Raw genomic sequence first — 114,881 nt, 5'->3', positions numbered from 1 at the left:
CAAAAGGGGTGGTGATGAAATGAAGCCTTCTACATGGTGGGTCCTTGGATCAATCGGTCTGATGTTCGTATTTCTTCAAGTGGCGGATGCCTTGAATTTTTCCGGTATCTTCATTGCATTAGGTCTCTGGTTCATCTGGAGCGGTTATCGCGCTAAACCGGGAAAGCGGTATCGGACTGAACGGAAATCAACGGAGTTAAAACGAAAAAACGTTAAAAAGAAACTGTTACTGGATGACGAAGACGAGTTTGTCGGAAGTGTCATCTTAAAACCAGAACAAGCAACACGCAGATTTGATGAAACGGATGACTTAGAGCTTCAGGTCTTACAACGAACAGTCGAAGAAGGATTCGTCAAACTTCAATCCTTTGATCAAATCATTCCGACGATTCGTGATAGTGAAATCCGGTCCGAGATGCGGATCGTTTCCCGTGAAGCCCATGTCTTGTTTGAAGAACTATTTACAGCGCCGCGTGAAGTCAAAAAAGTCCGTGATTTCTTTACATTCTATTTAGATTCCCTGCTCTCGATTTCAGAAAAATTTGCGGACCTCGAACGACGAGGGGCGCAAGTTCAAATGGAGACACGAGAACAATTACAATCCAACCTAAAACTCATCGCTGAAAAACTAAAACAACAGCAAACACTGTTGTTGGAAGGCGATACGGTAGATTTAGAACGTGAATTGTTGACGATTGAAAAGGTTTTGGCACAAGAGTCAGAACAACGAAAACAGGAGGAGAGTTATAAACATGACCCATTCTGATAACAATAGCTGGCAACAATGGCCGGAGGAAGAATCAACGACACAACCGACGATTTCAGATCCGTCCGTTGATTTAAATCTTGCGGAAACTTCATCCCAACCCTCTGTACCGGTCCGTCCGGTTGAAGACATGATTCCAAGCGACGTTCCGGTCGAACAACGCCAAAAAATTGAACGGTTACTTCAAGTCATCGATTTAAAAAAATCAGATGCCGTCATGCAGTACGGAGCACCGGTTCAACGCGAATTGTCACAGTTTTCAGATCAAGTGTTGAGTGAAGTGAAAATGAAAGACGGCGGTGATGCCGGGAAGCTGTTGTCGGATTTAATGCAGCGGGTGCGTCAGATGGATCCTGACACGTTACAGGAAAAGAAAAGTTTCTGGTCAAATGTTCCGGTCATCGGTCGGGCGAAGAAAAAAGCAGAAACGTACTTTTTACAGTATGAAAAAATGAGTGCTTATCTGGAAGAAGTCGTCCATAATCTGGATCGGTCCAAATTTGGTCTGATGAAAGATATTACGTTGCTTGATCAAATGTATCAAAAAAACAAACGATACTTCGAAGAATTGAATCTCTACATTGCAGCAGGGGAAACAAAAATCGCACACGTCAGAGAACATGAAATCGAACCGTTACGGATGGAAGTCGAACGGTCACAGGATCAGACCCGGTTACAGGAGTTGAATGATATGATTCAGCTTGCCGATCGATTCGAAAAGAAAATTCACGATTTAAAACTATCGCGGACAATCAGTTTACAAATGGCTCCGCAAATTCGTGTAATTCAGCAAAACAATCAAATCTTAGCAGAAAAGATTGAATCGGCGGTCGTTAATACGATTCCACTCTGGAAAAACCAAGTGGTGCTTTCGCTGAGTCTATCACGGCAAAAAACTGCCTTGCAGATGCAGAAAGACGTCACGAATACGACCAATCAATTACTGGAACAAAATTCGCGGCTTCTAAAAGATTCTTCCATCGAGATTGCAGAAGAAAATGAAAAAGGAATCGTATCGGTCGAATCCTTGAAAGTGGCGCATCAAAATCTGATTGAAACGTTGGACGAAACGTTACGGATTCAACAGGACGGTAAACAAAAACGTCGTGATGCGGAACATGAGCTGGAACGAATGGAAAATGAATTAAAACAAAAAGTCATGGAAGTGGCTTCAAAAAATCGTGAATTACCAAACCGCCCTTACTAAGGAACACATTTATGTGTTCCTTAGTGGTTTATTTAAAAAGGAGAGACGTATGATGAAAAAACAACATCAATGGGATACGACCTGGCTTTTGTTTGCGCGGATGATGGCGGATCGGCATTCGAAATGTGCTTCAAAATCCGTTGCCTGTGTCATCGTCAAGGATGAAAAACCCATTTCAATCGGAATCAACGGAACACCGAGTGGACACATGAACTGCAATGAAATTTATTTAAAACAAGATAACATTCTTTATAAATCCGCAGCAGAAGGACAAAGTCAAAAGCATCCTGACTTGTCTATCGTACATAACGGTCAAATGTTTCACCGCTGTGACAATCAGGAAGAACACCATGAGTGGTCGAAGATGAATGAGATTCACGCTGAAATCAATGCATTGGGAAAACTGGCGGCAGATTCGACCAGTGCCCGTCATGCGACAGCATACGTAACCCACAGTCCATGCCATGCCTGCAGTTTAGCTTTGATTGCTTCAAAAATCGACCGTGTTGTTTATTCGACAGGATATGAATATGGGGATGGATTAACACTCATGCGTCAAAGCGGGATTGAAGTGCTTCATCGTCCCTTAACAGAAGAATATTTTCTTGAAAGAATTTTCGATAAAGACTTGTAAACGCTTCCATCACATTGTATTATGAAATTAAGCATTGCCATGGTAATTATTCACTCTTCCATTCGGGATAACTTCAGACGAAGTTGTCCCACTTTTTTTGAAAAATAAATTGACATATTTCCAATATTCTGCAATGATGTATATAGAATATGACGAAGCGGAATGCCGCATTTTCATTAGAATTGTCTATCAAGGAGCTGGAATGCCAGGTCGTTGAAAAAAAGTCCTGACTCATTTGAGTCAGGACTTTTTGTATGATTACTGCAGAATAGACCAAGAAGTTTGAAGCCGCTCGGCTCGAATGAGCGCCTTTTTCGCTGTCGCGCCTGCTAACACCGTCAGCAAACGTTGGCAGAGAATATCCGGTTGTGTTTGATGAAGAAACAGTTGTTGGATGAACCGCGAGAAAACGACATCGTTCGTTGCGAGTTGCCGTTTTAATGTTGTATGGGACATCTGATTGATTTCATCCGCACCGAAACCCGCTCCCGGATTAAATGAGGATATAATCAACAGCTTAACAGGAGTAGCATCAAGCGATAAACCAAGTGCTTCAACCTGTTGACATGCTAAGACCATTTCTCGATATATGAGTTGGTGTAACAAACAAGGTTCCTTCAGAACAAGCGGATCATAAACAGAGACGGCTTGGCGAAGTTGTTCACGTGTTACGGTAGATGGATTCGGCTCCGATGCTGAATCTTGAACCATGTCATAACAAGTCGATAATGAAAAAATCATCCGGCATTCCTCCTTATCATGGATAATTTGTCTTCACTTGTCATTTTAAATCATAAATGAAGCGCTTACAATGAATGTTTTAACATATGCAGGAACAGAAAAGATTTGTTATCATGAAAGGCAGAGTAAATGAGAGGAGTGTTGACGATGATTCGATTATTTAAAGCCATTCCAGAGCATGAGATGCCGGTTTATAGCGGACAAGACTATCCACTCGAAGGAACGGAGACGACATCAGGCTTTCTGATTTCCAATCATGTTCCGGGAGAACAGGTAGAAGAAACCCTACTTGTCGCATCGGCTGAAATTAAAACGAGCCAGACAGGTCGTGAATGGTTACAATTTACCTTCAACTCTCCAAGTGGTGCATGTAAAGGAAAACAATGGTTGAACCAAGTGACAGCGGAAGAGGCGATGCGTCCTTATCTTGAGACCGGTATCGTGCATGTCTCTGCCAAAGTCGAAGAATATCCCGCTGATTCCGGCAACAAGTCATTAACCGTCCAGCGGGTGAAAGCCGTTCACGATCAATCCGGTACGGCATTTCTACCGCAAATGCCTGCCGGTGAATCTGCACGTGACTATCGTAATCAATTAATTGGTCTGATCGACGAGATGCAGGCGCCGCTTCGACAAGTGGCACACCGTGTTTTATCGACATATTGGGAAGATTTTTCGACCCGCCCGGCGGCATTGTATCATCACCATGCCTATATCGGCGGATTGTTGAAACATACGGCTTGTATGATGACGATTGGTTTTGGAATCTGTCAATCTGAACGACCGGACTTGACGCTCTTACAATGTATTCAAGAAGCCGAAGCGGATCATAAAAACGACTTGTTCCAGGCGGGTGAACGGGATATGCGTCAGTTTGCCTGGGATGACAGTTTTGATGCCTTGTATCAGGCTGCACGTTCGATTGCCTTGTTGAACGAACGTCCACACCAGGATGAATTACTGTTGGGGATTTTGTTGCATGATATTGGAAAAATCTTTGAATATACCCATCTCGGAGCGAGCGATGACCGTTTTTCCCGTTTGGTCCAAGCGGAAACGGTCGATGAAAAACTGTCCGGTATTGCCTTAGATCCGAACGGTGTGTTAATGGGACATATGCCATATGGATGTTTTGTTCTGGAACAAGCGCTACAAACAGAAGCTGTCCGACTTCCGGTTGATCAGTACCACCGGTTGATGCATATGATTTTATCGCATCATGGCAAAAAAGAGTGGGGATCAAGCGTCACCCCGCAGACGACAGACGCCTGGTATTTACATGCCATCGACTTACTGGATGCACGAAAAGAAAAATGGCGGCAGTCGCAGTTAACTTAAGGAGTGAACACATGTCAGCACGAATTCAAACAACCCTCGTCACCGGCTTTTTAGGGGCAGGGAAAACAACATTATTGAACCGGATTGTTGCGAGTCCGATTGAAAAAGTGGCTTTACTTGTCAACGAAGTAGGTGCCGTAAACATCGATGAGGCGCTAATCGAACGCAGTGACGAGGAAGTCATTGAACTCACAAACGGCTGTATCTGCTGTTCCATTCGTGGTGATTTGCGGGATGCGTTGCTCCGTATTGCTAAAAAAAGACGGGACGGTGAGATGGTCTTTGACCGTTTGATTGTCGAAACGACAGGGATTGCCGATCCGGGTCCTATCTTACAGACGTTTTACTTTGAACCGGCAGTCGAGCAACAGTATCACATCTCGAGTGTCATTACAGTCGTCGATGCCTATCAACTGGAACGGCAATTGACGTTTGAAGAAAATGTCCGTCAAATCGGCTTTGCAGACACTTTGTTGTTAAATAAAACCGATTTGATTTCGGCGGACGAGGTCACGGTGGCAGCCAAACGGTTATCGGAACTAAATCCAACGGCATTGATTCTACCGACGATCGAATCGGACACGCCGATTCAACAGTTATTCGAAACGTTTCATTTCCCGAAGCAGGAAGAAGAGCGGCTGGCACAACAAACAGACGGTATGCAGAAAGCAGCGGAGTCCTTCACCGCGTTGACGATTACAGAACAATTCCCGTTGCAACGGCAACGCTTTGGTGCCGTTCTTCGGGAAATTCTCGAAGCGTATGCGGAAGATTTATATCGTTATAAAGGAATCATTCATTTCTCGGATACGAATCGGAAAATCATTTTACAAGGAACAGGCATGATTTACGGAACGGCAACACGTGGTGAATTTGAAGGATTGAAACAAACAACGCTGGTCTTCATCGGAAAAAATTTAGATGAACAAGCGATTCGAAAAGGTATAAAGGCGGCGAGAGAACATGGTTGAGTTATATTTTGACGGAGCAGTCCGTCCCTCGAATGATGATGCGGCAGTCGGGATTTTTTGCAAAAATTCAGAAGGTCAGGTCATCGAACGGACGTTTAGAATTACGGCTGAGAATAATCATGAAGCTGAATTTCAGGCGTTTTTAAAAGCCGTCGAATTAGCAGAAGAATTATTGGCACAAGGGGAAAGTGTATTTTCTTTCCGAACGGATTCAGAAGCAGTTTCGTTGGCGGTCGAACGCGAATTTGCTAAAAACAAACGGATTCAAATCTATTTTGATCCGGCATTTGAGCGATTTTCCCGTTTACCGCTTGCTTTCGTCAAGTGGATTCCACGATCAGAAAACAAAGCCGATCGTGTGGCAAAAGACGCGTTAAATGAATATTAACATCAACCAAAAAGCTGACCGGATCTATGACCCGGTCAGCTTTTTGGTAGGGATATATCGTCGACAGGTTCCTCCAGTCGTTCGATTAAGATTTGATCAATCCGTCGACCGTCCAAGTCGACGACTTCAAAACGGTAGCCGTCGCTCGTGACATGACTTCCCCGGACCGGAAATTCGCCGAGCAGATATAAGACTAGTCCAGCCACCGTATGATACGTATTTTTTGCTTCGCCCGGTAAATCTGTTTTGATACCAAGAACACGCTTTAGGTCATCAATATGCAACAATCCATCCGCCAGGTAAGATCCATCCGTACGTTGCACCAGTTCCGGCTCCTCTTCAACAGTTGTAATTTCACCGACAAATGCTTCGAGAATATCAAACAGCGTAATCATCCCCAAAAAGCCGCCATACTCGTCGAGCACAAAGGCAATCGAAACCGTTTCTTTTCGCATTCGTTCGAGCAGGACGGTCGCTTGCAATTGTTTCGGGACAATGAGCGGTGTATGAATCATCGACTCGATCACAGCAATCGGTTGCTCGGCAGCCAGGATTTCCTTCGCATCGATGTATCCGACAAAGTGATCCAAATCACCGTGACCGACGGGAAGATTCCGGTGTTTTGCAGTCCGTAAATCTGCTAAGATTTGTTCCGGTGAGTCCGTTAAGTCAATCCATTCCGTTACCGTACGCGGTTCCATTAATTCATACGCTAACTGATCATGAAAGGCAAATACCCGAGAGACCTGTTCTGCTTCTGACATGGCGAACGTTCCTTCTTTCGTCCCGCGAATCAGTAATTGTTTGACCTCATCTTCCGTCTCGTCTTCCGTTTGAAGACGATCAAGTCCGATCATCCGAAAAATAACACTTGTTGATTTACTTAAGATGAAGATAAACGGTCTTAAAATACTCGAGAATAAGCGCATCGGTTGTGCCAAGACCATCGTGACACGCTCCGGACTGACAAGGGCGATCCGTTTCGGGACCAGTTCACCGACAACCAGCGATAAATAGGTGATGATGGTGACGACCACGATATAGCCGACCGTACTGGCATAAGGAGCCAGCCATGAAAAGCCGGACAGCCAGCTAATCAAAGGGGCGGATAATGCAGCACCGCCAAATGCTCCGTTGATGATGCCGATCAAGGTTATACCGACTTGAACCGTCGATAGTAAATCTGTTGGACGTTCTAAAAAGTCCAGTGCGACTTGAGCCGATTTTTTTCCTTCATCGGCATATTGCTGTAGTTTTGATTTCTTCGAAGATAACAAGGCGAGCTCTGTCATCGCGAACACACCGTTTGCTAAAATCAACAGCAGGACAATCATTAAATTAATCAACCACATCAAGCATTCACTCCTTTTCGATAACAAACTATTCCCCAAACTGGCCTCTATCATTCCCATTCGTCACGGTTTCCGTTAAACTATTAATGTATCAGCAGATAAAGGGGGAAATTAGCATGGAATACCGTTTAGAACACGACACGATGGGGGAAATTCGTGTCCCGGAAGCACAAGAATGGGGAGCACAAACACAACGGAGCCTAGAAAACTTTAAGATTGGAACAGAAAAAATGCCGATTGAAATCATTCGGGCATTTGCGGTTCTCAAAAAAGGGGCGGCTTTAGCCAATCGTGATTTAGGTGTCCTGGATCAAGAGAAAGCCGAAGTGATTGCTGAAGTATGTGACGAAATCATCGCCGGACAATTCGACGCAGAATTTCCACTGGTCGTTTGGCAAACCGGATCAGGTACACAGTCGAACATGAACGTCAATGAAGTCGTCGCACGGGTCGCGACACGAAAACTTGCCGAACGGGGAAGCAAGCAAGTCATTCATCCGAATGACGATGTCAACAAATCACAGAGTTCGAACGATACATATCCGACCGCGATGCATATCGCAGCGAAAACGATTGTCATCGATCAACTGTTACCAGCGATTGATGCCATCCATGCGACGCTCGATGAGAAAGCAAAAGCCTTCTCAGACATCGTCAAAATTGGACGGACACATTTACAGGACGCAACACCAATCACATTGGGACAAGAAGTCAGTGGTTGGGTCCGTATGTTACAGCTTTCGAAAAAGATGATTGAGTTGACGTTAGAGCCATTGACGGAGCTAGCCATTGGCGGGACTGCAGTTGGAACCGGAATCAATGCCCATCCAGAATTCGGAGACCGGGCGGCTGAAAAAATGAGTCAAGAAACCGGGAAATCATTCGTCAGCGCAGAAAATAAGTTCCATGCCTTAACAAGTCATGATCAACTTGTCTTTTCCCATGGCGCCATCAAGGCCCTGGCGATGGATGCGATGAAAATCGCCAATGATGTCCGCTGGTTGGCATCGGGTCCCCGTGCGGGAATTGGTGAAATCACGATACCGGAAAATGAACCGGGAAGTTCAATCATGCCTGGAAAGGTCAACCCGACACAAAGTGAAGCGCTGACAATGGTTGCCGCTCAAGTTCTCGGGAATGATGCGACAATCGGTTTTGCAGCAAGCCAAGGGAACTTTGAATTAAATGTCTTTAAACCGGTCATCATGTATAACTACATCCAATCGGTTCGTTTATTAACGGACGCTCTTCAGTCCTTTAATGACCATTGTGCGATCGGAATCGAGCCGGAACGGACGGTCATTGCCGAGAACGTCGAACGGTCGCTGATGCTTGTCACGGCACTGAATCCGCATATCGGCTATGAAAATGCAGCTCGGATTGCTAAAGCTGCTCATAAAGAGGGTACAACTTTAAAAGAGGCTGCGCTTGCAACCGGTTTGTTGACAGAAGAACAGTATGACCAGTGGATCGTTCCAGCAGAGATGGTCCATCCTAACCTAAAGGCATAATCGAAAACGAGGGTCCTCCCTCGTTTTCTTTTCAGTCGAACGGATGATTTCGGCTGTATAGAAAGAGAGGGAAGACTTGTGGAAACAACAAAAAAACAAATTGAAAAACAAATCGATCAAACGATTCTCATGGTCGAACGCTTACTCCGGATGGATTCTGTTCCAAAATCGGAGTTGCTTGTTTTCGCACAGTGGCTTAACCGGTTTAGCGAACACGATCAAGCAGAATTTTTCGAACGGCAGACTGCTCGCTGGGTGAGTGAGTTGGACAGTGTAGTAGAAGAAGTGCCGCATGAACAGATCGTGACACTACTCGCACCGGTCATCGATCATCTATCAGAACGGGGACGGAAAAAAGTCGTCCGGAAAGAAATGATTCTTTCGGTCACAAAACGGTTTTTAGATAATATTCAGTGGAAAAAAGCACTGGAACAAGAACGATACATGACCCGTTTCTTTGGATCCATCGAAGATACATTGGAAGTCGGATACGATTTGCATGTCGATGCGATGTTGATCGACTACGAAATCATCCGAATGACGAATGACGCATTGATTGTGAAGTTGTTTAAAAAATTAGAAGCATCGTTTATTCCCCTGATTTTGATTGGTCCAAATGACCCGGGTGTCCGTCAAGCTTGTTATGCGCTCGGGACAGACGACTATTGGGATGAAACCGTCGGAATCGATGAACGTAAAATTCGTCTGAAGCGTTTGCTCCGAAAACTACGGACAGTTTCTTCGTCGATGTTAGTCGATGAATTGACAGGAGCCTTTAACCGGAAATACCTCCAAAATGCTTACCGGAGACGGACATCCCGGTTAGAACGTGATGGTCAATTTTTTGCCCTTGCCATCTTTGATTTAGATCACTTTAAACGGATCAATGATTCACATGGTCATCCAACGGGGGATCTTGTGTTGACCGAACTGGCTGCCTTGACGAAACAAGCTCTTCGACAAGACGACGAATTGATTCGTTTTGGTGGAGAAGAATTCATGGTGTTGTTTAGTGCGGATGATTCGAATCATGCTACAGAAATGATGGAGAAAGTTCGGGCACGGATTGAACGTCATACATTTCCAAATGGATTGAAAGTGACGGTTTCCATCGGATTAACAGTCATTGATGATGTAATGCTGGATTTGGAGGAAATGACATCGGAAGCGGACGAAGCGCTGTATCAAGCCAAGCGAAATGGGAGAAATCAGGTTATCGTCTATGCAATGGCAACTGAAAAAGAGAAAGTGAAAGCCGTCATTAAAATCGAAAAGTCGATTCTTCCATCTCTTTCGCTGATGGAAATCCCGAGCCATCCGAAATATGATTTTGATCTCGTGGCGGACAATCAAAAAACAGTTGGCGCGATTCAATTGTATGTCATGCCGCTTGAAGAACTGGCAGCATCAAATTTTAAGCTTGTCGATGAATGGAAGCAGACACGTGACCAAATCATTGACGTGATTGCGATTGCCGGCGAAGAAAATCAATTGCTTGGTCAAGCGCTTGAACGAGGCGTTACAGATTATTGTTTGTCTCCTCTCGATCCACATCAATTAGAAGAGCAAATTCGACAATGGGTGATTCGTCTTCCGTAACGGCAGTATACTAAAAAGACACCTCGACTTTATAGAAGTCGAGGTGTCTTTTGAAAACAAAAGAATGTTAACGGAGAGGACGATCAAACTGTTTGATCGTAAAAGCTTCTGAATGTTGTGGATCAACCGGATGAAACATCTCGGACAAACAAACGAAGTCAACCGGGATCTCGGGATAATAAACATCCCCTTCAATGATGGCATCGATTTCCGTCGCATAAATCCGCTTGGTAAGTGACAGTGTTCGTTGGAACAGTTCACCACCGCCAATCAAAAAGACTTCCTCTTCCGACTCCGCGAAAGCAGCCAGTCCGTCTAAATCATGCCAAATGGTGATTCCTTCTGAATGGAAATTTGGATCACGCGTAATGACAATATTTTCGCGACCCGGTAATGGACGTCCGATTGACAGAAATGTTTTTCGGCCCATGATGACCGGTTTGCCGTAAGTCGTTTTCTTGAAATGGGCCAAATCAGCGGGGAGATGCCAGGGCATCTCGTTATCCCGACCAATGACCCGGTTTTTTGTATAGGCAACGATATGCGAAATCATACGGCGACGACTCCTTTAATATGCGGATCGGGATCATATCCTTCAATGATGATATCGTCAAACGTAAAATCTTCAATACGTTCCACTTCCCGGGCAAAACGAATCGTCGGCAAAGGTTTTGGATTCCGGCTCAATTGGAGATTGACTTGATCCAAGTGATTCGAATAAATATGGGCATCACCTAAAGTATGAACAAAATCGCCGACCTCAAGTTTACACACATGGGCAATCATATGGGTCAATAAGGCATAAGAAGCAATATTGAACGGTACACCCAAGAAGACATCTGCTGACCGCTGATAAAGCTGACAAGATAGTTTTCCGTCCGCCACATAAAATTGGAACAGCAAATGGCAAGGCGGTAAAGCCATTTCTTCCAATTGACCAGGATTCCAAGCGCTGACAATTAAACGACGCGAGTCCGGATTCACTTTGATCTGTTCAATGACATCTGCTAATTGATCGACTGTCGTGCCGTCCGGTTTAGGGAAAGAACGCCACTGGGCACCATAGACCGGTCCGAGATTGCCATCTTCGTCCGCCCACTCATTCCAGATGCGGACTCCATGTTCTTGCAGGTAGGAGATGTTGGTTTCACCGGAGATAAACCAAATCAATTCATGAATGATGGACTTCATATGTAACTTTTTCGTCGTTATCATCGGAAAACCATCCTGTAAAGGGAACCGCATTTGATGACCAAAAATACTGATGGTCCCGGTTCCCGTCCGATCTTCTTTTTTGATGCCGTTCGTTAAGATTTCCTGACAAAGTTGATGATACTGTTTCATGAATAATGTCCCCCTATTAAAGCTATCTTCCTATTGTAGCCGAACATCCTGGATTGAATCAACTGTTGGAAGAAGTTGGAAGGTGAAGCCGGAACAAGTGACTGAACAGGCCAAACAACGGTACGATATCCCGCCAGCCAAGGCGTCCGTCTTGTCGCGCCCGTATTCTGTGTAACATGAACAGCTGTAAAATATAAAACATCACCAAATCGACAGTCATCGTCCGAACGAATTGATTTGTCATGAAATAGACTTGGAAAATAGACCAGTCTGAACGTGCTAAAGCTAACCAGATGATGACGGCTGACAGAACAGCCAGCAGGGCGACAACGTAAGGGATGAACTTCCGACGTCGAAACGGCAAAAACGTTTGACGCGGGATGGCGAGAGCTAGATACGGCATGAGGATAAATGATCCTAACGCAAATGCGCCAAAACTTGCTAACATCGGTGAAGGTTTTAAGAACCGTTTTTCATCTAAAAAGAGCATGAAAAAGGCGGCTGGATAGATGCCAAGTAATGTAAATAAACTGAGTGCAGACGTATCGAACTGGCTTTGATCAAACCGTAAAAAGGACAAAAGAAAACCGGAAGGAAAAACTCTGTTATTCCCAAATAGTAGAATGAAGACAATGGCAACAGCCCAGACTAGAAACAATAAATAACGACGGTACATGTTGGTACGCCTCCTCTCTTAAATCATTTTCCTCTATCGGAAAAATTCAAACGTAAAACGCTAGTTCCAGTATACCGGAATCCGGATAAGGGAATCCTCTTGTACTGGTTACAATATTCGTGATACGCTAACGATGAAATGAATGGAAGCGCTTTATTGAAAAGTGCAATCGCTTGCATAAATTGTTCACAAGAGGAGTCGATCAATCATATGGAACGAAAATGGTGGCATGACAGTGTAGTCTATCAAATTTATCCGCGTAGTTTTAAGGATTCCAATGGAGACGGAATTGGAGATCTTGTCGGTATCATTGAAAAATTGGATTACTTAAAAGAACTTGGAATTGATGTCATTTGGCTGAGCCCTGTCTACGACTCACCAAACGATGACAATGGATATGATATTCGGGATTATGAAGCCATCATGGCCGAGTTTGGAACGATGGAGGACTTTGATCGTCTACTCGATCAGGCGCATGAGCGGGGCATCAAAATCGTAATGGATCTCGTAGTCAACCATTCCTCGGACGAGCATGCCTGGTTTGCCGAGTCACGGAAAAGCAAGGACAACCCGTATCGCGATTATTACATTTGGAGAAGTGCCAACGAAGACGGTACGTTGCCGAACAACTGGGGATCGATTTTTTCCGGACCGGCTTGGGAATTAGATGAAACGACAAACGAATATTTTTTACATCTGTTTTCTAAAAAACAGCCCGACCTCAACTGGGAAAATGAAAAACTCCGTCAAGAAGTGTATCAGATGATCACCCGCTGGTTGGATCGCGGGATTGACGGCTTCCGGATGGACGTCATCAATTTAATCTCGAAGACACCCGGTCTTCCGGATGCGACGGTTCCTCCCGGTGCTCTATATGGAGACGGCGGACAACATTATATTAATGGACCAAGAATTCATGAATTTTTAACAGAGATGAATGATGCATCGTTTGGTCAGTATGATGTATTGACGGTCGGGGAAATGCCAGGAGCGACGACCGAAGATGCGATCCTGTATACGGATCCGGAACGGAAAGAAGTCAACATGGTCTTTACATTTGAACATATGGACTTGGATTCCGGTCCAGGAGGCAAATGGGATGTCCAACCGTTCAATCTTCAAAAGCTAAAAGAAAACTTTACGAAGTGGCAAGTTGCCTTACATGAGAAAGGCTGGAACTCGTTGTACTGGAATAACCATGATCAGCCGCGGGTCGTCAGTCGATTCGGAGACGATACGACGTATCGTGTTGAATCCGCTAAAATGTTAGCGACATTGCTTCACATGTTAAAAGGAACACCTTACATTTACCAAGGGGAAGAAATCGGCATGACGAACGTTGCCTTTGAATCGATTGAGGAATATGAGGATATCGAAATCCGCAATATGTGGAAAGAGCGGACCGAGCAGGGGGCTTCACCGGCAGAGTTATTGCGTGCTATCCACATCAAGGGGCGGGATAATGCCCGGACACCGATTCAATGGGATGCGACCGAGCACGGCGGTTTTACGACAGGAACACCCTGGTTGAAGATCAATCCGAATTATCCATCCATTAACGTCGAACAGGCCTTAGCAGATTCTGATTCAACCTTCTATTACTATAAACAGCTGATTGCGTTACGTCATCAGCACGATTTAATCGTATACGGCGAATATGCGTTGATTTTAGAAGATGAGACCGATATCTATGCCTATACAAGAACATATGAAAATGAAACATGGTACGTTTACTGCTCATTCAGTAAAGACAAAGTAACCGTTCCACTTTCACACGATACCTCTGATTCAGTCATCGGAAATTACAACGACTCTCCGTTGGTCTCAAAAGAAGAGTTGGTCCTTCGGCCATATGAAGCAATCGTCTACCGAATATTCCGGTAAAAAAGAACAGTATGTAAACAAGGAAAAAAACAAGGATGGCGGACATGAAATCCGCCATCCTTGTTTTTGGTTGTTGAAGACCGTTCTTTCGATTAAAGAAAAGTCACGAACTTCTACTTTAAGTAAAATACACGACATTCAAGAGGTCGCTTTGACGACTTGTTTAATCGTATCGATAATCTGCTGTTGCTCATCTTTAGTTGTTTCGAGTCGTATGCCATACAAACGCTGGGAATCGAGCCATTTTTCATGCAAAATCCGTCCGTTCAGCTTCAATGGTTCGAGACCACGTATAAGAGAAAATTCGACGACAATCGACATCGAACGGTCAATCGGCAGCTTCAGCGGTGTTGCAATCGCCATGCCACTAGGTGAGATATTATGAATATTCATCGATCCAATCGGCGTCCGTTGTCCACCTTTGACAAGATAAAATTCACCAGCAACCGGTTCATCAAAATGAAACCGGAAAGATTCGTTGCGTTTGATCTTCAAGATGAACACCTCCTGATTTCCATTATCCGTTAAAAGAGGACAATCTTCTAGCGAAATGTTGAAAATCAGGAAGGTGATTGTATCAAGCTGCTAAATCTTTAGATGGAGTGGTCGGGTGAATCCTTTTAGCAAGATACATGAAAGGAGTGGCGACCCAGGCAATGACGAATTTAGCGAGATAAGTGGTAATGAAAATCTGCCACCAAATATCAAATGGTAAGTTGTGAAAGGCAATCGCACAAAACGTCAACGTATCAATCAATTGGCTGAGGACAGTCGATCCGGTTGTCCGTAACCAAAGTTTCTTTTCCCCCGTCTTTTGACGGATCTTTGAATAGATAAAGACATCAAACAATTGTGATACCAGGTAGGCAGACAAACTACCAAGCGCAATCCAAGGAAGTAAACCAAATAACAGGTTCAAAGAACTCGACATGTCTTTCGCCAGGGTGTCATTAAGTGGTGTGTACAATAAGCTGTATTGCATCAATAACGTTGTCGTGATCAATGAGAAAAATCCCATGTAGACGCCTTGCCGCGCTACTTTTTTTCCGTACTTTTCATTTAAGATGTCGGTAGCCAAATAACAACTTCCGTATACGACGTTCCCTAATGTGAAAATATAAGAATAAAGTTCAACTTGTTGTGTGACTTGGATATTGGCAATAATCGTTGCGATGGCAATCCACATCATCAAACCGGTTTTACCAAACAGACGATAACTGAGTAATAACAATCCCATCGTAAGTAAGATGGAAGGAAACCATAACCATTCGTTCATGTGAGAACTCCTTTCTGAATCATACAATCCAAAATTTTACGCTTTTTTTGGATCGATGTCAAAAAAACCGACGCCTGATTGCGTCGGTCGAGCCTCAAGGGCGTTGTAAGGAATATCGTTTACGACGACCCTTACTAAAATAATCGTCTTGTTTGACGAATCCGTTTGTCTTCAAAATTTGAGAAGCGATCTCTTGATGGGGAGACGTCGGTAAGACACGGGCACGTACTTCGTAAAGAGACAATACGTTTGATTGCTCGAGTGCCTGTTGTACTGCCTTTGTTCCAAAACCGCGACCGCTGTATGGGTCGAATATCATCAAATCAAGTTGGAAATAATGTCCCATTTTTAATAAGAGTACACGACCAATCAGTTGTTCGTCGACAAGAAGATCAAAGTAGAAGTCTTCGGAATAACTGTGTTCAACAGAATCAAAAGCGCGCTCGGCCCCGAGCTCATGGTCGTATCCTTGAATTTCCTGACGAGATAATCCGTAAGCCTGTTCGCCGTACTTTAAAAAATGTTCGAATTCAGTCTGATCTACATGACGTAGTGTTCGACGTTTTAAATCCATGACGGTGTCCTCCTCTGATCGCAATTCACTCTGCTCATTTATTATAGCGACTTCAGGAAACAAATTGCAAAAGATAGCTGGAGAAGTAAGGAACGGTAGGAAAGCGAAAAAGTAAGTTGTAAACGGATTGTGATTGTTTCAATTCGTGATGAATATGGTAAAGTAATGATGTAGACATCTGGATGCTGGAAGGGGTTGGAAAATGTGTTCACAGAACGGGATGGAATCAAATTACGCTTAGAACAAATCGAACGCTTATATTCTGATTTGAATCGGGAAGCGAAACAATTGACGGAGCGGTTACGCCAACTTGACGAACAAGGGGACGAAGTCCGTCATGATCTTGCATTAAATAAAGAAGATCGCGACCACTTGAAATCAAGTATCGATGAGACGTTGCAGGCCTTGTTACAACGGACGACTGTTGATGCCAAAGTCGAGCAGGAAAAACAAGAAGATTTAATTTCTAAAAAAGCCCTCATCGAAGATATCGAAGGGTTATTGAAGAAAAAGAAATAAGCTGGCGCAGGCTAGCTTATTTTTTTCTGGGAGTGAAACGGATTGGACAAACAAAAAGTCGTATTGACGACGTGCTTAAGGCCCACAGATGAAGTCAGGACCAGATTACAGCGACTTTATGAAATGGAGCAAACCATTGACTTCGATGTCATCGAGCGAAAAAAAATAGGACTGCAGGCACTTCACGAGCAGTATCAGCGTCCCATTCTTGTCGTGGATAAAAACCGATTGGAATATTATCCGCAAGATGCGGACAGCTCTTTTTTCTTTCATCCGTCCAGTGCGGTTTTTCGAATCAAACAATTTGACCGGAATGGTCATGATCCATTGATTACAATCGCCCGATTGCAAAAGGGGATGACAGTTCTTGATTGTACGTTAGGCTTAGGAGCGGATGCAATCGTCATGAGTCACGCAGTCGGACAGTCTGGTCAAGTTATCGGTTTAGAAAGCAATCCGGTGACAGCCTTGATCGTACGGGAAGGGTTACAACAATGGATCGAAGGATACCAACCAATCATTGATGCGATGCGACAGATTGAAGTTCAGTTGGCGGAACACTTCACGTACCTGAAGCAATGTGCCAGCAAATCAATAGATGTCATTTATTTTGATCCGATGTTTGAAAAAACCGTTTCAGAATCAACGCATCTTGACGGACTGCGACAACTGGCAAACTTTGAACCGTTGACCGAACAAGTAGTAGCCGAAGCCAAACGAGTCGCCCGACAAAGAATCGTCTTAAAAGCTCATTTTGAGAGTGAGTTATTTGAACGATACGGATTCGTGCGGACGAAACGAAAATCATCCAAACTGCATTATGGTGTCCTTGAATTATGACGACAAAACCCCTCTGAGTCAGACTCAAAGGGGTTTTACTTATTGGTTGAAATTATTCGACTGCTTCTTTTAATTCTTCTTCCATATCGTCAAATTTCTCTTGAACCGATTCAACCGGTTGTTTCGTCAAGAGACTAACGACAACTGTGAAGAATAAGCTAGTGAAGAACCCAGGTACCATCTCATAGAGTGTCGTACTGAGACCGAGCTGAACCCAAATGATGACGGTGATTGCACCGGATAACATACCGGCGAGTGCACCTTGTTTCGTCATCCGTTTCCAGTAAAGCGAAAGCAGGATGATTGGACCAAAGGCGGAACCAAAACCAGCCCAGGCATAACCGACCAGTGATAAGATCGTGGCTGACGGATTCCAGGCTAAAACGGAACCGATGACAGCGATGACCAGGACGGCAATTCGTCCTGTCAAGACGAGCTGTTTGTCTGTTGCTTTTTTATTAAAAAACGTTTTATAAAAATCTTCTGTTAAAGCACTTGATGTGACGAGCAACTGCGACGAAATCGTCGACATGATAGCGGCTAAAATCGCTGCCATCAGGAATCCTGTGATGTAAGGATGGAATAAGACGTCAGAGAAACGGATGAATACGGTCTCCGGATCGCCCAGTCCATTGCCTTGCCCTTCAAAATAAGCAATCCCGACAAGTCCTGTCATCATGGCACCGAGAATCGAGATAAACATCCAACCAATTCCGATACGACGAGCTTTTTTCAAATCTTTGACCGAACGAATGGCCATAAAACGAACAATGATGTGCGGTTGTCCGAAATAACCAAGTCCCCAGGCTAGGAATCCGATGATTCCGAGGAATGTTGTGCCTTTTAATGGATCAAACAATGTAGGATCCAGGTTTTCTGCATAGTTGTAGGCACCATCGATGCCACCGACGTCCGTTAAGGCAACGACCGGCACGAGGACAAGGGCGATGAACATGATACAACCCTGGACGAAGTCGGTCCAACTGACTGCGAGAAAACCGCCAAACAGTGTATAGGCGACGACGACCGCAATCGTCAAGAGCATACCATAATGATAATCAAAGCCGAATGAGCTTTCAAACAATTTACCGCCGGATACGATACCAGCTGATGTGTAGAAAGTGAAGAAAACGATAATGACAACTGCAGAAACAGTCCGTAAGACACGTGACGTATCTTTAAAACGATTTTCTAAGAAGTCAGGAATCGTAATTGAATCATTTGCCATTTCCGTATAAAGACGAAAACGTGGCGCTAAAATCAAATAATTTACGTAACAACCAATTAACAGTCCTAAAGCAAGCCATAAAGCAGATACACCAGTTGCGTACATGGCTCCGGGTAATCCCATCAACATCCAGCCACTCATGTCGGATGCTCCGGCGGATAGTGCCGTGACTCCGGGACCTAAGTCTCGACCACCTAACATATAATCTTCTGTGTTTGTCGTTCGCTTGTACGCAATATAGCCGATGGCAAGCATCATGACCAGATACAAGCTGATTGAAATCCATTCTTGCGTCATAACAATAAAGCCTCCAATTAATCTTTTTTTGCGCTGTTCGTTCATCTGTCAAATAAGCACAATCGATTTGTTCCCCACCTTACAGGGTCTAAAACGACAAAGCAAGTCTTCACAATGTCATGAAAAGTGGTTTCAGCCCTCGTCTATCAAGGGGTTGGGACGGTTTTCGTCCCTCTAGAAGTTCTAATTTTCGAAATTCAGTCATGGAAATGTTGTCAAATGGCAAGGTAATCGAAATGAATGGTGTTGTCAAAAAAGGTACAATTAAAAATTTGTCTGTATGAAAAAAGCGATTCAAGTGATATAAAAATCACTTGAATCGCGAGTGGGAACGTAACTTAATATGTAAAGACAATCGCTTGGTAAGCCGTTTGAAGACGGTTAAGTGCTTCGTCCAACTGACTTCGCGGGCATCCGAAATTCAAGCGTTCAAACGTCGAAGCATTTTTTCCAAATGGTTCTCCGTGTGTCAGGGCAAGACCAGCCTGCTTGACTAACCAGTCAGCCCGCTCTTTCGAATTAAAAGGAAGAGCGGCACAGTCAATCCAAAGCAAGAAAGTGGCGTCCGGTGTAACGACGGTGAGACGAGGCATTTCTGTTTGAATTCGTTGTATGGCATGGTTACGGTTCTCTTCAAGGTAAACCAACAACTCCTGTAACCAGCGCTCGCTTTCCGGGTCCTCATAAGCAGCAATGATAGCTGTTGCCGCAAAAGCATTCGGATGCACGAAGTTCGCCTGTTGCACCTGCTCGATTTTAAGACGCAAGTCAGCGTTCGGTACAATCAGATAAGAAGCATAAAGTCCCGGGATATTGAATGTTTTAGATGGAGCACTGACCAGTATTACCTGATCGTAATCAAACGCGATAATCGGATGATGCGTTACATTCGAAAACAGCAAATCGGCATGGATTTCATCCGACAAGACGTAGACACCGTATTGTTTAGCAAGTGCAACCAATCGTTTCAATTCATCGAAGCTGAACACGCGACCGGTCGGGTTATGCGGATTACATAAAATGATCATGCGTGCTGACTTCATCTGTTGTTCGAGCAATATAAAGTCGATTTCATACCGGTCATTCTGTAAAGAAAGCGGATTTTCGACTAAACGTCGTCCGTTCGCTTCTATAACATGATGGAAAGGGGGATAGACAGGAGTCTGGATGATAATTTCATCATTTTCTTCCGTCAATGCTAATACACTATGTGCGAGTGCGGGAACGACGCCGCTCGAATAGAGGATCGTTGCCGGATCGACCGATTGGTCATAACGTTTGTCAAACCAATGTTGAATGGCATGTTTTGCTTTTTCTTCGAACAGAGAATAGCCGAAGTTGCCGCTTGCAGCCCGTCTTGTCAAAGCTTTCGTTATCGAGTCGGCAGGACGGACATCCATATCTGCAACCCACATCGGAATCAGTTGATCCGATCCGAACAGTTGTTTCAAACCATCCCATTTGGCGGACCCGGTTTGTCTTTTCTCTAAAACTTCATCAAACATATGCTCATTCATTTTGTTCAATCCTTTCGATATAAACTTAACTATATCTTCACAGTACCGAACAGGTCTCATTTCGGCAAGTTAGAAAAATAGAGGTTTTAAAAAAAGGGCGCATGGGAAAACTCAATATCGTACACAAAAAAAAGGACGGGGTGGATTTTATGTTACATTCAAAAGTGTTAGTAGGACGATCACCAGAAGAACTCGAAGAACGACTTAATCATTTCTTTGAGGAAAATGGTGTCGGTTCAAATTCAATCATCACACTTAAATTCTCGACATTCGTCGCATCGAAAGCGGATGAACATTATTCTGTGTTGATTGTCTTTGATAACTCATTAACTAAAACAGTCCTTTAATGCATCATGAAACAGTTAGGGGGAAGTAAATTTCCCTTAACTGCTTTTTTTGTATTTTCTTGAAAAAGTTGATATTCATTTAGGCTTACGTTATACTAATATTAGAAAAAACAGGCTTCCGTAGGTTAATGGCAGACCTCAGCAATGGTAATGCTGCAGTGCGAGTTCGATTCTCGCCGGAAGCATCAAAATAAACAGGTCTTCCGTCACAAGTCAATCACTTGAACGGAGGACCTGTTTTTGTTTAGAACAGGGACTGATCTTGAAGGAGACATCCATGAATCAATTAAATATTTCGATTGGTAACGAAATTAAGCGGATCCGGCAAGAACGAAATTGGACACAAGCTGAACTGTGCCAGGGAATTTGTAGTCAGGCAGAAATCAGTAAAATCGAGAATGGACGTAATTCACCGACGGTTGATTTATTACAACAACTTGCAGAACGGTTACACACTCCGGTCTCGTCTTTTTTTATAAATGAAAACAAAAAAACAAATTTTCGCATGATTGATCAAGAAATAATTCAACTTACGCGCCTAAACCGTTATTCTGAAATATTTCTACAGATTGATCAATATCTGATAACAGAAACGGACAAAGAAATTAGCATTTTATTGCGCTATCACAAATTGATCATTGAAGAAAAAACAAACATCATTGATTACCGAACGTGTATTTCACAACTTTTGAATATAACTGCAGAAGAAAAATTAATTGAAGAATCGTTTCTACTATACTTAAGAATTCAGATGTCGATTGCGATTTTATATACGAACTATGGTGAGTACCGCCATGCGGATTCAATTTATTCAATGTTGTTTAAGATTGACTATCATACGGTCGAATATAAAAAAATGAAATTGAAGATTTTATACAATTACATCCGAAACTTAATCAAACAAAAAGATTTTTCTGCGATCTTAAAAGAAACTGAGACGGCGATTAATGAAAGTAATCATTTGGATGATTTAAGTTATCTCGGACACTTTTATTATCAGCGGGGATACGCATTGGAACAGTTAAACAGCTCCTTAGAGTTGATTCAAGAAGCATACACGCTTGCCTACGGAATCTTTTTGGCTACAGAAAACACTTCGTTTGCGACCATATTAGAGGATCACTTATCAGATGTGATGTATTTTTCATTAAAATCAATCTAGGAACTAGTCATGCAACAATAGTCAGAAGAGAAAGGTAAATTATGATGAAATCATTGCCTCACATGATTGGAAATGAAATCAAACGGATTCGTAAAGAAAAGAAAATGACACAAAAAGAATTGTGTGATGGGATATGTAGTCAGGCAGAAATCAGTAAGATTGAAAATGGACGTAATTCGCCAACAATCGATTTGTTACAACAAATTGCCAAGCGATTGCGCGTGCCGCTTTCTTTACTATTCCGGGATCAATTAGAGAGTGACACCTTTCGAGAGACTGATAACCATTTATCGAGTCTGTTTCGGGAGAAAAAATATCAAGAGATGAAACAAGAATTATCGAAAAATGATGCAACGCATCATAACGAAATCCTTTTGCTAAAAGCGTATTTTTCAATACTTTTAGAGGTGAAAACAGATAAAATTGATTACCGTACTGCTTCCACTTTATTATCACGATTGACGGATCGGGAAGATATTTGGTACGAATCGCCCAAGATGTATATTCGAATAAAGATGGCCATCTCGAATTTATACGCAGAAAATGAGCAGTACCATCTGGCTGAAAAAGTATATGAAGAATTGGAACAATTGACGTACGATACGGAAGAATTGAAAAAACAATTGATCAAGATTTATTACAACCATTCTCAATTGTTAACCTATGAGAAAAAATACGAAGCCGGCTTAAAAATAACGGAAAAAGGATTAAGCTATAGCTTATCGTTAAATGATGCTTCTTTCGTCGCTCATTTTTATTATCAACGTGGTTATTTTTATGAGGTGATGATGACTGACGATAGCTCACCCATTCAACGTGACTATACGATAGCATATGCTTTGTTTCGTGCATTTCATCTACACACATATGAAGAAATCGTTCTTAAAGGAAAAGAACGATTTCTACTGTTTACATTTTAAAATGTTCCCCCGGCCTTCTCACATGCGGAGAGGGCTTTTTTGACGAGTTCCTCCGCCCGGTCAGGATATTGCTGATGTCCTTCCAGGATAATGGTCTGGACATCTTCAATCCCGAAGAAACGAAGGATATCGAGCATGTAACGAACGGCATGTTCGGAATCAGCTTTATCCGCTGTAGAATAGTCCCCGCCGCGTGAATGCAGCAACAAAACTTGTTTGCCCGTTACTAAGCCGACAGACCCTTCTGCTGTATAACGAAACGTCTGACCTGCTTGTGCAAGATAGTCCATATAATTATGAAGCGGAGCCGGAACGGTCAGATTCCACATCGGGAAAGAAAAAACGACTTTATCCGAGTCGAGAAACCCGGTCAGATATTCTTGTAATTTGTCGAGCGGCACATGTTCATCGGTCTCGACGGATTCTCCACGAAATAGTTTGGCGGCAGCAGTGGCGAGACGTAAATCAAAAAACGGTAACCGTTCCTCGAATAAATTGAGTACGACGACTTCATCATCCGGATGATGTGTCCGGTAACTCGCGAGAAACGCTTCGTTCATGTGCGAGCTGATTCCTTTCTTTTGATGGGTACTATCATTTGCTTCAATAAATAACAAACGGCTCATGACATAACACTCCTTTCAATCTTTACTAGTCAAATACCCGATTGAAGACTTCTTTAGACGTGGGAGAATGAAAAGCAAATTGATGGAGGATTTAGGTTTTAATTCCAACTTGATAAGGAAAAGGAAAGGATGAATTGACGGAAAAGAGGGGATGATATGAAGGCGCATAACCGTCCTTCATCAGCAAATCTTCACTATCATCGCGAAGTAAACGCAAATTATCGGCTGTTCGGAATGATTATTTTTGTGCTGACTACTTGCGGTGCCGCTCTGTATGTTTTTTCAAGTAGCATCAGTCAAACTGGGTTGGAGCGGTCTGTCGGATGGCGGGCATTTCTAATTTTTATCGTGGGTGTAGTTCAATTTTTAATTGGAAAAAGTAATCTGACCGATCGATGGAAACCCCATGTGATGTCGAGCGTCTTCTTATTGATACCTTTCATCTACTATCCATACATCGACAATGGAGCACAGACGGTTTGGGCAGCCTCGTTGTTGTTTGTCTTGACGTCTCTTGTCGTGATCAATCGGACGATGTTGCTGTATGCGACGGGAATCAGTGTCCTGTCCCTGTTGTATGTCTGGTTAAAAGCACCGACAGGAATCTCGACCTTTAGTTTGACTGATCATATCGCGCGAATTGGATTGATTCTGATTGCTACACTCATCAGTCTGTTGATTCATAGACAATATGTCACGCATTTAGAAAGAAACATCGATTACCTGACACGATTAAAAGAACAAGCTTTCTTCGATCCGGTTACGGAACTGGCGAATCGGTCCTTTTTTGTCATTGAAACGGAGAAAAAAGCAGTTACAGGAGATATCATCTGTCTGATTGACTTGGATGATTTTAAGACAGTTAATGATGCATTCGGTTACCGGACGGGGGATCGGACGCTTCATGTTATCGGCAAGCGCTTGATGACCCGTTTTTCGGACTGTATCGTGGCGAAAGCGAGTGGAAGTGCTTTTTTATTACATGCAACATCTACGCCACCGCATCAACTATGTGATGAGATTTTAGCCAGTATTTCTGAACGTGTTCAGATTGATTTTAAGCAAATCAATGTAACGGCAAGCATCGGGGTTTCGTTCGTCAACGGGGAATCGATTGATCACGTCATCAATGATGCCGAGATTGCTTTGTTTACGGCAAAGTCAAATCGGAAAAATACGTTTGCGATTACGGATCAGGTAACCCAAAATGAACGCAAACGAGCAATGCAACTGACACGGGATCTGTATGATGCTGATCTTGACCGGGACTTTTTTGTGTTGTTTCAACCACAAGTCAGCGCAGCAACTCACCGCATCACGGGTGCTGAAGCACTAGTCCGGTGGAATCATCCGAAATATGGGCTGATTTCGCCACTGGAATTCATTCCGTTGGCAGAACGGACACGATTCATCGAAACACTTGGGGGATGGGTAATGCGTAAAGCCTGCCGGCAAGGACAGCAGTGGTTGGAACAAGGACGAAAACCAATAACGATTGCCGTTAATGTCTCGCCTTGGCAGTTGCGGCAAGAAGACTTTACCGAAAAGGTATTGGAGATTTTACGAACGACCGGTTTTCCGCCTTACTTATTGGAAATTGAAATGACGGAACATATTTTTATCGAAGGAACGGTACAAATCATCAAAACCTTAAATGAATTGCATCTTCACGGGATCCGGATTGCGCTTGACGATTTCGGAACGGGCTTTTCATCGATGCAGACGCTCGTCGAATTACCTTTCGATCAGTTAAAAATTCCGAAAGAGATTGTCCGGGCGGCGATTGACTCGGAAGAAAAACGAGCCATCGTCGAGACAATCATTCAGCTGGGAAGTCGATTGAAGATGACAATTGTCGCGGAAGGAATTGAAGCGATGGTAGAAGCGGAACTTTTGACAGGATTAGGGTGTCAGACGCTTCAAGGCTATTTGTTCCATAAACCATTGGAAGCGTTATCAATTGAACCATTACTCGAGTTAGAAGCCTAATACAAAAGCTCAACCATTTTCACTTTCGTCACGAGACGTCTGTAGAAAACGGTTGAGCTTTTGCACGTTATAAATAGCGGGCGAAACGCCGTTCGAGCATTTCCTGACCGGCAGCGATGACGGCACAGATTCCCCAGTAAATGAAGGCGATGACAAAATAAACTGTCATGTAGTCGAACTCCCGTCCACCGACAATCTTTGCCCGTTGAAAAATCTCCGGGACTGTAATCATGGCGGCAAGCGAAGAGGCTTTCACCAAATCAAGAAGGACATTTGACAGCGGAGGAATTGCCAGTCGAACAGCCTGAGGCAAGATGATGCCGACGAACACACGGTATCTGGAAAGTCCTAGTGATTGGGCAGCCTCCTGTTGACCACGGTCCACCGACAAAAGGGATGAACGAATGATTTCAGCCATATAGGCAGCGCTGTTCAGACTGAAGCCGGCAATGGCAGCGGTCAAGGCATCCAGTTGAATGTTGATGACCGGTAAACCAAAATAAAACATGAATAATAAGACAAGAATCGGGACACCGCGCATAAATGAAATATAGAGGGTGGCAATCGTCCGTAACAGTCGTGATGTGGATAACCGAGCCAAAGCCAGTAACAAGCCGAGACCAAGGCCGATCACCATACTGAGAATCGAAATCCAAAGAGTATGACTAAGACCACCTAAGATGTAAGGAAACGCTTCTCGTGCTAATTCTGGATTAAAGACGGACCGCCATTCAATTTCAAAGAAGCTGTTCAATTCACGTCAACGAGCGTCGTCTTGATATCAGGCATTTTCGAGACGTCTTTGTTGGCGTAAAATGTTTTCGACAGTTTAGCAAGCGTTCCATCTTTCTTCATCTTGTCGATTTCAGCATTGATGTTCGACTGTAATTCTTTGTTATCTAAATCCATGATGAGTCCGACTTGACTTGGATTGTAGGCGATATCAGGATGAATCGTAATGTCGAAATCTTTAAAGAAATCGACAGCTAAACTTTGTAAATAGTAATCGTTTAAGATGACATCTGTCCGTCCGTTGGAAACATCACGCAAATATTGATCATTCGTCGCATTATCATAGGTGACTTCTTTTGCACCGAATTTCTTAGCGACTTGCATATAGGTCGTCGTCGCTTCCCCCGCTGCTTTTTTGCCTTTTAAATCTTCCAGAGACTTGATGCCGGATAAATCACTTTTACGGACAATCGCCGTCCCGTACGTATATTTGTATGGTTTAGAGAAGGCGAACTTTCCTTTACGTTCATCGGTAATCGTAATATCATTGGCGGCTAAATCAACTTGACCAGTGTTTACACTCGTCAACATTCCGTCAAAAGACATTTCTTTAAATGCCACCTTCAAATCAAGACGTTTAGCAATCTCTTTGACGACTTCGACATCAAAGCCGGTTAATTTATTGCTTTTTTCTTCATGGAATGAGGTCGGATAAAGTGTACCAGCCGTTGCAACTGTCAAGGTTCCTTCTTTTTGAATCTTATCGTATGCGGTCATTTGTTTTTCTTCCTGACCACATGCACTAAGGACCAGGGCAGTTCCTGCAATCAAGAGACCCGTCCATTTCACAGAGTTTTTCATCGTTTCAATTCTCCTTTTCCTAACAAGCACTGATAATTTATTTTCTATTTAAAAGTACCATGGAAAATGGAATTGGCGCAAAAAAGAATAGCCTCTTGAAAAATATTTTATTCAAAAAAAATATCCACCTATATGTAAGCGTTATCATCAAGAAGAGACGGTCTATCAAGGGATTTGAAGAACCGGATTTTAGAAATATACATGGTGGCGAATAAACATAAAAGAGTGTAATGTATATTTTAACAGAATATACAGAAAATTTAGAACGGTTAGGAGCGTGGTAATATGTCATTTCATCAAATGCCGCAACGGCAAGGACTATATGATCCGAGACAAGAACACGATGCGTGTGGAATCGGGGTTTATGCTCATCGGACGGGACGAGTAAGTCATGAAATCGTTCAAAACGCCTTGAAGATGTTGTGTCAGATGGAACATCGGGGGGGACAAGGTAGTGATGCCAAAACAGGCGATGGAGCCGGCGTCCTCACACAAATACCAGATCGTCTCTTCCGCCAAACGTTACGAAATATCAACTTGCCACGCAGTGGGGACTACGGGGTAATGATGATGTTTTTGCCGCGGGAAGACCGCTTGCGTCAACGGTTGGAACGTGTTTTGGAATCGATTATTTTATCAGAAGGACAAGGGTTAATTGAGTGGCGAACTGTCCCGGTTACGAACACGGTGATCGGTGATAAAGCGCGTCAAACGGAACCCGTCATCCGGCAATGCTTTATTGAAGCCAAAAACGTCGAAGGATTAGCGTTCGAGCGGACACTGTTTTTGATTCGTCGACTGTTTGAGCGAGAAGCGGAGCAACTCGGTATCGAACAATACGTCTTAAGCAGCTCCAGCGAGACGATTGTCTACAAAGGACTGGTGACGACGGATCAACTCGGTTTGTATTTTGATGATTTGCAGGATGAACGGTACCAGTCTGGTTTCGCGATCGTCCACTCTAGATTCAGTACGAACACCTTTCCGAGCTGGAAACGTGCCCATCCTAACCGTTATCTCATCCATAATGGAGAAATCAATACATTACAAGGGAATGTCCGGGCAATGCGGAGCCGTGAAAACGGATTGGCCAAGACGACGTACGGCCGTCGGGCGAAAGATGTCTTACCGATTTTGGACGAATCGGGCAGTGACTCCTCGATGCTTGATAATGCGTTCGAGTTTTTATATCTGTCTGGATTGACGCTGGCAGAAACAGCATTGATGCTCGTGCCGGAACCGTTCGAACATGCAGAGGTCCGGCCGGCAAAGCGGGCGTATTATGAATATCACAGCAGTATGATGGAACCGTGGGATGGTCCGTCAGCGATTGTCTTCACGAACGGGAAACAGATTGGGGCGACACTTGACCGGAATGGTCTGCGACCTGCTCGGTACATGATGATGCGGGACGGTCATTTCATGTTATCTTCAGAATCCGGTGTTCTGCCGGTAGCTGAACACGATATCTTATTTAAGAAACGCCTTGTTCCGGGAGAACTGTTATTGCTTGATTTTGCGTCCGGCCAATTGATTTCAGATGAAGAGGTCAAGCGTGAACTCGCGATGCGCCATCCCTATGCCGAGTGGTTGGCGGAAGAGATGATAAAATTACCGGCAGACGTGAAAACGGAAGAGATCTCGAATCTCGGAACGTTACAACGGTTGTTTGGTTACACACGGGAAGACATCGATCAGTATTTGATTCCGCTGGTGGAAGAGAAAAAAGATCCGTTAGGTGCGATGGGGACGGATATCCCGCTTGCTGTGCTGAGTGAACGGCCGCAATCCTTGTTCCGGTATTTTAAACAGCTATTCGCGCAGGTGACGAATCCGCCGATCGATGCGTTGCGGGAACAAATCGTTACGTCGACGATGACCTGGCTCGGTCAGCAAGGGGAACTGTTGACGCCGAACCGGCAGAATTGCCGTCGGATTCGTCTCACATCCCCGGTTCTCACGCCATCGGAAGCTGCGGCCTTAAAGCAGACGAAACTCGTTCACAAGACGCTTTCGACCGTATTTGACGGTCCGCTTGAGGAAACACTCGAAGCGTTACTCGAGCAAGCTGTCCATGCCGTCCGAGGGGGCTGTGAACTGTTGATTCTTTCCGACCGGAATGTCCGGCCGGGTGCTGTCCCGATGCCGATCCTGCTTGTCACAAGTGCTGTCCATCATCATTTGATCCGGGAAGGTCTGCGGACGAAAGTCAGTTTAATCATCGAAGGTGGTGAAATCCGGGAAGTCCATCATTTTGCCGCCTTGCTCGGATACGGAGCCGATGCCATTCATCCTTACCTTGTCTATGCGACGTTACAGGATGCCGTTGTCGAAACGATGCCTGACTATGCGGAGCGATACCGGTCCGCAGTGACAGAGGGTGTGGTCAAAGTCATGTCGAAGATGGGCATTTCGACGGTCTTCAGTTACCGGGGGGCTCAAATTTTTGAGGCTGTCGGGATTGCCGAAGAGGTCATCGACCGTTACTTCACAGGAACTGTCTCGCAACTCGACGGTTTGAACTTGTCACTGATTGAACAGGAAGCTCTTCGTCAACATGAAGAAGGAATCAGACGGACACACCTTGAGTCAGGCAGTGTCTTCCGCTATCGGCACGACGGAGAACATCATGCGTTCAACCCGGCAACGATTCATTTACTGCAACATGCTTGTCGAACCGGTCGGTATGACTTGTTCAAAACCTATTCTTCCCGGATCCAGGAAGAACCGGCGACGTTTTTGCGTCACCTCATGTCTTTCCGGGAAACGACTCCGATTCCGATTGAAGAAGTTGAACCGGTCAGCGAAATCGTCAAGTATTTCAAGATGGGAGCCATGTCTTACGGTTCGCTGTCCAAAGAGGCACACGAGACGTTAGCGATTGCGATGAACCGGCTCGGCGGGAAAAGTAACAGCGGTGAAGGCGGTGAGGAAGAGGAACGGTATCATTTGGATGAAAACGGTGATTCCCGGATGAGCCGGATCAAACAGATTGCATCTGGTCGATTCGGTGTCACGAGCGATTACCTCGTCCATGCCGACGAACTGCAAATCAAGGTCGCACAAGGAGCAAAGCCGGGAGAAGGCGGGCAGCTGCCGGGAGAAAAAGTTTACCCGTGGATTGCCCGTGTCCGGGCCTCGACACCCGGTGTCGGATTGATTTCACCTCCACCCCACCATGATATTTATTCGATTGAAGATTTGGCGCAGTTGATTCACGACTTGAAACGAGCGAATGATCAGGCGCGGATCAGTGTTAAGCTAGTCGCCAAAGGCGGTGTCGGAACGATTGCTGCCGGCGTCGCCAAAGGATTGGCCGATGTCATTGTCATCAGCGGTCATGACGGAGGGACCGGTGCGTCACCGAAGACCAGCATTCAACATACGGGATTACCGTGGGAACTGGGCTTGGCCGAAACCCATCAGACACTTGCATTAAACGGATTACGGGACCGGGTCGTTTTGGAAACGGATGGAAAGTTATTGACGGGACGCGATGTCATCATCGCTGCGATGCTCGGAGCCAATGAATACGGGTTTGCAACGGCACCGTTAATTGCCGTCGGCTGTATCATGATGCGGGCCTGCCACCTCGATACGTGTCCGGTTGGTGTCGCGACACAAGATCCGAAATTACGTGAGAAATTTACAGGATCGGCGGATCATGTCGTCCATTTCATGGAATTTGTCGCCGAAGAAGTCCGTGAATATTTAGCACAACTCGGTGTGAGACGTTTAGCCGATTTAGTCGGTCGGACCGATCTGTTAGAAACGTCCAACCGGATGAAGACGCACTGGAAAGCTTCCAGTCTCGATTTATCCCGACTGTTCGTCATGCCGGGTTATTCGGCAGAGAACCGGCAGTATCAACAGCATTACGTCTCGGCTTCATTTGACGGACGGGAACTGGAAACTGTCATCACGGATGAATCCTTTACGGAACAACAAACCTTTGCCTTCCCGATCACCAATATAGACCGGGCAATCGGAACGAATACCGGATCACGTTTGACACGGCTCTACGGCGCAATGGGGCTTCCGACGGATCGGTTAACGCTGAATCTGACAGGTTCAGCCGGTCAAAGTCTTGGGGCGTATATTCCACGCGGCATGACATTGAATGTGTCAGGAGATGCCAACGACTATGTCGGCAAGGGATTATCAGGGGGGGTCATCGCCGTTCGTCCACAGGCAAAATCGAGTTTCGTCTCCGCTGATCAGGTCATCATCGGAAATGTCGCACTGTACGGAGCGACAAGCGGCGAACTTTACGTTAATGGTCAAGCGGGGGAACGATTTGCTGTCCGGAACAGCGGAGCAACCGCGGTCGTTGAAGGGATCGGAAATCATGGTCTCGAATATATGACGGGCGGAAGTGTCGTCATCCTGGGTGATGTCGGACTGAACTTCGCGGCCGGAATGTCGGGTGGCGTCGCGTACGTCTTGCCAAAAGATGTTACACGTTTTGAGGCCCGGATCAATCGGGAACTCGTCGTAACGGGAGCTGTTTCTGACCCGGAAGAAGCAACACGCTTAAAATCGTTTATCGAGCGGCATGTTGCGCGGACGAACAGTGAACAAGGTCATGCCATCCTGGCAAACTGGGATCATGTCCTCAGCTCATTCATCCGTGTCATCCCGACGACCTACCAAGCTGTGACGACTCTGATGGCAGGCTACGCGCAACAGGGACACAATACAGAAGAAGCGATGTTGCTGGCATTTGAGACGCATATCGGACGCGGAACAGGAGGGGAAAAATGAAGAGACGGGATCAATTTATGAACGTTCCTCGCCAGGCAGGCAAGGAACGTGACAGCAGGGAAAGAGTTGGCGATTTTAATGAGTACAAAGAACGTTTTTCTGAATCGGAAGCGTCGGAGCAGGCCAGCCGTTGCATGGATTGCGGGACACCGTTTTGCCATGTCGGTGAGACGTATGGACAAGTCAAAATCGGGTGTCCGGTCTACAATTTGATTCCGGAATGGAACGTGCTGGTCGAACAGGGAAATTTCCACGAAGCCCTGCAGCGGCTCCAAGAGACAAATAACTTCCCGGAATTCACAGGCCGTGTCTGTCCCGCGCCGTGTGAAGGATCGTGCACCCTCTCGATCAACGAACCTGCTGTCACGATCAAACAGATCGAACGGACCATCATCGATATCGGTTTTGAAAAAGGATGGGTCCAACCGCGTATTCCGTCGGTCAGAAGTCAACACCGGATTGCAATTGTCGGTTCAGGGCCGGCCGGCTTAGCGGCAGCCGATCAATTGAACCAAGCGGGGCATCAAGTGACGGTGTTTGAACGGGAAGACCAAATTGGTGGATTATTGACATACGGGATTCCGGCGATGAAACTTTCGAAAGACATCGTTGCCCGTCGTGTCCGCTTGCTTGAGACGGAAGGTATCACGTTCAAAACTGGTGTCACGATCGGTCTTGATCTATCACTGGATCAACTGGAAGCCGATTACGATGCCGTCATCCTTTGTGTCGGCGCAACTGAACCAAGAAAAATACCGGACGCTCCGAGTAGTGGCGTCGGATACGCGATGGAATATTTGACAAGCGTGACGCGGCAACTTTTGACAGGACAAGCGTTAATCGACCTGCATGATACACGGGGGAAAGATGTCCTCGTCATCGGAGGCGGTGACACGGGAGCAGACTGTGTAGCGACGGCACTGCGGCAAGGATGCCGCTCCGTCGTCCAGTTCGGGAAACACGAGATGCCGGGTTCGGAACGCACACCGGACAACATGTGGCCGGATACACCGAACCTGTACAGCCTCGATTATGGTTATGAGGAAGCCCTCGTTCAATTTGGTCGTGATCCACGAGAATACTTGATTGCGATTGAGCGTTACACGACGGATGAAGCCGGACGATTAACCGGCGTCTGGACGATTCATAATGAAAAAATCCGCCATGGCGATGGACGGGTTGAGTTTCAGAAGCTTCTGGGCACCGAAAAATATTATCCGGTCGATACGATGTTGATTGCAATCGGGTTCAGCGGTGTCGAGCAGGATGTTCTACGTCATCTACCGGTTGAGACACAAAACGGGAAGATTAAAACGCGGTCGTACGCGACCGGCCGACCGGGTGTATTTGCCGCCGGCGATGCCCGGCGCGGTCAGTCATTGATTGTTTGGGCGATCCGGGAAGGACGGGAAGTTGCTGAAAAAGTTGAGCAACACCTCCTGAGCTTGCACCAGCAAACCGGTTGATCAGTAGTGAAATCAAAAAACGTTCGAGACTCCTCAGGCAGGAGATTCGAACGTTTTTTGGTTTGTCATGAATGTTGGACAATGTTAAAAAAAGAAAATTGATAATCCGGTTTATCTTGTACCCTTTTCGAAGCGCTTTCAGCTAGGATGAAAGAGAAGGAGTGATCAGGATGGCCATTACTATTATCTTTGTCTGCGACTCGGGACTGGTCAGCAGTGTCATGGGAGCCAAAGTGTTGCGGAATCGATTACAAAAAGAGCACCTTCACGTAACAGTCGAGACATGCCGGGCGAAAGAAATCCCGACAGAGACCACGTTTCTAATCGGTCCCCGGAAAATCGTATCCGATTTACCGGTCGATTCCACGTGCAAGGTATTTGCCGTCGATCATCTGTTGGCAGCGGCGTCCTATGATGATTTAATTAAGACCATTAGAAACGAGTTGATGCAACGTGATTGATTTTACGGCCCGCGAGCGGGAAATCCTATTTTATTTACTGACGAAATCAGAACCGGTTCAGATTCAGGAAATCGCAGAAGCACTCGAAACTTCGGAGCGGACGATTCAACGGGAACGCGAGCGGCTTGGACAAACGGTAGCGCCGTTTCAGTTAGAAATGAGTTACATCCGGGGAAGGGGCTTACAGTTGAGTGGCGATGAGGGACACAAACGGGAACTCCGTGAAGCATTGTTGTTATCGCATCGGCAGTTACCATCGGCGGAAGATCGGCAAGTCGAGCTTGCGTATCGGCTCTTACAAGAAGAAGGAATGATCAAACTGCAGGCTTTGGCACATGCCATGTACATCGCGCCAAGTACGATCAGTCAAGATTTAGAACAGGTTGATGAATGGTTTTGTCAGTATGCGCTGGAGTTAAAACGTAAAAAAGGATTAGGGGCGGAAGTCATCGGTGAAGAAATCGACAAACGCCGCTTGCTGGTATCCTTGATTTTCACCCAATGGGATGTCTTGTCCTTTTACCGATTTCTTCAGGGGCACGTCGATCAACTGCCTCATTTACTTCAAATCCACCAAAGGGAGTGGATTGAAGCAATTAACCAATCGTATGCCGTCATCGTTCCTTTGACGAAACAACAGGATATCAGTGACCGTCTCCTGATGCGGGCGGCACTGAGTTTAGCGGTACAAGCAATCCGGATGGACCGGTTCCCGATGGTCTACGAACTGAAAGCGTATCCGCTCGAAGTGCTGCATCACGTCGATACGCTGCAGCAACGGTTGCCGTATCCTTTATCGATTGCCGAGCGGCAATGGATTTCTGAGGAATTACGGAATTTCCAACAAGATCAGCTGGAGACCGGTGAAGAATTGGTCATTCGACTGCGTGTTAAACGACTCATCGAACAAGTCTCCTTATTGTACGGGGAAGCTTTTATGGAAGACCGGGCACTCGAACACGGTTTAGTCAGCCACATCATGTCATACACGAAACAAAACATCGTCAATCCGTCCTATGTCATCAAACAAATTGAACGGGAGTATCCGCGTCTGTTTGATGCCGTCAAACAAGCAGCTGAATTCGTCTTCAACGATCAAACGTTTGCAGATTATGATTTGGCATTTTGGGTGATGCACTTTGGTGCCGTTTTGAGTAAACCATTGCCGAAAATCCCGTACCGTGTCCTGGTCGTCTGTTCGGCGGGACTGGGATCATCCAAATTATTGATGAACCGGTTGCGACAGGAATTTACGGAATTGGAGCAGGTTGAAAGTTCGTCGCTCTTTGGCATCGGACGTCTACAGTTGAAGGATTATGACTTTGTGTTATCGACGGTGCCGTTACCGGATATCAGTCAACCTCATCTGCTCGTCAACCCGTTATTGCCCAAAGAAGAGGTTGAACGAATCCGGAAGTTGCTCGTTTCCTTACCTAAATCCTTCCAAGCCGCTCCTCGACAGGAAACATCCGGCTGGCTGGATTTATCCAGATTGGAAGAATTGGTTAAGACGGCCCGTCAATTAAGTGACGCCTTTTCCATCGAAACGATTTCCGCACAAACGGAAGGATTGGAAGAAATCCTTCTTGAAATCAGCAACGGACTGGTCGATAAAAATGTCACTTCATCGGCCGTTCAGTTGTCAACGCAGTTGTTACGCCGGCACGAGATGTCCGGACTCGGGATTCCTGGTACACGCCTGGCATTGTTTCACGGTCGCGACGATTCGATTCACCGGGGGGGATTTTTTATCTATGAGCTCGAACAACCGATTGAGCTGCTCGGGATGGATCAAGCGATTCAACCGGTCGAACGGATTTTAGTTCTGGCTGCACCGGAAGAAGCGACGGATCAGCTGTTGCAACTGCTCAGTTCGATTAGTGGTGCCATCATCGAAAATGATGTGCAAACCCATCAGTTTGAATACGGAGATGTCCATCAGCTTCGGCAGATCTTGAACCGGACGTTCCGAAAAGTCATTGAACGGGAACTGCAGACGGTCGAGCAACCGCTTGATTTTTCATTGTGACGGCAAATCAGGAGAACCATTCGTTGATGCGGATGGTTCTTTTAGTCTTGTCCAAGAAGGTTGCCAAAACGTGAACTAGGAAAGATTGAGTAAGCGTTTCCAAAGCGCATACAATAAGGGCATAGCAAAGCACTTATCATACGATGCATGAAATGGAGGGTACACCAATGACAACAACACAAGCAGGAAAACGCGGATTGCGTGTCCAGGTTCAACGGTTCGGAAGTTTCCTCAGCGGAATGGTCATGCCGAACATCGGTGCGTTCATCGCCTGGGGGATCATTACAGCGTTATTCATTCCGACCGGATGGGCACCGAATAAAAGTCTGGCAGAATTAGTCGGTCCGACGATCACGTATCTGTTACCGCTACTGATTGGTTTTACCGGCGGGAAGCTCATGCATGATGTCCGGGGAGGAGTCGTCGGAGCACTGGCGACGATGGGGGTTATCGTCGGAACAGACATTCCGATGTTCCTCGGCGCAATGGTCATGGGACCACTCGGGGGATTCACCATCAAGAAATTTGATCAATTGATTGAAGGAAAAGTCAAACCGGGTCTTGAGATGCTCGTCAACAACTTCTCAGTCGGAATTATCGGCGGTTTGCTGATGATCGGTGGATTTAAACTGTTTGGTCCATTAATGACAGGACTGGATGACATCATGGCAGCGGCAGTCGGAGCAATTGTTAGTGCACACCTGTTACCGCTCGCCAGTCTGTTCATCGAACCGGCTAAAATTTTGTTCCTCAACAATGCGATTAACCACGGGATTTTAAGTCCACTCGGCTTGGATCAAGTCAGTGAAGCTGGAAAATCAGTTCTGTTTTTACTTGAAGCGAATCCGGGTCCCGGTCTCGGTTTGTTACTCGCATATTCAATCTTCGGTTCCGGCGCAGCGAAAAAGACGGCTCCAGGGGCGGCCTTCATCCAATTTATCGGCGGGATTCATGAAATTTACTTCCCGTATGTGTTGATGAAACCCGTTCTCTTGCTCGCGATGATTGCCGGAGGAATGAGCGGTATCCTGACATTCGTCTTATTTGATGTCGGTCTTGTCGCACCCGCTTCACCCGGAAGTATCATTGCTGTCCTTGCGATGGCGTCCCGCGGTTCATACGTTGGCCTCGTTGCCGGCATCTTGATTTCCGCATCGGTAACGTTCGTCGTCTCGGCGGTCTTACTCAAAACGAGTAAAGCAAAAGAAACATCACTTGAAGAAGCGACGGCCAATGTCAGCGCGATGAAAGGCAAAAATTCGATCGCTTCATCGCTCGTCTCGGCAGAATCGGCAACTTCGTTAGCAGAAGTTGAACATATCATTTTTGCCTGCGATGCCGGAATGGGGTCAAGTGCGATGGGAGCATCCGTCTTACGTAACAAAATCAATAAAGCCGGATTGCCGATTAAAGTGACGAACACGTCAATCAGTCAACTCCCGAAAGACGCAGAGTTCATCATTACGCACCAGGATTTGACGCAACGGGCGAAGGAACAAGTACCGCAAGCCGAACACCGGTCCGTCGAAAACTTCTTGAATGCCGGATACTATGATCAACTGGTTCATGAAATTGAAACAGCACGAAATAAAATTTCTTAAAAAATAGACAGGAGTGAATGCATGATGGCAACAGCGATGAAATTAGAAAAAGAGATGGTGTTACTGAATCAACACTTTAGTTCAGACGAGGAAGCGATTGAAGCAGCAGGAGAATTACTTGTTAATCACGGGTATGTCCGTCCGAACTATATCGAATCGATGAAAACCCGTCACCGCTTATCGACGGTCTATATCGGAAACCACGTCGCGATTCCCCATGGTACGGAAGAGTCGAAAGGCGAAGTCCTGAAAACGGGATTATCGATTCTGCAAGTTCCGAACGGTGTCCCGTTCGGAGCGGAACAGGCGAAGCTGATTATCGGTATCGCGGGAATCGGCGACGAACATTTGGAACTGCTGTCGCATATTGCCATCATCTGTTCAGACGAAGAGAATGTCGAACGGTTGGTTAAGGCGCAGACGGCGGAAGACATCATTCAATTGTTAACTGTGGAGGTGTAAGGCATGAAAGCCGTTCATTTTGGAGCAGGAAACATCGGTCGGGGATTCATCGGCTTACAATTGGTTAAATCCGGTTATGACGTCTGTTTCATTGACGTCAACGCCGAAGTCGTCGAAGCATTGAAGTCGCGCCGGGCATATACGGTTGGCTATGCGGCAGAAGAAGCGGCGGCAGAGGAGGTATCCAACGTGACTGCCTTGAATAGTCAAACCGAAGCCGAGCAGGTGATGGAAGCAATCGCTACAGCTGATGTTGTGACGACGGCAGTCGGTCCAACGTTGCTCGCAAGAATCGCGCCGTTACTGGCAGAGGGAATCAAACGGCGGACGACAATGAAAAACGTATATGTCATCGCGTGTGAAAACATGATTGAGGGATCCAGTCACTTGCAGCAAGAAGTGATGCAACATCTGGGTACGATGCCGCCGGGCGTCTTTTTCCCAAATGCCGCCGTCGACCGGATCGTTCCATTACAACATCATGAAGATCCGTTATATGTCGAAGTCGAACCGTTTTTCGAATGGGTCATTGAGACGAAAGACTTACCGGACGGGTATCCGACGTTTGAAGGGGTAACGTACGTCACGGACATTACACCATTCATCGAACGAAAGTTATTCACCGTTAACACCGGACACGCGATTGCCTCATACCTCGGTGCGTTATTTGGAAAAGAGACGATTGCTGAAAGTCTGCAGGACGTCCGTGTCCGACGCGGTGTCCAGACCGCTTTGTATGAGACCGGTTGGCTGTTGCTTGAAAAATACGGCTTTGATCCAAAAGATCACAGTGCGTACATCCAGAAAAATATTAAACGATTTGAAAATCCGCGGATTCATGATGAAATCGTCCGCGTCGCCCGTTCGCCGATTCGTAAACTCGGACCACGCGACCGCCTGGTCAAACCGGCCCGGGAATTAATGGATCGCGGAATCGAAGCGAATGGATTAGCCTTAGGGATTGCAGCCGCCTTAACCTATTCCGATCCAAATGATTCAGAATCTTCTGAATTAAATACGTTCATCGAAGAACATGGGATTCGCCAGACGGTCACGACCTATCTTGGTCTGGAGGCTGAAGAACGTCTCAGTCAATTGATTGTCAGTCAATACGAACAGATGCATCCGATGAGTGATTCGATTGCGTGATAGAGCTTACTTTCAACCAGTCTCGTTTTTGCGGAGACTGGTTTTTTTATATAAAGACATGAAAATTGTAGCCAAACACTGTAAACATCGAGATGCTGTTGAAATTTCCAAATCTCTAACATAAATCAATAGTCTTGTGTATAACAGATTTAGAATATTCGTTATCGAATATTTTTTGTGGTTATTGCGATGTACGCTATAGAAACGGAACTATTCTCCGATCCGATTCTTAGTTAAGAGAAGGTGGCATTATGCAAAATTATAAAGTGAACGTATATATGGTAAAAGGCGCACGATTAAAAACCAATCATTCTTTGACAGCCAAACACTTGATTTATACAAGTCAATTTTCATCGCATACACCGGTTGAACTGCTTCATCAACTGCTGTTAAATCGTCTGACACTCGATCAGGAACAGAACCAGCACTTGATGTATACACTCGAAGTCAACACCGTCGTTGACCAATACGTGATCGATGTCCGTCTTTTTTCTGAATTAGACGTGTCGGACAAGGTGGAACGCGGACTGATCGAATTGATTGAACGAGAAGAAGTGAGACATATTCAAGCGCTTGAAATCGGAAAACCGGACTATGCCGAATTTGCTCATTTGGTTTTGCATGTTAAACCGGGAGCACTCCGTGTCGATCAAGAGAAAATGCAGCGTGTCTTCGACGGATCTGGTGTCAACGGTCAAATCATTTTACAAAAAGAGCGGATCGACAGCCGGGAACCGTGTCACTCGATTCAATTGTTAATCGGCGGGATGGAAAAAAGTTTATACAGTTTATCGCATTATCAACTAGATCCGCTGTTCCGGAAATACGGCTTAGTCATCCAGTCCTTAAATCTGTTACCATTTGATCTGTTTTTGATTCGTGATAAAGTGGCGATGTTATCGTCTGCTGACGCCACGCGGCTATGGATTGATGACATTACGACTTCCAAAAACGGCAGAAGCCATCAAATCTGCTTTAAGGACGGTCAAGAATTCATGACGGTCATCTGTGATTTACACGGTTCGATCCGCTCGTATAAATGTTCTTGAGAGGGTCTTTGACGTTTAACATGGTTTCATTTCGGTTAAATCCTTTAGAGAAGAAGCTGAAGCTAAAGAATTGGAGATGAAGGATATGTTATCAGAAAAGCAAATCGAGACATTCAAAACACGTTTGTTAAAGGAAAAAGATAAAACGGAGACCAATATCGAAAATCGTGAAGTCGATTACGATACCGGGGAACTGTCGAGCTACGATAACCATCCGGGCGATTCAGGAGACGAACTCTTTTTACGGGAACGGGATCAAGCGATGACGGACATGCAGGAAGAGATGTTATCGGACGTCGATCTAGCGTTGAAAGCGATTGAAGATGGCACGTACGGCGTCTGTAAAGTCTGTGGAAAAGACATCGAAATCGAACGTCTTGATATCATTCCGGAAACGTTGTTATGTATTGAAGACGCTAAAAAAGAAGAAGAAAAAGTCGGGAACGATCCGGCATCCCGTCCGAGTGAAGAAGCGGTTCTTGATCCGTCCGTCACGGCAACCGGAAAAGATATCGACGGGGCAACCGACGGATTCAGTAAGGTCGGTGAGTTCGGCAACTCAGACACACCTTCTGACAAAGAGGATGGTATTGACCCGACACGCTAAATTAAACGAGCAACACGTCCACCCGTTTTAGGAGGACGTGTTTTTTTATAAAAATTTCTGGATAAAAAATATCGGAAAATTTTGACTTTTATCAAACATTTGGTACGATAGAAACGAGAAGACATTTCGATAGGGGTAAAATGAAAGCGCATACATGAGATACCTTCTCGTCGTTTGACCATTTTATTTGAGGGAGGAACAATCAGATGATTTATGAGATTCCAAACACGCAAGGGTCGAAGGTACAGTACAAGGATCGTTATGAAAATTTCATTAATGGCAAGTGGACGGCACCGGTCGGTGGAGAATATTTTGATAACGTGACGCCGATTACCGGGAAAGTGTTATGTCAAGTAGCCCGTTCAGGGAAAGAAGATGTCGAGCTGGCACTTGATGCAGCACATGCGGCAAAAGATGCCTGGGGCAAGACGTCAGTCGCAGAACGGTCAAACATTTTAAATAAAATTGCGAATCGGATGGAAGAAAATCTTGAGATGCTCGCCTATGCGGAAACGCTTGAAAACGGAAAAGCTGTACGCGAGACACTGAATGCCGACCTTCCGCTCGCCATCGATCATTTCCGGTACTTTGCAGGGGTCATCCGGGCGCAAGAAGGTTCAATCGGGGAACTCGACAACGATACGGTCGCCTATCATTTCCATGAGCCGCTTGGAGTCGTCGGTCAAATCATTCCGTGGAACTTCCCGATTTTAATGGCTGTCTGGAAACTGGCACCGGCACTCGCGGCAGGAAACTGTGTCGTCTTGAAACCGGCGGAACAAACACCGGCAAGTATTCTGTTACTGACGGAACTGATTGAAGATTTATTACCTCCGGGTGTCTTGAATATCGTCAACGGTTTTGGGCTTGAAGCCGGAAAACCGCTCGCGTCGAGCAAACGGATCGCAAAAATTGCTTTCACGGGTGAAACGACGACAGGACGGCTCATCATGCAGTATGCTTCGCAAAACATCATTCCGGTCACACTCGAGCTCGGTGGGAAATCACCAAACATTTTCTTTGCCGACATCATGGATGCCGATGATGCCTTCTTCGATAAAGTGATTGAAGGATTATTGATGTTTGCCTTGAACCAAGGCGAAGTCTGTACATGTCCATCGCGTGCCTTGATTGAAGAATCGATCTACGAACCATTCATGGAGCGTGTACTGGAGCGGGTCAAAGCAATCAAACTCGGCAATCCGCTTGATGCTGACGTCATGATGGGTGCCCAGGCGTCGAGTGAACAAATGGAAAAAATCCTCTCGTATCTTGAAATCGGAAAATCGGAAGGGGCCGAATGCCTGATTGGCGGCGAACGGAACCATCTTGACGGCGACTTGGCGGATGGTTATTACATTCAGCCGACAATTTTCAAAGGACATAACAAAATGCGGATTTTCCAAGAAGAGATTTTTGGTCCTGTCCTATCGGTCACAACGTTTAAAACAGAAGAAGAAGCGTTGCAAATCGCCAATGACACACTGTACGGTTTAGGTGCAGGCGTCTGGACACGCGATATGAACCGCGCATACCGCTTCGGACGGGCGATCGAAGCTGGACGGGTCTGGACAAACTGTTACCACCAGTACCCGGCACACGCCGCGTTCGGTGGCTATAAAATGTCAGGAATCGGTCGTGAAAACCATAAAATGATGCTCAACCATTACCAACGGACAAAAAACCTTCTCGTCAGTTACAGCCCGGATAAACTTGGTTTCTTCTAATCGAAGAAAGGATGTGGCGACATGGTCGAACGTGTACTTGCGACCGATGCCGGCTTGGAATTGATTGAACGGCTGAAAGCGAAACACGGACCGTTGATGTTTCACCAATCGGGTGGCTGTTGCGACGGCAGTTCCCCGATGTGTTTTGCGGAAGGGGATTTATTTTTAGGGGATCAGGATTTATTGATCGGCACAATCGGTGGTTGTCCGTTTTATATTCATGAGGATCAGTATGAATATTGGAAACATACACAATTGATCATTGATGTCGTCAATGGTCGAGGCGGAATGTTTTCTTTGGAAGGTGTCGAGGGCAAACGATTTTTGACACGTTCTCGTGCTTTTACGACTGAAGAATATGCAGAACTCACGGCATCTACCAAATCGTAATTCGATAAATAACACCTCGCTCGAATCTTTAAGGAATCATCCTTAAAGATTCGAGACGAAGGTGTTTTTTTGGGCGTAAAAACCTGAATGAGAGGTCACGTTTTATTTATAGGCGGCGTCACGTTATAATTAAAAGATATTTTACAAAAAGAGGAGGGCGAAACATGGCAACATTTCAAGAATTGACGTCAATTGAAGACGTAAGGGACTTTTATCTTCAAGAATCGGCAAGTTTCATTTATATTTCCAGTCCGGGCTGTGGCGTTTGTGCCTCGTTGTTTCCACAAATCGAACCGATTTTGGCAAATCATCCCGAATTTCGGTCTGGACATGTTGACTTGGTTACCGTCCCGGAAATTGTCGGAGAATTTTCGGTGTTTACCGCGCCTTCTTTGTTGTTTTTTGTTCAAGGAAAAGAACTTCACCGGGAAGCACGAATCGTTCCAATCGAACCGTTTACCCGGAAAGTCGAACAACTCAGCCGATTAGTGGCTTCGATGAACTGAAAAATCCAACATCGTCAGGAGGAAACAATCATGCGCTATCCCTTTTTAGGCTGGACCGGCCAAACAATCGGTGTGACAGCTCCGTCTTCCGGAGTGCCGGAAAACTTACATTCAATGCTCGAGGAAGCAACGTTGCGTCTCCAGGATCGGCAAATGGCAGTCACAATCGGACAAACGGTTTGGACGCAACATCAGGCGGAAAGCGCTCCGGCTCAAACACGAGCGGATGAACTGAATGAGATGCTGAAAAATCCGGAAATCGATGCAATCCTTCCACCTTTTGGAGGAGAACGGGCGATTGATGTATTACCGTTTTTGGATTTCGAACGAATCCCGGTAAAATGGTTGCTTGGGTACTCGGATATCAGTACGCTCCTGTTTGCCATCACAGTCAAGACAGGCATCGCGACAGCACATGGACCGAATTTTGTAGACATGCGCAGCGAAGAATGGGATGAAACGACGACAGCCTGGCGGCGAGTGCTGGCGACGCCTGCCGGAGGGACCGTCACTCAGTGGACGTCTGATCTGTATCAAACCAAATGGAACCATTCAGAACGACCAGAACGTTATATGTATCATCTTGATGCAACGACAGAGTGGAAAACGCTGGATCCGACACAAAAACAGGTATCCGGGCGGTTGCTTGGCGGGTGTCTTGAGACGATTCGTCATCTCATCGGAACGCCGTATGGAGACGTAGCAGCATTTCAGGAAAACCAGATTAACGAAGAACCGATTCTTTGGTATTTCGAAGTGTCGGAAGCGAGCGCTACTGACGTTCACCGTTCACTGATGCAGATGTATCTCGCGGGTTGGTTCGAGCGGACATCTGGAATCGTGTTCGGACGAACGGCAGGTGGTCGGACGATCGAAGATTATACGATCCTAGATGTCTATGAAACGTTTAAAAGACTGTTGAATATCCCGGTGTTTTACGATCTCGACATCGGACATCAACCGCCGCAAATGACACTCGTCAACGGAGCATCGGCAACCATCACGATTCAAGGAAAAGATTCTAGATTAGACATGACGTTTCAGTGATCTAGAAGAGGAGGACAGATATGGCGAGTCGGAAGTTTCAATCGTTAGCAGCGTATAAACGGATACACATCAATCCGGAAACACGTCGGATGACCTTACCTGAACCATTTTATGATGCATTACAGTTAAAAGATGAACTGATGTTGGCGCAGGTCGGTCAAGTGTTGATTATCCGCAATCCACAGGAAATCGTCACGACGGAAACGGATTTGCTGTCGGACATCGTCGACGAAGGTTTCACAGGACAAGAATTAGTTCAGGAATTTGCTTACCGAAAGGCACAACACGAACATCGTCTGCGGCAACAAATTTTACAAGAAGAAGATGCCGAGTCTTCGGCACAATTACAAATTGATTTATAAGAGCAGATGAGGAGTGGAAGCAATGCGAACACGAACAAAAATCGGCTTAGGTGTAATCGGTTCAGGGATGCTCGCGGCGAGTTATTACTTTTATGAAATGGCGATTGCGACCAATCCGAAACCCTTTTTATCCAACAACCGTGATTTGAGTGACGAGATGGTCCGTCTGATGCAACCGGGTCAAACGTGGATCAAAGAACAGCCGCTGGAGCTGATTGAAGTAAAGGCGCATGATGGATTAACCTTACGCGGGCATTACTTACCGCCGCTTGTTCCATCGAATCGGGTCGTCATTTTAGTTCACGGATACGGTGGAGTCGGAACAGACTTAGCCGGATTTGCGTATCTGTATCATCAAGCCGGTTTCCATGTCATGATGCCGGACAACCGAGGACACGGAAAAAGTGACGGGAACTATATCGGATTTGGTTGGCATGACCGTGAAGATTGTCTTCGGTGGACCGAGTACCTGGTGGCCCGTCTTGGACAAGAAAGTGCGATTTTCTTACATGGTGTCTCAATGGGGGGAGCGACCGTTCTGATGACAAGTGGTGAAGTTTTGCCGCCGCAAATCAAAGGAATTATCTCCGATTGTGCCTACACGTCGGTCAATGCCGTCCTTGCCTATCAAATGAAACGGATGTACCGTCTGCCCCATTTTCCATTTTTGACGATGACAAGCATTTTGACGAAAATGAAAGCAGGTTATTTTTTCAGTGAAGCGTCTGCACTTAAACAAGTGAAGCGGGCGACGGTGCCAATTCTGTTTTTACACGGTGGAGCGGATACGTTTGTTCCAACCTCGATGGTCTATGAATTGTATCAAGCCTGTCCGACAGAAAAAGAATTGGTAGTCATTCCGAATGCTGCCCACGCGATGGCGTACTTTGAAGATCCGGACACTTATGATGCGGTCGTCGAAACATTTGTCCGTCGGATTTTAGGCGAACCAATGGAACGCGTGTAAAAAAAATGCGTGAAATCGTTGACATCAAAAACACTATTTAGTATTCTAATAACATAAATAGAAGTCGTCGTGGCGGAACTGGTAGACGCGCTAGACTCAGAATCTAGTGGTGGCAACACCGTGGAGGTTCAAGTCCTCTCGGCGGCATTTTTAAGTGAAAATAGGAGTACTCTTCGTAAGAAGTGGGCTTCTATTTTTTTTATAAAAATTTTTGATTCATGTCCTTAACAAGTTTGTTCGTAAAATTTGAATTTTTCTGATAAAATATGTGTTAAGGAAAAGATTTTAAGGAAATTACAAGGGAGAAGGCATTTGTCTTATTTGTCTTCAAGAGAGGAGTAACAACATGAAAAAGCATTTATCGGTTTTATTTTTACTGCTCAGCTGTTTAATGGTATTGAGTGCATGCAGTATCGGATCACAGGACGAGGTGTCGAAAGACAAGACGTATAAAGTCGGAATCGATGTCACGTATCCACCGTTCGAATATAAAGACGGGGACACGTACAAGGGGATCGATATCGATCTCATCAAAGCCATTGCAAAGGATCAAGGGTTTAAAATCAAGTTTGAAGCAATGGACTTCAGCGGAATCATTCCGGCTCTTCAAGCGAACCAGTTGGATGTTGCAATTGCCGGTATGAGTATCACGCCGGAGCGGAAAAAAGTCGTCACGTTCTCCGATCCGTACTTTAAAGCCGGATTGATTTTAGTCGTCAAAGATGACAACAATAAAATCAAGTCGGTCGATGATTTAAAAGGACAGAAAGTCGCGGTCAAAAAAGGAACGACAGGTGCAAAATATGCGACGGACAATGCAGATAAACTCGGTATCACAGTCACACAATTCAATGACAGTCCAGCCATGTTCCAAGAAGTCAAAAACGGAAATGCTGCAGCATTGATTGAAGATTATCCGGTCATCTCGTATGCCAACAAACAACAAAATCTTGGTCTGAAACTCGTCGGAGACCGTTTGAACGGGGATAACTACGGAATCGCTGTCTTAAAAGGTGAAAACGAAGAGTTGTTGAAAAAAATCAATAAAGGACTGGCTAACCTGAAAGAAAGCGGCGAGTACGACAAAATCGTCGATACGTATTTGAAATAAGCTATTTGAACGAATGACAAGGGAGTTGAGTCACTGATGGAAGTCGCAAAAACGGCGTTTCCGTTTTTCTTGGAAGGGTTACAGATCACCCTTTATATCTTTATCATCGCGGTCATCGTCGGATTTTTAATCGGCTTGATCGTCGCATTGATGCGTTTATCACCACTTAAGATTTTAAACGGTATCGCCATCGTCTACATCGATGTTATTCGGGGAACCCCCTTTATCGTCCAATTGTTCTTTATCTATTTTGGACTCAACTCGCTCGAGTGGTTGTCCATGGACCGGATGTATGCCGGAATCCTGACAGTTGCGATCAATGCCGGAGCCTACTTTGCTGAAATCATCCGGGCAGGGATTCAATCGATTGATAAAGGTCAAACCGAGGCCTCACGATCACTCGGGATGACAGGACGTCAAACGATGACGCAAATCGTTTTACCGCAAGCCTTCCGCCGGATGTTGCCGACGATTACGAACCAATCGATCATCAGTCTAAAAGATACGTCGTTACTATCGATCATCGGGATCGCGGATTTGACGCAACAGGGACAAGTGCAACAGGCGACGACATTTGAACCGTTCATCGTTTGGACAGTTGTCGGTCTGATGTACTTCGTCGTCATCTATCTCCTTTCATTGTTAGGGAAATTCTTGGAACGGAGGTTTACACTGCGATGAGTATCATTGAAGTAAAACAATTAAAAAAGTCATTTGGTTCAAACGAAGTGTTAAAGGATATTTCGGTTGAGATTCAAGAAAAAGAAGTCGTTTGTGTCATCGGACCTTCAGGATCCGGAAAAAGTACGTTTCTCCGCTGTTTAAACCGGCTGGAGGATATTACAGGAGGGACCGTGATTGTTGATACACACGACATTACGGATCCGAAAGTCGATATCAATAAAGTACGGGAAGAAGTAGGGATGGTGTTTCAACACTTCAACTTGTTTCCACATAAGACGGTGCTCGAGAACGTGACGCTTGCACCGATGAAGGTTCGGAAAACGGATAAAACTCAAGCGAAACAGCGGGCTTTCGAATTGCTGGATAAAGTGGGATTACGGGAAAAAGCGGATAATTATCCGGGTGAACTGTCCGGTGGTCAAAAACAACGGGTCGCCATTGCCCGTGCTCTGGCCATGAATCCGAAAATCATGTTGTTTGACGAACCGACATCCGCACTCGATCCAGAGATGGTCGGGGATGTTCTTGCCGTTATGAAGCAATTGGCACTCGAAGGGATGACGATGATTGTCGTTACGCACGAGATGGGATTTGCCCGTGAAGTCGGGGATCGTGTTCTTTTCATGGACGGTGGTTTTATCGTCGAAGAAAACATTCCGAGTTTATTGTTTGATTCTCCGCAACACGAACGGACACAGTCTTTTTTAAGTAAAGTTTTGTAAATGATGAAATGAAGCAGGAATGACCTTCAGGGAGGTCATTCCTGCTTTTTTTAATGAAAACGCCTGTTTTCGCCTAGAGACGTTTCAATCATAAAGAACACAGGGTACAGTCATAAGAAAAACTTATACATTTGTGACGGAGAAATTGGGAATTCGAAACGCACTGACCTAAAAGAAGTAGTAATATAATAACTAAGGCAAACACTTTTGACATACAGGCCTTCGTTAAGGGTTATGTTCGGATGAAATGTCAGGAACATGACGATTATCGAATTTTTATGTCATATGATTTGAAAGCGCTAACAGGTAGAGAGCTGGAAACGTACTGATGCAGTACAGGAGTGAAACGAATGAAACGGGGGGAACCGTACATGGCAAGCCAGGACCAACAAGCATTTTATGGACCAAACCTTGGGTACATCATTGAATTGTATGAACGCTTTTTAGAAGATGCTTCTTCAGTCGATGAAGAAACACGGGCATATTTTGAACAAAATGGTGCTCCGGTTTCAGAACGTGTAACGAAGCAAACGGTCGAAACGGGAGATTTCGAAAAGTATTTGGCCGCGAGTCGATTAGCTGATCAGATTCGGGCGAAAGGTCATCTTGCAGCTGATATTTATCCGCTCAAAGATCATCCACGGGAAACAGAACTGCTCGAGCTCCGTCAATTCGGATTGACAGAAACCGATTTACGCGCCATGCCTGTCACACTCGTTTGTCCAGAACCACCGGCTCATCTTCAAGATGCTTTTGAAGGAATCGAGCACTTAAAGGCTCAGTACACGGGGGCGGCAGCGGTTGAATTTCAACATGTCGATGACTTGGATGAAAAGAAATGGTTGCGGCAAAAGATTGAACAAGGGGCATTGACAGCTAAGCTGACAATTGATCAAAAAAAGCAATTGTTCAAACGTTTAGCGGAAACCGAATTATTTGAGAAATATTTGCATAAAACATACGTTGGACAAAAACGTTTTTCAATCGAAGGACTTGATGCGATGGTTCCGTTACTCGATACGATTGTTGGACATCTGATTGCCAACGGATCGGAAACGATCAACATCGGAATGGCGCACCGGGGACGACTGAATGTCTTAGCGCACGTTTTAGGAAAACCATATGAAATGATTTTTGCAGAGTTCCAACATGCGCCGAACCATGATTTGGTTCCCTCAGAAGGATCAATCGGGATCACGTACGGTTGGACGGGGGACGTCAAGTATCACCTCGGATTAAACCGGAAGATGGAGCAACAATCGAGCAACGTTCGAATGACGCTTGCCAACAATCCGTCTCACCTTGAATTCGTCGATCCTGTCGTCGAAGGGTTTACACGGGCTGCGCAAGACGACCGCTCACAAAAAGGAGCACCTCGTCAGGAACAGGGAAAAGCGGCTGCCATTCTTATTCACGGTGATGCTGCGTTCCCGGGACAGGGGATTGTTGCTGAAACGCTTAATTTAACTAACTTAAAAGGATACAATACGGGCGGAACGATTCATATCATTGCCAACAATACGATTGGTTTTACGACAGAACCGACTGATTCCCGTTCAACACGCTATTCGAGTGATTTGGCAAAAGGCTACGAGATTCCTGTTTTCCACGTCAATGCGGATGAACCGGAAAGTTGTCTGGCCGTAGCATTGCTCGCTAGCGAATACCGTGCAACATTCAACAAGGACGTTTTGATTGACTTGATCGGGTATCGTCGCTTCGGACATAACGAGATGGATGAGCCGATGAATACGAATCCCGTTCTCTACGATTTAATCCATAAACATGATTCAGCACGCGTTCTGTATGCCAAGCAACTGGTAGAACAGGGCGATGTCGCAAAAGAAGATGTGACGAAGATTGAAGCGGACATCAATGAGATGATGAAAGCGGCCCGGGAGAAAGTCCCGAATGTGGAAAAAGAATACGGCGGCGTCATGCCGGATGTCGTCTTCAAAGGAGTCCCGCACATCGAGACAGGGGTTGCGGTCGAGAAATTGACGGACTATAACGAGCAACTCCTCGAGTGGCCGAGTGGATTTAACGTTTTCCATAAACTTGAGAAAGTCCTGAAACGCCGCACGGATGCGTTGACGACGAAAAACGGCATCGACTGGGGTCATGCCGAAACATTGGCATTTGCTTCAATTCTTTCCGATGGCACACCGATTCGATTAAGTGGTCAGGATTCGGAACGGGGAACATTTGCCCAACGAAACATTAATCTGAATGATGTGAAGACCGGCAAATCGTTTTCACCGATGCACAGTCTGAAGTCAGCAACAGCATCGTTTGCTGTATACAACAGTCCATTATCGGAAGCAGGCGTTCTCGGATTCGAATACGGCTATAACGTCTTTGCGCCGGAAACACTTGTTTTATGGGAAGCCCAGTACGGCGACTTCGCAAACTCCGGTCAAGTCATCTTTGATCAGTTCATCTCGGCAAGCCGTGCAAAATGGGGGCAGACGTCCGGACTTGTCATGCTATTACCGCATGGATACGAAGGACAAGGGCCGGAGCACTCAAGTGGCCGATTGGAGCGGTTCTTGACGTTATCAGGCGAAAAGAACTGGACAGTCGCCAATGTTTCAAGTGCGGCACAGTACTTCCATCTGCTTCGCCGTCAAGCCGCGATTCTTGGAAAAGAAGAAGTACGTCCGCTAGTCGTCATGACACCGAAAAGTTTACTCCGCCATCCACTCGCGACGTCCGATTTATCTGAACTGACAGACGGTTCATTCAAACGGATTGTCGAACAGGATGGTTTGGGACAAACACCGGAACAGGTTGAGCGGATTGTCTTCTGCAGCGGAAAAGTTGCAATTGACTTGGCAGAAGCCGTCTCGAAATCAGACGATGATTTCAACTGGTTGCACATCGTACGGATTGAAGAAATTTATCCATTCCCGGCCAAACAGTTAAACGCGTTGTTGGAACGTTATCCGAATGTCGGTGAATTTGTCTGGGTTCAGGAAGAACCGAAAAACATGGGAGCCTGGACATACATCGAGCCACGTCTTGAATCAGTTGCCATCAACGGAATCACAACCGTCCGTTACATCGGTCGTCGTCGACGTTCGAGTACAGCGGAAGGTGATCCGACAGGGCACAAAGTCGAACAGGCGCGAATCCTGACAGAAGCTTTGACACGAACGACAGTCGATCAACCAAGCACATCAGCTACTTCCGAAACAAATGTCTAATCTAAAATCAAGTGGGGTCAAACACGAAAAGTCTTAGGGGGACGAATTAACATGGAAATCAAAGTGCCAGAACTTGCAGAATCGATTACGGAAGGTACGGTCGCATCGTGGTTAAAACAGCCCGGCGATCAGGTAGAAAAAGGGGAAGCCATCGTCGAACTGGAGACAGATAAAGTCAACATCGAAGTACCGTCTGACGAAGCTGGAATTCTGTCTGAAGTAATGGCTGCCGAAGGGGATACAGTCCGCGTCGGAGAAACGATTGCTATCATTACAGCAGGTGGAGAAGTGGCACAACCGACAGAAGCAGCTCCAGCACCTGAACAAAAAGAAACACCTGTTGCACAAGAACCGAAAAAAGAACAACCGGCAGCCGTCGCAGCAACAGAAGCGACGTCACGCGCCGATCGTCCAATCGCTTCACCCGCTGCCCGGAAAATGGCACGTGAAAAAGGAATTGATTTAGCGCAAGTCGCGACACAAGATCCACTCGGTCGCATTCGTGTGCAGGACGTTGCGACATTTGAAGTCGCACCACGCGAACAAGCAAAAGCACCACAAGCTCCGGCACCGCAAGCCGCACCGCCTGCTGTTGCCCCTGGCAAACCGGAAGAACGGATTAAAATGTCGCGCCGCCGTAAAACAATTGCCAATCGCTTAGTCGAAGTGCAACAAACAGCGGCAATGTTGACGACGTTCAATGAAATCGATATGTCTGCTGTGATGTCGTTACGGAAACGCCGCCAAGAAAAATTCGTCAAGGACAATGAAGTCAAACTCGGTTTCATGTCGTTCTTCACAAAAGCAGCCGTCGCCGCTTTGAAAAAAATGCCATATTTGAATGCCGAAATTCAAGGAGACGAAATCGTGCTCAAGAAATTCTATGATATCGGAATTGCGGTTTCAGCACCGGATGGTTTAGTTGTACCGGTCGTCCGTGACGCTGATAAAAAGAACTTCGGTGAAATTGAAAAAGATATCATCAATCTGGCGGTCAAAGCCCGGGACAACAAACTCGGTTTATCGGATTTGACAGGCGGAACATTTACGATTACAAACGGCGGAACGTTTGGTTCATTGATGTCGACACCAATCCTCAACGGACCGCAAGTTGCGATTCTCGGAATGCATGCAATCAACCTGCGTCCGATCGCCATCGACGCCGAGCGGATGGAAAACCGTCCGATGATGTATGTCGCGCTTTCCTATGATCACCGGATCGTTGACGGGAAAGAAGCCGTGACTTTCCTGAAGCACATCAAAGATTTGCTCGAAGATCCGGAATCATTGATCTTTGAAGCCTAATCGAATATTCCTGCTCCCTGTTTCTGTAACTGAAGCAGGGAGTTTTTGTGTACCGGATTGAGCGGATATGACAACTCTGTCATCGAATCTAAACAGAAGATTACATGGAATTCATAAATCCTTCATTGAAAGCCGATAAGATACATCTGTACGTTACTTCAAAGGGGGAACCATGAATGTTGAAACAAATCGGTGTCACGGTAGTCGCGGGAATGATTGTCGCAAGCAGCACGACGAGCATTGAAGCAGCGGGGAAAGCAAAAGGACTGCTCGATCCAAACCGGATTGTCAACATTGCTCACCGCGGAGCATCCGGGTATGCACCGGAACATACGAAGACCGCATATGAGATGGGTCATAAAAAATTCAAAGCCGATTATATTGAGATTGACTTACAAATGACGAAGGACGGTCAGTTGATTGCGATGCATGACGAGACGGTCGATCGGACGACAAATGGTACCGGCGCCGTCAAGGATCAAACACTCGCGCAAATCAAACGCCTCGATGCCGGCAGCTGGTTTAACGAATCCTATCCGGCCTATGCGAAGAAAACATATAAGGGATTGAAAGTGCCGACGTTAAACGAAATTTTTAACCGGTACGGCAAACAAGCCAATTACTATATCGAGACGAAATCACCGGAGGTTTACCCGGGGATGGAGAAAAAACTATTAGATACGTTACGACGTCACGGATTATCGAGCAAGCAGGTCAAACCGGGACAAGTCATGATTCAATCGTTCAGTCGGGACAGCTTGTTGAAGGTGAAGCAATTAGATCCGAAACTTCCGCTCGTCCAGCTTCTTGAGGCACCGCAAATGACGGATATGACTCCAAATACATTAAAAACCATCAAGTCTTATGCGGTTGGCGTCGGACCATCTTTTAAATCATTGACACGAGAAAACACCAGACAAATCCGGAGTGCAGGGTTGTTACTGCATCCGTATACCGTCAATGAGAAAGTAGAGATGAAACGGATGCTCGATTACGGTGTAACTGGCGTCTTCACGAACTTCGCCGATCGATTTAACGAAGTATTGCAACACCCAAAAAAGAAATAACTTCCCCGAAAGTCAGTTTCCTTTTCAGGAAATTGACTTTTTTTGTTCAAATGACATCTAAATCGCTTTCCGTTACGTATACTCATAAAAGCACATTCTTTTTTTTCGATTGGTATCGAACATGATACGATGTAACAACAGTGTTAAGTGGGATTTTAAACCGGTTCCATGAACAGAGGATGGAGAGGAATGCAATGCGAATCACTCAATATACAGACTATGGACTCCGCGTTCTGATCTATTTAGGTCTTCATCGCGAAGAAGTGACACCGATGCCGACGATTGCCAATCATTATGGGATATCTTCCAATCATTTAATGAAAGTCACGCAACAATTAACGAGGCTCGGGTACGTGGAATCGACACGTGGACGGACTGGGGGTCTTCGGTTAATTCGCGATCCGGAAGAAATCAATATTGGGAAAGTCGTTCGTGAGATGGAGCCGATGGATATCGTCGAATGTTTTGCGGCAGACGGGCATTGTGTCATCGAACCTCAATGTCAACTCAAAGGGATTCTCGGTCGTGCGTTGCGCGCCTTTATCCGTGAACTGGAACAACATACATTAGCCGAACTACTCAAAAACCCATACGAACTGAACTTGTTATTTGCAAAAACGGATGCCAACCCTTCACGTTAAGTGAACGGGGGCATCCATTTTTTGTATACTCGTCTAGTTTAGTATAAAAAGTCCACTCATTTTAGTTTTGGACCGGACCGTTTTTTAGGAGTGACATGTTCCGGATTTTTGGCAAGGTCATCTTGAACAGATCCTTTCCACAACGGAACATCACTGTAATAGGCGGCGCGGGCAATTAAATGTCCGCCGATTGGTGCTGTAATCAAAACAAACAGAATTCCGAGCAGGACGCGGGAAGAGAAAAATCCATCTTCCACGACGAAATAGATGATGACGCCAATGAGGATGCTCATGACGCCGAGTGTCGCACTCTTAGAGGCGGCATGCGCGCGCGTGTAGAGGTCAGGTAACCGGATAAGGCCAAGTGCCGTCACGAGGCTGAAAAATGCCCCGATCAACGCAAAGGCGGCTACAAAATAATCACTGATTGCGGTCACGTTCGATGATCTCTCCTTTCTCGATGAATTTCGAGAAGGCGACGGTCCCGATGAAGGCTAATATCCCAATCAATAAAATGACTTCAAGATAGTCGCTTGTCCGAAGGATGATGGATACGAGACCGACGACGGAAATCAAGCTGATCCCGATCGAGTCGAGAGCGATGACCCGGTCAGCTACGGATGGTCCTTTGATGACCCGGTAAAATAAACCGAGCATGGATAGAAAGACGCCTCCTAAAGCGATGAATAGTAACATCTCTAACATTAGCGGCTCACCTCCAAGATGGCTTTCTCAAAACTGTTGCGGATCGAGGCGACGGCATCATCCGCCTCCGGCATGTGCAAGGCATGAATGTACAACGTTTTGTTATCATCCGAAATATCGACGACCAATGTCCCCGGTGTCAACGTAATCAGCATCGATAGCAATGTAATTTGCCAATTGTGTTCGAGTTCGGTTTCATAGGCAAAGATACCGGGCTTAATATCAAGACGCGGTTTCAGGATGATGGACAGCACCTGAAGGTTCGCAACAACCAGTTCGTACAAAAAGCGAATGAACAGTCGGATCAAGGCGATGAACGGTCCGAGATAAAACCGGCTGCTGAAACCCCGTCGCATCGCGAACATCGCAATCAATCCTAGTAAATAGCCGATGATGAACGATGACGCCGAGAAGGAGTTAGCAAGAAACATCCAGAGGAACGCAAGCAAGATGTTGAGTAATAACTGAAATGGCATGGGTTAATCCTCCTTCAGTACAGCTTGAATATAGATTGAGGGGTCGACAAGTGGATCGACCGCCTGCGAGATGAACGGCCGGACCGCTTCCGTTCCGATACCGTACAAAACGGTAATTCCAACCAAAACGAATGCCGGTGCGAGCAACTGCTTCATCAGGTGGTGTTTCGGACCACTGTAGGTTTTCGGTGTTCCCCAGAATCCACGGATGAAAATCTGCATCACGGAATAGAGCACGAGCAGACTTGAAATCAAGACGACGAATGGACCGACTAAATCCCCGGCTTCGAAACCACCCCGGACGATGAGCAGTTTTCCGATGAAACCGCTGAGTGGCGGAATTCCGGCGAGCGACAATGCAGCGATGAAATACGTCCATCCGAGTAAGGGATAGTCTTTGATCATGCCGCCCATGTCTTTTAGACGACTTGATCCGGCAATACCAATCATGACGCCGATCAGCAGGAATAAGGCCGCCTTGATCAACATGTCATGGACCAGGTAGAACACTGCTCCTTCGAGCGACTGACGGGTCATGACGGAGACACCGTATAAGATGACACCGACTGCGACGATGATGTTGTAGATTAAGATCTGTTTGACGTCACGTGTCGCCAGCGCACCGATGACACCAATGATGATTGTTGCCAGTGCAAGCCACCCGAGAATTTGGTGCGTAAACTCTTGCTGGTGCGAAAAAAACAGGCTGTATGTCCGCAAGATCCCGTAGACACCGACTTTCGTCAGTAATGCACCAAACAGTGCGAGAACAGGTGTCGGTGGTACTTGGTAGGAGCCGGGAAGCCAAAAGTACAACGGGAAGATGGCACCCTTTAAGCCAAAGACAATTAAAAACAGAACCGCGATGACACTGAGGATACCGGGTTGATTGATTTCAGTAATCTTTTGTGAAATATCGGCCATACTCAGGGAACCGATGACACCATATAAAAAGGCAACCGTCATGACGAACAATGCGGATGAAATGACGTTAATCAACAAATACTTCAGCGACTCCCGAAGTTGGGCCGGCTTGCCTCCAAGAACAATCAAGACGTAAGACGAAATCAGAAACACTTCGAAAAAGACGAACATGTTGAAAATATCACCTGTCGTGAAGGCACCGTTGACACCGACGAGTAAAAACTGGACGGCGATGTAATAGTAAAACCGTTGATGCAGATCCGACAAATAATAGATCGAATACCAGACGACAAAAAAGACAAGTAAGCTGGTCGTCAGGACGAGCAAGGCTGATAACATATCCGACACGAGAGTGATACCGAACGGAGCCGGCCAACTACCAAGTGTGACGGTCAGAATGCCATCTTGGCGGATACTGTAAACGAGATAGACGGCTGCAACGATGGTCAAGAAGGTCGAGACGAGTGAAAGCGTCCGTTGCAGACGGAGACGACTCGGAAACAGCATCAAGATGACCCCGGTGATAAGTGGAATCAAAAGCGGTAGTAACGGTAAATTAATCATGCGTATCGGTTCCTTTCATTTCCTCCAGATTGTCTGTTCCCAGTTCCTGATAAGCCCGATAAGCAAGGACAAGGAAAAATGCGGTCACCCCAAAGCTGATGACGATAGCCGTCAAGACAAGCGCTTGTGGCAGTGGGTCCGTATACTGGGTGACTCCGTCTTTGAGGACGGGAGCGGCACCAGTCTTCAAACCGCCCATCGTCATGACGAGCAAATGAGCGGCGTGACTGAGTAAACCCGTTCCGATGATGATCCGTAAGACACTTTTTGAAAGAATGAGATACACAGCACACATCGTCAGGATGCCTGCTGCAATCGCCATGATGATTTCCATGCGTTAATCACTCTCCCCAATCGTTTGAATAATCGTCATCGTCACACCGACGACGACAAGATACACGCCTAAGTCGAACAGCATCGCCGTATGTAAGGACGTTTTTCCGAACAGCGGCAAATTAAAATAGTCGTGGGCATGTGTGAAAAATGGTTTGTTGAACAACAGGGCACCTGACGCTGTCAGGACGGAAATCAACATCCCGATGGCTGTCATCTGTTTATAATCGACGGGCAGGATTTGCCGAAGCGTCTTGATATCAAAGGCAAGCAAGATCAAGACGAGTGCGGAAGCCGTTACAAGACCGCCGACGAAGCCGCCGCCCGGTGTGTAATGACCGGCGAAAAACAGGTAGACGGCAAACAAAAAGATGATGAACGTGATGAACGTCGTCGCAGATTCCAAGATGACGTCGTTCGTATGTTTTTTGATCGGATTTTTCATTTATCGATTCCTCCTGTCTTCCGGAAATTAATCATCGCGTAGATACCAAGACCGGCAATTGCTAATACACTGATTTCAAACAACGTATCAAAACCACGGAAGTCGACGAGGATGACGTTGACCATATTACCGCCAGCGGCTAAGTCCGCCACGTTGTCGATGTAATACTGGGCAATCGAAGCGAATGAGCGTTGGCTGAGTGAAGCCAGTGCGACCAACGTGACGCTTAATCCGACGAGTGCCGAGATGGCGGCATTGCCGAGTTTAAACTTAATCCGTTCCTCTTTCCGGCTGATTTCCGGCATATGATAAAACACAAGCAGGAACAGGGCGACGGACACAGTTTCGATGACGAGTTGCGTTAAAGCCAGGTCCGGTGCCCGGAATAAGACGAAGAACAGAGCGACCGTATAACCGACGACACCAAGCAGAATAATCGATGTCAAACGGGACCGGGCAAACGTAATCGACAAGGCGCTGCCAACGAGGACGAGGACTAAGACGACTTCATAAGTGTGAACCGTACTGAGCGGATTCACATCAAACCGGAAGGCATCAAGGAAATACAGACTCGATAAAACCAAAACGACGATAAAACCGAAGATGTAGACCAAGTAAGACCGCATGTAGCCGGTCATGACCGTATCATGGATAGCGGTCGATGTCCGTTCACCTCGACGCAACAATGCGTCATATTGATGGTTGAGTGAGACCTGTTTCGGCATCCGGTGATACAACGAGCGCCATTTCGGTAAAGTCAGGAATAAAAACGTACCGACTGAGATAATCAGGACGGTTAAGAACAGTTCCAGGTTAAATCCGTGCCAGAGTTTGATCTCGACTGGAATCGTCCCGCCATTTGCGATCACTTTCGGTAAAATCGCTTCAGCGGCCGGGCGGATCAACGTGTTCGACAACAGGTTCGGGAACAAGCCGATTAAGATAACCAATGAAACGAGAACGAGCGGCGGAATCAGCATGCCGATCGGTGCTTCATGCGGTTTTTTCGGCAACTTGTCGAGTTGTCTTGGACCGAGGAACGTCCGGTAAACAATTAAGATACTGTAGACAAACGTAAAGATGCTGCCGATGACCGCAACGAATGGGAACAAGAGTCCAAATGTATCGAGATGGAACAATCCGGACTCTGATACTTCGAGCACACCGGTTAAAAACATTTCCTTACTCAAGAAACCGTTGAAGGGCGGGACACCCGCCATCGACAACGCTCCGATGGTCGCGATCGTAAACGTCACCGGCATCAGTTGCGATAAGCCGCCGAGTTTTCGGATATCCCGTGTGCCGGTCTCGTGATCAACAATCCCCGCCATCATGAAGAGACTTCCTTTAAATGTGGCATGGTTAATCAAATGAAAGACGGCAGCAACGGTCGCAACCGTATAGAGGCTGTCCGGTAAGATTTCGACCTGTAACGCAGCTGCTCCGAGTCCGAGCAATGACATGATCAGACCGAGTTGGGAAATCGTCGAATACGCTAAAATCGCTTTTAAATCGACCTGCTTGACGGCGTTCAGCGACCCCCAGAAGAGTGTGAACATTCCGACAGACGAGACCAGATAAAACCAAAGTGGTGTTTCAGCAAAGATGGGACTCATCCGGGCGACGAGATACAGACCGGCCTTGACCATCGTGGCCGAGTGCAGGTAAGCACTGACCGGGGTCGGCGCTTCCATTGCATCCGGTAACCAGATATGAAACGGAAACTGGGCCGATTTTGTAAAAGCTGCCAGTAAAAACAGGACAAGCGACACGGTGAAGAGCGGATCACTTGAATAAGTGCCGACCGTCGCCAGCGATTCCCGGATACTGAATGAACCGGACAGCAGCGACAGCAGGGAAATCCCGCCCAGCATCGACAAACCACCGAATACAGTAATGAGCATCGACTTTTGTGCACCGTAACGGGAGCGTTCCCGCTCGTACCAATAACCGATCAAGAGGAAGGACGAAATTGATGTCAATTCCCAAAATAGATACATGACGATCATATTGTCAGATAAGACGATTCCGAGCATCGCCGTCATGAAAAGAAGTAGGTAAACATAAAAATTATGAAGAGCTTCTTTTTTGGCATCGAGATAATAGATGGAATACAGGACGACGAGCGAACCGATTCCGGTAATCAACAACGCAAACAGCAGACCCAGGCCGTCAACGTAAGCAGTAAAGTTGATGTCGAGCGAAGGAATCCATTTCATCGTCGCAACGACTGTTTTCCCGGCCATCGTCTGGCTGAGGAATTGACTGAAATAGGCGACCAATATCAGCGGAACGAGCAAAACGAACCAGCCGGTGTGCACCGATCGAATTTTTTTATACAGCAATGGAATGAAGAGACTGACGACTAGCGGCAATAAAATTGCGAAATGAAGCAATGACACATGATTCCCCCCTTTTCATATCGTTCATTTCATCGAAAAAAATGAAAGAAGGACGTAGTACGCAAGCGAGCAGTCGTGCTTGTGACGAGTCCTTTTATCCAATCATTCGATTCTTATGAAGCATCTGTTAAAAGTATAACGTAGATTTCGGCTCTCTGCATGACGCGAACCTTCATGATGTAGTGCAGGAAAGCGGTTTTTGATTCAATTATTAAATATGTAGGAACACGGCAGAAAAATGAGAAAAAAGTTCAAAAAAATTTTAAAAGACGAGAGCAATTTGATTACAATGGTCTTTTTCAGGGAAAACCAACTAAGTCTAAAAATTCAGCGAACAGAGGTGCCGTCATGAAAAAGTCATTTAAACAAGGTTTGTTCATTGGTGGAATCGCAGCCTTATCTGCGTTAGTCATCAAGCGTTATAAGCAAGCGGGGGATTCGTCAGAAGGGTTCAGTGATCCAGCTGCACTCGATCGTCAACCGAGTATCGATGCCAAAAATGATGAAACAGAAGTTGGATTGACACAACTCGATTCGATTCACCGGGCAGATTGGCAAGCCAATGGTTTTCCGCAAACTCATGCTGAACTGGAACGTCTAGAAAAAGAAGATAACCAGTAAAAAACACGCTCTCGTCTGAGAGCGTGTTGTCATGTAAAGAATTAAGCGCTTGTCGAAACGAGTGCTTGAATTCGTTCGCTGTGTGCAGCATAGGAAGAGAGATGCTCAAATTGATGTAACGTTAGAGTCGTCATCCGACTATGGCCTGTACTGGATTCAAGAGACAGGTATGCTTCGTTTTGATCTTGACCACCACCGTCAAAACGAATTTTTGCCGTGATTGTCCGTCCATCGCTCGCTTGCATATAAATATCGTAACCGCCGAAATCAACTCGGTTGAAGCGGTTAGCTTCGCTTACGATTCGTTTAAAAGTTTCAATCAATGAATATGACATGCTATTTCCTCCTTATGTGAAAACTATGTGACCTAACGAGCAATCACCAATCAGTATCGGTTATGTATTTTCCCAGTATGTAGAAAAATTAAACCTTTTAAATGAATCTTTATTTTTTTAAGTTTTATTTGCTATGAAACGCGTTTCATACTTTATGATAAATCACGACAGCGCGTGACTATCGTAAACGATGGGCGTCAGCTGAGTAGTAGTGGAGAAGACCTGTTCTTTTCTAAATAGAGGTCTTAGAACGTGTCAGATGCAGCTGAAAATGGAAGACACAAAAAGGAGTTGGATGTAAGTCCAACTCCTTTTTGTGTCTGAAAACCGGTATTAAACCGATTTGTTAATGAGTCAATAGTTAAAGTTCGACGTTGTGATAGACTTGCTGGACGTCTTCCAAGTCTTCCAGCGCATCAATCATTTTTTCGAACTGTTGGACGTCTTCGTCAGATAACGTCACTTCGTTTTGGGCGAGCATGACCAGTTCGGCAACTGAGAAGTCTGTGATTCCCGCTTCTTTCAGCGTTTCTTGAACCGCATGGAATTGTTCTGGCTCCGCGTAGATGATGACGGACTCTTCTTCCTCCAGGATGTCACGCACATCGATATCCGCTTCCATCATCAATTCTAGGACATCATCAGCTGATTTGCCTTCAAAAGCAAAGATGGCTGTCGCATCAAACATGTAAGCGACCGATCCACTGACACCCATGTTTCCGCCGTTTTTACCGAAAGCGGCCCGAACATCTGAAGCTGTCCGGTTAACGTTGTTCGTCAATGTTTCGACGATGACCATTGAGCCGCTTGGTCCAAATCCTTCGTAACGTAACACGTCAAAGTTTTCTTCTGCGCCGCCTTTTGCTTTTTCGATGGCACGATCGACGATAGCGCGGGGGACACTATATGTCTTCGCACGCTCGAGAACCACTTTTAACGCCTGGTTTGATTCAGGATCCGGCTCCCCTTGTTTAGCGGCAACATAAATCTCCCGACCAAACTTTGCATAGACGCGACTTGTATTTTTGTCTTTCGACGCCTTTTTTTCTTTAATGTTATTCCATTTACGACCCATCAGAATCCACTCGCTTTCACATGACTTCGATTTAATTAGGAACTTATTGGTTCCTTCTGCCTCATCAGTATACCGCATAAGTTGTTGATTGCTAAACTGAAAAGATAGCGAAATACGTGTTTTTTCATGATTAACGTTTACAACCAGTCTGAAATCGGGAAGTAACAGAAGATGAAATCTAGCGTGTGAGAGGAGAGGGACTATGAATAAAGCAGCTGTGTTTCACCGGGCCCTGTCTCCGTATGTCTATACATACGATCGAGATACGGTACATATCCGCCTGATGTCGGCAAAGGGAGACGTGAATCGTGTCGAATTGATTTATGGGGATCCTTATGAATGGGATGCGGAAAAAGAAGAAGATCGGGATTGGAACTTTGACCCGGATAAAGAGAAGTTTTGGAAAACGGCGACGGCAGAGATGACGTTCGCGGGATCGGATGCGACACACGATTTTTGGTTTATCGCGATTCAGCCGAAAAAAAAGCGGATCCGTTACGGTTTCAGAGTTCATGTAGGCGGTGAATCCGCCGTTTACACCGAGCGCGGGTGGTACGATGAGGTACCGCTTGATCACCCGGGCTACTATTTTGCCGTTCCATATATGAATGCGGTAGATGTATTTGACGCTCCGGCATGGGTGAAAGATACGGTCTGGTATCAAATTTTTCCGGATCGGTTCGCAAATGGGGATGTAACGAATGATCGGCCGGATACAACGCCATGGGGAACGGAAGCACCAGCCTTTGATAATCATTTCGGAGGCGATTTTCAAGGGGTGATTGATCATATCGATTACTTAAAAGCACTTGGTATTACCGGCATTTATTTTTGCCCGGTCTTTGTCGCACCGTCCAACCATAAATACGACACTCTCGATTATTTACGTCTGGATCCGAGTTTCGGGACAGAAGAAACTTTTCGGGAAATGGTTCGACTGCTTCATCAAAATGGAATCCGGATTTTGCTGGATGCGGTCTTTAATCATGTCAGCGTCGAGCATCCGGCCTTCCAAGACGTTTTATCTCATGGGAAAGAATCGCAGTATGCGAACTGGTTTATGATTGATTCGTTCCCGGTCCAATCAACACCGGTACCCAACTATGAAGTATTTGCCTTTGAAAGCAATATGCCGAAACTCAATACGGCCCATCCGGATGTGAAAGATTATCTATTAAAGGTGGGTCGTTACTGGGTGGAAGAGTTCGGGGTTGATGGCTGGCGACTGGATGTCGCGAGTGAAGTGGACCATGCTTTTTGGCGCGAGTTCCGGCGGGAAGTACGGGCTGCTAATCCCGAAGCGTATATCGTCGGGGAATGTTGGACGGATTCGCAAGGGTGGTTGCTCGGTGATCAGTTTGATGCTGTCATGAATTATGGATTGACGGAAGCCTTTTTAACCTTTTTTGCGACGAACGAAAGTACGGCCTCTGCATTCAGTCATGCCGTCGTAAGGAACTTAAACAGCAACACGATGAATGTCAACGAAGTGATGTTCAATCTCGTTGATTCCCATGATACACCTCGTGCCTTGACGCGGGCAGACGGGAACCTCGAGCGGATGAAGCTGTTGATGTTGTCGCTGTTGACGTTCACGGGAAGTCCGGTCATCTATTATGGTGATGAAATTGGTTTGACGGGTGGCCAGGATCCGGATAACCGGAAGTGTATGGTCTGGGATCCGGCCGAACAAGATGCGGACCTCTTGGCGTATATTACGCGGTTGATTGATTTACGGAAGCAGCATCCGGGTCTCGCCAATGCCAGCGGCTATCAATTCGAGCAACTGAATGATGCGTCGGCAAGCTTTCTGATTCGTCGCCAGTCTGATGAAGCGACTTATTTGATTTTGTTTAACAATGGTTCAGAGGACGTCCATTTTGATTTGACAGATCCAACCGTTGATTTGATGGACGGCCAACGTTATACAGAATCGGTCACTGTAGGCGGGGTGTCCGGGAAAATTCTCCAAATAGAACAAGAATAACCGAACAAAAAAACATCTGTTCAGAAAATAGTCTTTTCTGAACAGATGTTTTTTATATGCTTGGAAAGACTCAGAAAAACGGATGAATCAGCAGACCACTTCTCAATTTAGGTTCGAACCAGGTCGACTTCGGAGGCATGACTTCGCCCGCATCAGCAACTGCCATCAGCTCAGTTAAGCTTGTTGGATGGAGATGGAACGCGACGGCCATCGTACCTTGGTCGACGAGTTGCTCAAGCCCGGTATAACCTTTCACACCACCGACGAACTGAATCCGTGCATCCGTCCGAGGATCTTCGATTCCGAGAAAGGGTGTCAACAATTCATCTTGAAGGATGGCGACATCGAGATCCTCTTTGACAGAAGGACGGTTTTTTTCATAATCGAGTGTGTACCAAGTCTGTTTGAGATACATTTCAAACCTGTGTTTTTTTGTTTCTGTCGCGCGTCCCTTGGTAATAGTGAACCGGCTACTGATTCTTTCCAGCAAGTCATCGACGGACTGACCGTACAAATCTTCGACAACGCGATGGTAACCTTGGATGTTCAATTGATCACTTGAGAAAGAGACGGCGAGAAACAGTCCGGCATCCTCGTGAGGATTCAACCGTGCCACTTGTGCGGCTGCTTCCGCCCGGTGGTGTCCGTCAGCGATATACAGGTGATCATGACGGGCAAACTGACTGCCGATCGTCATCATGGCATCACGGTCCGTGACTTTATAGATCGTATGCTCAATCCCGTCTTCCGCTGTAAATTGATAGAGTGGGGATTGTTTGGTCTGTTCCGTGACGACTCGATTTAGTTCGTCATCCGGATGATGGGCAAGCAAAATCGGACCGGTATGAGCAGCAAGCGACTGAACGTGCCGGACGCGGTCCCGTTCTTTATCAGGCCGTGTGAATTCGTGTTTCCGGATGATGCCTTGGTCGTAATCCGTGACAGAGACACAACCGACAAAACCGGTCTGCGTATGCTCACCGTCTGTCAGGCGATAGAGATAATAACTTTCGACATCATCTGTTGTGAGAATGCCCCGTTCAATCGCTTCCTTGAAATGAAGGGCCGCTTGTTGATACACGCGTGGGTCATGGTCGTCAATCAAGTCCGGTAACGTCACTTCTGCCTTGTCGATTCGTAAAAAGGACAACGGACGTCGGCGGACTTCCACCCGTCCCTCCGCCCGATTGAAGACATCATACGGGAGGGAAGAAAACGATTCTGCATATTTGGGGTTAGGTCGCAAGGCATGAAAAGGTTCAAAAGTAGGCATAATCATCGCTCCTTAAAGTAATCTTGTTTTTAACACACCGGGAATGGTATTTAATTGTTGTAATGAGATGATTTCATCCAGATGATTATCGATGTCGATGATCGTATAGGCAATGCCGCCTTTACTGCCGTTGATCATGTTGGCGATGTTGATTTGTTCAGTCGCAAGGACGGAAGCGATTTGACCAACCATGTTCGGGATGTTTTGGTGCGCGATCGTGATGCGTCGTTTACCGGAATACGGTAACTCAACAGACGGGAAGTTGACCGAGTTCCGGATGTTGCCGGTCTCAAGGAACAGCTTCAATTGATCGACGGCCATGATTGCACAATTTTCTTCTGCTTCGGCCGTCGACGCGCCGATGTGCGGCAACGGGATGACACGAGGAAGAGAAAGAATGAAAGCATTTGGAAAATCAGTGACATAGTTAGATAACCGCCCTGATTTCAACACCGTTGCCAAAGCCTGTTCGTCAATTAATTCACCACGTGAAAAATTGAGTAATGTTGCTCCTTGTTTGACTTTTCCGAGTAACCGTTCATCGAGCAGATGGTGGGTGGAATCAATCAACGGCAAGTGGAGTGTAATATAATCACTTGTCGCGAGCAATTCTTCAAGATTGGTGACGCGGTGAACCTGATTCGAGACGCGCCATGCAGATTCGACGGACATATGCGGATCGTAGCCGGAAACCGTCATTCCGAGTTCATGCAGTGTATTCGCTAAGCTGGCCCCGATTGCACCGAGTCCGACGATGCCGATCCGTTTTCCGAGTAACTCCGTGCCGGCAAATTGTTTTTTGTTCGCTTCAATCCGTTCCGGGATGTCCGGTCCACGCAGGTTGTTGGTCCATAAGATACTCGGGATTAATTTCCGTGCAGTCAGGAATAAGCTTGCGATGACCAGCTCTTTCACGGCGTTGGAATTTGCGCCGGGGGTTGAGAAAACAGGAATTCCCCGATTCGCCAATTGGTCGAGCGGGATGTTGTTGACGCCGACACCGGCGCGGGCGACCGCTTTTAAGGAAGGCGGGAACTTCATGCCGTGTAAATCTTTACTGCGAACAAGAAAGGCATCCGCTGTTTCGATGTCTTGTTTGACGACGTATTGATCGGTGAAGCGTTTTAATCCTTTTTCCGACACGTCATTCCAAAGTTGTACATGATGCATTTAACGTTCCCCCTGTTCGAATCGTTTTAAGATGGCAATAAGGGCATCGACGCCTGCAGTCGGCATCGCGTTATAGAGACTTGCGCGCATTCCTCCGACGGAACGATGTCCTTTTAAATTGACGAGGTGATGACGTTCTGCAAATTGCAGAAATTGTTTATCTAAATCCGTTTGACCGGTAGTGAAAGGAATGTTCATCCGGCTCCGGTCCGGCAGGGCAACGTGATTTGAAAATAGGACAGATTGGTCCAAGTACGCGTAAAGGGATGCGGATTGCTTGTGATTACGCTCGACGACCGTATCGAAACCCTGATCCTTAATCCATTCGAGGACCAGTTTCGTCAAATAGATGCTGTATGTGGGCGGTGTATTGTATAAAGAATGATGGGCGGCATGTGTATCGTACCGTAAATAGGAACCTAAACGGTCCGGTGTACGTTGTAAAAGCTCATCTTTTATGATGACGAGCGTCATTCCGGCTGACCCGAGATTTTTTTGAGCCCCCGCATAAATCACATCAAACTGACTGACATCAATCGGTTCCGATAAAATGGAGGAGGAGAAATCAGCCACTAACGGAACATCGACCTGTGGAGCGTCGGTAAAAGTCGTTCCTTCAAGCGTATTGTTCCATGTGAGATGCAGATAATCCGCGTCAGAATAAATGGGACCGGCCGGAATCGAACGGTAGTTGTCCGCATTAGATGAAGCAACGATACCTGTCTTTACAAAAGCCGCGGCATCCTGCATCGCTTTTTGTGACCAGCTGCCTGTATCGATGAAGTCGACACGTTGCTGATTCGTCGCCAAGTTCAGTGGTAACATGGAAAATTGAAGCGTTGCTCCGCCTTGTAAAAACAAGACATGGTAATGATCCGGAATCTGCAAGAGTTCCCGAAGTAAAGCCTCTGTATCCTGAAGGATGTTTTCAAACAAGGTAGAACGATGACTTAATTCCAAAACGGATTGTCCAGAACCTTGGTAATTCAGAAGCTCAGATTGAGCCTTAAGTAAAACCGGTACCGGTAGTACTGCCGGACCAGCTGAAAAATTAAAAACCGTCATCTCATTCCGCCTCCAGTAATTTTCAGAAAATATTCACAACTAAAGTGTAACGGAATGAAAACAGTTAATCAAACTTCATTTCAAAGGGAATTTGAATTTTTTGGAACAGGGGGAGCGTTCGACAGAAAAAGACCAGTTCTCCTAAAGAGAGACTGATCCGATCGATGTATCTGAAGAAAGTATGGAATTCAGGACGGATCAAGTGGCGTAAGTTGATGAAAGTGCCACTTCCAGCCTTCGCTCGTCCAGTGATAAAGCGAAACACTTCGGAAGCGACCGACATACATGCTGCGACCGTATGAGAAATGATCTTCCACGATTTCCTGTACCAGGGCCGTCGTCTCGAAAACTTCGACGATAATCGACTCACTGAGTTGATCGCTCCACTGAATTTGATCCGGATCGACATAATGATCGAGATACGTCTCGGCATCGAACTGCCGGCCTTGTCCGTCAACAAAAGAAAAATCAGGTGATAACAATTGATGCATCTCTTTTCGGTTACCTTGCATCAAATAATCATGACGGTTTGTCAAGAGGAGTTGAAGCTGTTCATGTTTAGCTGAAGTTTCCATGAGAATCATCCTTTCGTTCTTACCTGAATGATGAGATTTCAAAAAAGATAAAACAAAAAAAGACCCTGCAACAGCAGAGTCTTGGAAAATTAAAGTTTAGTAACGTTAGTTGCTTGTGGTCCGCGTTGGCCTTCTTCAACTTCAAACGAAACTTCTTGACCTTCGTCAAGTGATTTGAAACCGTCTGTTTGAATAGCTGAGAAGTGAACGAAAACGTCGTCGCCGCTTTCACGTTCGATGAAGCCAAAACCTTTTTCTGCGTTAAACCATTTTACTTTACCTTGTTCCATGTGTGTTGCCTCCTGCGTATGACTGAGCCATACTGATTATTACTACCGTGATCAATTTCATCGAGTCAAAAGTGTAACCTTCATATCTCCACCGAACAACAATAATTACTTAATAATATAGCACGTCCGGTTTGAAAAAGATAGGGGTAGGCGGAAAAGAATTAAAAAAGAGGATCCGCAGCTACGGATCCTCTCAGGAAAATTAAAGTTTAGTAACGTTAGTTGCTTGTGGTCCGCGTTGGCCTTCTTCAACTTCAAACGAAACTTCTTGACCTTCGTCAAGTGATTTGAAACCGTCTGTTTGAATAGCTGAGAAGTGAACGAAAACGTCGTCGCCGCTTTCACGTTCGATGAAGCCAAAACCTTTTTCTGCGTTAAACCATTTTACTTTACCTTGTTCCATGTGTGTTGCCTCCTGCGTATGGCTGAGCCATACTGATTATTACTACCGTGATCAATTTCATCGAGTCGAAAGTGTAAACTTTGTATCTCCACCGAACAACAATAATTACTTAATAATATACCACGGTCGGATTGAAAAAGATAGGGGTAGGTGGAAAAGAATTAAAAAAGAGGATCCGTAGTTGCGGATCCTCTCAGGAAAATTAAAGTTTAGTAACGTTAGTTGCTTGCGGTCCGCGTTGGCCTTCTTCAACTTCAAACGAAACTTCTTGACCTTCGTCAAGTGATTTGAAACCGTCTGTTTGAATAGCTGAGAAGTGAACGAAAACGTCGTCGCCGCTTTCACGTTCGATGAAGCCAAAACCTTTTTCTGCGTTAAACCATTTTACTTTACCTTGTTCCATGTGTGTTGCCTCCTGCGTATGACTGAGCCATACTGATTATTACTACCGTGATCAATTTCATCGAGTCAAAAGTGTAACCTTCATATCTCCACCGAACAACAATAATTACTTAATAATATAGCACGGTCGGTTTGAAAAAGATAGGGGTAGGCGGAAAAGAATTAAAAAAGAGGATCCGCAGTTGCGGATCCTCTCAGGAAAATTAAAGTTTAGTAACGTTAGTTGCTTGCGGTCCGCGTTGGCCTTCTTCAACTTCAAACGAAACTTCTTGACCTTCGTCAAGTGATTTGAAACCATCAGTTTGGATAGCAGAGAAGTGAACGAAAACGTCGTCGCCGCTTTCACGTTCGATGAAGCCAAAACCTTTTTCTGCGTTAAACCATTTTACTTTACCTTGTTCCATGTGTGTTGCCTCCTGCGTATGACTAAGTCACACTGATTATTACTACTGTGATCAATTTCATCGAGTCGAAAGTGTAAACTTTGTATCTCCACCGAACAACAATAATTGTTTATAATATACCATGAAAAAATGAAAAAAGGAAGTAATAAACAAAAAAAGTGGCAATCTCCCCTAAAAATATCAAACTCACTTGAAGAAAGGTTATTCCTTGAAGGAATGTATGCATGCAGTTCGAATATCTATAAAATGTTCTTCTTCATATAAGAGGAACAAAATCGCGAAAGGATTAATGGATCGGTTCGCGCTGGGATCGGGCTTGTTTTACAGCAGTAATCAAATAGCCGTGAATAGTAGAATGTTGGTTCGGGCTTGTCCAGACATCCTGAAAAATTTGTCTTAACGTAAGTTGAACTCTTTTTTCGTCATTCAACATACGTGTGAGAAGTAAGTATAAGGACTTTTCGTACCGATCGTATAACGCTTCGAGAGCGTGCTTATTTTTTAATTCGATTTGTTTAAATAACTCTGTATCTGTATTTATACGCATGCTCTCCTCCTTTTAATTGTTTACAACACGTTTGTAAACACTTTGTTACTTATTCAGATATTTTATAATTTTCCCGAAAAAAGAATTCTCAAACGCTTTAACTCTCTAAAGTTAAAGAATTATGAATTCATACTATTTTTTTAAGGAGGAAATTAATCATGGGAACCATTTTTCTTCGACCATATCAACTGTCTGATGCAGAACAGCTACTCCGGTTAAGCCTCCGGAATCAATTACATTTTGAATACTGGATGCCTGTAAAACCGAAACCGGATAGTTATACATTGCCGAAGCAACTGGAACGAATCGAACAGATGCTTGAAAACAGTTTGGCGGATCGATCATATGCCTATGGAATCTTTTTAACGGAAAACAATCAATTAATCGGTGAAGTTTCTGCAGCTTTTGTCGAACGGTTTCCGGCAGAGACATGTATGATCGGATATCAATTGGACCGGGAACACAATGGAAAAGGAATTATGGCGGAAGCTGTTCGACAGGCGGCTAAACTTTTATTTGAGACCCATCAGTTTCACCGTCTACGGGCGGAAGTGATGCCGGAAAACATCGGTTCCATCCGTGTGTTAGAAAAAGTGGGATTCAGAAGAGAAGGGCTTGCGAAAAAAAGCTTGTACATCAACGGTGCATGGGAAGATTTTATTTTGTTCGCGCTGTTAAAAGAAGAGTTTGCACCCGGTTAACAGATCCATATCAAAGTGACGTCGTCCTGATGACTGGGCTATAGAAGAAACGGAATCTATCTTTTTTAATGATAAATCACTGAAATGGTCAATCGACAGAGTGAAATAACCTTAAATCCGAACATTAAGTGCTTTTATTTTTCTAAAAGTATGTTTTTTGACGAAATGTTTTTGACAAACCATTAATTGTTCGTTACAGTATTATAGTACGAACGTTAAAGTGTTATTCATAAAAAATATTCGTTATTTGAGGTGTTAGTGATGGATGTAGTATTTGATTACGAAGATATTCAATTGATTCCAGCTAAATCAATCGTCGGAAGTCGTTCGGAATGTGATACGACGGTCGAATTCGGAGGACGACGCTTTAAATTGCCTGTCGTGCCAGCTAATATGCAGACGATCATCGATGAAAAAATCGCAACTTTTTTAGCTGAAAACGGCTATTTTTATATCATGCACCGGTTTGAGCCGGAAACGCGACTGAACTTTGTTCGCACGATGCAGGAACGGGGATTGATTGCTTCCATCAGTGTCGGTGTGAAAACGGAAGAATATGCGTTCATCGAGACATTGGCACACGGAGAATTGACGCCGGAATATATCACGATTGATATCGCGCATGGACATTCAGAAGCGGTCATCCGGATGATCCAACATATCAAACACGTGTTACCGGACAGCTTTGTCATCGCAGGTAACGTCGGGACACCGGAAGCTGTTCGCGAACTGGAACATGCCGGCGCAGATGCAACAAAAGTCGGGATCGGACCAGGGAAGGTTTGTATCACGAAAATCAAAACGGGATTCGGTACGGGCGGATGGCAGTTGGCAGCATTGAGATGGTGTGCCAAGGCTGCCAGTAAACCAATCATTGCAGATGGTGGCATCCGGACACACGGAGACATTGCTAAATCCGTCCGTTTCGGGGCGACGATGGTCATGATCGGTTCATTGTTTGCCGGACACGAAGAGTCTCCTGGTGAAATGCAAGAAGTCGACGGTTTACAGGTGAAGGAATACTTCGGATCCGCTTCGGAATTTCAAAAAGGTGAAAAGAAGAATGTCGAGGGTAAAAAGATGTTCGTTGAATTTAAAGGAAGTTTGTCCGACACCCTGATTGAGATGGAACAAGATTTGCAATCGGCGATTTCCTATGCCGGCGGCAATAAACTGCAGGCGATTCGAACGGTTGATTATGTCGTTGTCAAAAATTCGATTTTTAACGGCGATAAAGTGTATTAAACAAGTCGGAGTGGGACCAGCATGGGGTCTCACTCCGATTTTTTTGCAGTTGATTGTAAACGCTTACTTAAAAGGAAAACGGGTAAAGATAATGGTGCATATTTTCAGAATATTTTATTTGAAGGAAGTGGATGAATTGAGTCAAGAGATTACGACTTACTTAGCAGACAAGTTCAATACGGTCCGGAATCAGACATTAACCTTGATTGAACCGTTGGAACAAGAGGATTTTGTAATTCAGGCAAGTACGGATGTCAGCCCGCCGAAATGGCATATTGCCCATACGACATGGTTTTTTGAACGGATGATCCTTCAAGAGTATGACGATACGTATCATGTTTTTGATCCGGTATACAACTATTTATTTAATTCCTACTACAATTCGATCGGTCCGTATCAACCGCGCCATCAGCGAGGGGTGTTGTCACGTCCGACCGTCAAGGACGTCATTGCTTATCGTGAACATGTCGATCAGGCAGTCTTGACATTGTTGCGACAAGAACGAGAGACGGCCCTTCAACAGGTCATCGAGCAATTGGTCGAAATGGGACTGCAGCATGAACAGCAACATCAGGAGTTAATCTTGATGGATGTAAAATACAACTTCTTTACTAATCCGTTATTGCCGGCGTATCAGACCCGACAAGTCGAGCGGCGTGGAACAGCTCAGTCGCCGCCGCTTACGTTTACGCGATTTGAAGGGGGACTCGTTGAAATCGGTCATGAGGGTGCGGGATTTGCCTTTGACAATGAAAGTCCGGTTCATAAAGCGTGGTTAGAACCATTTGAACTCGCAACACGCCCCGTCACCAACCGTGAGTTCATGGCATTCATTGAGGCGGGCGGGTATGAGCAAGCTGAACATTGGCTGTCGGACGGCTTCCAAGTCGTGACGCAACAACAGTGGAAAGCACCTCTCTACTGGATGAAAGATCAACAGGGTGACTGGTCCATCTTCACATTGAACGGTGTTGAACCTTTGCAGTTGGATGAACCGGTTTGTCATGTGAGTTTTTATGAAGCCGATGCCTACAGCCGGTGGTGCGGGAAACGTCTACCAACTGAAGCCGAATGGGAATACGTCGGGCGGCAAGTTGATCAACAGGGGAACTTCATGGAACAAGGTTCCTATCATCCCGTTCCGGTTCAAGACGCGAATCAGTCGGTGAACGGCATGTTCGGTGATGTCTGGGAATGGACGGCAAGTGCATATGCTCCGTATCCGAAAAGTCGACCGCTTGAAGGAGCACTCGGGGAGTACAATGCCAAGTTCATGTGTAACCAGATGGTTCTTCGCGGCGGTGCCTGTGTGACTCCGGGTAATCATATCCGTGCGACGTACCGGAATTTCTTCCCACCTGCTAAACGTTGGCAGTTCAGTGGCTTCCGATTGGCGGGTGACCTCTAAATGCGGCAACAAGTCGAAAGTTTTGATATGTACACGGATCAGCAGAACATGCTCCAAGAAGTATTACACGGTTTAGCGCAACCTCAAAAGGTGTTGCAAGCAAAATACTTTTATGATCAAACCGGATCGGAATTATTCGAACGGATTACACAGCAACCGGAATATTATTTGACGCGGACGGAAATCGATATTTTATCCGAACACCAAACGGCCATTGCAGATTGTATTGGACCGGTCCACACACTGATTGAGTATGGAAGCGGAAGCAGTCGTAAAATCAAAAGTTTACTCAGTTCCCTCCATCAATTGGAACAATATATGCCAATCGATATTTCGAAAGATTTTCTAATCCAATCCGCGCATCAATTATCTCAAGATTATCCGGGACTCCGGATTAAAGCGGTTTGTGGTGACTATTCTGCCCCTTTGCATTTACCGATTGAAGATAAACAAAAAAAGGTGATTTTCTTTCCCGGTTCGACAATCGGAAACTTTAATCCGCAGGAAGCAGCAGACTTTTTACAACAATCGAGTCAATTGCTGGAGAAGGGAGACGGTTTCTTAATCGGAATTGATACAAAAAAAGAAACTAATCTGCTCCATGCGGCTTACAATGATCGAGCTGGCGTTACGGCACAGTTTAACTTAAATATCTTGCGGCATATCAATGAAACACTTGGAGGGACGTTTGATGTAGATTTGTTTGAACATATCGCCTTTTATAACGAACAGCAGGGGCGGGTTGAAATGCATCTGAAAAGCCGGATCGATCAAATCGTCACGATTGCCGATCAGCGCTTTCCGTTTAAAGAGGGGGAAACGATTCATACGGAAAATTCCTATAAGTACAGTCAGGAAGAATTTCAATGGTTAGCCAAACAAAACGGATTTACTCCAATTAGATGTTTTACGGATGCAAAGCACCATTTCAGCGTACACTACTTGGAAAAGACGCGGATCTGATTGAAACGATAAGGGCTGAAACATCAGTCCGTGTCATAAGCCAAAAAGAAGGGATTGCTCATCTGTGACGATGGCGATTCCTTCTTTTCGTTCAAGACAGCGCGTTGTCTGCTGACTTCTGCTTTTCAGTGTTAACTCAGTCGACTACCGTCAGGAATCGGATGTTCCGGACACGCCAGTACCGGCATCAGATGATCTTGTGTCCCTAGTTCGAGAACACGGCCTGTCGTACCGGTAACGATTCCCGGAACATTCAGCAGGACCAAAGCCTGTTTCCCGACGATTTCTTCGTACTCGAACCGGGATTCTTTCCAATCCAGAAATATGGCCTGTTGAAAGTCTCCAAACACAATCAACAGATTTAAAAAGCCGGGTTCGGCATCTGAAACATGGAGGGAGCGGATGGTGCCGACGCGAATATCCAGTGTTTCGAATTGTTCAGGGGTCACCATATCTTTTATCGGGTGCACATCCAAAACTCCTTTGAATTTCATTTTATAAGAACGTTTGTTCCTTTTAAGAAAGGGTATACCTTTACTATAGATGGAGATATGTGAATCATCAGCAGGTTATTGCAAAAGATAATCGTTCAAATCAATGTCCAAATCTTTTCCTAATGCCAATTTGGATAACTCCTGACCGAGATACGGACCAATCGTTAAACCGGAAGCCCCGAGACCATTGGCGACAAGGACATTCGGATGAGTCGCCAGTCGACCGATGACAGGTAAGGAATTACTCGTATACGGGCGAAGACCGACCCGCATTTCGTTGATGTTTGCTTCTTCCAGTACCGGTGCGACCGGAATGGCACGTGTCAATAAGGCGTACATTCCTTTAACAGTCGGCTGAAGATTGTAATCGAGCTGTTTTTCATGCGTCGAACCGAGTGCGAGTTTTCCATCTTCGATCGACACGAGATACAAACCGCGTTGTCCCATGATGACAGGCCAATCTTTTGATTGTTCGTTGGAAATATCCAAATGAAGAATCTGTCCTTTTTCGGCACGAATATCAAGACGCGTTTGCAACGGTTCGAGTAATTCATTAATCCAGACACCGGCCGTCAAGATGATTTGATCGGCATAATGGATGTCGGGCCCGATTTGAACCCCTTTGACGTGACCGTCGACGACGACTAGCGAAGCATCGGCTTCAAGAACGGTAGCCTGGTGTTTGATTGCTCCGCTTTCTAAGGCTGCCCGTAAGGCACGTCCGTCGACACGGGCTCCTCCAGAGACGAATAAGGCGTCCTCAATCGACTCAATCAAGGGAAACATTGTTCGGACTTGATCAGCCGTCAACCGTTCAATTTGTTGGATCGCCGGTGCTTCCGGGAAACGATTTTCTGCAATCGTCTGCATCTTTTCAATTTTTGACGTCTCATGTAAGGCGATGGTTCCGACTTTTTGATAGCCCGTCTTCGTTTCACCGAGTGCTTCCAGTTCTGGAATTAGCGTATCGTAATAATGAGCACCGTTATTGGCTAGTCGATACCAGGCTTTGTTGCGTCGTTGTGTCATCCAGGGACAGATGATACCAGCTGCGACATGAGTGGCACGTCCGGCTTCTTTCCGGTCAATCAACAGGACCGTTGCACCTTGTTTCGCTAAATGATAAGCGGTCGATGTTCCGAGGATGCCGGCACCGACAACGATATGGCTGTACATGTTTTTCATCTCATTTCTAAAGTGATCTGTATCAAGTGTAAAGAAAAAACAGACAAACGACAAATCCGATCGATTCAGCACATTATAAATATGGGGAATGATGGGAAAGTAAAACTATTTATCAAAATGTTTCGTATACTGAATATAAACCGATATTTCACACAAAATATACGATTAGAAACGGTCCAATCAGGAAACATACCCTTATAGGCATTAGATCCCGACATCATCGACTCGAACATGTAGTCACCATTGAAGGAGGGGAAGGCAATGAACATTAGTCGCGCCATCGTACGCAAACGCTACACGGATCACACTTTGTTTTATTCTGCCATCCTAATTTGGAAGTTGCTCTTCTTCCTGCCCTTGCTCATGTATGTCAACAGTGGGTCGGACAACGTTTTTCGTCTTTATTTTGTACCTTATTTGACGGTCATCGTTTTATTTCGTGTCATGACCTATTTTGCCACGTATAAAGCGTCTTTTATGGAGATGACCGAGATGGGATTATCCGTCTTTTTAATCATCGCGGATTTTTATTTAATTGCGTTGTTTGATGTACCGTTACCGTTCGCGATGATCATCATGCTGTTATCGATTTTACACTTTACAGCTGCGTTTAGTCGGTTCCGTTGGTTCCGCCGCCGGTTATGGCTAAATCGTCATTTAGAGATTTTAAATTTTTTGACCGATCACGGAGAGACCCCCGTCAAGATTGCTGTCGTTTCGGAAGATGAAATGCTTGTGACAACAAAAAGTGGTAAAGAATTTACGTATCGTCATGTCTACTGGAATGGCTTTTACTTCGAACGGGGATAAAGCAGGGGGACTGTAGTGCTGAAATAGGGCTGCAGTCTTTTTTTTATGGAAATCGAGCGGATTGTTTGCGATACTGTGTGAATAAACCGTAACGAAAAGAAGGTGAATGTTCATGATACGCTGTCTAATGGTGACGACAGATCATCAGGTTTTAGTGGATGATAGTTTAAATCGTCTTCACGCACCCGGTATCAAATGGTATTTTGTCGATTTTAATCAACCGACGGAGCAGGAAAAACAACAGCTGGTGTCCGCTTTTGATTTTCATCCGTTGGCCCTTGAAGATTGTTTTCAATACTTGCAGCGTCCTAAGTTAGAATATTACGACGGATACAGCTTTTTTGTGTTGCATGCCCTGGATACGGAGTCACTCAAAGGAAAAGAGATTAACCTGTTCGCCAATGAGAATTATGTCGTTTCTTATCACGAGGAGCCGTCGAGTGAAATCGATGTCGTGTTTCAAGCTTTCCAGCGTATACATAATAATCCGGAACAGTGGACCATTGAGATCGTTCATAAAATCATGGATAAAATCGTCGATGGTTACTTTCCGATTGTTCATACGTTAGAAGATAAGATTTTTGCACTGGAAGGACGGTACGAACAGCGCGGGAATGATAAACGGATCATGGAAGATGTATTTGAGATTCGATCCGATTTGTTAGTCGTCGCCCGGACCATCTTACCGATGCGGGACTTGTTGTACCGGGTCGTTGAATCCCGTCGGCTTGCGATTAATGCAAATAAAAAAGCGTTTTTTCAGGATATTTATGATCATCTGCTTAAGCTGAACGAGATGATTGAATACAACCGGGAAATGACGTCTGAATTCCGGGATAATTTTATTTCACTCAACTCCTACCGGATGAATAATATCATGAAGACGTTGACGATTTTTACGACCATCTTCATGCCATTAACGTTCATCGCCGGCATCTACGGGATGAATTTTGAACATATGCCCGAACTGACGACGCGTTTCGGCTATTTCTTCACACTGGGAGGGATGGCAGTCATTGCGATGGGAATGATTCTATATTTCAGAAAAAATCACTGGTTTGATGAGTAAGAGGAGGAAGTCAGATGGACATTCGGCAATTGACATTTTTTACGACAATTGTAGATCATGCGTACAATTTAACACGGGCTTCCAAGCATCTTCGTATTTCACAACCGGCGCTCAGTCAACTGGTGCGGGAATTTGAAGAGGTGGAACAGGTAGAGTTGTTTTTGCGTCACCATGGACGATTAACCGGTCTGACGGACGCCGGACAGCAATTTTATGAGGATGCCCTGAGTGTTTTGCACGGACATCAACAAATGATGGAACATCTTCACGAACGGTCGCGTGTCATCCGAGGGAAAGTCCGGTTGGGGATTCCACCGGTCATTTTGCCTGTCCTTTTTTCGCAACTGATTCCGAAATTGATGGCGGAACATCCCGGGATTGAGTTGGAAATCATCGAAGAAGGCGCATTTGAATTGAAGCGCCGCCTGTTGCTCGAAGAACTGGACCTGGCGATTTTAATTGAACCGGGGGAATCCTATGGCATAAAACGGTATCGATTGATCGAGGATGAGGTCGTCGTCGCGGTGAGACCGAGCCATCCGTTAAGCGAGGCCAAAAGTGTCTCTTACCGTGATCTTTCAGCGGAACCGTTGGTCATCCTCAATGATAGTTTTATGCTGCATCATCAGATTTTATCCCAGTTCCGGCACGTACAAGTCGAACCGCAGATCTTTTTTACTTCCGGTGCGTGGGATTTGTTGATCGGCATGGTGCAGGAACTCGACGTCGTGTCGATTTTGCCGGAGCCGATTCTCCGATTTCATCATGCGGAAGACATCCGGATTTTACCGTTTGACCCCCCGATGCTATGGGACGTGTCGTTAAATCATTTAGCAGGAATCGAGCAGCGTCCGCTCGTGCGGCACGTCCAGGACTATGTCTTACATTATTTTAAATCCTATTGGCCGCATCCGTCCAATCGTGGAGAAAGCGTTAAAAAGAACCCGGATCAGCCACCTCTTTTCTAAGAAGTGGAACTGATTCGGGTTCTTTGTATAGGAAGGGGTCCAATCATGGAGGGAAATTAAACGGTTTGATTCAGATGGCTGATGCTCGAATAAGCTTGTTTGAATTGTTCGAGTCGGTCCGTCGTCGCCAAACTGTTTCGTTCCATCTCGATTTGTTTTTGTAACGTTCCGGATAACGCGGTGTACATCTCGTCGAGCAAGTGGGCGATGTGTTGCTGCGCCAGTTCGCGTAACCGCTGCTCTTCCGTTTCAAGATAAGATGCCGCATCCGGTTTCGTCAACTGCATCAAGGCATCTTTTAATTGTTCTTTTTCATTCCGTTCAAAAAAGGCTTTCGGATTACGAAAATACTGTTTGACAGACTGGTACGGTGTCGCATCTTGGAAAGGACCCTCAAAATGGACGGATGTCATCGCCGGTGCTTCGAACGGCGAAAGCTGGAAAGAAGGGTTCAACTTCGTCGCATACCGCTCTTCATCCTGGAAGCGTTGGACGAGAGCTGTTTTAATCCAACCGTCAATCCGAAAATGAGTCACGCGTAATTCTTGTTCGAAATCATATTTCAAAAAGCCGAGTAGCTCGACCAATGCTTCGTGTAAGGCTTGCTGCTTTGTGGCATTCGCGAAGCGGACAGGATGATATGCTTCTTTAAAGAAATCCGGAAAACGGTAATAGATCCGTTGGTTGACATGATGTAACAGTTCATGAATTTCAGCGAATAAGGCATGACGGAGTAAATCGGTCCGCCGGTCTGAAAAGTGTGTGTCGATCGTCTGACTCAAGTCGTCCAGTTCTTCTAGCCGTGTTTCTTTTCGGGCGATGTTGAATTCGGTCTGTTCCATCAATTGGCGTAAACGATGGACGGTTTTCTCCGTTTCTTCCGACAATACTTGAACGGCCAGTCCTTTGAGATCCCGTTCCAGGAACTGATGGAAGGCGGATTCAAAGACTGGCAGACCTGAATCCAGCGTGCGGTCCATCTGCTTCTCGGTTAATGCGTGAAGGCTTGAGACGCCGAACAGACGAGGCGACCGAATACCGAACCGTTGTAATTCAGTCCCGACGTACTGCAGGACTGCTTGTTTTTCAGTGTCGTTTTGTGCCAGGTCAATCGCATTGACGATGAAAAACATTTTGTCCAGTTCAAACGCATCTTTGACACGACCGAGCTGAATCAGAAACTCACGGTCGGCACGGGCGAAGGCGTGATTGAAATACGTCACGAATAAGATAGCGTCCGCATCTTTGATGTAGTCAAAGGCAACGTCGGTATGACGGGCATTAATCGAATCGGCACCCGGTGTATCAACGAGAGTGATCCCAAGGCGGGTCAATGGACTATCGAAGTACAAATCGATGACATCAACAAAGCAACTGAGATGCTCTTGGGCGACATAGTCCGTAAACGTCGTTTGATCAACGGTTTGTATCGTTCCGACGAACGGCGAAACAGACGGATACCCTGTTAAAAAGGCACGTAAAAAAGAGGTATCCCGCAATGTATGGTCCGGTTGAGATTCAATCCAATGTGCTGCTTCCTGCAAGGACGTAATCGTCACGTCAAAAGCCTGAAGCAGGTCATTTAATTCGTCGACGAGTTCCTGTTCCGACTTAAAGCGGATCGTCGCAGTACCGTGCGGATGTACCGTACTGACCGGATTGATCCGGTTGATCGAAGCGGTCGTCGGATTAGGTGAGACAGGCAAGACCGGTTGTCCGAGTAACGCATTACAAAACGACGACTTGCCGGCACTGAACGCACCAAACAAAGCAATCGTGAACGTACTGGAGGAGACACGGTTCAGTTTGTCTTGCAGGTAGGCGACCGTGTCTTCGAATCCGGAAACGGATGCTAAAATCGTTTGGATCTGTTGTATGTCTTCCAACGTATAAGCCCGTGTCTCCTCGACGTCTTGTGAAAGAGTTGCTTCTTCAGCAACGGCGACTTCCTCGATTACTTCCTGCGGCTGGAACGGAACTAACGCTTGCTCGGCTTGGCTCAGTTCCTGTTGCCATTTCAAGACCTGTTGTCGAGCCGTTTCCAGTTGTTGGTTCGTCGGCGAGTCCGCCTGTTCAAGATACATTTGGAGCAATTGCCGGGAGTCGGCTTCGGTTTTCAACAGCTCACATTTTTGGCGTAATGCGGCTTGTTCCGTCAGCAAGTCCTGTTTGACGTTGCCATCTGTCTGTTCCAGTTCTGTTCGAATGCTGTCACGCCAGCGGTTCGTCTCTTTTGTATACCAGTCGACCGTCAAACTGACGACACGATTCGTAAACTGGAGGACTGACTCACCGGTAATCGTGATACCTTCCTGGGCGGCATCCTCGATGACGCGGAGTGGCGGGTCGAGTGGATAGGTATCAATCTGCATCGTGTGCTGATCAGATAAGAGGCCGGCTTCCGCTAAAGATTGTTTCATCAACTTCCGCAGATGCAAAGCGATTTCAGATGTCGTAACGGAGCGGTACGCCCGTATGAGTTCGTCCGCGACCTGTTGCTGGGTGATCTGCGTCTTTTTGGCACTTCTGAAAAACCCGACTTTAAAGGATGCTTGTCGTGTTTCCAAAAAGGTTCGCATTTTTTCACGAAGCTCAAACGGCATTAGTGTAGCATTGCGCAATAAGCTTTCCCGGTGCTGTGAAAAACGGCTGACCCACTGTTCCGGTGCCATCAGTTCGAGTTGCAAATCGAGCTGATGCAACTGTTCAAACAAGGCTTCGGAGTGTTGCCGCTCTGACGAAGTGATGAGTTCGTCCGTCGACTGGACCGCTTCTTCGATGCGTGTTTCAAGATACGATACGTGTTCGGCGTGTAAGGACTCCAGTGTCGTAACAGCTGATTGCAATAATTTCGGCTGGACGTCACGAATGCTTTGGTCGACAAGCTGTTTAACGGTCAGGAAATCATTTTCCGGATGATCCGCTTCCCGTAAGCTCGTAAAGAAAATTCCTTTAGGCTCGACGCCATGGGTTGCAAATGACTGAACGACCGAACGCTTAAAGGCGGCAAACGATAGTTCGCCGGACTGGTGTTTATCGATTTGATTGACGATCAAATACAATTCAGGCACGGAAGTCAACAATTCACGGGTGACAGTGAAATTCAATTCGGATTGGACATGGTTGTAATCCATGACGTAAAAAATCATGTCCGCTAAGTGTAAAGCTGACTCCGTGGAAATCCGGTGGGCGTCATCGACGGAATCAACACCGGGCGTATCCATTAAAACGAGTCCTTCCGGTAAGCTTGAACCGGCATGTGTGATATCGATCCGTTCGACGGTGCCGTCCCGTCCTAATGTCTCAAGATGCGGTAAGTCGGTTGCGGCCAACTGGACGGCAGGACGATCATGAAAATGGACGATGGCCGCATCCTGCTCCTCCCGACGTAATGTGACGATATTGGCACTGGTCGGAATCGGGCTGGTCGGTAAAATGGACTCGCCCGTCAAGGCATTGATCATGCTGGATTTCCCGGCAGAAAAATGACCGGCGAAAGCAATCGTAAATTCGCGTTTTAATAGTTTTTCGGAAAATTTATTTAATTTGTCGAGTCGGAGTTGATCCGACGAGGGTTGAATCAATGTCGTGAGAAGCGCGGTCGCTTCAATGTGATTTGTTAACCGTTCTTCAAATGAGCGCATACGTGTGAAACCCCTTTCTTACAATCCAGTTTCAGTGTATCACGCTTATTTTGGTTCCGTCATCTGTTCATCCGTAAGTTCTACAACCGAGTGTGAAAAGGACCTTCAAGACTTACGAATTCTGCAAAATAGTATATGATGAAAAAAGAGCATATTCAATCCAATTCATCGGTCATGGACAGTAAATTCGTGAGGAATAAAAAAAGATTGAATTCCTGAGAAATAAGGAATTCAATCTGCTCGATGGTGACGTTTTTTTATGAAAATCATCCGGTTGTATCAGGGACAATCATTTCCGATTCGTCCGGAGATTGTTCCGTTGTCTGCATCAGACGTAGAAGGTGGAGTTTAAACAGGTACATGACGAGCAGGTGAATGTTGGCCTGCGTCGATTTGTAAATGATCCACGGTAAGGCCGGTACATACTCATGAATGGCAATCAGGCACTCCTGGGATCCTGGAATCTGTCGAAACTCAATCCGCCCTTTGCTGCCTTCCTGAACTTGTGCAAACAGTCCGCCGGTAATCCGGTACGTCGCTTGCTCGGCATCTTGAAACGGATCTTTTGTTAATTCAAGAAGCGGTGCATCGACGAACGGCACTTGAATCTTTACGACGGTCTCATTCGCAATGCTTGAAGTCAGGAACGGCTTGGCGAAAGAGGAAAGCCACGATACATAGTTATCGGCTGCCCAGTTGGCATCGCGACCTTCCGGCAAGCGGACGCGCTGAACGGATCGCACATCAAGCGCTTCCTCTTTTTGAGAGGAATGACCCGACTGTTTCTTCTGTTTCTTTTGGTCCTTTTCTTCCTGCTCTTCTTTTAACGCCATGCGGACAGATTCTTCAAACGTGATTTTCCCGTCGCTGATGCCATCGACCATCTTATCTGGATCTGCGACCATCTTATGAACCATACTTTCGACAAGAGGATAGACCGTCTCTTTTGGTTCGCCCGAAACTAACGTCACCCAAAGGCGGGACAGTTTGACTGTCATCAAAGGGATGTCAAACGTCGGTTGGTGTTTCCCCATGACTTCTGCGGTTTTTAAAATCATTTCCTTATAGGTCATCGATTCCGGACCACCGACATCAATGGCACGGTCTTTCAGATCCTCCCGTCCGACACTTGCTCCAAGCGCATGAATGACGTCCGGCAATGCGACGGGATGTGTCTGATTCCGTGTCCATTCTGGTAGCAACATGACAGGAAGTCGTTTGACGAGCTTCGATAAAATCGGGAAGGAAGACCCTTTTGGGCCGACAATCAAAGCGGCACGAATTGTCGTTACCGGTGTCCCGTAAGCACCGAGAACACGTTCGACTTCCAAGCGGCTTTTCAAGTGGCGCGACAATTCTTCCGTCTCCTCCGGAATGATCCCACTTAAATAGACGATTTGCTGAATGCCGTTTTCCTTGGCAGCGCGGGCATAATTGTCGGCTAAAATCAAATCCATATCTTCAAAGGACCCTTGTGTCAATTTAGCGGACGGCATCATGGAGTGGACCAAATAAATGGCGATATCCGCCCCTTTTAATCCGTCGATTGTATCCTGGAGTGAAAACAAGTCGCACGAGCGCCATTCGACATGGGATTCGTCGTCCTTATCGTCCCCGTTTCGTGACAAAGCGATGACGTTATATTTTTTCTTGAGTTCGTTTAAGAGATTGTGTCCGATATATCCGGTTGCACCTGCAAGTGCCAGGCGTTTGCGTGTTTGCGTCATATGTTTTCCCCCTCGATTGGCATTACTTGTTGAATTTACCCGAATCAAACCATTCGTAATCCCTTCAGATGTTTTCATGAGATAACAGGCTTGATGTGTGAAAAACAGGGAAAAAGAAAAAGAGATCAAATGAGTGAAGGCGAATTATCGTTTTCCAGGTACATACTACTTACTTTTTAATTTAAGGAGAGGGCGAATATGAATCCAGTCTGTTTCTTAGATGATCAACACAATAAGCGGTATCAGATGATTTTAAAACGCTTGAGTACACGGAATCGGGCGAAAACGCCGTTTCAGGCAATCTTGTTTTTAGCAACGGGGAATCTACAATTGATGCAATTGTTCAGTGATTATTTTTTTCCGGAAACGGGTGAGTTTTTTTATCAGGAAATGTTGGCTGAACCGATTGATGACCGGATGATAGATGTGGAACGTCAGCTTTTGGTACAACTGTATAACGGTCGTACGACGTTGACCATAATCGAAATCATCGACCAGTTGAACCCGAAAGAGTTAAAGCTCGTGCTCGGAGCGATTCAGGTGCGGATGTTTGGGACAGACGAAGAGCTGGGGGAACGAAAAATATGATGACGGTTCAAGGAGGCTGAAATAGCCTCTTTTTTTGTTTTTTTTCACCGAAAACAGTAAAAGAAAAAGAATAAAGGAAGAATCGTTAAAAGATGTTTGTGATATCAGTTTATTATCATAAAACGGTATCCGAATAAAAGCTAAGCTTGTTTATTAAGATTTGATTGAACAGGTGAAACACTGGAAATAAGATGTAAGTAACAGGAAATGGCTGACGTTACAACTGAAATTTCTGACTGGGATATGAGAGGAGTGAGCGTATGCAGCTCAAGCAATCGATTTACTTTCATTCACCGATTTTTTTTCAAAATATCTTAACGACGGTTTACGGTCGCATGCTCTACCAGGAACGATATGGTCCGGTTTATCAGAAACGGTTACAAGAATTGAAGGAAAAAGAACGTTTTCGGACGAATGCGCAAGTGGAACAACTGGCACGACTGAATCAATTTCTGCTATTTTGCCAGACGTACAGTTCCTATTATCAAGAGCTGTTCGAGCAACATCAAATCAGATTACCGCTCCAGGCATTGGATGAGTTAAAGCAAATTCCGATATTGAGCAAGGAAATCCTCCGGACGCGTAATGCAGACGTCCATGCTAAAATCCGGGCGCCGATCCTCGGGAAAACAGGCGGGACGACAGGGAAGTCGATTCAAGTCCATTACACAAAAGAAGATATGCAGATCCGGATGGCGCATCTCGACTACTTTAAGTGGACACACGGGATTGAACGCGGCATGCGACGCGCCAGCTTCACGGCTCAGACGTTAGCGGCAGAATCACAAAAAGCACCGGTGTATTGGCGGATGAATAAAACGATCAATCAGATGTTGTTTACGATAAAAAATATTAATCCACAAACGGCAGCCTCGTACATCGAACAATTGAACCGGTTTAACCCGGAATCAATCGATGGTTTACCTTCAGGCATGATCGAAGTGGCCCGTCATGCCAAAAAATACAATATTCCGTGTACGTTCCGCCCGAAGGCGATTTTCCCGACGGCGGAAATGATGACGCCGGCGGAACGCCAATTGATTGAGGAAGTGTTTCATGCGCCGATTTTTGATCAGTATGCCTCATCCGAGGGAGCACCTATCGTTGCAGAATGTCGCTATGGTAAAAAACATCTGCACTATGAAATGGGCATCATTGAGGTTGAAGAAGATGGTCAGATTCTCGTGACGAGCTTTGATACACACGGCACTCCGCTCGTCCGGTACCGTGTTGGAGATCGTATGACGCTGAGTGAAACAACGTGCCAGTGCGGGCACGACGGACCGGTCATCGCGTCAATTGACGGACGGGGACGAAGTTTCATTCAACTGAAAGACGGTCATCGGATTTTCGAGGGAGAACTGGCCGGTATCGTTCGCGCTTTCCCGAACTGTATCGAACGGGTCCAATATATTCAATCCGACAAGGAAGAAATCGTCATGCTGTACGTACCGGATGAACGTTGTTTTAAAGAAGAACACGAAAAGGAACTGTACTTTGTCTTGAAGCGGTTGTTTGGCGGACAAATGGAAGTGTTGTTACGGGCAGTTCCGGAAATTCCGAAAGAAATCAGCGGGAAAACGTTGTTAATCAAACAATTGTTACCGGAGACCAGTTGAAAATTCAAAACGTAAAAAACGCTGGCAGATTAACCTTTCTTTTCAAAAAAGGTAATGATGTAATCGTAACGCGGATCCAGATGAGGATCCGTGTTTTTGTCGGATATTTTTTATGGGGTATGGTTTTTTTTGACAATTGTTGTAATATGTGAGAAGAGAATTAAGAAAGGGGGATTGAGATGAGGTCACGCGCCAATGTCTTACTGCTTGGATGTATACATTTTGATCGTCCGGATAACGGTGATTTGCTTCATCTACAAGGTAATTCAGTCCTGACACCGGACCGGCAAACACAAGTTAAGGATGTTTTGAGTGTCCTGTCTAACTTTCGTCCGACAAAAATCATGCTGGAAACGCAATTGGAGAACCAACAGGATTTGACGCATGAATACGCGGCGTATCGTGCTGGCAACTTGACGCTGACCGCGGATGAACGGCACCAGCTGGGTTTTCGTCTCGCATCCCAAGTTGGTCTCAATTTAATTTAAGCAATTGATTGGAATCAATGATTGGAATCAATTGATTGACGGGATACCATCGCTTGGACAGCTTAGAGAGGAAAAGCCTGAACGATTTGACGAAATCATTTCCAAGGAGACAAAACGAATGCAACAGATGGAACAGGAATTTGCCGAACTGCCGTTGCTTTCTTTTCTACAAACAATTAACACAGATGGACGGGTGCAGGAGATGCATCAGACTTATTTAAAACTTGCTTGTCTTGGTGAACCTGGAATGGAGTGGGTATCGCGATATTGGTATTATCGCAACCTGATGATTTTTAAAAATATCCTTGCATGCCTTACAGGACAAGATGAGCAGGTTGTCATCATCTATGGTCTTGCACACGTCCACTTGCTAAAACAGTTGCTAACGGAGAGTGGCGAGGTTAATCTTTTGACGCTTGACGATATCATGATATAGGGAGAGATACATATGTTATTTCATTATCATCTATGGACACCTTTCGTTGAAGAAACGGAACGGTTTTATCAGCAGCTCGGTTTTCAGGTGACACAACGGATTGGTAGATACGAAGGAGCGTTCACCTCGTTTGATCCTCCGCTCGACTGGGATGATTTCCGCGAGCAACCGATTCTGTTTCGGATCATTGAGATGAAACGCGGAGCGATCAACATGACGTTCGGTTACGGAAAAAAGGTGATGTTTGATCATATCGGATTTCTCGTGACAGAAGCCGACCGGCTGCAGATCCTCGGCCGGGCGGAAGCGGTCGGATTAACGGTCCAGGCAAACGAACGCCGGACGTTCATTCAGACACCGTTTGGTTTCCGGATCGAACTGCAGACCCATCCTGATGCCATCCAGTCAGAAACGGGTGACCAACTGCTGCAACTCGACATTGCGACGTCGACACCAGGTCTTGAGAAGCTGTTGTCTCAATTACTGGATCGGCCTGTTCCGGAAATTACGACGATTGTAGCGGAACGGATGCATTTCAGACAGGCTGTGTTTTCCGGAACGCCTACGCTGCCTGGGCAGGATCCAAACGGTCTTGAAGTCCGGACCGTGAGTCCGCTCGCGTTAATCAGTGGACGGGTACGTGACGAAAACCTTTAAAGGCGTCGTGTCTGTCAGCAAGTTCTCGAAACATCCGGCTAAATCCTGAGAAGCAACTGTTTGTTCAAACAGCCGTTCGAGCTGCGGGACATGTGGTGCCGTCTTAAAAAACCATGCGGCATGGTCCTGATAATCCCAGCCGTCACTTGAGCCGATCAGCCGCAATTCCTTTTCGTAAAAGGCGGCAGTCAACGATAAGGTCTCGTGATTCCCGTCTGAAAGAATGCAGAGCTGTCCATGGGGAACAAGCTTTTCCTGCAATAAGGCGAAAGCGTCCTGGCGTGCGGAACATTCCAGTGCATGTGTAAACGTCTCGACGAATGGATCAGTGTCTGAGTACAAAGTATGCGCCCCGAGTGACAGGGCAAGCGATGTTCGGACCGGATCAGGGTCGGAGACAACAATTCGGTCGACATGATAGTAATGCCGCAGATAGAAAACGGTCAGCAGTCCGATGGCACCCATCCCGGTCACTAAAACCGGGTCCGTCGGTTTTGGTTCTAGTTTCCGGACGCCTTTCGCAGCATCGCACGATAGGATGTTCAGCAATGCGAGTTTGGCGGATATGCCGTCCGGAACAGGAATGGCTTTGGCTTCTTCGACGAGTGCGATATCCTGATGTCCGTAAAATGCAAGCAGGCGGTCGCCGACTTGAAACCGGGTGACCTGATCTCCGACAGCGATAACGGTGGCGTAGCTTTCGTAGCCGGTCTCTTTCGGATAGGCTGGAGACGGATCAGTGGGGTCGTCGCCCCGGACTTGCGGCAGTTCAGCCCCGATGCTGATCGCGCCGGCAATCGTCCGGACAAGCAGTTCGTGTTCTTGGACCGGAGGAAGGTGGTGTCTGGTCCAGGTGACAGACCGGGCTGCCGTAACCTGTAATCGGTGTTGATGCATTAAAAAACCTCTTTTCTGAAAAAAATCGTCTTCTTCTAGTATAAGGTAAATAATCCCTTATCAGATTAAAAATATGACAATTTTGTAAGGTGGAAACTGTCGGATGAGGATCCATTTCCAATTCAGGATATGTTATTCTGAAAAAAAGATGGAATCAGAAAAGGGTGTGGTCCTCATCGAACGAATCGAAATGTCCATCCATCGTGGATTAGTAGAGTTGAAGAATTTAGATAAACGGATTCAAAAAGCGCAGACGAAATCGTTTATCGGTGTGCAAAGTGGCAGTCAGGCACCGGCAGGATATCCGTCTGTCGTGGTATTTGCGGAAGAAGCGAAAGCGAACCTTCAGTCAGTCCGCGATTTAATGGAGCGCCGGAACCGGATTAAGTCTTCTATCACGGCATCGAATGCCGTGACGATCGTCCGGATGGAGGGGCGTGAGATGACCGTCGCAGAGGCGATTGACCGTCGGGATACCGGCCTTGTCTATGAACGGCAACTGTTGCAGACGTTACGCGAACAACTCCGACAAGTCGAACAGACGATTGAGACGGAACGGCAAGACGTCGTACGGCGGGCGGATAGCCATATCGAAGCGACATACGGGTCGCGGGAAAAAGGGAATGCGGACGAGATGGAAAAGTCACGCCGTTTGTTCCTCGAGCGGCTGGAGCCGAATCTGATTGATCCGTCGAACCTGCGTCAGGTCATTGCTGAACTCGATGAGACGATTGATACGTTTGAAACGGAAGTGGATTTTACGTTATCGGAAAGCAACACAGTGACCAAAATTTTTGCCTGAGGAACATCCCCTGTTTGCCTGATACTCCTGTGACCAAACACGCTTGTTTTGTGCGATAACAAAACAACGGTGCGCTGGCACCTCACATCGGTTCTATCCGGAACCTGACGTGAAAGTTCAACGTTGACAGCTCAACCGACAACGAACAAAGGTGAACGCTCAGAGCATTAAAGTAGAACCTTCAACGAATAAAGAAGGATCAAATCCACGAGAACATGGTAATAGAGAGGACTTGTTTGTTGCCTCTAGGAGTACCGCGTGGCTGGGCCGACAGGGGACATACATAATAGTCGACGGGAGAGGATGGGGAAGATGTTGAATTGGTATTTAACGGTTCTTGATATACCGAATCTTGCGCTTGCAGCACTCATTATCGGTATTGTTTTGACTGTAAGGTACGGACGTCTCTTTGTTCGTCGAGACATCCCGGTATCCGGTAAACGACTGGCAGCCGTCCTGTACGGTGGCTGTCTGTTCGGTTTGGGCGGGATTGTCCTGTTGTATGCGTGAAGAGACAACCTTTTTTGAACGGAGATCTCCGTTTTAAAAAAGGTTTTTTTGTTTCCATCACGAAGGAGATAATGTCAGTGGAATTGAAAAAAAGGAGGAACTGAACATGGATGGATTATTAAAACGTCGAATCGGAGCGGGAGTTGTCGACTTAGTTGTACAAGGGATGGTTTCCGGTGTGCTCGAGAAAACGGTATTGAAGCGTATCAAGAACAAAGCAGTGCATTCACTCATTACGGAGCCGGTCGTTAATTTTTTGATTGAGACGGTCCAACTGTCAACAGGTAGCGGACAAACCGTCGGGCAACGTCTGTTTCAAATTCAGGTCGTCAGCGAGAACGGCCAGCCGCTCGCCATCAAACAGATTGCGAAACGGATTGTGTACCGGGAGACGATTGCTCCGATTAAAGGCTGGAAAAATCGGGAAGTATATCTGCGAGACGGATCGATCCTGCCGGAGGATGAATTTGCCGGGACCAGGGTCATCCGGAAAATCAACTAGGTTCGCGGGTGGACTCGTAAAAACAAATCGAACGGAGGAGGATGACAGATGCACAGTCTGCTGTCCTCCTCTTGCTGTGAAATCAATAAGTCGTGCTGAACGAATAAGTCGTCTCGTGAAAGGAGGGAATTGGACCGTTAATGAGAGATGACAGAAGGAAATCGGTTGAATCAAAACAAATACCGGAAAAAAAAGTATCGGTATGATGCGCTGCTGTAGACAACACAAAGCCGGGCTGGGAAGTTTCCATTGTCATCCAGCGGCCGCTTACGGCTTCATGAACAGAGATGACCGGTTGTTGATGAAATAAATAATAGGTATCGGCAGGAGACCTTGAAAACATCTTGTCTAAAAAGAAACGGTTCAGACGACGCCCCAACCGAAAATCAAAGGGTGTTCCTTTCGTCTGTTGCAAGCAGGGATTAATCGACAACGCCGGTACGGGGTGGATGAAACAAGAACTGGCAAACTTTAAATCATGTTGTGTAATACTAGCTTTTAAATTACCGCTTAGGTTAAAGAAAATAGGAAGCGACAAAGAGAGGCGAAGAGGCTGGTTGGTCGTCGCTGCATAACGGAGAATCAATTGATTGTTGTTAGTCAGCACATAAAGAATGTCGATTGCGATCACCTGTCCATTGACAGCTATTTCCGCCGACAGACGAAGTCCGGATTCTTGTGTTGTCGAAAACGGTTCAGCTGTGAATGAAAGCTGATGTAATGCCAGATCGATTTCGTGAACGGAACCGGATGACGTATCATACAACCGGCCGGATAAACCGCGAGGAATCGCAGGAACCGTTACCAAAGAACAGTCAAACATAATATTTTCGGGATGACCATTTCGGTCAGGTACGATCAAACGTTCAATGCTTCCTCCTTTGCTTGCAATCTCGACTTCCATTCCACGATCATTGTTCAAACGATATCGTGCCGACCTGTCTTTTTGTGAATTCATCCGGACCTGCAATTTCTTTCCTCCTCTTTTCATGTGAAATTTAACCCTTTTTAACGGTATAATACATATACAATAATCAAATCAGTAAAATTATTCCCTTTTACTTTACCACGCATAAAATATTTTAATCTATTTATTTACTAAAACTTTTTACTTAAAATAATTTAAAAAAGAGGCGGATGCATGATGGCGACGATTAAAGATATTGCAAAAGAAGTGGGTTGTTCGATTTCGACGGTATCCCGCGTATTGAATAATGATCCGACGTTATCAGTGGGAGACGAGACGAGAGCCAGGATTTTTGAAGTGGCGGAAGAAATCGGATACCGGAAAAAAACACTAAAAACACTCGTGAAGAACATCGCGTTTTTATATTGGCTGACCGATAACGAAGAGCTCGAAGATGTCTATTTTCAAACGATGCGGGTGGAAATCGAAAAAAAAGCACGGGAAAACAACATCGAATTGACGACCTACAAACTCGAAGGCGGGATTGAAAAAATCCCGTTGGATATCGACGGATTCATTGCCGTCGGTTCATTCATGAACCGTGAGCTGGAATATTTGAGAGAATTGACACCGCATGGCGTATTCATCGACTCTACACCGGATCCCGCACATTACGATTCGGTTCGTCCGGATCTTGCGCAAATCACCCGTCAGGCAGTTGAAGTGCTGGTGGAGCAAGGTCATGAAAAGATCGGGTTTATCGGCGGCACGTACCATAACCTCGATACGGACGCGGAAGAGATGGATGGACGGGAGCGGGCATTTCGTCAAACGATGGAAGAACGTGACTTGTTGCGGGAAGACTTCATCTTTTGCCGGCAGGGATTTTCGGTCGACAATGGACATTACTTAATGAATCAGGCGGTCGAACAACTCGGGGAAGAGTTGCCGACAGCGTTTTATGTAGCGGCGGATCCGATTGCAGTCGGTTGTTTACAAGTCTTGAACGAGCAACAGATCGAGATTCCGAAACGGGTCAGTCTGATCAGTGTCAATGATACAAGTATTTCGAAATATGTGTCGCCGCCTCTGACGACATTCCATATTGACCTCGAGGAGATTTGTCAAAATGCGATTCAACTTTTACTGGAACGTGTGTTGAAGAAACGAAATATCGTCAAAACGGTCTATATCGGTGCGGAATTGATTACGCGTAAAAGCACTTTGTAAATAAATTTAGTAAAATTTTTTACTAAATTTATTTACAAAGTTTTCTTGTGGTGCTATATTTTGATTATTAAAGCGCTTACAAAAAGTGTTTTAATCTTTTCATAATATGATCCACAGGAGGAAAAAGTAGATGAAAAAAACCATTACATATATGACGGTCCTGAGTAGTCTGGCGTTAACGGTTTCGCTCGCGGCATGTGGCCCCGGGGAAGAGTCGCAGAAGAAGGATGAAACTTCGGGTAAGGAAGCGAAGCTTGTTGTCTGGGAAGACATTGAAAAAGGAGAAGGAATCAAAGACATCGTTTCGAAATTCGAACAAGATAACGGCGTTGATGTAAAAGTCGTTGAAAAACCGTATGCCAAGCAAATCGAGGATTTGCGATTAGATGGTCCGGCAGGGACGGGTCCCGATTTATTGACGATGCCGGGGGATCAGATTGGGACTGCCGTAACAGAAGGAATCATCAAGGAGATGGATGTTCCGAAAGAGGTCCAGTCGATTTATACCGATGTTGCGCTCGATTCGCAAAAAGTGGACGGGAAACTCTATGGTGTCCCGAAAGCAGTGGAAACAACCGTTTTATACTACAACAAAAAACTGGTGTCAGAAGAGAAATTACCGAAAACATTGGAAGAGTGGTATGCCTTATCGAAAAAAACGGCAACGGGACAATCATTTGGATTTCTCGCTTTATTTGATCAAATTTATTATGCCCAAAGTGTCCTGAGCGGATATGGCGGCTACATTTTTAAGCAGGATGACCAAGGGAAGTATCAGACGAACCGAGTCGGGCTTGGGAATACCGGAGCAATCGAAGGTGCGACGTATATTCAAAAGTTTTACAAGGAAAAATTATTCCCGGCAGGCATCATCGGTGAGCAGGGCATCAATGTCCTCGAGTCCCTGTTTACGGAAGGGAAAGCGGCCGCCATCATCTCCGGTCCCTGGAATGTCGAGCCGTTTACGAAAGCCGGCATTGATTTCGGTATCACAAAACTGCCGGAACTTGAAAACGGGAAAAATATGAGTTCTTTCATCGGCGTCAAAAGTTATAATGTCAGTGCCTATTCCAAACGATCGGAGCTTGCGAGCAAACTGGCGCTTTATTTGACGAATGCGGAAAACTCTAAAAAACGTTTTGAAATCACAAAAGAAGTTCCGGCCGTCAGTGCGTTGGCAGAAGATCCTGCGGTCACAAAAAGTCCAGCCGCACAAGCGGTAGCCGAACAATCTAAATTTTCCGAGTTAACACCGAACGTCCCCGAAATGAATGAAGTCTGGAAGCCGGTTGATGCCGCACTTCAAACGATTGCCACCGGAAAAGCGGGACCGGAAGCAGCGATGAAGCAAGCCGTCAAGACGATTGACGGTCAGATTAAGGCGAAACACGGAACGAAATAACCGTGTTTAATATGACAATGCCTGACAGTCGGAGATTCTAGTAAAGAGGTGAAGGACGTGCAACACCGGAAAATTGGATTGATGTTATCAATCATTCCAGGACTTGGCCAATTGTATCACCGGCAATGGATGAAAGGCGGACTCTTGCTCGCAGTCAGCATTGCCTTTTGGATAGCGTTCGCCGATTTACTCAACATGGGACTATGGGGAATCGTGACGCTCGGAACAGAAGTACCCCGCGACAACTCGATTTTTTTGTTGGCACAAGGCATCATCGCGATCATCGTCCTGTTATTTGGGATCGGTCTGTATGTATTTAATTTACGGGACGCCTACCGTAATGGAGAAAAGCGGGATCAAGGCGTCCGACCGGATTCTTTGTGGTCGGATTATCGGAATTTAATGGATCAGGGTTATCCCTATTTAGTCAGCGGACCTTCGTTGTTTCTATTGATCTTTGCCGTAATCTTTCCCATTTTGTTCAGTTTCGCCTTGGCGTTCACGAATTATGATTTGTACCATTCCCCGCCTGCCAAACTGGCGGATTGGGTCGGATTTTCTACCTTTGCTCAAATCTTCACAGTTGATATTTGGCGGTCGACGTTCTTTGATGTGTTGTCTTGGACAATTGTCTGGACCTTGGTCGCCTCGACCTTACAAGTGTCGCTCGGTATTTTTTTAGCAGTACTCGTCAATCAAAAAGAGGTCCAGTTCAAACGTGTCATTCGGACGATTTTCGTCTTGCCGTGGGCGGTTCCTGGTTTTGTGACGATTCTTGTCTTTGCCGGACTCTTTAATGACAGCTTCGGTGCCATCAATCTGGACATCTTGTCTCTGTTCGGTCTTGATCCGGTCCCGTGGTTAACGGATGAGAAGTGGACACGTGTTGCCCTCGTTTTTATGCAGGGATGGCTCGGATTCCCGTACGTCTTTTTAGTGACGACAGGTGTCCTGCAATCAATTCCGGATGATTTATACGAAGCAGCAACGATTGACGGGGCGTCGATGTTTGCGAAGTTTCGACATATTACGATGCCGATGGTACTGATTGCAATGTCGCCGATCATCATTACCCAGTTCACGTTTAATTTCAATAACTTTAATATCATCTATCTCTTTAACGGGGGCGGACCGTCCGTACCCGGTTCCAATGCCGGCGGAACGGATATTCTCGTCTCCTGGATATATAAATTGACGATGCAGTCCGGTCAATATGCGTTAGCGGCCGCCTTGACAATCTTACTGTCGATTTTTGTCATCACGATTGCGTTATGGCAGTTTAGACGTACGAATGCCTTTAAGGAAGGAGCGTGATCGGGATGGCGACTGGAAACAAGACACGGACGGTTCGTCTGACGCTGACCTATTTGATTCTGCTGTTCGTTGCGACCTGCATCATCTATCCCCTCCTGTGGACGATTGGTGCGAGCTTTAATCCGGGCAACAGTTTAGTCAGCACGTCAATCATTCCAAAAAATCCGACACTGGATCATTACCGGGAATTATTTGCCGGAAAAGAAAGTCTGCAATACGGTCATTGGTATATGAATTCTTTGAAAATCAGTCTCTTTACGATGCTCGGGACGGTTGTCAGTGTTTCTTTTACAGCCTATGCTTTTTCAAGGTTTCGCTTCAAAGGACGCCAGCAAGCCTTGACGTTGTTCTTGCTGTTACAGATGATTCCGCAGTTTTCAGCCTTGATTGCCCTGTTCGTGCTGGCCCAGCTACTTGGCATGATGAATAGTCATTGGCTGCTGATTCTGTTATATATCGGCGGGCAGATTCCGATGAATACCTACTTGATGAAAGGATATATGGATTCAATTCCGGTCGATCTCGATGAAAGTGCCAAACTCGACGGCGCCGGTCATACCAGGATTTTCATCCAAATTATTTTACCGCTCTGTCGTCCGATGCTTGCCGTGGTCGCGATGAATGGATTTACGGGACCACTCGGGGATTTTGTGCTGGCTTCGACAATTTTACGGACGCAGGAAGCGTATACGTTGCCGATTGGACTGTTTAATCTCGTCAACGAAGCGATGGGAGCGAGCTATACGACGTTTGCTGCCGGAGCGATTTTGATCAGCATCCCGGTCGCGGTTCTGTTTGTCCTGCTGCAAAAACATTTTGTGTCCGGACTGACGGCCGGGGGAACAAAAGGGTAAGAGAGAAAGAACAGCTAAATTGGTGAGTGAGGGAGAGTTTAATAATGGGACGAAAAATCTATACATCAAAGGCCAGGCATCTGTTGCATGGCGGGGACTATAATCCGGATCAGTGGCTCGATGTCCCGGACGTCTTGCAGGACGATTTACGGTTGATGCGTCTCGCGCACACGAATACGTACTCGGTTGGTATCTTTGCCTGGAGTGCGCTCGAACCGACCGAAAATCAGTTCACATTCGACTGGCTCGACCGGATCATTGACGATATTCATGCGAACGGGGGCCGGGTCATCCTCGCGACACCAAGCGGGGCGCGTCCGGCCTGGTTATCGCAAACGTATCCGGAAGTCCTGCGTGTCGATGAGCGGCGTGTCAAACAGCTCCACGGCGGGCGTCACAATCACTGTCTGACGTCACCGGTCTATCGAAAGAAAACGCAGCAAATAAACCGTTTGTTGGCCGAACGGTACGGGAATCATCCGGCGCTGTTGATGTGGCATGTTTCGAACGAGTACGGCGGCGAGTGCCATTGTCCGCTTTGTCAGGAAGCCTTTCGCGACTGGCTGAAAGTGAAGTATGAGACGCTCGAAGCGTTGAATGCCTCGTGGTGGAGTGCCTTTTGGAGCCATACATTTGACGACTGGTCGCAAATCGAATCGCCGTCGCCGATCGGTGAAAGTATGGTCCATGGCTTGAATCTGGACTGGAAACGCTTTGTGACGGATCAAACGATTTCCTTTTTTGAGCAGGAAAGCGTCCCCTTACGCGAATTGACGCCGGCACTTCCGATTACGACTAATTTCATGGCGGATACAGAGGACTTGATTCCGTTTCAGGCCCTCGACTACAGTCGATTCGCGAAGAATGTCGATGTCGTCAGTTGGGATGCCTATCCGACCTGGCACAACGACTGGGAGACGACCGCCAATTTAGCGATGAAGGTCGGATTCATCAATGACTTGTTCCGGAGTCTGAAGCAGCAACCGTTCCTCTTGATGGAATCGACACCGAGTGCCGTCAACTGGCATCCCGTCAATAAAGCGAAACGTCCGGGCATGCATCTGTTGTCCTCGATGCAAATGATTGCCCACGGTTCCGACAGCGTACTGTATTTCCAGTGGCGTAAATCCCGCGGCTCGTCGGAAAAGTTCCACGGGGCGGTCGTCGATCATGACCGGTCAGAGCAGAACCGGGTCTTTCAGGAAGTCGCCCAAGTCGGACGGACCCTCGAGCAACTGGACGGCGTCGTCGGCACGACGCGTCCGGCAGAGGTCGGGATTCTTTACGACTGGGAAAACAACTGGGCCTTAAATGATGCCCAAGGGTTCGCAAACGACACGAAACAGTATCCGCAAACCCTGCAGGAACATTACCGTTTTTTTTACGAGCAGGATATTCCGGTCGATGTCATCACGAAGGAACAGCCGTTTGATGCTTACAACCTGTTGATCGTGCCGATGCTGTATTTAGTCAGTGCGACGACCCTGGAGCGGTTGCAGCGTTTTGTCGAACAGGGTGGAACGTTAGTCACGACGTACATGACGGGTCTCGTCGATGAGCATGATTTGGCGTATACCGGATGGCCGGAAGAACTGCAGACAATCTTTGGGCTGACACCGGCGGAGACGGACACGTTGTATCCGAGCGACCGCAATCACGTGATGTTCAACGGGAAACAGTATGAACTGCAGGAGTATGCGACGGTCATTCAGGTCGACGAAGCGGAGGTCGTCGGCCGCTATACGGACGACTTTTATCGACAGACGCCGGCTGTGACGAAACATCGGCTGGGACAAGGAGAGGCCTGGTATATCGGCGGGCGACTCGAGGCTGCCTTCCAGCGTGACCTGTATACATTACTGACGGACCGTTTACGGATCGAGGCACCGTTCGCGACATCGCACCGTGCGGAAGTATCCGTTCAAGTACGTCGCGGTCAGGAGAAAGATTACGGATTCATCCTGAACTTTTCCGAAGTCGAGCAACCCATCGAACTGTTGGAACCGTTGCTGGAATCTGCGACACAAACGGAGATCAGCAGTCAGTTGATACTTGCCCCCTATGAAGTCAAGATCGTTGAACGGAAGAATCGCGATCAAATATGAATGTAATCAAAAACGGCTTTTCAGACAGAAATAACTTCTGTCCGAAAAGTCGTTTTTTGGTATGGCCGTTAAAAGGCGGTGTCCTCTTGCGGACAACTCATCCATTTAAGCAGTGTTTTAGCCGGACGCGACAAGACCGCTTGCTTTTTCCAAATCAAGTAGGTGTTGGCGGTGAGCGACGGCGTCAGCGGGACGAAGATGAGTTCACTTCCGCTTGTATTGACGATGCGGTCGAGACACAAAGCATGACCGACTCCTTCCTTGACGAGGAGCGAAGCGTTGAACAGCAGGTTGTATGTTCCGACGATATGGACCGTGTCCCAGTCCAAACCGGTCCGTTCCGCGAACGTCCGATTTCCTTGGAGTTGTTCCGAAACGATTAACGGGAGGTCCCGTAAATCGTCTGCCGTTACCGTCTCCTGTTGCCCGAGCGGATGATCGCGCCGTGTCAAAATCCCCCATTGATCAGGCTGATTCAGTTTCAGGTAATGATAGGCCTTGACGTCAAACGGTTCAATGACCAGTCCGAAATCCAGAATTCCTTTATCGAGCTTATCCAGAATATCCTGACCGTTCCCGCTGTGAATCCGAATCGTGACGTCCGGATGCTGTGATTGCATTTGTTTGAATGACCGGATGACCGGCAACAGACTTTCCGTTTCACCGCCGCCGATATAAAGTTCGCCACGCAACGTTTCCTCGGTCACAAGATTGATGACGATTTTATCGGCCAGCGTCACAAGTTCGCGCGCCCGTTCCGCCAAATAGTACCCGCTTTCCGTCAGGACGATGCCTCCCGGAGTCCGGTCGAACAACGGACCGGCCAATTCGTCTTCTAACCGTTGGAGTTGACGGGACAGTGCGGGCTGGGAAATCCGGAGAATCCGGGCCGCCCGGGTGATGTTTTTTTCCTCGACGACTGCCAAAAAATAACGTAATTGTTGAATTTCCATGACGTCCTCCTATGCGTTTTAGTTATGGATAATGATTTCATATTAGCATTAGACATGGAGGATGGATACTCGTAACCTTGTAGACAAGCAACAACTAAGAGGAGGAATACAAATGAACACACCACTGAATAAAGTCATCGTCATCATGGGCGCGTCAAGCGGAATCGGCGAAGCGACGGCACGTCTGCTCGCGTCACGCGGAGCCAAATTAATGCTCGCCGCCCGTCGAATCGAGCGGTTACAAGTCATTCAGGAAGCCTATCCTGAAGCGTATATTCAAATCAAACAGGCAGACGTCACCCGATTCGATCAGGTTGAAGCCGTCGTCGAGGAAGCAAAAGCCGTCTACGGACGGATTGATGTTCTCTTCAACAATGCCGGCATCATGCCGACCGCTCCGCTTGCGGCCGGACACCGGGAGGACTGGAAAAACATGCTCGACATCAACGTGATGGGCGTCTTGAACGGAATTACCGCGACACTGCCAATCATGGAACAGCAACAGTCCGGTCATATCATTGCGACAGATTCGGTTGCGGGACATGTCGTCTATCCGGAATCCGCCGTCTATTGCGGGACGAAGTTTGCCGTCCGGGCAATTATGGAAGGATTACGTCAGGAGCAATGCGAAAATAATGTCAAATCGACAATCATTTCACCGGGAGCCGTGCAGACGGAATTGTATACGACGATCAGAGATCAAGCAACAGGCGAGTCACTGCGTCAAGCGCAACAAGAGTGGGGATTGACGAGCGAAGATGTCGCCCAAGCCGTCCTGTATGCCATCGATACACCGGACCGTGTCTCAATCAGCAACTTAATCATCCGTCCGACGCAACAACAAGTGTGATGCGGATGGAGCATTCATCGATCTACCATCAAATCGAAAATCGGCTGGTCGAGTCACACGATGCCGTATTCGAGCAAATTCATGCCGTACAGCGGGACGGGGAACGACTGCTCCACCGGTTGAATCAGCACCTGTTGTCTCCGGCCGAGTTTCGCGAGACGCTGGGCGAGCTGATCGGTCAGCCGGTGGATGAGAGTGTTGTCGTCTTACCCCCGTTTTATACAGACTTTGGACGGCATATCTCACTTGGGAAAGACATCTTCATCAACCGCGGAGTCATGTTGACGGATCTCGGTTCGATTCAAATTGATGATCATGTGCTGATCGGTCCGTTTGCCAAGTTGTTGACCGTCAATCATCCGGTCAGTCCGTCGAAACGGCGGGGGCTGTCGGTGAAACCGATTCACCTGAAACGAAATGCCTGGATCGGAGCAGGGGCAACGATTCTGCCGGGCGTGACCGTCGGTAAACATGCGATTGTCGCAGCAAATGCGACCGTGACAACAGATGTACCGGACTTGGCGATTGTCGCCGGCACTCCGGCGCGAATCATCCGTTATATCGATGAATCGGAGGACTGACATGAAGCGTCGAGTCGGGACTGTCATCGTTCTCCTCTCGCTCGGACTTTCAGGTTGCGGTCCGTCAGTTTCGGTTTCAACCGAAGTCAAACAAGAAATCAAGGAGAGCGATACGATGAACATCAACGTCAACGGTCAGGTTGCTTCCGTACAACTGGAAGATAACGCGACGGTAAAAGCTATACTTGCGGAAATGCCGTTTACAATTCAGATGGATGATTTACACCAGAATGAGAAATACTATTATTTCGATAAGTCGTTTCCGGCGAATCCCCAACCGATTCAGACGATTGAAGCCGGAGACGTGCTACTGTATCAAAATAACTGCCTGGTGATTTTTTATCAAGCGGCTGAACCGATTGTTCCGTATACACGGATTGGAAAAATCAGTCGTTTTCAGGAAATCCAGGCGTCGTTCGGAAACCAGTCTGTTTCCGTGCAATGGTATGAAGGAGAGGGAAGACAACTATGACAAAATCGAAGACACCTGTAGAACATCCTTTTCAACGGGGAGAAAAAAATGAAGCCTTTGAAGCGTATTTCACGGGACAAAGTTACCTCCATCCGTTAGTCAATGATTCATCGCTCGAAATTTCAGTCGGTCAGGTGACATTCGAACCGGGCTGTCGCAACCATTGGCATATCCATCGGGGCGGATATCAAATCTTACTCGTGACAGATGGGGAAGGGTGGTATCAGGAGATGGGCAAACCGGCCCGTCTGTTGCGAAGCGGAGATACGGTCGTCACATATGACGGCGTCAAGCATTGGCACGGGGCGACGTCAGACAGCTGGTTTTCGCACTTGACCATCACGGCAGGGACTCCGGACTGGCTGGAGCCGGTTTCGGGACGGGAATATGACTTGCTGAAGAAATAAATGAAAAACGAGATCTACCTTCAGTCCGTCATCTGGACCAGAGCGTAGATCTCGTTGTCTTTGGAGGGGAAAAATTAAAACGAACTTTCGAGTGTCCAAAAGGAATCTCCCAGTTGCTGCATCAGTTCGTTGGCCCGGCTTTCAATGCTTTCCGGTAACGTCGCTTGACTAAAGTAGGCCAGGTCAAGACTTTCTCCGTCAAGCATCGCAAGTGTCCCCGTGACGTTTTTCGCATGATAGAGATGAATGACGCCGTGCACTTCATCGCCGTTCGGGTACTGGTAGTAAAAGCGGGGACCGGAAAAGACGCCGATCAGTTCCAGTTCGCTTGTCTGTAATCCAGTCTCTTCCTGCAGTTCACGGATGGCGACTTCTTCGAGCGTTTCGCCGAGTTCCATCGATCCGCCAGGCAGTCCCCAGTCAAGCGTATCGGACCGGTGTTGGAACAAAACTTCCTGCTGGTCATTTGTCACAAGGATGGTAGCACCGACACTGATGATTGGACGACTGCCGATGAGTTGCCGTAATTCTGAGATGTATCCCATTTAAATCAATCCTTTCTTTTTCATCGTTTTGACAATATGGATGTTTACCGTGCGAATCCGCCTTCGGCATGGATGACCTGTCCGGTGATCCAGGCGGCGTCTGCACTGACGAGAAACGCAATCGTGCGTGCAACGTCCTCCGGTGTCCCGATCCGTCCGAGCGGAAACTGCGGTATCAGGTGCGTCCGGATGTCGTCCGTCATCCAGGTCGAATCGGTCGGTCCAGGATTAAGCGCATTGACGGTAATGCCGAGCGGTGCGACGGCTGTCGCAAAGGAAGTCGTGAAAGACGAGACAGCCCCTTTCGTTGCAGCATAGGCCAGTTCTTCGGGCATCGCGCCAAGATCCTGGCCGGACGTCAAATTGACGATTCGGCCGTCCTGCAAACCGGCTTCTGCGAAAGCCCGGGCAAACAAGGTCGATAATAAAAGCGTACTCCGTACATTGACGGCGTAATGGGCATCGAGTGCCGTCGCGTCAAGCGTCGCGAGATCCGTTTGTGTCGAATGTGCCGCATTGTTGATCAGGACGGACGGGGTGCCGAGAGTCGAGCACGTATGCGCAAGCACACGTTCTGCCGCATCCGGCGCCGACAAGTCGATTTCGAGCGCCTCGCTTCGGACACCGTTTACCGCCAGTTCTGCTTGAAACGTGTTGATCCATTTACGATCCGCTTTCCAGTATGTAAAACAAATCGTCATCCCTTCTGCCGCAAGCTTCCGGCAAATGGCTGTGCCGATATCGCGGGGGTTGCTTGCCCCGGTGATAAGGGCAATTCTGGGAGTATGCGACATAACAACGCCTCCAGTTCCATTAAGTATGTGCTTGTTCATCTTACCGCTCCCGAAGGAACAACGTCCAGAAAAAAGAGGGATTTTTTTACAAAAATCAATAGGAACAGTCGATACGGAAATGATAGGATGGAAAAAAGAAGGAGGGAGCCGTTGCGGAACGTAAATATGCCGCTCGATCTTCATGGAAGCGGATCGTAAAACGCGATTACCGGGAGCTTTATCTTGAGACAACATCGTTTACGGGTTATGTGACACGGCTCGATATGATTCGGGTGACAGACCCGTTGTCGGTTCGTTATTCCGGGCAGGAGATTCAGATTGCTGGCGACGGTTATTCCTGGCTCCAGCAGTTTCCGGCAGGGCAGAAGCACGTCATCACGACGATGTTCAATGCACACGGACAGATTGTTCAATCGTACATCGATATTTGTCTTCGGCATGGACGGGATACGACAGGGATTTTTTGGGACGATTTAATGCTCGATCTCGTATTATTGCCGTCCGGAGAATGTTTTGTGCTGGATGCGAAGGAACTCGAGTTGGCCCGGGAAACAGGGGGGATCAGTCAGGACCAGTACGCGGCAGCATGGAAGGAAACGAAGATATTGCAAGATCAAATCCGGACTAACAAGCTGTTGTTCCAGCCGCTTGCCCGTGTGCACCATGATTTACTGGATAATGTGTGATTAGAACAAGCATATCCCGTTGATTATAAAGAAAATCAACGGGATAGCGGGAATCTGAAATAATCGCAGTCAAAGGTATGCTGCTAAACGATTTTGTTATGGTTATTGTAGAGAACAAACAGAACGATACTGATGACGGCTAAGCCGACCACGATGAGCACCATCATGATGGTTCATCTCCTTTTTTCTACAGCAACACGATAAATTCCGTTAGTTATCTTTACCCGAAAATCAACAAAATGAGTAAGTTGTCTGAAGAAATCTGTTACTAAATCGAGACAACTGATAAGAAGTCGTCTCTTAACCGTCAAGGAGGAAATCATCATGAAACAGGCGTACATCTTTGATATGGACGGCACGTTATTTCAAACGAATCGGATTCTGGGTCATGCGTTAGAAGATGCATTCGACTTCTTACGCATGAATGGCCGCTGGAGCGGGGCAACACCGCTGGCTGAGTATCAGGCCATCATGGGAGTGTCATTGCCGGAAGTCTGGCAAACCTTACTGCCGGCGCATTCGGATGAAGAGAGGCTGTGCGTTGACCGAACGTTTCAAGACGCGTTGATCCGTCACATCGAACAAGGACACGGTGCCCTGTATCCGGGAGCGGAAGCGACACTTCACGACTTAAAAGAAGCAGGGCATCGGCTCTATGTCGCAAGCAACGGCTGGAAAGTGTATTTAACGGCCATCGTCCGGCAGTATGGACTGGACCGCTGGCTCGATGGCGTTTATAGCATCGAAGACGTCGCGTCGTCACAAAAAAGTGATCTCGTCGCCTACATCTTGTCTAGGCACCAGTTAACGGAAGCGGTTGTCGTCGGAGACCGAATTTCCGACTTTACCGCGGCCAAGGTTAACGGATTACCCGCCGTCGGTTGCCGGTTCGATTTTTCGAACGAAGCAGAACTGGAACAGGCAGATGCCGTCATTGAAGACTTACAGGAACTGATGCAACTGGATTTAAAGGCCATAACACCGTGACAGAACAGACGAAAACCGGCTCCTCTCCTACAGCGGAAGAGACAGCCGGTTTTGGTTTACCCGATTAGTTTTTTTCGGAACAGGGCGGTCCACAGGCCGGACAGTCCGAAGACGGGATCGGTTGGAGCGGCCTCCTGCATCAAGCGGATGTCACGCACAGCGAACGTGTCGAAAATCGACCGCAGTTTCTCTTCCGTAAAGCCGAGACCGCCGTTTAGACTCCGTTGCCGGTAGACATCCCAGTCGGTCATGTCGGATCCGCCGTCCTGTCCGCCTTCGACGAAGCAGGTCAAAGCAAAGCAGCCGCCCGGCCGGAGGGCATCCGAGACGATCCGGATGTAGTCGGGTCGCCGGTGCGGGGCGAGATCGATGGCATCGACCTGACTGCCGTGTTCCGCAAGATACAAGGCATTTCGTCCGGGACCGCTTCCCAGTTCGAGCACCCGGCTCACCGGAATCTCCAGTTGTTCGACGTAGCGAACCAGGTTCTCGTCCGGTTTGTCGACGAAAAAGGGGATCCGTTTCGTCCGGTCGGCTTGAACTACCTCCACCTACGCTTCACTTAGAGGTGGAGGATTCCTGAGTGATCCGACCTGACGGTCGAAACCTGATCAGGCTAGCCCCGTCGTCCCGACGGTTGAAGAAGCCAAGATTCGTTCAGCCTCTCGTTTAAGATTCAGTCCTGCGTTCACATCTCGGTCGTGGTGGATGCCGCAATTCGGACATGTCCATTCACGCAAGCCAAGATGCTTCACGTCTTTGTGTTGATGGCCGCAACTCGAGCACAGTTGACTGGAAGCAAAGGTCTTGCCGACCTTCACGACGGTCTTCCCGTACCAATCCGCCTTGTATTCCAGCATGCGGAAAAACTCCGACCAGCTGACGTCCGATATGGCCTTGCTCAACTTGGGGTTCTTCTGCATATTCTTCACCTGCAAGGTCTCGATGCCGATGATGTCGTGGGTTTTGACGATCTCGGTTGATACCTTGTGAAGAAAGTCAGTGCGCTTGTTGGCGATCTTCTCGTGGATACGGGCGACCTTCCGCTTCTGCTTCTGATAGTTCCTCGCCTCGGAGAGCGTAACTTTCTTGTTCAGAGCGATGCGCTGACGGCGGGAGAGCTTACGCTGTTCGCGCGCCAACTTCTTCTCGAGCGTTCGGAAGTAATGGTCATTCTTGTAGACCGTGCCGTCCGACAGGATGGCGAAGTTCTTGAGTCCGACGTCGACGCCGACGGATGAACCGGACTTCGGCAGTTCGTTGATCTCCTGCTCGACGAGCAGGGATACGAAGTATTTTCCTGAAGCGTTACGTCGGATCGTGGCGTTCAAGATACGGCCTGTGACCTTTTTCGAGTAGGCGAAACGCACCCATTTCAGCTTCGGAAGTTTGAGCTGGTTGCATCCAATCGAGACTTCAGGAAGTTGGTTTTTGCCTTGGATGTTGGTCTTGAACGACTGAACGGGATTGCGCTTGGACTTGAAACGAGGGCGTTCGTTCTGCTTCTTGAAGAAGCGGTCAAACGCATCGGCAAGGTGTTTGATGCTGATCTGAACAGATGTACTATCAACTTCCTTCAACCAGTCGAATTCCTGCTTCAACAAAGGAATTTCTTTGGAACAAGACCCGTAGGACAGTCCTTTTCCAGTAGTCTTGTACGTTTCCTCCCACTTCACCAAGAAGTGATTAAAAACGAAGCGCGAACACCCGATTGTCTTCGCGATCAGGACTTCCTGCTCTTTTGTGGGGTAGATTCTGAATTTGTATGCCTTGTGCTTCAACACCATTTTTCACCTCCTTCAAAGGAAATATACTCGAAAAGCAGGTTGGCGATTCATCTCCCACTTTCACTTCGTTTAGAAGTGGGAGTATTCTCGCCTAAATTTGATAAAAGCCGTCCCAAAAGGCGGTCGGTTCCCGGAGTAAAGCGTCAAGCATCTGCAACAGATCGTCGTGTGTCCGAATCGTTTCGTTCATCATCAGTCCTCATTTCTTCCCGGCAGGTTTCGCAGGCGGACCGCCGTCGTAAGTGTTTCTTTCAAGTGTTCCGCCCGTTTTTCAGTAAAGGTAGTCCAAAACGTCTCACCGATGGTTGCGAGTTCGTCCGGCGAATAGACACCGGGTTCAAAGCTTCCCCAACAACCGTCCGTCGTCAGTTGATCTCAAAAGACATAATCGGCGACCGGATAATGGGACAGCGGAACGTTTCCGCCCATCGGTTGCAGGTCAACGAGCTCCGGACAAAGCCACATCGCGGTCGCGACGGATAGGAGACCGCCGTGCCGCCGCAAGTCCCGCCGCGTCCAACGCTTCCTCAAATGCCCGGTAGCGGTGCGTCGTGATGACGACGAGCTCCGGATATTTAAAGTTAATCTGTTTGACGAAAGCCGACTCCCAGTAAGCGCCGCCGTGCCCGTTGCATAGGATGAATTGAGTAAACCCTTGCCGGTGCAGATTGACGATGATTTCTTCGAGCATCATTGAGATCACCGTCGGGCTGACGGTGACGGTCCCGATTTGATTGGCATGTTCTTCGGAGGTGTTAAACGGAAGCGTCGGTAAGACATAGGCGTTTAACCGTTCACCGAAAACAGCGGTCTAGTGCTCGGCAATCAATGTATCAAGATGCATCGGCAGATACGGTCCGAACTGTTCGGTTGCCCCGACCGAGAGAATCGCGGTGACAGTCTGACTGTCTTGAATAACCTTCGTACTGTTTTTATAACTGAGCATCAATTCATTTTCCTTCATTCAAATACTTGGCGTAACTCGATTTGTCCTTCACCGTGACCTTGCGGATCCGGCATACGTCTTGCCCAGGCCACTGCTTACGCGACCTCAATCAAAATGAATCCTGCCAAATGGTCCATCGGCGGCTCAAACGGTCCGGATGTGACGTCCGGCTCCTCGTCGGGGCGGCGAAACGAAAACCGGAGGGCTTCCCGTGTCGGATGAAGTCCTTTCGCCATGACCCGGACACCGGCTTCGACCAGTTCACGGTTAAAGGCGGCCATCGCTTCCTGGAGTGATGGATCCGGAAAAAGACCGGCTTCTGAACGGTCTGATGCTTTAACGAGCAATAGGAATAACATGGATCGACCTCCTTGCAAAATGTGAACGGTGGGGATGAAAAACTTCTATTGTATTTATTTCGACCAATCGGTTACACCTCCTGCATTTTAACTAAAAAATGGATGTTAAAATTCTTTTGGTGGAAGAAGAAAGGAAAAAACGTTGCCGCGTCAGATTCCTTCGATTAGCATAAAGTCAGAAGACTGAAAATCAGGTCTCACCAGGAAAGGAGCAGGGAAATGGTCTATTGTATCGGCATGTTTGTGCTCGGTGTCGTTGCTCTGACGGCGCGGGGACTGTATTTTGACATCTTCCGCTTAACGGAGTGGGGGAGTGTCTTCGTTTTTCTCCCGGCAGCGCTGTTGCTTTTTTGGGTGGAACGGTGGCAACAAAAACAAGATGCGGCATTCAACGGAAGCGGAACCGGTTACACGTCGCGTCTCAGTGACCGGCAATCGACGGGGATCAAACAAATCTACCGGGCAGATACGGTCGTCGGTTCCTACCGTCGGACGTTTAAACAGGTCTGGCACCGCTGGTTCGTCGCTTTTCCGAAAGTGGAGAATTTTTTTCTGAACCTCGTTTTTGATCTTTCGCAGCGTGAACTCCGATTCGAGGAAAAAACCGGTCAACGACTGTGGAGCAATCAGACCGAATGGACGATCGAAGAAGGCGGCGAAACCGTCGGCGACATTAAAACCGAAAATACGGTCCTGCACGCCGTCGAATTCACTGAAGTACTGAGGATGACGTACCGTGGCGAGACGTATCAGATCCGGTCGCCCCGGTTATCCCGACGGATTGAAGTGAGACGCGATAAGAAAACGATTGCGGCAAGTCACCGAAAACGGCATCTGCTGACGTTTGATGTCCTGGATCTTGAGACACAGGCCGTTTTACTCGCCGGTATGATTTTGTTTCGGCTGCATTTTCGCGAGTGAAGCCGGACATTTCACATGACTTGGTAAAGGTAGAGAAATCGGATATCCTAGACAGGTAAGCAAAATTAAAAGCAGAAAGCAGGCGATGTTTGATGAGTAATCCACTGAGCCAACTCGCATGGACCTTCGTCTCCGAGTGTGACATCCCGCAAGATGTAACAGGATTATTGATTCAAGGCGAACAAGCGTTGTCCACATATAAGACGATCCGGGACGTCGCGATTTTTACGACACACCGGCTGATCATTCGGGACGCGCAAGGATTGACGGGCAAAAAGGTCGAAGTCTATTCGATTCCTTATAAATCAATTAACATGTATTCAACGGAAAACGCCGGCGGCATGTTTGACATCAATTCGGAAGTCCAATTGTTTACACGGGCCGGAACGATCAAAATCAATCTCAATAAAAAGGTCGATGTCCGTAAAATTGACTTGCTGATTGCGAACGCGATTCTTTAAAAAGGGGGACTGGACGATGAAACGAGGAATTCCAAAAACGGCGGTGCTGGTTGTCTTGACGTTACTTGCAAGCCTCTGCCGAGCGAGACGAGTCCGTTAATTTTATTTCAATTCCCGTAATGATTGTATAAAATGATTTCATACGGACACGATCGATTCTACTCCTTCCAAACCGTCAGCTGTCGTAACAGGTAAAAAAAGAAAAATGTTCAAAAAAAAACGAATCCTTCAAGGACCCGTTCCGCAGCTGACGCTATAGTGTTGCGCCGTTTTTTTACTGTAACAGATCGTCGGGGTCATGCCGGTTTCACTGTCATAGTCGTACCACACGACATCATACATCCGACCGTAGTTCGGATCGACCATTCGTTTGTCGAGGATGACGGTGTAACTCTGATACGGATGACCCTGTTCATACAAATAATGGCGGATGGCGCCGCTCTCGGTATCGTTCGAAAATACGACCGGCGACAGCAGGGGTAAGACGATTAACAAGGTGAGTACGCATCCACCAATCCACAGCCCGACTTTTTGCCAACGCTTCATTTGAAAATCACTCCATTTCAATTAAAATATTGAAGTTGTATGTAAAACAACGACCGACAGTCACTGGATTGTCGGTCGTTTTGGTTTACCCCGTCTTTCGCATCGATTCGAACAATCGTCCTTTGTAGACGTCCGCGATTGTATTCAAAAAAGACTCGGAAAAACGTTTCGGGAAATACGCCTTCGCATAAAAATAGTGATAAGCGCGCTTTAAATCATCCCATTGCGTGCACGGATCGGTCTGACGGAATCGGGCGACGTCGATGATCCGTGTCCCGGTCGGCGTCAAGAGAATGTTTCGTAAATGAATGTCGGATGGATTCAAACCGACGGAACGTGCTTCAGCTAAAGCCCGATCGACCGTTTGGATGACATCGTCCGTGATGAGTGTCCCGCTGATCAAACACTCAAACAACGTTTGTCCTTCGATGTATTCGATGACGAGGTAGTCAGTCCCGTATTCATACTGTTTCGCATACGTCGCAAAGGGACTTAATTGTTCATAAATCGACCCTTCGATTGCTGCAAGATGTCGGTGCGAGGGGAAAAACTTTTTAATCACCCGGTCGGTTCCAGTGACTCGAAATACAAAGGCACTGCGACCTGTTCCAATCCATTCGAGTTGTTCCGGATAGGACGTCACCGTAAATCCCTCCGGCGTCTCGGCCAGATGGATGGCAAAAGCCAGTTCGGAATCTATCTTCACACATGCCACTTCCTTTCTCTTCTTTTATATTATACGACGTTTGACCGCGGATGGTTTCATAAAACGGCTCCTGTGTGAAAGTTTTGAACATTTTGTGATATGCTGAAAACGTACGGATACTACTTAGCTCAAGGGGGCATTTTAATGACGACTTTACAACAATGGCGTGACCATTTTGAGGCGCTTCGGGCATACGATGAAGCTGTTGCTTTACTCTATTGGGACATGCGGACATACATGCCGGAACAATCCGCCGACAACCGTTCGAAATCAATCGGCTTCTTATCGACGGAAAGTTTCCGCCGCCGGACGGGAACAGCATATCAAACGTTGCTTGAAGCGATGGGGCAAGAAGCGTTGACGGGTGTGGAAGCCGTCTCCTATGCCAAAGCAAAACAAGCGTACGACCGGGACTCGAAGATTCCGGAAGCGGAATACCAGACATTCATCACGTTAATTTCGGAAGCGGAAAGTGTCTGGGAGAAGGCGAAGGACGCGGATGATTGGGACTTGTTTGCACCTTACCTGGAAAAGATTGTCGCGATGGAACGGAAGTTCGTCGAGTACTGGGGATATGACAACCATCCATACGATGCGTTGCTACATGATTACGAGCCGGGGATGACGGTCGCAGAACTCGATCCGTTGTTTGCAGAACTCCGTCAAGCGATCATCACACTCCTGCAACAACTCGACGGAAAAACATTCCCGACACTCGACTGGTCAGCCGACCGCGAGACACAGATTCGATTGAATCACGAGTGGCTGCAGGACATCGGTTATGACTTCACGGCGGGACGACTGGATGAGACTGTTCATCCGTTCCAGACGACGATCAATCGTAAAGATGCCCGCGTCACGACGAAGTACGATGAAGCGGATTACCGCAATTCGGTTTTCGGAACGATGCATGAAGCCGGACACGCAACATATGAACAAGGAATTGATCCGAATCTCGATACGCTCGGACTCGGGGACGGGGCTTCGATGGGGATCCATGAATCGCAGTCGTTGTTCTTTGAGAATTTCATCGGCCGGAATCAAGGATTCCTGTCGGCCCGCTATGCCGGTCTGCAACGAGCGATTCCTTCATTGACGGACGTCCCGTTCGAGACGTTTTATGCCGCGGTCAACGAAGTCAAACCGTCACTAATCCGGATCGAAGCGGACGAATTGACGTATGCTTTGCATATCATCATCCGCTACGAACTCGAAAAACGTCTGATTACGGGCGAACTCGAAGTCAAAGACTTACCGGCGGAATGGAACCGACTGTACAAGGAATACCTCGGAGTCGATGTCCCGTCCAATGCAAAAGGTGTTCTGCAGGATGTCCACTGGTCCGGCGGATCGTTCGGTTACTTCCCGAGTTATGCGCTCGGCCTCGTCTACAGCGCTCAACTGAACGAAGCATTGCGCGATGACGTCAATGATGTCGATCAACTGATCGCCGACGGAACACTGGCACCCATCAAGGAATGGTTGAACATCAACATTCACCGGCACGGAAAAGTGAAGAAACCGGCGGAGCTGATTCAGGCGGCAACCGGACAATCGATTTCCGTCCAGCCGTTGATCAACTACTTGACGGCAAAATATACACGGGTCGTTGAAGCATTATGATGCGCTGGTTCGCCCATCGCGGAGCGAGTGACCGGTTTCCGGAAAATACGCTCGAAGCGATAGAAGCGGCAATCCCGTACGTCGACGGTATTGAATTCGATGTTCACTTTTCACGTGACGGAGTCGGAGTCATCATTCATGATGAGACGGTGAACCGGACGACGAACGGAACAGGGCGGGTCGTCGATTTGACGCTCGCTGAACTGAAGCAGCTCAACGCCGGAGCCCGGTTCAAAGGAGACGGCGGACCGGTTCAAACGACGATTCCGACGCTTGATGAAGTACTGACCCTGCTTGCACCGACACAGCTTTTGCTCAACATCGAGCTGAAGACGGATACGATCCGGTATCCCGGAATCGAAGCATACACACTCGAACGGTGTCGCGCCCACGGCATTTCGAACGACCGCCTGATTTTGAGTTCGTTTAATCATTACTCGGTCGCGACCGTCCGGGAACTTGATCCGACGATCGAGACAGCGATTCTCTATCCGTATCCGTTGTACCATCCGGAGCAGCAAGCCATCCTGCTCGGGGCAAAGGCGATTCATCCGGATTACCGCCGGGTGACGCGAGAAGATGTCATCCTTGCCCATCAGGCCGGGATTGAGGTCCGGGTTTATACGCCGAAATCGGCTGACGATGTCAGACGGATGATCGAGATCGGGATTGACGCCGTCATCGTCAACGATCCACAAGCATTTCAGAAAAGTCTATCCATCCCATAAGGAGGTAGCGTCATGCGGAAGGAGCATCTGTTCATCATTTTAGCGTCATTGGTCGCACTCGTCATCGGTCTGCAGATTGGTTTTGCCAGTCTGCCGGCACCAAAACCGAAACAGGTCGAGGAATCAGTGACGCGACCGGATGATTTTCAGGCAGGACTCCGCGACGCAAAAACCGAATTAAAGATGGTACAACGGTTTGCCCGTACCAGCACGCTCGAGCACAATCGTTCGAGCCAAACCTGGATTTATTCCAGTCCGACACCGACCCGTATTGCCGTCGATTGGTATTTCGTCGCGAGTTATCCCGAAAAAAATGTTCAGATGACCCGAAATGACGTATCCCGGATTTTAACGTATGACCGGTACCTCGTCGTCATCCGCCCGATTTACGGGGTGATCGAAGACAGTGAACTGGAACAATTTGCGCTTCGCTTTTCAAGCTATTTCATGACAGTACAACAACAAAAGGAGGATGACGATGTCAGGTAAAATCATTCTGTTGATTGGTGGATCGGGCAGCGGGAAATCTTCCTTGATCAAACGCTTACGCCAGGAATATGAACGGGTCCGCTTTATTCCGTCCGTGACGACACGACCGAAACGTCCGACGGAACATGACGGAGAAAGTTATCATTTCGTTGACGTCAAGACGTTCCAACAATTGATCCAGGAGAACGGATTCATTGAGTATGCCCATGTACACCGGGCATGGTACGGTACACCACGAAAGGCGTATGAAGAAATTTTGGCGACGGATGGAATCGTCATCAAGGATATTGATCCGAAAGGGGCAACAGCGTTCAAGACGTTGTATGCCGACCACGTCATCACGATTTTCGTCTCCGTTCCGCCGGATTTGATGAAGGAGCGGTTGCTGATGCGGGGGGATACCCCGGAATTTGAAGCACGGCTCGTCGATTATGCTGATGCCTGGAAAGAACGGGATCATTATGATTACATGATTGAAAACATCGATTTTGAACAAGCCTATGCCGATCTGTTAGGAATCATTTCCGCTTATATTCCCGGACAACCGTCCGAATCATAACAGCAGGGAAGATTCCCTGCTGTTTTTTGATGCCTGCCTGGAAGAAAGGAGAACCTGCGATGGATGTACTCGTTCAGCTATTGCAACAGCAACCGGAACTCCGGCATCTGACCGGCTGGACCCGTCTGCCAACGCGCTACTCCGCTTCACCGAAATATACAGCCCGTGACGAAAGCGGACTATCAATTCTCCATACGGCTCCGCTCACATCATTTCGACGGAAAGAACGGGAGTTTGAGATTTTACGGCAACTGAAACAAGACGGACTGCCGGTCCCGGAACCACTCGACCTGAATCAGCTTCCGGAAGGATCTGTCTGTTACAGCCGTTACCGTTTC

At 46.7% G+C, this 114,881-nt stretch carries 117 protein-coding genes, 2 tRNA genes and 1 pseudogene (1 of these 120 only partly in view); 74 read left to right on the top strand and 46 right to left on the bottom strand.

What is annotated here, in order from left to right:
* The first annotated feature begins 19 nt into the window (after positions 1-19).
* Genes AC3IRK_RS09305 through AC3IRK_RS09295 form a run of 3 tightly spaced genes read left to right on the top strand, consistent with a single transcriptional unit; the run spans position 20 to position 2,607 of the window.
* A complete protein-coding gene (locus AC3IRK_RS09305) occupies positions 20-766 on the top strand; it encodes a 5-bromo-4-chloroindolyl phosphate hydrolysis family protein (RefSeq protein ID WP_131972549.1) in 747 nt (248 codons plus the stop codon).
* Positions 753-1,973 carry a toxic anion resistance protein gene (locus AC3IRK_RS09300; protein WP_131502509.1) on the top strand — a complete coding sequence of 407 codons (1,221 nt, stop codon included), beginning with the start codon at positions 753-755 and terminating at the stop codon, positions 1,971-1,973. Before AC3IRK_RS09305 ends, AC3IRK_RS09300 begins: the two co-directional genes overlap by 14 nt.
* 52 nt (positions 1,974-2,025) lie before the next feature.
* Positions 2,026-2,607, top strand: coding sequence for a deoxycytidylate deaminase (locus AC3IRK_RS09295; protein ID WP_489169905.1), 582 nt, complete (start codon positions 2,026-2,028; stop codon positions 2,605-2,607).
* A 258-nt stretch (positions 2,608-2,865) separates the two neighbouring features.
* On the opposite strand, the gene AC3IRK_RS09290 is transcribed toward AC3IRK_RS09295, so the two are convergent.
* Positions 2,866-3,348, bottom strand: coding sequence for a hypothetical protein (locus AC3IRK_RS09290; protein ID WP_188004472.1), 483 nt, complete (start codon positions 3,346-3,348; stop codon positions 2,866-2,868).
* A gap of 147 nt (positions 3,349-3,495) precedes the next feature.
* On the opposite strand from AC3IRK_RS09290, the gene AC3IRK_RS09285 reads away from it, so the two are divergent.
* The 3 genes from AC3IRK_RS09285 to AC3IRK_RS09275 are packed head-to-tail and all read left to right on the top strand — an operon-like array spanning position 3,496 to position 6,045.
* A complete protein-coding gene (locus AC3IRK_RS09285) occupies positions 3,496-4,686 on the top strand; it encodes an HD domain-containing protein (RefSeq protein WP_489169904.1) in 1,191 nt (396 codons plus the stop codon).
* 11 nt (positions 4,687-4,697) lie between these two features.
* A complete protein-coding gene (locus tag AC3IRK_RS09280; protein ID WP_489169903.1) occupies positions 4,698-5,657 on the top strand; it encodes a CobW family GTP-binding protein in 960 nt (319 codons plus the stop codon).
* A complete protein-coding gene (locus AC3IRK_RS09275; protein ID WP_114595601.1) occupies positions 5,650-6,045 on the top strand; it encodes a ribonuclease HI family protein in 396 nt (131 codons plus the stop codon). The genes AC3IRK_RS09280 and AC3IRK_RS09275 overlap by 8 nt, the downstream gene beginning before the upstream one ends.
* 35 nt (positions 6,046-6,080) lie before the next feature.
* Here AC3IRK_RS09275 and AC3IRK_RS09270 read toward each other — a convergent pair whose 3' ends face one another.
* On the bottom strand, positions 6,081-7,397 hold the full coding sequence (locus AC3IRK_RS09270) for a hemolysin family protein (RefSeq protein ID WP_214854322.1): 1,317 nt from the start codon (positions 7,395-7,397) through the stop codon (positions 6,081-6,083).
* Between the two features lie 116 nt (positions 7,398-7,513).
* Between AC3IRK_RS09270 and fumC the strand changes: the two genes are divergently transcribed.
* A complete protein-coding gene (gene fumC / locus AC3IRK_RS09265) occupies positions 7,514-8,908 on the top strand; it encodes a class II fumarate hydratase (RefSeq protein ID WP_131502503.1) in 1,395 nt (464 codons plus the stop codon).
* A 78-nt stretch (positions 8,909-8,986) separates the two neighbouring features.
* Complete coding sequence (locus AC3IRK_RS09260; RefSeq protein WP_188004469.1) at positions 8,987-10,507, top strand: diguanylate cyclase; 1,521 nt, start codon at positions 8,987-8,989, stop codon at positions 10,505-10,507.
* Between the two features lie 67 nt (positions 10,508-10,574).
* Here AC3IRK_RS09260 and AC3IRK_RS09255 read toward each other — a convergent pair whose 3' ends face one another.
* Genes AC3IRK_RS09255 through AC3IRK_RS09245 form a run of 3 tightly spaced genes read right to left on the bottom strand, consistent with a single transcriptional unit; the run spans position 10,575 to position 12,527 of the window.
* Positions 10,575-11,060 carry a dihydrofolate reductase gene (locus tag AC3IRK_RS09255; RefSeq protein ID WP_489169902.1) on the bottom strand — a complete coding sequence of 162 codons (486 nt, stop codon included), beginning with the start codon at positions 11,058-11,060 and terminating at the stop codon, positions 10,575-10,577.
* Entirely contained in the window at positions 11,057-11,851 is a 795-nt protein-coding gene (locus AC3IRK_RS09250) for a thymidylate synthase (RefSeq protein ID WP_131502500.1), read from the bottom strand. The genes AC3IRK_RS09255 and AC3IRK_RS09250 overlap by 4 nt, the downstream gene beginning before the upstream one ends.
* A gap of 58 nt (positions 11,852-11,909) precedes the next feature.
* Positions 11,910-12,527, bottom strand: a complete 618-nt coding sequence (locus AC3IRK_RS09245; RefSeq protein ID WP_188004468.1) for a hypothetical protein — start codon at positions 12,525-12,527, stop codon at positions 11,910-11,912.
* 210 nt (positions 12,528-12,737) lie between these two features.
* Between AC3IRK_RS09245 and AC3IRK_RS09240 the strand changes: the two genes are divergently transcribed.
* Positions 12,738-14,411 carry a glycoside hydrolase family 13 protein gene (locus tag AC3IRK_RS09240; protein ID WP_188004467.1) on the top strand — a complete coding sequence of 558 codons (1,674 nt, stop codon included), beginning with the start codon at positions 12,738-12,740 and terminating at the stop codon, positions 14,409-14,411.
* A 138-nt stretch (positions 14,412-14,549) separates the two neighbouring features.
* Here AC3IRK_RS09240 and AC3IRK_RS09235 read toward each other — a convergent pair whose 3' ends face one another.
* The 3 genes from AC3IRK_RS09235 to AC3IRK_RS09225 form a co-directional block, all read right to left on the bottom strand.
* Positions 14,550-14,915 (bottom strand): PilZ domain-containing protein, encoded by a 366-nt coding sequence (locus AC3IRK_RS09235; RefSeq protein WP_255508321.1) that lies wholly within the window; start codon positions 14,913-14,915, stop codon positions 14,550-14,552.
* Between the two features lie 73 nt (positions 14,916-14,988).
* Positions 14,989-15,687 carry a queuosine precursor transporter gene (locus AC3IRK_RS09230; RefSeq protein WP_131502496.1) on the bottom strand — a complete coding sequence of 233 codons (699 nt, stop codon included), beginning with the start codon at positions 15,685-15,687 and terminating at the stop codon, positions 14,989-14,991.
* Between the two features lie 94 nt (positions 15,688-15,781).
* Positions 15,782-16,261, bottom strand: coding sequence for a GNAT family N-acetyltransferase (locus AC3IRK_RS09225; protein ID WP_131502495.1), 480 nt, complete (start codon positions 16,259-16,261; stop codon positions 15,782-15,784).
* Positions 16,262-16,465: 204 nt separating this feature from the next.
* On the opposite strand from AC3IRK_RS09225, the gene AC3IRK_RS09220 reads away from it, so the two are divergent.
* Positions 16,466-16,780, top strand: coding sequence for a hypothetical protein (locus AC3IRK_RS09220; protein WP_012370605.1), 315 nt, complete (start codon positions 16,466-16,468; stop codon positions 16,778-16,780).
* Between the two features lie 123 nt (positions 16,781-16,903).
* Positions 16,904-17,620, top strand: a complete 717-nt coding sequence (locus AC3IRK_RS09215) for a class I SAM-dependent methyltransferase (protein WP_489169901.1) — start codon at positions 16,904-16,906, stop codon at positions 17,618-17,620.
* Between the two features lie 52 nt (positions 17,621-17,672).
* On the opposite strand, the gene putP is transcribed toward AC3IRK_RS09215, so the two are convergent.
* Together putP and AC3IRK_RS09205 are read right to left on the bottom strand one after the other, a co-directional pair.
* Positions 17,673-19,145, bottom strand: a complete 1,473-nt coding sequence (putP, locus tag AC3IRK_RS09210) for a sodium/proline symporter PutP (protein ID WP_489169900.1) — start codon at positions 19,143-19,145, stop codon at positions 17,673-17,675.
* Between the two features lie 338 nt (positions 19,146-19,483).
* Positions 19,484-20,662, bottom strand: a complete 1,179-nt coding sequence (locus AC3IRK_RS09205) for a MalY/PatB family protein (protein ID WP_489169899.1) — start codon at positions 20,660-20,662, stop codon at positions 19,484-19,486.
* Positions 20,663-20,811: 149 nt separating this feature from the next.
* On the opposite strand from AC3IRK_RS09205, the gene AC3IRK_RS09200 reads away from it, so the two are divergent.
* From AC3IRK_RS09200 to AC3IRK_RS09185, 4 genes are all read left to right on the top strand, one after another.
* Positions 20,812-21,009, top strand: coding sequence for a hypothetical protein (locus AC3IRK_RS09200; protein WP_014970552.1), 198 nt, complete (start codon positions 20,812-20,814; stop codon positions 21,007-21,009).
* A gap of 114 nt (positions 21,010-21,123) precedes the next feature.
* A tRNA-Thr gene (locus tag AC3IRK_RS09195) sits at positions 21,124-21,194 on the top strand.
* Between the two features lie 92 nt (positions 21,195-21,286).
* A complete protein-coding gene (locus AC3IRK_RS09190) occupies positions 21,287-22,171 on the top strand; it encodes a helix-turn-helix domain-containing protein (protein ID WP_131972560.1) in 885 nt (294 codons plus the stop codon).
* A gap of 41 nt (positions 22,172-22,212) precedes the next feature.
* Entirely contained in the window at positions 22,213-23,091 is an 879-nt protein-coding gene (locus AC3IRK_RS09185) for a helix-turn-helix domain-containing protein (protein WP_188004464.1), read from the top strand.
* Here AC3IRK_RS09185 and AC3IRK_RS09180 read toward each other — a convergent pair.
* Entirely contained in the window at positions 23,088-23,717 is a 630-nt protein-coding gene (locus AC3IRK_RS09180; protein ID WP_131972562.1) for an FMN-dependent NADH-azoreductase, read from the bottom strand. The two genes, AC3IRK_RS09185 and AC3IRK_RS09180, sit on opposite strands and share 4 nt — an antisense overlap.
* A gap of 156 nt (positions 23,718-23,873) precedes the next feature.
* Here AC3IRK_RS09180 and AC3IRK_RS09175 point away from each other — a divergent pair, with 156 nt between their 5' ends.
* On the top strand, positions 23,874-25,706 hold the full coding sequence (locus AC3IRK_RS09175; protein ID WP_131972563.1) for a putative bifunctional diguanylate cyclase/phosphodiesterase: 1,833 nt from the start codon (positions 23,874-23,876) through the stop codon (positions 25,704-25,706).
* Positions 25,707-25,773: 67 nt separating this feature from the next.
* Here AC3IRK_RS09175 and AC3IRK_RS09170 read toward each other — a convergent pair whose 3' ends face one another.
* Positions 25,774-26,460 (bottom strand): amino acid ABC transporter permease, encoded by a 687-nt coding sequence (locus AC3IRK_RS09170; protein WP_131503635.1) that lies wholly within the window; start codon positions 26,458-26,460, stop codon positions 25,774-25,776.
* Positions 26,457-27,299 carry a transporter substrate-binding domain-containing protein gene (locus AC3IRK_RS09165; protein WP_114596547.1) on the bottom strand — a complete coding sequence of 281 codons (843 nt, stop codon included), beginning with the start codon at positions 27,297-27,299 and terminating at the stop codon, positions 26,457-26,459. The genes AC3IRK_RS09170 and AC3IRK_RS09165 overlap by 4 nt, the downstream gene beginning before the upstream one ends.
* 285 nt (positions 27,300-27,584) lie before the next feature.
* Here AC3IRK_RS09165 and gltB point away from each other — a divergent pair, with 285 nt between their 5' ends.
* From gltB to AC3IRK_RS09050, 23 genes are all read left to right on the top strand, one after another.
* A complete protein-coding gene (gene gltB / locus AC3IRK_RS09160; RefSeq protein WP_489169898.1) occupies positions 27,585-32,063 on the top strand; it encodes a glutamate synthase large subunit in 4,479 nt (1,492 codons plus the stop codon).
* Complete coding sequence (locus AC3IRK_RS09155) at positions 32,060-33,529, top strand: glutamate synthase subunit beta (RefSeq protein WP_131503637.1); 1,470 nt, start codon at positions 32,060-32,062, stop codon at positions 33,527-33,529. The genes gltB and AC3IRK_RS09155 overlap by 4 nt, the downstream gene beginning before the upstream one ends.
* A gap of 170 nt (positions 33,530-33,699) precedes the next feature.
* The gene (locus tag AC3IRK_RS09150) at positions 33,700-33,990 is read left to right on the top strand and encodes a PTS sugar transporter subunit IIB (RefSeq protein WP_489169897.1); all 291 of its coding nucleotides are present in this window, start codon (positions 33,700-33,702) and stop codon (positions 33,988-33,990) included.
* Entirely contained in the window at positions 33,983-36,019 is a 2,037-nt protein-coding gene (locus AC3IRK_RS09145) for a BglG family transcription antiterminator (protein ID WP_489169896.1), read from the top strand. The genes AC3IRK_RS09150 and AC3IRK_RS09145 overlap by 8 nt, the downstream gene beginning before the upstream one ends.
* 167 nt (positions 36,020-36,186) lie before the next feature.
* Entirely contained in the window at positions 36,187-37,620 is a 1,434-nt protein-coding gene (locus AC3IRK_RS09140; RefSeq protein ID WP_131972568.1) for a PTS mannitol transporter subunit IIBC, read from the top strand.
* Between the two features lie 24 nt (positions 37,621-37,644).
* A complete protein-coding gene (locus AC3IRK_RS09135; RefSeq protein WP_255508447.1) occupies positions 37,645-38,082 on the top strand; it encodes a PTS mannitol transporter subunit IIA in 438 nt (145 codons plus the stop codon).
* A gap of 3 nt (positions 38,083-38,085) precedes the next feature.
* Entirely contained in the window at positions 38,086-39,231 is a 1,146-nt protein-coding gene (locus AC3IRK_RS09130) for a mannitol-1-phosphate 5-dehydrogenase (RefSeq protein WP_489169895.1), read from the top strand.
* Between the two features lie 251 nt (positions 39,232-39,482).
* Positions 39,483-40,280, top strand: coding sequence for a hypothetical protein (locus AC3IRK_RS09125; RefSeq protein ID WP_188004460.1), 798 nt, complete (start codon positions 39,483-39,485; stop codon positions 40,278-40,280).
* A gap of 85 nt (positions 40,281-40,365) precedes the next feature.
* Complete coding sequence (locus AC3IRK_RS09120; RefSeq protein ID WP_131972571.1) at positions 40,366-40,887, top strand: TraR/DksA C4-type zinc finger protein; 522 nt, start codon at positions 40,366-40,368, stop codon at positions 40,885-40,887.
* 206 nt (positions 40,888-41,093) lie between these two features.
* On the top strand, positions 41,094-42,614 hold the full coding sequence (adh, locus tag AC3IRK_RS09115; RefSeq protein WP_489169894.1) for an aldehyde dehydrogenase: 1,521 nt from the start codon (positions 41,094-41,096) through the stop codon (positions 42,612-42,614).
* A gap of 21 nt (positions 42,615-42,635) precedes the next feature.
* Complete coding sequence (locus AC3IRK_RS09110) at positions 42,636-43,004, top strand: DUF779 domain-containing protein (RefSeq protein ID WP_131972573.1); 369 nt, start codon at positions 42,636-42,638, stop codon at positions 43,002-43,004.
* A gap of 164 nt (positions 43,005-43,168) precedes the next feature.
* Positions 43,169-43,510: a thioredoxin family protein gene (locus AC3IRK_RS09105; protein ID WP_188004458.1), complete on the top strand. Its 342-nt coding sequence runs from the start codon at positions 43,169-43,171 to the stop codon at positions 43,508-43,510.
* Between the two features lie 30 nt (positions 43,511-43,540).
* On the top strand, positions 43,541-44,557 hold the full coding sequence (locus AC3IRK_RS09100) for a S66 family peptidase (protein WP_214854361.1): 1,017 nt from the start codon (positions 43,541-43,543) through the stop codon (positions 44,555-44,557).
* 20 nt (positions 44,558-44,577) lie between these two features.
* Positions 44,578-44,919 carry a hypothetical protein gene (locus AC3IRK_RS09095; protein ID WP_131503646.1) on the top strand — a complete coding sequence of 114 codons (342 nt, stop codon included), beginning with the start codon at positions 44,578-44,580 and terminating at the stop codon, positions 44,917-44,919.
* Positions 44,920-44,941: 22 nt separating this feature from the next.
* Complete coding sequence (locus AC3IRK_RS09090; RefSeq protein ID WP_131503647.1) at positions 44,942-45,886, top strand: alpha/beta hydrolase; 945 nt, start codon at positions 44,942-44,944, stop codon at positions 45,884-45,886.
* A gap of 63 nt (positions 45,887-45,949) precedes the next feature.
* Positions 45,950-46,033 (top strand) — tRNA-Leu (locus AC3IRK_RS09085).
* 244 nt (positions 46,034-46,277) lie between these two features.
* The gene (locus AC3IRK_RS09080) at positions 46,278-46,997 is read left to right on the top strand and encodes a transporter substrate-binding domain-containing protein (protein WP_426355407.1); all 720 of its coding nucleotides are present in this window, start codon (positions 46,278-46,280) and stop codon (positions 46,995-46,997) included.
* A 36-nt stretch (positions 46,998-47,033) separates the two neighbouring features.
* Positions 47,034-47,678, top strand: a complete 645-nt coding sequence (locus AC3IRK_RS09075; protein WP_131503649.1) for an amino acid ABC transporter permease — start codon at positions 47,034-47,036, stop codon at positions 47,676-47,678.
* Positions 47,675-48,403, top strand: a complete 729-nt coding sequence (locus AC3IRK_RS09070; RefSeq protein WP_131503650.1) for an amino acid ABC transporter ATP-binding protein — start codon at positions 47,675-47,677, stop codon at positions 48,401-48,403. Before AC3IRK_RS09075 ends, AC3IRK_RS09070 begins: the two co-directional genes overlap by 4 nt.
* A 350-nt stretch (positions 48,404-48,753) precedes the next feature.
* Positions 48,754-51,609 (top strand): 2-oxoglutarate dehydrogenase E1 component, encoded by a 2,856-nt coding sequence (locus AC3IRK_RS09065; protein WP_131972576.1) that lies wholly within the window; start codon positions 48,754-48,756, stop codon positions 51,607-51,609.
* Between the two features lie 51 nt (positions 51,610-51,660).
* A complete protein-coding gene (gene odhB / locus AC3IRK_RS09060; protein WP_489169893.1) occupies positions 51,661-52,914 on the top strand; it encodes a 2-oxoglutarate dehydrogenase complex dihydrolipoyllysine-residue succinyltransferase in 1,254 nt (417 codons plus the stop codon).
* A 176-nt stretch (positions 52,915-53,090) separates the two neighbouring features.
* The gene (locus AC3IRK_RS09055; protein ID WP_489169892.1) at positions 53,091-53,981 is read left to right on the top strand and encodes a glycerophosphodiester phosphodiesterase; all 891 of its coding nucleotides are present in this window, start codon (positions 53,091-53,093) and stop codon (positions 53,979-53,981) included.
* 194 nt (positions 53,982-54,175) lie between these two features.
* Positions 54,176-54,622 (top strand): Rrf2 family transcriptional regulator, encoded by a 447-nt coding sequence (locus tag AC3IRK_RS09050; RefSeq protein ID WP_131972579.1) that lies wholly within the window; start codon positions 54,176-54,178, stop codon positions 54,620-54,622.
* Positions 54,623-54,678: 56 nt separating this feature from the next.
* On the opposite strand, the gene mnhG is transcribed toward AC3IRK_RS09050, so the two are convergent.
* From mnhG to AC3IRK_RS09015, 7 genes are read right to left on the bottom strand one after another with little or no spacing between them, the layout of a single operon-like run.
* Positions 54,679-55,059, bottom strand: coding sequence for a monovalent cation/H(+) antiporter subunit G (mnhG, locus tag AC3IRK_RS09045; protein ID WP_131972580.1), 381 nt, complete (start codon positions 55,057-55,059; stop codon positions 54,679-54,681).
* A complete protein-coding gene (locus AC3IRK_RS09040; protein ID WP_370529000.1) occupies positions 55,043-55,318 on the bottom strand; it encodes a Na(+)/H(+) antiporter subunit F1 in 276 nt (91 codons plus the stop codon). The genes mnhG and AC3IRK_RS09040 overlap by 17 nt, the downstream gene beginning before the upstream one ends.
* 8 nt (positions 55,319-55,326) lie before the next feature.
* On the bottom strand, positions 55,327-55,803 hold the full coding sequence (locus AC3IRK_RS09035) for a Na+/H+ antiporter subunit E (protein WP_131972582.1): 477 nt from the start codon (positions 55,801-55,803) through the stop codon (positions 55,327-55,329).
* A gap of 3 nt (positions 55,804-55,806) precedes the next feature.
* Positions 55,807-57,291: a Na+/H+ antiporter subunit D gene (locus AC3IRK_RS09030; protein WP_131972583.1), complete on the bottom strand. Its 1,485-nt coding sequence runs from the start codon at positions 57,289-57,291 to the stop codon at positions 55,807-55,809.
* Positions 57,284-57,625 (bottom strand): Na(+)/H(+) antiporter subunit C, encoded by a 342-nt coding sequence (locus tag AC3IRK_RS09025; protein ID WP_114595646.1) that lies wholly within the window; start codon positions 57,623-57,625, stop codon positions 57,284-57,286. The genes AC3IRK_RS09030 and AC3IRK_RS09025 overlap by 8 nt, the downstream gene beginning before the upstream one ends.
* Positions 57,626-57,628: 3 nt before the next feature.
* A complete protein-coding gene (locus AC3IRK_RS09020; protein WP_034769866.1) occupies positions 57,629-58,069 on the bottom strand; it encodes a Na(+)/H(+) antiporter subunit B in 441 nt (146 codons plus the stop codon).
* On the bottom strand, positions 58,066-60,471 hold the full coding sequence (locus AC3IRK_RS09015; protein ID WP_188004454.1) for a Na+/H+ antiporter subunit A: 2,406 nt from the start codon (positions 60,469-60,471) through the stop codon (positions 58,066-58,068). The genes AC3IRK_RS09020 and AC3IRK_RS09015 overlap by 4 nt, the downstream gene beginning before the upstream one ends.
* Before the next feature lie 348 nt (positions 60,472-60,819).
* Here AC3IRK_RS09015 and AC3IRK_RS09010 point away from each other — a divergent pair, with 348 nt between their 5' ends.
* Positions 60,820-61,092: a hypothetical protein gene (locus AC3IRK_RS09010; protein WP_489169891.1), complete on the top strand. Its 273-nt coding sequence runs from the start codon at positions 60,820-60,822 to the stop codon at positions 61,090-61,092.
* A gap of 41 nt (positions 61,093-61,133) precedes the next feature.
* Here the strand turns inward: AC3IRK_RS09010 and AC3IRK_RS09005 are convergent, their stop codons facing one another.
* Positions 61,134-61,427 carry a hypothetical protein gene (locus AC3IRK_RS09005; RefSeq protein ID WP_131972585.1) on the bottom strand — a complete coding sequence of 98 codons (294 nt, stop codon included), beginning with the start codon at positions 61,425-61,427 and terminating at the stop codon, positions 61,134-61,136.
* Between the two features lie 361 nt (positions 61,428-61,788).
* Entirely contained in the window at positions 61,789-62,502 is a 714-nt protein-coding gene (locus tag AC3IRK_RS09000) for a YebC/PmpR family DNA-binding transcriptional regulator (protein ID WP_131503661.1), read from the bottom strand.
* A 202-nt stretch (positions 62,503-62,704) separates the two neighbouring features.
* Between AC3IRK_RS09000 and AC3IRK_RS08995 the strand changes: the two genes are divergently transcribed.
* On the top strand, positions 62,705-64,489 hold the full coding sequence (locus AC3IRK_RS08995) for a glycoside hydrolase family 13 protein (RefSeq protein WP_131972586.1): 1,785 nt from the start codon (positions 62,705-62,707) through the stop codon (positions 64,487-64,489).
* Between the two features lie 70 nt (positions 64,490-64,559).
* Here the strand turns inward: AC3IRK_RS08995 and AC3IRK_RS08990 are convergent, their stop codons facing one another.
* The 9 genes from AC3IRK_RS08990 to AC3IRK_RS08950 all read right to left on the bottom strand — a co-directional run bounded on the left by AC3IRK_RS08990 (position 64,560) and on the right by AC3IRK_RS08950 (position 70,618).
* The gene (locus AC3IRK_RS08990) at positions 64,560-65,762 is read right to left on the bottom strand and encodes a DUF1015 domain-containing protein (RefSeq protein ID WP_214854372.1); all 1,203 of its coding nucleotides are present in this window, start codon (positions 65,760-65,762) and stop codon (positions 64,560-64,562) included.
* Between the two features lie 12 nt (positions 65,763-65,774).
* On the bottom strand, positions 65,775-66,932 hold the full coding sequence (locus AC3IRK_RS08985) for a phosphoglycerate dehydrogenase (RefSeq protein ID WP_489169890.1): 1,158 nt from the start codon (positions 66,930-66,932) through the stop codon (positions 65,775-65,777).
* Positions 66,933-67,997, bottom strand: coding sequence for a 3-phosphoserine/phosphohydroxythreonine transaminase (gene serC, locus AC3IRK_RS08980; RefSeq protein WP_131972589.1), 1,065 nt, complete (start codon positions 67,995-67,997; stop codon positions 66,933-66,935).
* 188 nt (positions 67,998-68,185) lie between these two features.
* Entirely contained in the window at positions 68,186-68,572 is a 387-nt protein-coding gene (locus AC3IRK_RS08975; RefSeq protein ID WP_165871610.1) for a nuclear transport factor 2 family protein, read from the bottom strand.
* A gap of 89 nt (positions 68,573-68,661) precedes the next feature.
* Positions 68,662-68,862, bottom strand: a complete 201-nt coding sequence (locus tag AC3IRK_RS08970) for a cold-shock protein (RefSeq protein WP_012370557.1) — start codon at positions 68,860-68,862, stop codon at positions 68,662-68,664.
* Between the two features lie 202 nt (positions 68,863-69,064).
* The gene (locus AC3IRK_RS08965; protein ID WP_012370557.1) at positions 69,065-69,265 is read right to left on the bottom strand and encodes a cold-shock protein; all 201 of its coding nucleotides are present in this window, start codon (positions 69,263-69,265) and stop codon (positions 69,065-69,067) included.
* Positions 69,266-69,467: 202 nt separating this feature from the next.
* On the bottom strand, positions 69,468-69,668 hold the full coding sequence (locus AC3IRK_RS08960) for a cold-shock protein (protein ID WP_012370557.1): 201 nt from the start codon (positions 69,666-69,668) through the stop codon (positions 69,468-69,470).
* Between the two features lie 202 nt (positions 69,669-69,870).
* On the bottom strand, positions 69,871-70,071 hold the full coding sequence (locus AC3IRK_RS08955) for a cold-shock protein (protein ID WP_012370557.1): 201 nt from the start codon (positions 70,069-70,071) through the stop codon (positions 69,871-69,873).
* Between the two features lie 286 nt (positions 70,072-70,357).
* Complete coding sequence (locus tag AC3IRK_RS08950; RefSeq protein WP_251138720.1) at positions 70,358-70,618, bottom strand: hypothetical protein; 261 nt, start codon at positions 70,616-70,618, stop codon at positions 70,358-70,360.
* Between the two features lie 158 nt (positions 70,619-70,776).
* Between AC3IRK_RS08950 and AC3IRK_RS08945 the strand changes: the two genes are divergently transcribed.
* The 4 genes from AC3IRK_RS08945 (at position 70,777) to egtD (ending at position 74,935) form a co-directional block, all read left to right on the top strand.
* A complete protein-coding gene (locus AC3IRK_RS08945) occupies positions 70,777-71,319 on the top strand; it encodes a GNAT family N-acetyltransferase (RefSeq protein WP_131503667.1) in 543 nt (180 codons plus the stop codon).
* A 261-nt stretch (positions 71,320-71,580) separates the two neighbouring features.
* Positions 71,581-72,564 (top strand): GMP reductase, encoded by a 984-nt coding sequence (gene guaC, locus AC3IRK_RS08940; protein WP_489169889.1) that lies wholly within the window; start codon positions 71,581-71,583, stop codon positions 72,562-72,564.
* Between the two features lie 136 nt (positions 72,565-72,700).
* On the top strand, positions 72,701-73,972 hold the full coding sequence (egtB, locus tag AC3IRK_RS08935; RefSeq protein WP_489169888.1) for an ergothioneine biosynthesis protein EgtB: 1,272 nt from the start codon (positions 72,701-72,703) through the stop codon (positions 73,970-73,972).
* Entirely contained in the window at positions 73,973-74,935 is a 963-nt protein-coding gene (gene egtD, locus AC3IRK_RS08930; protein WP_131503670.1) for an L-histidine N(alpha)-methyltransferase, read from the top strand.
* A 131-nt stretch (positions 74,936-75,066) separates the two neighbouring features.
* On the opposite strand, the gene AC3IRK_RS08925 is transcribed toward egtD, so the two are convergent.
* Positions 75,067-75,405, bottom strand: a complete 339-nt coding sequence (locus AC3IRK_RS08925; RefSeq protein ID WP_489169887.1) for a hypothetical protein — start codon at positions 75,403-75,405, stop codon at positions 75,067-75,069.
* Between the two features lie 99 nt (positions 75,406-75,504).
* A complete protein-coding gene (locus AC3IRK_RS08920; protein ID WP_489169886.1) occupies positions 75,505-76,605 on the bottom strand; it encodes an NAD(P)/FAD-dependent oxidoreductase in 1,101 nt (366 codons plus the stop codon).
* 270 nt (positions 76,606-76,875) lie between these two features.
* On the opposite strand from AC3IRK_RS08920, the gene AC3IRK_RS08915 reads away from it, so the two are divergent.
* From AC3IRK_RS08915 to AC3IRK_RS08905, 3 genes are all read left to right on the top strand, one after another.
* Complete coding sequence (locus AC3IRK_RS08915) at positions 76,876-77,424, top strand: hypothetical protein (protein WP_131972591.1); 549 nt, start codon at positions 76,876-76,878, stop codon at positions 77,422-77,424.
* 112 nt (positions 77,425-77,536) lie between these two features.
* Positions 77,537-78,493, top strand: a complete 957-nt coding sequence (corA, locus tag AC3IRK_RS08910; RefSeq protein WP_131503673.1) for a magnesium/cobalt transporter CorA — start codon at positions 77,537-77,539, stop codon at positions 78,491-78,493.
* A gap of 14 nt (positions 78,494-78,507) precedes the next feature.
* Entirely contained in the window at positions 78,508-79,461 is a 954-nt protein-coding gene (locus tag AC3IRK_RS08905) for a LysR family transcriptional regulator (protein WP_131972593.1), read from the top strand.
* Between the two features lie 56 nt (positions 79,462-79,517).
* Here AC3IRK_RS08905 and AC3IRK_RS08900 read toward each other — a convergent pair whose 3' ends face one another.
* Positions 79,518-83,105, bottom strand: a complete 3,588-nt coding sequence (locus AC3IRK_RS08900; protein ID WP_489169885.1) for a dynamin family protein — start codon at positions 83,103-83,105, stop codon at positions 79,518-79,520.
* A 266-nt stretch (positions 83,106-83,371) separates the two neighbouring features.
* Positions 83,372-84,832: an NAD(P)H-binding protein gene (locus tag AC3IRK_RS08895; RefSeq protein WP_188004445.1), complete on the bottom strand. Its 1,461-nt coding sequence runs from the start codon at positions 84,830-84,832 to the stop codon at positions 83,372-83,374.
* A gap of 198 nt (positions 84,833-85,030) precedes the next feature.
* On the opposite strand from AC3IRK_RS08895, the gene AC3IRK_RS08890 reads away from it, so the two are divergent.
* The 5 genes from AC3IRK_RS08890 to AC3IRK_RS08870 all read left to right on the top strand — a co-directional run bounded on the left by AC3IRK_RS08890 (position 85,031) and on the right by AC3IRK_RS08870 (position 88,620).
* Positions 85,031-85,420: a hypothetical protein gene (locus tag AC3IRK_RS08890; protein ID WP_489169884.1), complete on the top strand. Its 390-nt coding sequence runs from the start codon at positions 85,031-85,033 to the stop codon at positions 85,418-85,420.
* Positions 85,421-85,680: 260 nt separating this feature from the next.
* Complete coding sequence (locus AC3IRK_RS08885; protein ID WP_188004443.1) at positions 85,681-87,039, top strand: phenylacetate--CoA ligase family protein; 1,359 nt, start codon at positions 85,681-85,683, stop codon at positions 87,037-87,039.
* A gap of 179 nt (positions 87,040-87,218) precedes the next feature.
* Entirely contained in the window at positions 87,219-87,527 is a 309-nt protein-coding gene (locus AC3IRK_RS08880) for a DUF5694 domain-containing protein (protein WP_188004442.1), read from the top strand.
* Positions 87,528-87,531: 4 nt separating this feature from the next.
* Positions 87,532-87,963: a DUF5694 domain-containing protein gene (locus AC3IRK_RS08875; RefSeq protein WP_304999541.1), complete on the top strand. Its 432-nt coding sequence runs from the start codon at positions 87,532-87,534 to the stop codon at positions 87,961-87,963.
* Between the two features lie 12 nt (positions 87,964-87,975).
* Complete coding sequence (locus AC3IRK_RS08870) at positions 87,976-88,620, top strand: VOC family protein (protein ID WP_489169883.1); 645 nt, start codon at positions 87,976-87,978, stop codon at positions 88,618-88,620.
* Here AC3IRK_RS08870 and AC3IRK_RS08865 read toward each other — a convergent pair.
* The gene (locus AC3IRK_RS08865; RefSeq protein WP_489169882.1) at positions 88,585-89,517 is read right to left on the bottom strand and encodes a zinc-dependent alcohol dehydrogenase; all 933 of its coding nucleotides are present in this window, start codon (positions 89,515-89,517) and stop codon (positions 88,585-88,587) included. The genes AC3IRK_RS08870 and AC3IRK_RS08865 overlap by 36 nt on opposite strands.
* Before the next feature lie 217 nt (positions 89,518-89,734).
* Here AC3IRK_RS08865 and AC3IRK_RS08860 point away from each other — a divergent pair, with 217 nt between their 5' ends.
* The 3 genes from AC3IRK_RS08860 to AC3IRK_RS08850 all read left to right on the top strand — a co-directional run bounded on the left by AC3IRK_RS08860 (position 89,735) and on the right by AC3IRK_RS08850 (position 91,331).
* Positions 89,735-90,319 carry a hypothetical protein gene (locus AC3IRK_RS08860; protein ID WP_251138723.1) on the top strand — a complete coding sequence of 195 codons (585 nt, stop codon included), beginning with the start codon at positions 89,735-89,737 and terminating at the stop codon, positions 90,317-90,319.
* Between the two features lie 312 nt (positions 90,320-90,631).
* On the top strand, positions 90,632-90,829 hold the full coding sequence (locus tag AC3IRK_RS08855; RefSeq protein ID WP_131972600.1) for a hypothetical protein: 198 nt from the start codon (positions 90,632-90,634) through the stop codon (positions 90,827-90,829).
* Positions 90,830-90,935: 106 nt separating this feature from the next.
* On the top strand, positions 90,936-91,331 hold the full coding sequence (locus AC3IRK_RS08850) for an RDD family protein (protein ID WP_131503683.1): 396 nt from the start codon (positions 90,936-90,938) through the stop codon (positions 91,329-91,331).
* Positions 91,332-91,413: 82 nt separating this feature from the next.
* On the opposite strand, the gene AC3IRK_RS08845 is transcribed toward AC3IRK_RS08850, so the two are convergent.
* Positions 91,414-92,301 carry an aldose epimerase family protein gene (locus AC3IRK_RS08845; RefSeq protein WP_489169881.1) on the bottom strand — a complete coding sequence of 296 codons (888 nt, stop codon included), beginning with the start codon at positions 92,299-92,301 and terminating at the stop codon, positions 91,414-91,416.
* A 174-nt stretch (positions 92,302-92,475) separates the two neighbouring features.
* Between AC3IRK_RS08845 and AC3IRK_RS08840 the strand changes: the two genes are divergently transcribed.
* The 5 genes from AC3IRK_RS08840 (at position 92,476) to AC3IRK_RS08820 (ending at position 99,143) form a co-directional block, all read left to right on the top strand.
* Positions 92,476-93,468 (top strand): LacI family DNA-binding transcriptional regulator, encoded by a 993-nt coding sequence (locus tag AC3IRK_RS08840; RefSeq protein ID WP_188005440.1) that lies wholly within the window; start codon positions 92,476-92,478, stop codon positions 93,466-93,468.
* A 130-nt stretch (positions 93,469-93,598) separates the two neighbouring features.
* On the top strand, positions 93,599-94,870 hold the full coding sequence (gene ganS / locus AC3IRK_RS08835) for an arabinogalactan oligomer ABC transporter substrate-binding protein GanS (RefSeq protein WP_489169880.1): 1,272 nt from the start codon (positions 93,599-93,601) through the stop codon (positions 94,868-94,870).
* A gap of 57 nt (positions 94,871-94,927) precedes the next feature.
* Positions 94,928-96,184 carry a carbohydrate ABC transporter permease gene (locus AC3IRK_RS08830; RefSeq protein WP_489169879.1) on the top strand — a complete coding sequence of 419 codons (1,257 nt, stop codon included), beginning with the start codon at positions 94,928-94,930 and terminating at the stop codon, positions 96,182-96,184.
* 5 nt (positions 96,185-96,189) lie between these two features.
* Positions 96,190-97,038: a galactooligosaccharide ABC transporter permease GanQ gene (gene ganQ / locus AC3IRK_RS08825; RefSeq protein ID WP_114595678.1), complete on the top strand. Its 849-nt coding sequence runs from the start codon at positions 96,190-96,192 to the stop codon at positions 97,036-97,038.
* Positions 97,039-97,082: 44 nt separating this feature from the next.
* Complete coding sequence (locus AC3IRK_RS08820) at positions 97,083-99,143, top strand: beta-galactosidase (RefSeq protein WP_489169878.1); 2,061 nt, start codon at positions 97,083-97,085, stop codon at positions 99,141-99,143.
* Positions 99,144-99,211: 68 nt separating this feature from the next.
* On the opposite strand, the gene AC3IRK_RS08815 is transcribed toward AC3IRK_RS08820, so the two are convergent.
* Positions 99,212-100,096: a LysR family transcriptional regulator gene (locus AC3IRK_RS08815; RefSeq protein ID WP_489169877.1), complete on the bottom strand. Its 885-nt coding sequence runs from the start codon at positions 100,094-100,096 to the stop codon at positions 99,212-99,214.
* Between the two features lie 112 nt (positions 100,097-100,208).
* Between AC3IRK_RS08815 and AC3IRK_RS08810 the strand changes: the two genes are divergently transcribed.
* From AC3IRK_RS08810 to AC3IRK_RS08795, 4 genes are read left to right on the top strand one after another with little or no spacing between them, the layout of a single operon-like run.
* Positions 100,209-100,946, top strand: coding sequence for an SDR family oxidoreductase (locus tag AC3IRK_RS08810; RefSeq protein ID WP_131972609.1), 738 nt, complete (start codon positions 100,209-100,211; stop codon positions 100,944-100,946).
* Positions 100,943-101,527, top strand: a complete 585-nt coding sequence (locus tag AC3IRK_RS08805; protein WP_370528929.1) for an LbetaH domain-containing protein — start codon at positions 100,943-100,945, stop codon at positions 101,525-101,527. The genes AC3IRK_RS08810 and AC3IRK_RS08805 overlap by 4 nt, the downstream gene beginning before the upstream one ends.
* A 1-nt stretch (position 101,528) precedes the next feature.
* Entirely contained in the window at positions 101,529-101,999 is a 471-nt protein-coding gene (locus tag AC3IRK_RS08800) for a cyclophilin-like fold protein (RefSeq protein WP_188004432.1), read from the top strand.
* Positions 101,996-102,406, top strand: coding sequence for a cupin domain-containing protein (locus AC3IRK_RS08795; protein WP_489169876.1), 411 nt, complete (start codon positions 101,996-101,998; stop codon positions 102,404-102,406). Before AC3IRK_RS08800 ends, AC3IRK_RS08795 begins: the two co-directional genes overlap by 4 nt.
* Before the next feature lie 74 nt (positions 102,407-102,480).
* Here AC3IRK_RS08795 and AC3IRK_RS08790 read toward each other — a convergent pair whose 3' ends face one another.
* The gene (locus tag AC3IRK_RS08790) at positions 102,481-102,951 is read right to left on the bottom strand and encodes an NUDIX hydrolase (protein WP_426353565.1); all 471 of its coding nucleotides are present in this window, start codon (positions 102,949-102,951) and stop codon (positions 102,481-102,483) included.
* 44 nt (positions 102,952-102,995) lie between these two features.
* Positions 102,996-103,745 carry an SDR family oxidoreductase gene (locus AC3IRK_RS08785; protein ID WP_489169875.1) on the bottom strand — a complete coding sequence of 250 codons (750 nt, stop codon included), beginning with the start codon at positions 103,743-103,745 and terminating at the stop codon, positions 102,996-102,998.
* Positions 103,746-103,993: 248 nt separating this feature from the next.
* Here AC3IRK_RS08785 and AC3IRK_RS08780 point away from each other — a divergent pair, with 248 nt between their 5' ends.
* Positions 103,994-104,431: a DUF402 domain-containing protein gene (locus AC3IRK_RS08780; protein WP_489169874.1), complete on the top strand. Its 438-nt coding sequence runs from the start codon at positions 103,994-103,996 to the stop codon at positions 104,429-104,431.
* Positions 104,432-104,755: 324 nt separating this feature from the next.
* Entirely contained in the window at positions 104,756-105,418 is a 663-nt protein-coding gene (locus tag AC3IRK_RS08775) for an HAD hydrolase-like protein (protein ID WP_489169873.1), read from the top strand.
* Positions 105,419-105,474: 56 nt separating this feature from the next.
* On the opposite strand, the gene AC3IRK_RS08770 is transcribed toward AC3IRK_RS08775, so the two are convergent.
* From AC3IRK_RS08770 to AC3IRK_RS08755, 4 genes and pseudogenes are all read right to left on the bottom strand, one after another.
* Positions 105,475-105,969, bottom strand: coding sequence for a class I SAM-dependent methyltransferase (locus tag AC3IRK_RS08770; protein WP_489169872.1), 495 nt, complete (start codon positions 105,967-105,969; stop codon positions 105,475-105,477).
* Positions 105,970-106,029: 60 nt separating this feature from the next.
* Complete coding sequence (gene tnpB, locus AC3IRK_RS08765; RefSeq protein ID WP_489170729.1) at positions 106,030-107,202, bottom strand: IS200/IS605 family element RNA-guided endonuclease TnpB; 1,173 nt, start codon at positions 107,200-107,202, stop codon at positions 106,030-106,032.
* A 442-nt stretch (positions 107,203-107,644) separates the two neighbouring features.
* Positions 107,645-108,151 (bottom strand): annotated as a pseudogene (locus tag AC3IRK_RS08760) (creatininase family protein).
* 95 nt (positions 108,152-108,246) lie between these two features.
* Positions 108,247-108,510: a YciI family protein gene (locus AC3IRK_RS08755; protein ID WP_489169871.1), complete on the bottom strand. Its 264-nt coding sequence runs from the start codon at positions 108,508-108,510 to the stop codon at positions 108,247-108,249.
* Between the two features lie 219 nt (positions 108,511-108,729).
* On the opposite strand from AC3IRK_RS08755, the gene AC3IRK_RS08750 reads away from it, so the two are divergent.
* The gene (locus tag AC3IRK_RS08750; protein WP_489169870.1) at positions 108,730-109,431 is read left to right on the top strand and encodes a tubby C-terminal domain-like protein; all 702 of its coding nucleotides are present in this window, start codon (positions 108,730-108,732) and stop codon (positions 109,429-109,431) included.
* A 92-nt stretch (positions 109,432-109,523) separates the two neighbouring features.
* The gene (locus AC3IRK_RS08745; RefSeq protein WP_489169869.1) at positions 109,524-109,892 is read left to right on the top strand and encodes a PH domain-containing protein; all 369 of its coding nucleotides are present in this window, start codon (positions 109,524-109,526) and stop codon (positions 109,890-109,892) included.
* A 228-nt stretch (positions 109,893-110,120) separates the two neighbouring features.
* On the opposite strand, the gene AC3IRK_RS08740 is transcribed toward AC3IRK_RS08745, so the two are convergent.
* Entirely contained in the window at positions 110,121-110,438 is a 318-nt protein-coding gene (locus AC3IRK_RS08740; RefSeq protein WP_489169868.1) for a hypothetical protein, read from the bottom strand.
* Between the two features lie 85 nt (positions 110,439-110,523).
* Positions 110,524-111,144, bottom strand: a complete 621-nt coding sequence (locus AC3IRK_RS08735; RefSeq protein ID WP_188004424.1) for a serine/threonine protein kinase — start codon at positions 111,142-111,144, stop codon at positions 110,524-110,526.
* 144 nt (positions 111,145-111,288) lie between these two features.
* On the opposite strand from AC3IRK_RS08735, the gene AC3IRK_RS08730 reads away from it, so the two are divergent.
* The 5 genes in view from AC3IRK_RS08730 to AC3IRK_RS08710 are tightly spaced (at most 59 nt apart) and all read left to right on the top strand, a layout consistent with a single transcriptional unit that may run on beyond the window.
* The gene (locus tag AC3IRK_RS08730; protein ID WP_489169867.1) at positions 111,289-112,767 is read left to right on the top strand and encodes a carboxypeptidase M32; all 1,479 of its coding nucleotides are present in this window, start codon (positions 111,289-111,291) and stop codon (positions 112,765-112,767) included.
* Positions 112,764-113,495 (top strand): glycerophosphodiester phosphodiesterase, encoded by a 732-nt coding sequence (locus AC3IRK_RS08725; RefSeq protein WP_131503704.1) that lies wholly within the window; start codon positions 112,764-112,766, stop codon positions 113,493-113,495. The genes AC3IRK_RS08730 and AC3IRK_RS08725 overlap by 4 nt, the downstream gene beginning before the upstream one ends.
* Before the next feature lie 12 nt (positions 113,496-113,507).
* The gene (locus AC3IRK_RS08720) at positions 113,508-113,984 is read left to right on the top strand and encodes a hypothetical protein (protein ID WP_131503705.1); all 477 of its coding nucleotides are present in this window, start codon (positions 113,508-113,510) and stop codon (positions 113,982-113,984) included.
* Positions 113,974-114,543 (top strand): guanylate kinase, encoded by a 570-nt coding sequence (locus AC3IRK_RS08715; protein WP_131503706.1) that lies wholly within the window; start codon positions 113,974-113,976, stop codon positions 114,541-114,543. Before AC3IRK_RS08720 ends, AC3IRK_RS08715 begins: the two co-directional genes overlap by 11 nt.
* Positions 114,544-114,602: 59 nt before the next feature.
* Positions 114,603-114,881 carry the 5' end (the start) of a phosphotransferase family protein gene (locus AC3IRK_RS08710; RefSeq protein ID WP_489169866.1) on the top strand. It continues 639 nt past the right edge of the window, so only the first 279 of its 918 coding nucleotides appear in the window; its start codon is at positions 114,603-114,605; the stop codon falls past the right edge of the window.

It is taken from the genome of Exiguobacterium sp. GL_137 (assembly GCF_057834585.1).
Note: the sequence above shows the minus strand (reverse complement) of the source record. Positions and strands in the feature narration are given on the sequence as shown.

Excerpts from the sequence above, each read along its gene's own strand:
- AC3IRK_RS08945 (WP_131503667.1), top strand. The coding sequence starts at position 70,777 with ATGGGAACCATTTTTCTTCGACCATATCAACTGTCTGATGCAGAACAG.
- AC3IRK_RS09215 (WP_489169901.1), top strand. The coding sequence starts at position 16,904 with ATGGAGCAAACCATTGACTTCGATGTCATCGAGCGAAAAAAAATAGGA.
- AC3IRK_RS08880 (WP_188004442.1), top strand. The coding sequence starts at position 87,219 with ATGAGGTCACGCGCCAATGTCTTACTGCTTGGATGTATACATTTTGAT.
- AC3IRK_RS08950 (WP_251138720.1), bottom strand. The coding sequence starts at position 70,618 with ATGCGTATAAATACAGATACAGAGTTATTTAAACAAATCGAATTAAAA.
- AC3IRK_RS09120 (WP_131972571.1), top strand. The coding sequence starts at position 40,366 with ATGTTATCAGAAAAGCAAATCGAGACATTCAAAACACGTTTGTTAAAG.
- AC3IRK_RS09240 (WP_188004467.1), top strand. The coding sequence starts at position 12,738 with ATGGAACGAAAATGGTGGCATGACAGTGTAGTCTATCAAATTTATCCG.
- AC3IRK_RS09275 (WP_114595601.1), top strand. The coding sequence starts at position 5,650 with ATGGTTGAGTTATATTTTGACGGAGCAGTCCGTCCCTCGAATGATGAT.
- AC3IRK_RS09010 (WP_489169891.1), top strand. The coding sequence starts at position 60,820 with ATGAAAAAGTCATTTAAACAAGGTTTGTTCATTGGTGGAATCGCAGCC.
- AC3IRK_RS09070 (WP_131503650.1), top strand. The coding sequence starts at position 47,675 with ATGAGTATCATTGAAGTAAAACAATTAAAAAAGTCATTTGGTTCAAAC.
- AC3IRK_RS09250 (WP_131502500.1), bottom strand. The coding sequence starts at position 11,851 with ATGAAACAGTATCATCAACTTTGTCAGGAAATCTTAACGAACGGCATC.
- AC3IRK_RS09090 (WP_131503647.1), top strand. The coding sequence starts at position 44,942 with ATGCGAACACGAACAAAAATCGGCTTAGGTGTAATCGGTTCAGGGATG.
- egtD (WP_131503670.1), top strand. The coding sequence starts at position 73,973 with ATGCGGCAACAAGTCGAAAGTTTTGATATGTACACGGATCAGCAGAAC.
- AC3IRK_RS08755 (WP_489169871.1), bottom strand. The coding sequence starts at position 108,510 with ATGTTATTCCTATTGCTCGTTAAAGCATCAGACCGTTCAGAAGCCGGT.
- putP (WP_489169900.1), bottom strand. The coding sequence starts at position 19,145 with ATGACGCAAGAATGGATTTCAATCAGCTTGTATCTGGTCATGATGCTT.
- AC3IRK_RS08990 (WP_214854372.1), bottom strand. The coding sequence starts at position 65,762 with ATGCCTACTTTTGAACCTTTTCATGCCTTGCGACCTAACCCCAAATAT.
- AC3IRK_RS09185 (WP_188004464.1), top strand. The coding sequence starts at position 22,213 with ATGATGAAATCATTGCCTCACATGATTGGAAATGAAATCAAACGGATT.
- AC3IRK_RS08905 (WP_131972593.1), top strand. The coding sequence starts at position 78,508 with ATGGACATTCGGCAATTGACATTTTTTACGACAATTGTAGATCATGCG.
- AC3IRK_RS08815 (WP_489169877.1), bottom strand. The coding sequence starts at position 100,096 with ATGGAAATTCAACAATTACGTTATTTTTTGGCAGTCGTCGAGGAAAAA.
- AC3IRK_RS08885 (WP_188004443.1), top strand. The coding sequence starts at position 85,681 with ATGCAGCTCAAGCAATCGATTTACTTTCATTCACCGATTTTTTTTCAA.
- AC3IRK_RS08975 (WP_165871610.1), bottom strand. The coding sequence starts at position 68,572 with ATGGAAACTTCAGCTAAACATGAACAGCTTCAACTCCTCTTGACAAAC.
- AC3IRK_RS09245 (WP_188004468.1), bottom strand. The coding sequence starts at position 12,527 with ATGTACCGTCGTTATTTATTGTTTCTAGTCTGGGCTGTTGCCATTGTC.
- AC3IRK_RS09270 (WP_214854322.1), bottom strand. The coding sequence starts at position 7,397 with ATGTGGTTGATTAATTTAATGATTGTCCTGCTGTTGATTTTAGCAAAC.
- AC3IRK_RS09255 (WP_489169902.1), bottom strand. The coding sequence starts at position 11,060 with ATGATTTCGCATATCGTTGCCTATACAAAAAACCGGGTCATTGGTCGG.
- AC3IRK_RS09125 (WP_188004460.1), top strand. The coding sequence starts at position 39,483 with ATGCAAAATTATAAAGTGAACGTATATATGGTAAAAGGCGCACGATTA.
- AC3IRK_RS09000 (WP_131503661.1), bottom strand. The coding sequence starts at position 62,502 with ATGGGTCGTAAATGGAATAACATTAAAGAAAAAAAGGCGTCGAAAGAC.
- AC3IRK_RS09280 (WP_489169903.1), top strand. The coding sequence starts at position 4,698 with ATGTCAGCACGAATTCAAACAACCCTCGTCACCGGCTTTTTAGGGGCA.
- AC3IRK_RS09230 (WP_131502496.1), bottom strand. The coding sequence starts at position 15,687 with ATGAACGAATGGTTATGGTTTCCTTCCATCTTACTTACGATGGGATTG.
- AC3IRK_RS08915 (WP_131972591.1), top strand. The coding sequence starts at position 76,876 with ATGAACATTAGTCGCGCCATCGTACGCAAACGCTACACGGATCACACT.
- AC3IRK_RS08745 (WP_489169869.1), top strand. The coding sequence starts at position 109,524 with ATGAGTAATCCACTGAGCCAACTCGCATGGACCTTCGTCTCCGAGTGT.
- AC3IRK_RS09080 (WP_426355407.1), top strand. The coding sequence starts at position 46,278 with ATGGTATTGAGTGCATGCAGTATCGGATCACAGGACGAGGTGTCGAAA.
- AC3IRK_RS09225 (WP_131502495.1), bottom strand. The coding sequence starts at position 16,261 with ATGGATTTAAAACGTCGAACACTACGTCATGTAGATCAGACTGAATTC.
- AC3IRK_RS09180 (WP_131972562.1), bottom strand. The coding sequence starts at position 23,717 with ATGAGCCGTTTGTTATTTATTGAAGCAAATGATAGTACCCATCAAAAG.
- AC3IRK_RS08785 (WP_489169875.1), bottom strand. The coding sequence starts at position 103,745 with ATGTCGCATACTCCCAGAATTGCCCTTATCACCGGGGCAAGCAACCCC.
- AC3IRK_RS09295 (WP_489169905.1), top strand. The coding sequence starts at position 2,026 with ATGAAAAAACAACATCAATGGGATACGACCTGGCTTTTGTTTGCGCGG.
- AC3IRK_RS09190 (WP_131972560.1), top strand. The coding sequence starts at position 21,287 with ATGAATCAATTAAATATTTCGATTGGTAACGAAATTAAGCGGATCCGG.
- AC3IRK_RS09105 (WP_188004458.1), top strand. The coding sequence starts at position 43,169 with ATGGCAACATTTCAAGAATTGACGTCAATTGAAGACGTAAGGGACTTT.
- odhB (WP_489169893.1), top strand. The coding sequence starts at position 51,661 with ATGGAAATCAAAGTGCCAGAACTTGCAGAATCGATTACGGAAGGTACG.
- corA (WP_131503673.1), top strand. The coding sequence starts at position 77,537 with ATGATACGCTGTCTAATGGTGACGACAGATCATCAGGTTTTAGTGGAT.
- fumC (WP_131502503.1), top strand. The coding sequence starts at position 7,514 with ATGGAATACCGTTTAGAACACGACACGATGGGGGAAATTCGTGTCCCG.
- AC3IRK_RS08955 (WP_012370557.1), bottom strand. The coding sequence starts at position 70,071 with ATGGAACAAGGTAAAGTAAAATGGTTTAACGCAGAAAAAGGTTTTGGC.
- AC3IRK_RS09165 (WP_114596547.1), bottom strand. The coding sequence starts at position 27,299 with ATGAAAAACTCTGTGAAATGGACGGGTCTCTTGATTGCAGGAACTGCC.
- AC3IRK_RS09110 (WP_131972573.1), top strand. The coding sequence starts at position 42,636 with ATGGTCGAACGTGTACTTGCGACCGATGCCGGCTTGGAATTGATTGAA.
- AC3IRK_RS09040 (WP_370529000.1), bottom strand. The coding sequence starts at position 55,318 with ATGTTACTATTCATCGCTTTAGGAGGCGTCTTTCTATCCATGCTCGGT.
- AC3IRK_RS08720 (WP_131503705.1), top strand. The coding sequence starts at position 113,508 with ATGCGGAAGGAGCATCTGTTCATCATTTTAGCGTCATTGGTCGCACTC.
- AC3IRK_RS09285 (WP_489169904.1), top strand. The coding sequence starts at position 3,496 with ATGATTCGATTATTTAAAGCCATTCCAGAGCATGAGATGCCGGTTTAT.
- ganS (WP_489169880.1), top strand. The coding sequence starts at position 93,599 with ATGAAAAAAACCATTACATATATGACGGTCCTGAGTAGTCTGGCGTTA.
- AC3IRK_RS09155 (WP_131503637.1), top strand. The coding sequence starts at position 32,060 with ATGAAGAGACGGGATCAATTTATGAACGTTCCTCGCCAGGCAGGCAAG.
- AC3IRK_RS09005 (WP_131972585.1), bottom strand. The coding sequence starts at position 61,427 with ATGTCATATTCATTGATTGAAACTTTTAAACGAATCGTAAGCGAAGCT.
- AC3IRK_RS08985 (WP_489169890.1), bottom strand. The coding sequence starts at position 66,932 with ATGCATCATGTACAACTTTGGAATGACGTGTCGGAAAAAGGATTAAAA.
- AC3IRK_RS08900 (WP_489169885.1), bottom strand. The coding sequence starts at position 83,105 with ATGCGCTCATTTGAAGAACGGTTAACAAATCACATTGAAGCGACCGCG.
- AC3IRK_RS08750 (WP_489169870.1), top strand. The coding sequence starts at position 108,730 with ATGGTCTATTGTATCGGCATGTTTGTGCTCGGTGTCGTTGCTCTGACG.
- AC3IRK_RS08840 (WP_188005440.1), top strand. The coding sequence starts at position 92,476 with ATGGCGACGATTAAAGATATTGCAAAAGAAGTGGGTTGTTCGATTTCG.
- guaC (WP_489169889.1), top strand. The coding sequence starts at position 71,581 with ATGGATGTAGTATTTGATTACGAAGATATTCAATTGATTCCAGCTAAA.
- AC3IRK_RS09035 (WP_131972582.1), bottom strand. The coding sequence starts at position 55,803 with ATGCCATTTCAGTTATTACTCAACATCTTGCTTGCGTTCCTCTGGATG.
- AC3IRK_RS08775 (WP_489169873.1), top strand. The coding sequence starts at position 104,756 with ATGAAACAGGCGTACATCTTTGATATGGACGGCACGTTATTTCAAACG.
- AC3IRK_RS08965 (WP_012370557.1), bottom strand. The coding sequence starts at position 69,265 with ATGGAACAAGGTAAAGTAAAATGGTTTAACGCAGAAAAAGGTTTTGGC.
- AC3IRK_RS08740 (WP_489169868.1), bottom strand. The coding sequence starts at position 110,438 with ATGAAGCGTTGGCAAAAAGTCGGGCTGTGGATTGGTGGATGCGTACTC.
- AC3IRK_RS08970 (WP_012370557.1), bottom strand. The coding sequence starts at position 68,862 with ATGGAACAAGGTAAAGTAAAATGGTTTAACGCAGAAAAAGGTTTTGGC.
- AC3IRK_RS08795 (WP_489169876.1), top strand. The coding sequence starts at position 101,996 with ATGACAAAATCGAAGACACCTGTAGAACATCCTTTTCAACGGGGAGAA.
- AC3IRK_RS09205 (WP_489169899.1), bottom strand. The coding sequence starts at position 20,662 with ATGAATGAGCATATGTTTGATGAAGTTTTAGAGAAAAGACAAACCGGG.
- AC3IRK_RS09135 (WP_255508447.1), top strand. The coding sequence starts at position 37,645 with ATGGCAACAGCGATGAAATTAGAAAAAGAGATGGTGTTACTGAATCAA.
- AC3IRK_RS09100 (WP_214854361.1), top strand. The coding sequence starts at position 43,541 with ATGCGCTATCCCTTTTTAGGCTGGACCGGCCAAACAATCGGTGTGACA.
- AC3IRK_RS08890 (WP_489169884.1), top strand. The coding sequence starts at position 85,031 with ATGAATCCAGTCTGTTTCTTAGATGATCAACACAATAAGCGGTATCAG.
- AC3IRK_RS09305 (WP_131972549.1), top strand. The coding sequence starts at position 20 with ATGAAGCCTTCTACATGGTGGGTCCTTGGATCAATCGGTCTGATGTTC.
- gltB (WP_489169898.1), top strand. The coding sequence starts at position 27,585 with ATGTCATTTCATCAAATGCCGCAACGGCAAGGACTATATGATCCGAGA.
- AC3IRK_RS08920 (WP_489169886.1), bottom strand. The coding sequence starts at position 76,605 with ATGTACAGCCATATCGTTGTCGGTGCCGGCATCCTCGGAACATCGACC.
- AC3IRK_RS09030 (WP_131972583.1), bottom strand. The coding sequence starts at position 57,291 with ATGATTAATTTACCGTTACTACCGCTTTTGATTCCACTTATCACCGGG.
- AC3IRK_RS08790 (WP_426353565.1), bottom strand. The coding sequence starts at position 102,951 with ATGGGATACATCTCAGAATTACGGCAACTCATCGGCAGTCGTCCAATC.
- AC3IRK_RS09065 (WP_131972576.1), top strand. The coding sequence starts at position 48,754 with ATGAAACGGGGGGAACCGTACATGGCAAGCCAGGACCAACAAGCATTT.
- AC3IRK_RS08715 (WP_131503706.1), top strand. The coding sequence starts at position 113,974 with ATGTCAGGTAAAATCATTCTGTTGATTGGTGGATCGGGCAGCGGGAAA.
- AC3IRK_RS09300 (WP_131502509.1), top strand. The coding sequence starts at position 753 with ATGACCCATTCTGATAACAATAGCTGGCAACAATGGCCGGAGGAAGAA.
- AC3IRK_RS08855 (WP_131972600.1), top strand. The coding sequence starts at position 90,632 with ATGTTGAATTGGTATTTAACGGTTCTTGATATACCGAATCTTGCGCTT.
- AC3IRK_RS09150 (WP_489169897.1), top strand. The coding sequence starts at position 33,700 with ATGGCCATTACTATTATCTTTGTCTGCGACTCGGGACTGGTCAGCAGT.
- AC3IRK_RS09020 (WP_034769866.1), bottom strand. The coding sequence starts at position 58,069 with ATGAAAAATCCGATCAAAAAACATACGAACGACGTCATCTTGGAATCT.
- AC3IRK_RS08850 (WP_131503683.1), top strand. The coding sequence starts at position 90,936 with ATGGATGGATTATTAAAACGTCGAATCGGAGCGGGAGTTGTCGACTTA.
- AC3IRK_RS08800 (WP_188004432.1), top strand. The coding sequence starts at position 101,529 with ATGAAGCGTCGAGTCGGGACTGTCATCGTTCTCCTCTCGCTCGGACTT.
- AC3IRK_RS09175 (WP_131972563.1), top strand. The coding sequence starts at position 23,874 with ATGAAGGCGCATAACCGTCCTTCATCAGCAAATCTTCACTATCATCGC.
- AC3IRK_RS09075 (WP_131503649.1), top strand. The coding sequence starts at position 47,034 with ATGGAAGTCGCAAAAACGGCGTTTCCGTTTTTCTTGGAAGGGTTACAG.
- AC3IRK_RS08995 (WP_131972586.1), top strand. The coding sequence starts at position 62,705 with ATGAATAAAGCAGCTGTGTTTCACCGGGCCCTGTCTCCGTATGTCTAT.
- AC3IRK_RS09200 (WP_014970552.1), top strand. The coding sequence starts at position 20,812 with ATGTTACATTCAAAAGTGTTAGTAGGACGATCACCAGAAGAACTCGAA.
- AC3IRK_RS09025 (WP_114595646.1), bottom strand. The coding sequence starts at position 57,625 with ATGGAAATCATCATGGCGATTGCAGCAGGCATCCTGACGATGTGTGCT.
- AC3IRK_RS08810 (WP_131972609.1), top strand. The coding sequence starts at position 100,209 with ATGAACACACCACTGAATAAAGTCATCGTCATCATGGGCGCGTCAAGC.
- AC3IRK_RS08730 (WP_489169867.1), top strand. The coding sequence starts at position 111,289 with ATGACGACTTTACAACAATGGCGTGACCATTTTGAGGCGCTTCGGGCA.
- adh (WP_489169894.1), top strand. The coding sequence starts at position 41,094 with ATGATTTATGAGATTCCAAACACGCAAGGGTCGAAGGTACAGTACAAG.
- AC3IRK_RS09055 (WP_489169892.1), top strand. The coding sequence starts at position 53,091 with ATGTTGAAACAAATCGGTGTCACGGTAGTCGCGGGAATGATTGTCGCA.
- AC3IRK_RS08870 (WP_489169883.1), top strand. The coding sequence starts at position 87,976 with ATGTTATTTCATTATCATCTATGGACACCTTTCGTTGAAGAAACGGAA.
- AC3IRK_RS09140 (WP_131972568.1), top strand. The coding sequence starts at position 36,187 with ATGACAACAACACAAGCAGGAAAACGCGGATTGCGTGTCCAGGTTCAA.
- AC3IRK_RS09050 (WP_131972579.1), top strand. The coding sequence starts at position 54,176 with ATGCGAATCACTCAATATACAGACTATGGACTCCGCGTTCTGATCTAT.
- AC3IRK_RS09130 (WP_489169895.1), top strand. The coding sequence starts at position 38,086 with ATGAAAGCCGTTCATTTTGGAGCAGGAAACATCGGTCGGGGATTCATC.
- AC3IRK_RS08820 (WP_489169878.1), top strand. The coding sequence starts at position 97,083 with ATGGGACGAAAAATCTATACATCAAAGGCCAGGCATCTGTTGCATGGC.
- AC3IRK_RS08960 (WP_012370557.1), bottom strand. The coding sequence starts at position 69,668 with ATGGAACAAGGTAAAGTAAAATGGTTTAACGCAGAAAAAGGTTTTGGC.
- AC3IRK_RS09290 (WP_188004472.1), bottom strand. The coding sequence starts at position 3,348 with ATGATTTTTTCATTATCGACTTGTTATGACATGGTTCAAGATTCAGCA.
- AC3IRK_RS08895 (WP_188004445.1), bottom strand. The coding sequence starts at position 84,832 with ATGACGCAAACACGCAAACGCCTGGCACTTGCAGGTGCAACCGGATAT.
- AC3IRK_RS08725 (WP_131503704.1), top strand. The coding sequence starts at position 112,764 with ATGATGCGCTGGTTCGCCCATCGCGGAGCGAGTGACCGGTTTCCGGAA.
- AC3IRK_RS09095 (WP_131503646.1), top strand. The coding sequence starts at position 44,578 with ATGGCGAGTCGGAAGTTTCAATCGTTAGCAGCGTATAAACGGATACAC.
- ganQ (WP_114595678.1), top strand. The coding sequence starts at position 96,190 with ATGGCGACTGGAAACAAGACACGGACGGTTCGTCTGACGCTGACCTAT.
- AC3IRK_RS08865 (WP_489169882.1), bottom strand. The coding sequence starts at position 89,517 with ATGCATCAACACCGATTACAGGTTACGGCAGCCCGGTCTGTCACCTGG.
- serC (WP_131972589.1), bottom strand. The coding sequence starts at position 67,997 with ATGACGGTTTTTAATTTTTCAGCTGGTCCGGCAGTACTACCGGTACCG.